Annotated in this window: 66 protein-coding genes and 3 pseudogenes; 31 read left to right on the top strand and 38 right to left on the bottom strand. The window is 46.2% G+C overall.

What is annotated here, in order from left to right:
- Nucleotides 1–272, top strand: a pseudogene (locus H6F56_RS02745) (transposase); the annotation flags it as partial.
- A 10-nt stretch (nt 273–282) separates the two neighbouring features.
- On the opposite strand, the pseudogene H6F56_RS02740 reads toward H6F56_RS02745, so the two are convergent.
- From H6F56_RS02740 to H6F56_RS02725, 4 genes and pseudogenes are all read right to left on the bottom strand, one after another.
- Nucleotides 283–1025, bottom strand: a pseudogene (locus tag H6F56_RS02740) (IS1 family transposase).
- Nucleotides 1026–1137: 112 nt separating this feature from the next.
- Nucleotides 1138–1900, bottom strand: a pseudogene (locus tag H6F56_RS02735) (IS5 family transposase).
- A gap of 375 nt (nt 1901–2275) precedes the next feature.
- Entirely contained in the window at nt 2276–2479 is a 204-nt protein-coding gene (locus tag H6F56_RS02730; protein WP_190665330.1) for a hypothetical protein, read from the bottom strand.
- Nucleotides 2463–2648 carry a hypothetical protein gene (locus H6F56_RS02725; protein ID WP_190665329.1) on the bottom strand — a complete coding sequence of 62 codons (186 nt, stop codon included), beginning with the start codon at nt 2646–2648 and terminating at the stop codon, nt 2463–2465. Before H6F56_RS02725 ends, H6F56_RS02730 begins: the two co-directional genes overlap by 17 nt.
- 180 nt (nt 2649–2828) lie before the next feature.
- On the opposite strand from H6F56_RS02725, the gene H6F56_RS02720 reads away from it, so the two are divergent.
- Both H6F56_RS02720 and H6F56_RS02715 read left to right on the top strand, forming a co-directional pair.
- Nucleotides 2829–3269 (top strand): acyl-CoA thioesterase, encoded by a 441-nt coding sequence (locus H6F56_RS02720; protein ID WP_190665328.1) that lies wholly within the window; start codon nt 2829–2831, stop codon nt 3267–3269.
- 549 nt (nt 3270–3818) lie between these two features.
- Nucleotides 3819–4472, top strand: coding sequence for an ATP-binding protein (locus H6F56_RS02715; protein ID WP_190665327.1), 654 nt, complete (start codon nt 3819–3821; stop codon nt 4470–4472).
- 38 nt (nt 4473–4510) lie between these two features.
- Here H6F56_RS02715 and H6F56_RS02710 read toward each other — a convergent pair whose 3' ends face one another.
- From H6F56_RS02710 to H6F56_RS02690, 5 genes are all read right to left on the bottom strand, one after another.
- Complete coding sequence (locus tag H6F56_RS02710) at nt 4511–5893, bottom strand: 2-succinylbenzoate--CoA ligase (protein WP_190665326.1); 1383 nt, start codon at nt 5891–5893, stop codon at nt 4511–4513.
- A complete protein-coding gene (locus H6F56_RS02705) occupies nt 5878–6840 on the bottom strand; it encodes an o-succinylbenzoate synthase (RefSeq protein ID WP_190665325.1) in 963 nt (320 codons plus the stop codon). Before H6F56_RS02705 ends, H6F56_RS02710 begins: the two co-directional genes overlap by 16 nt.
- A gap of 7 nt (nt 6841–6847) precedes the next feature.
- Nucleotides 6848–7705, bottom strand: a complete 858-nt coding sequence (gene menH / locus H6F56_RS02700; RefSeq protein ID WP_190665324.1) for a 2-succinyl-6-hydroxy-2,4-cyclohexadiene-1-carboxylate synthase — start codon at nt 7703–7705, stop codon at nt 6848–6850.
- Between the two features lie 19 nt (nt 7706–7724).
- Nucleotides 7725–8621, bottom strand: coding sequence for a 2-carboxy-1,4-naphthoquinone phytyltransferase (menA, locus tag H6F56_RS02695; protein WP_190665323.1), 897 nt, complete (start codon nt 8619–8621; stop codon nt 7725–7727).
- A 134-nt stretch (nt 8622–8755) separates the two neighbouring features.
- On the bottom strand, nt 8756–10231 hold the full coding sequence (locus tag H6F56_RS02690; protein WP_190665322.1) for a RecQ family ATP-dependent DNA helicase: 1476 nt from the start codon (nt 10229–10231) through the stop codon (nt 8756–8758).
- A 133-nt stretch (nt 10232–10364) separates the two neighbouring features.
- Here H6F56_RS02690 and H6F56_RS02685 point away from each other — a divergent pair, with 133 nt between their 5' ends.
- The 3 genes from H6F56_RS02685 to H6F56_RS02675 all read left to right on the top strand — a co-directional run bounded on the left by H6F56_RS02685 (nt 10365) and on the right by H6F56_RS02675 (nt 13134).
- Nucleotides 10365–11093: a glycerophosphodiester phosphodiesterase gene (locus H6F56_RS02685; RefSeq protein ID WP_190665321.1), complete on the top strand. Its 729-nt coding sequence runs from the start codon at nt 10365–10367 to the stop codon at nt 11091–11093.
- Nucleotides 11094–11526: 433 nt separating this feature from the next.
- Nucleotides 11527–12240 (top strand): SH3 domain-containing protein, encoded by a 714-nt coding sequence (locus H6F56_RS02680; protein ID WP_190665320.1) that lies wholly within the window; start codon nt 11527–11529, stop codon nt 12238–12240.
- Between the two features lie 111 nt (nt 12241–12351).
- Entirely contained in the window at nt 12352–13134 is a 783-nt protein-coding gene (locus H6F56_RS02675) for an ABC transporter permease (protein WP_190665319.1), read from the top strand.
- Nucleotides 13135–13264: 130 nt separating this feature from the next.
- Here the strand turns inward: H6F56_RS02675 and yidD are convergent, their stop codons facing one another.
- Nucleotides 13265–13570: a membrane protein insertion efficiency factor YidD gene (yidD, locus tag H6F56_RS02670; protein ID WP_242031844.1), complete on the bottom strand. Its 306-nt coding sequence runs from the start codon at nt 13568–13570 to the stop codon at nt 13265–13267.
- 125 nt (nt 13571–13695) lie between these two features.
- Here yidD and H6F56_RS02665 point away from each other — a divergent pair, with 125 nt between their 5' ends.
- Nucleotides 13696–14565, top strand: a complete 870-nt coding sequence (locus H6F56_RS02665; RefSeq protein ID WP_190665318.1) for an aldo/keto reductase — start codon at nt 13696–13698, stop codon at nt 14563–14565.
- Between the two features lie 72 nt (nt 14566–14637).
- Here the strand turns inward: H6F56_RS02665 and H6F56_RS02660 are convergent, their stop codons facing one another.
- Nucleotides 14638–15381 carry a DUF2993 domain-containing protein gene (locus H6F56_RS02660; RefSeq protein ID WP_190665317.1) on the bottom strand — a complete coding sequence of 248 codons (744 nt, stop codon included), beginning with the start codon at nt 15379–15381 and terminating at the stop codon, nt 14638–14640.
- Between the two features lie 222 nt (nt 15382–15603).
- On the opposite strand from H6F56_RS02660, the gene H6F56_RS02655 reads away from it, so the two are divergent.
- The 4 genes from H6F56_RS02655 to H6F56_RS02640 all read left to right on the top strand — a co-directional run bounded on the left by H6F56_RS02655 (nt 15604) and on the right by H6F56_RS02640 (nt 23455).
- Entirely contained in the window at nt 15604–17940 is a 2337-nt protein-coding gene (locus H6F56_RS02655; RefSeq protein WP_190665316.1) for a glycoside hydrolase family 31 protein, read from the top strand.
- 823 nt (nt 17941–18763) lie between these two features.
- Nucleotides 18764–19945: an acyl-CoA dehydrogenase family protein gene (locus tag H6F56_RS02650; protein WP_190665315.1), complete on the top strand. Its 1182-nt coding sequence runs from the start codon at nt 18764–18766 to the stop codon at nt 19943–19945.
- 3 nt (nt 19946–19948) lie between these two features.
- Nucleotides 19949–21661 (top strand): sensor histidine kinase, encoded by a 1713-nt coding sequence (locus H6F56_RS02645; protein ID WP_190665314.1) that lies wholly within the window; start codon nt 19949–19951, stop codon nt 21659–21661.
- 555 nt (nt 21662–22216) lie between these two features.
- Complete coding sequence (locus H6F56_RS02640) at nt 22217–23455, top strand: glycoside hydrolase (RefSeq protein WP_190665313.1); 1239 nt, start codon at nt 22217–22219, stop codon at nt 23453–23455.
- Nucleotides 23456–23752: 297 nt separating this feature from the next.
- Here H6F56_RS02640 and H6F56_RS02635 read toward each other — a convergent pair whose 3' ends face one another.
- Both H6F56_RS02635 and H6F56_RS02630 read right to left on the bottom strand, forming a co-directional pair.
- On the bottom strand, nt 23753–24022 hold the full coding sequence (locus tag H6F56_RS02635; protein WP_190665312.1) for a hypothetical protein: 270 nt from the start codon (nt 24020–24022) through the stop codon (nt 23753–23755).
- A 178-nt stretch (nt 24023–24200) separates the two neighbouring features.
- Entirely contained in the window at nt 24201–24503 is a 303-nt protein-coding gene (locus tag H6F56_RS02630; protein WP_190665311.1) for a Dabb family protein, read from the bottom strand.
- Between the two features lie 332 nt (nt 24504–24835).
- Here H6F56_RS02630 and H6F56_RS02625 point away from each other — a divergent pair, with 332 nt between their 5' ends.
- The gene (locus H6F56_RS02625; RefSeq protein ID WP_190665310.1) at nt 24836–26488 is read left to right on the top strand and encodes an alpha/beta hydrolase; all 1653 of its coding nucleotides are present in this window, start codon (nt 24836–24838) and stop codon (nt 26486–26488) included.
- Between the two features lie 249 nt (nt 26489–26737).
- On the opposite strand, the gene H6F56_RS02620 is transcribed toward H6F56_RS02625, so the two are convergent.
- A complete protein-coding gene (locus H6F56_RS02620) occupies nt 26738–27088 on the bottom strand; it encodes a KGK domain-containing protein (RefSeq protein WP_190665309.1) in 351 nt (116 codons plus the stop codon).
- 680 nt (nt 27089–27768) lie between these two features.
- Here H6F56_RS02620 and H6F56_RS02615 point away from each other — a divergent pair.
- The 3 genes from H6F56_RS02615 to H6F56_RS02605 all read left to right on the top strand — a co-directional run bounded on the left by H6F56_RS02615 (nt 27769) and on the right by H6F56_RS02605 (nt 31558).
- Entirely contained in the window at nt 27769–28740 is a 972-nt protein-coding gene (locus H6F56_RS02615; protein ID WP_190665308.1) for a pentapeptide repeat-containing protein, read from the top strand.
- A gap of 692 nt (nt 28741–29432) precedes the next feature.
- Complete coding sequence (locus tag H6F56_RS02610; RefSeq protein WP_190665307.1) at nt 29433–30533, top strand: tetratricopeptide repeat protein; 1101 nt, start codon at nt 29433–29435, stop codon at nt 30531–30533.
- A 530-nt stretch (nt 30534–31063) separates the two neighbouring features.
- Complete coding sequence (locus tag H6F56_RS02605) at nt 31064–31558, top strand: GAF domain-containing protein (RefSeq protein WP_190665306.1); 495 nt, start codon at nt 31064–31066, stop codon at nt 31556–31558.
- Nucleotides 31559–31687: 129 nt separating this feature from the next.
- On the opposite strand, the gene H6F56_RS02600 is transcribed toward H6F56_RS02605, so the two are convergent.
- The 7 genes from H6F56_RS02600 to H6F56_RS02575 form a co-directional block, all read right to left on the bottom strand.
- Nucleotides 31688–32494, bottom strand: coding sequence for a Uma2 family endonuclease (locus tag H6F56_RS02600; protein WP_190665305.1), 807 nt, complete (start codon nt 32492–32494; stop codon nt 31688–31690).
- Nucleotides 32495–32576: 82 nt separating this feature from the next.
- Complete coding sequence (aspS, locus tag H6F56_RS02595) at nt 32577–34364, bottom strand: aspartate--tRNA ligase (RefSeq protein WP_190665304.1); 1788 nt, start codon at nt 34362–34364, stop codon at nt 32577–32579.
- A 183-nt stretch (nt 34365–34547) separates the two neighbouring features.
- A complete protein-coding gene (locus H6F56_RS02590; protein WP_190665303.1) occupies nt 34548–35357 on the bottom strand; it encodes a pentapeptide repeat-containing protein in 810 nt (269 codons plus the stop codon).
- A gap of 182 nt (nt 35358–35539) precedes the next feature.
- Nucleotides 35540–35956, bottom strand: coding sequence for a hypothetical protein (locus H6F56_RS02585; RefSeq protein WP_190665302.1), 417 nt, complete (start codon nt 35954–35956; stop codon nt 35540–35542).
- An 86-nt stretch (nt 35957–36042) separates the two neighbouring features.
- On the bottom strand, nt 36043–36294 hold the full coding sequence (locus H6F56_RS26055; RefSeq protein WP_323797253.1) for a M48 family metalloprotease: 252 nt from the start codon (nt 36292–36294) through the stop codon (nt 36043–36045).
- Nucleotides 36295–36342: 48 nt separating this feature from the next.
- The gene (locus tag H6F56_RS26715) at nt 36343–36471 is read right to left on the bottom strand and encodes a hypothetical protein (protein ID WP_255513672.1); all 129 of its coding nucleotides are present in this window, start codon (nt 36469–36471) and stop codon (nt 36343–36345) included.
- 497 nt (nt 36472–36968) lie between these two features.
- Nucleotides 36969–37880: an alpha/beta fold hydrolase gene (locus H6F56_RS02575; RefSeq protein ID WP_190665301.1), complete on the bottom strand. Its 912-nt coding sequence runs from the start codon at nt 37878–37880 to the stop codon at nt 36969–36971.
- An 861-nt stretch (nt 37881–38741) separates the two neighbouring features.
- Between H6F56_RS02575 and H6F56_RS02570 the strand changes: the two genes are divergently transcribed.
- A complete protein-coding gene (locus H6F56_RS02570) occupies nt 38742–39395 on the top strand; it encodes a hypothetical protein (RefSeq protein ID WP_242031842.1) in 654 nt (217 codons plus the stop codon).
- A gap of 120 nt (nt 39396–39515) precedes the next feature.
- On the opposite strand, the gene H6F56_RS02565 is transcribed toward H6F56_RS02570, so the two are convergent.
- Nucleotides 39516–39653 (bottom strand): hypothetical protein, encoded by a 138-nt coding sequence (locus H6F56_RS02565; protein WP_190665299.1) that lies wholly within the window; start codon nt 39651–39653, stop codon nt 39516–39518.
- A gap of 22 nt (nt 39654–39675) precedes the next feature.
- Here H6F56_RS02565 and H6F56_RS02560 point away from each other — a divergent pair, with 22 nt between their 5' ends.
- From H6F56_RS02560 to H6F56_RS02530, 7 genes are all read left to right on the top strand, one after another.
- A complete protein-coding gene (locus H6F56_RS02560; protein ID WP_190665298.1) occupies nt 39676–40458 on the top strand; it encodes a hypothetical protein in 783 nt (260 codons plus the stop codon).
- A 587-nt stretch (nt 40459–41045) separates the two neighbouring features.
- Complete coding sequence (locus tag H6F56_RS02555; RefSeq protein WP_190665297.1) at nt 41046–42029, top strand: FecR family protein; 984 nt, start codon at nt 41046–41048, stop codon at nt 42027–42029.
- Nucleotides 42030–42422: 393 nt separating this feature from the next.
- A complete protein-coding gene (locus H6F56_RS02550; protein ID WP_190665296.1) occupies nt 42423–44231 on the top strand; it encodes a CHASE2 domain-containing protein in 1809 nt (602 codons plus the stop codon).
- A gap of 191 nt (nt 44232–44422) precedes the next feature.
- Nucleotides 44423–46477 carry an S-layer homology domain-containing protein gene (locus H6F56_RS02545; RefSeq protein ID WP_190665295.1) on the top strand — a complete coding sequence of 685 codons (2055 nt, stop codon included), beginning with the start codon at nt 44423–44425 and terminating at the stop codon, nt 46475–46477.
- A gap of 401 nt (nt 46478–46878) precedes the next feature.
- Nucleotides 46879–48093 (top strand): hypothetical protein, encoded by a 1215-nt coding sequence (locus tag H6F56_RS02540; protein ID WP_190665294.1) that lies wholly within the window; start codon nt 46879–46881, stop codon nt 48091–48093.
- 129 nt (nt 48094–48222) lie between these two features.
- Nucleotides 48223–48360 (top strand): hypothetical protein, encoded by a 138-nt coding sequence (locus H6F56_RS02535; RefSeq protein WP_190665293.1) that lies wholly within the window; start codon nt 48223–48225, stop codon nt 48358–48360.
- 153 nt (nt 48361–48513) lie between these two features.
- Nucleotides 48514–49977 (top strand): hypothetical protein, encoded by a 1464-nt coding sequence (locus tag H6F56_RS02530; RefSeq protein ID WP_190665292.1) that lies wholly within the window; start codon nt 48514–48516, stop codon nt 49975–49977.
- 477 nt (nt 49978–50454) lie between these two features.
- Here the strand turns inward: H6F56_RS02530 and H6F56_RS02525 are convergent, their stop codons facing one another.
- Nucleotides 50455–50913: a helix-turn-helix domain-containing protein gene (locus H6F56_RS02525; RefSeq protein WP_190665291.1), complete on the bottom strand. Its 459-nt coding sequence runs from the start codon at nt 50911–50913 to the stop codon at nt 50455–50457.
- Nucleotides 50914–51203: 290 nt separating this feature from the next.
- Between H6F56_RS02525 and H6F56_RS02520 the strand changes: the two genes are divergently transcribed.
- Nucleotides 51204–52586: a cytochrome P450 gene (locus tag H6F56_RS02520; protein WP_190665290.1), complete on the top strand. Its 1383-nt coding sequence runs from the start codon at nt 51204–51206 to the stop codon at nt 52584–52586.
- Between the two features lie 27 nt (nt 52587–52613).
- Here H6F56_RS02520 and H6F56_RS02515 read toward each other — a convergent pair whose 3' ends face one another.
- The 4 genes from H6F56_RS02515 to H6F56_RS02500 all read right to left on the bottom strand — a co-directional run bounded on the left by H6F56_RS02515 (nt 52614) and on the right by H6F56_RS02500 (nt 60225).
- Nucleotides 52614–53918, bottom strand: coding sequence for an ATP-binding protein (locus H6F56_RS02515; RefSeq protein ID WP_190665289.1), 1305 nt, complete (start codon nt 53916–53918; stop codon nt 52614–52616).
- Between the two features lie 145 nt (nt 53919–54063).
- Nucleotides 54064–59481 carry an ATP-binding sensor histidine kinase gene (locus H6F56_RS02510; RefSeq protein WP_190665288.1) on the bottom strand — a complete coding sequence of 1806 codons (5418 nt, stop codon included), beginning with the start codon at nt 59479–59481 and terminating at the stop codon, nt 54064–54066.
- A gap of 45 nt (nt 59482–59526) precedes the next feature.
- Nucleotides 59527–59682, bottom strand: a complete 156-nt coding sequence (locus tag H6F56_RS02505) for a hypothetical protein (protein WP_190665287.1) — start codon at nt 59680–59682, stop codon at nt 59527–59529.
- 189 nt (nt 59683–59871) lie between these two features.
- Entirely contained in the window at nt 59872–60225 is a 354-nt protein-coding gene (locus H6F56_RS02500; protein ID WP_190665286.1) for a hypothetical protein, read from the bottom strand.
- A 168-nt stretch (nt 60226–60393) separates the two neighbouring features.
- Here H6F56_RS02500 and crtO point away from each other — a divergent pair, with 168 nt between their 5' ends.
- The 4 genes from crtO (at nt 60394) to H6F56_RS02480 (ending at nt 64787) form a co-directional block, all read left to right on the top strand.
- Nucleotides 60394–62088: a beta-carotene ketolase CrtO gene (gene crtO, locus H6F56_RS02495; protein ID WP_190665285.1), complete on the top strand. Its 1695-nt coding sequence runs from the start codon at nt 60394–60396 to the stop codon at nt 62086–62088.
- 199 nt (nt 62089–62287) lie between these two features.
- Nucleotides 62288–63400 (top strand): saccharopine dehydrogenase family protein, encoded by a 1113-nt coding sequence (locus tag H6F56_RS02490; RefSeq protein ID WP_190665284.1) that lies wholly within the window; start codon nt 62288–62290, stop codon nt 63398–63400.
- Between the two features lie 176 nt (nt 63401–63576).
- Nucleotides 63577–63927: a hypothetical protein gene (locus tag H6F56_RS02485; RefSeq protein ID WP_190665283.1), complete on the top strand. Its 351-nt coding sequence runs from the start codon at nt 63577–63579 to the stop codon at nt 63925–63927.
- A gap of 338 nt (nt 63928–64265) precedes the next feature.
- On the top strand, nt 64266–64787 hold the full coding sequence (locus H6F56_RS02480) for a hypothetical protein (RefSeq protein WP_190665282.1): 522 nt from the start codon (nt 64266–64268) through the stop codon (nt 64785–64787).
- Between the two features lie 191 nt (nt 64788–64978).
- Here the strand turns inward: H6F56_RS02480 and H6F56_RS02475 are convergent, their stop codons facing one another.
- The 5 genes from H6F56_RS02475 to H6F56_RS02455 form a co-directional block, all read right to left on the bottom strand.
- A complete protein-coding gene (locus H6F56_RS02475) occupies nt 64979–66220 on the bottom strand; it encodes a cation:proton antiporter (RefSeq protein ID WP_190665281.1) in 1242 nt (413 codons plus the stop codon).
- 164 nt (nt 66221–66384) lie between these two features.
- Nucleotides 66385–67752 (bottom strand): NAD(P)/FAD-dependent oxidoreductase, encoded by a 1368-nt coding sequence (locus H6F56_RS02470; RefSeq protein WP_190665280.1) that lies wholly within the window; start codon nt 67750–67752, stop codon nt 66385–66387.
- A 316-nt stretch (nt 67753–68068) separates the two neighbouring features.
- Nucleotides 68069–69097, bottom strand: a complete 1029-nt coding sequence (locus H6F56_RS02465) for a WG repeat-containing protein (protein ID WP_190665279.1) — start codon at nt 69095–69097, stop codon at nt 68069–68071.
- Between the two features lie 3 nt (nt 69098–69100).
- Nucleotides 69101–70477 carry a (Fe-S)-binding protein gene (locus tag H6F56_RS02460; protein WP_190665278.1) on the bottom strand — a complete coding sequence of 459 codons (1377 nt, stop codon included), beginning with the start codon at nt 70475–70477 and terminating at the stop codon, nt 69101–69103.
- Between the two features lie 76 nt (nt 70478–70553).
- The gene (locus H6F56_RS02455) at nt 70554–71876 is read right to left on the bottom strand and encodes an FAD-binding oxidoreductase (protein ID WP_190665277.1); all 1323 of its coding nucleotides are present in this window, start codon (nt 71874–71876) and stop codon (nt 70554–70556) included.
- 771 nt (nt 71877–72647) lie between these two features.
- Between H6F56_RS02455 and H6F56_RS02450 the strand changes: the two genes are divergently transcribed.
- On the top strand, nt 72648–75977 hold the full coding sequence (locus H6F56_RS02450; protein ID WP_190665276.1) for a PAS domain S-box protein: 3330 nt from the start codon (nt 72648–72650) through the stop codon (nt 75975–75977).
- A gap of 98 nt (nt 75978–76075) precedes the next feature.
- Here H6F56_RS02450 and H6F56_RS02445 read toward each other — a convergent pair whose 3' ends face one another.
- Nucleotides 76076–76552 (bottom strand): cupin domain-containing protein, encoded by a 477-nt coding sequence (locus H6F56_RS02445; protein WP_190665275.1) that lies wholly within the window; start codon nt 76550–76552, stop codon nt 76076–76078.
- A 74-nt stretch (nt 76553–76626) separates the two neighbouring features.
- Nucleotides 76627–78096: a glycolate oxidase subunit GlcD gene (glcD, locus tag H6F56_RS02440; RefSeq protein ID WP_190665274.1), complete on the bottom strand. Its 1470-nt coding sequence runs from the start codon at nt 78094–78096 to the stop codon at nt 76627–76629.
- 296 nt (nt 78097–78392) lie between these two features.
- On the opposite strand from glcD, the gene H6F56_RS02435 reads away from it, so the two are divergent.
- The gene (locus tag H6F56_RS02435) at nt 78393–78707 is read left to right on the top strand and encodes a BMC domain-containing protein (protein WP_190665273.1); all 315 of its coding nucleotides are present in this window, start codon (nt 78393–78395) and stop codon (nt 78705–78707) included.
- 89 nt (nt 78708–78796) lie between these two features.
- Here the strand turns inward: H6F56_RS02435 and H6F56_RS02430 are convergent, their stop codons facing one another.
- Together H6F56_RS02430 and H6F56_RS02425 are read right to left on the bottom strand one after the other, a co-directional pair.
- On the bottom strand, nt 78797–78970 hold the full coding sequence (locus H6F56_RS02430; protein ID WP_190665272.1) for a hypothetical protein: 174 nt from the start codon (nt 78968–78970) through the stop codon (nt 78797–78799).
- Nucleotides 78971–79340: 370 nt separating this feature from the next.
- Nucleotides 79341–79694: a hypothetical protein gene (locus H6F56_RS02425; RefSeq protein ID WP_323797236.1), complete on the bottom strand. Its 354-nt coding sequence runs from the start codon at nt 79692–79694 to the stop codon at nt 79341–79343.
- 321 nt (nt 79695–80015) lie between these two features.
- Between H6F56_RS02425 and H6F56_RS02420 the strand changes: the two genes are divergently transcribed.
- A complete protein-coding gene (locus H6F56_RS02420; RefSeq protein ID WP_190665271.1) occupies nt 80016–80447 on the top strand; it encodes a DUF29 family protein in 432 nt (143 codons plus the stop codon).
- Between the two features lie 36 nt (nt 80448–80483).
- Here H6F56_RS02420 and H6F56_RS02415 read toward each other — a convergent pair whose 3' ends face one another.
- Nucleotides 80484–82391: a chloride channel protein gene (locus H6F56_RS02415; protein WP_190665270.1), complete on the bottom strand. Its 1908-nt coding sequence runs from the start codon at nt 82389–82391 to the stop codon at nt 80484–80486.
- A gap of 308 nt (nt 82392–82699) precedes the next feature.
- A complete protein-coding gene (locus H6F56_RS02410; protein WP_190665269.1) occupies nt 82700–84076 on the bottom strand; it encodes a cytochrome P450 in 1377 nt (458 codons plus the stop codon).
- Nucleotides 84077–84313: the final 237 nt, after the last annotated feature.

The following is an 84313-nucleotide window of genomic DNA, read 5'->3' as shown; positions in this document are numbered from 1 at the left end:
CCCGTCGTCCAGCCTCCCCTACGCTCAAGTTCATCGATGAATATTGTCAAAACTATCAAGACTTGTTTTCTCAAGTGAGAAATTATGAAGCATTTAAGCTCTTACATCTAGGACTACTATCAGAACTGCCTCGCAAATCCTTACCTAAAATAGCGAGAGCTGTGGGATTATCCAATAGTCAATCATTACACCATTTTTTAAGGGATTCTACCTGGTCAAGCCAAGCTTTAACACAGAGGCGGTTGCAGCTGATTCTTCAATTAATAGGAGGGGATTGCACATTTATGGTGTGATGGAGGGAGGGAGCGGTACAGTTTTATGTTTCAGGTAGTAAACAACCAGTCTCACCGATAGACTTAACATTTCAACTGATTTTGAATAACATATAGACTTAACATTTCAACTGATTTTGAATAACATAAAGTTTTTCTATGTAATTGAGCTAGATAATGTCTCAATCTGGTATTTTCTCCTTCTACTTGGGTCATATAAGTTTTGTTTACTATATGGTCAGCCTCCTCAATAAACTGGGGATAAACCACATAGCCATCTGTGACATAAAAAAACACTGCCACCTTTTAATAAGAAGCCATAAGGCTTTAAATGTGTCTACACTTCGGTCACCAATTACCCAAGCGATAATCCCTGCTATTGCTTTGTTGACAACTGTCTACAGCCAAATTTTGTTTTTTTTTGCCGACATAACTCTGTAATTCATCTATCTCGGCTATTTCGGGAATTTCCGAATAATCGGGTTCGGGAGTGAGGTGATTTCCGACCTTTTTAACCCAATTAATAACTGTATTATGGAGAAACGCCAGTCAGACGTTCTATCCGCCGAAATCCATTTCCTTCTAAGTAAAGAAGTAAAGCTGGACACAGTAATTTTTTACCTCTAGGGGATAACCTCTGTCGGAATAGACATCTATAAATTGCCGGCGGCAATCTGAACAAATATGGTTTTGTCTACCTCTTTTTAAGCCATTTTTATTGATATTGGTGGACTGACAACTAGGGCAAATCATAGGTTTTGTGAGTTGACGATGTCCTTTTATCATACTATAAATGTGCAGTGCCAGTTACGCCTGTACAGTAACTCAGTCCAGGCTTGTCAATGACAGTAGCTAGGGCGTGTCATCAATTCAACCAGATAAGAGAAGCAGCCAAATAAATTGCACCCAGAAAGTTAACAGCACGTTTGTCATAGCGTGTGGCAATGGCTCGATATTGCTTGAGTTTGGCAAAAAAGTTTTCAATCAAATGACGGGCTTTGTACAATTGCTTGTCATAATCACGGGGCTGCTTACGGTTGCGTCGGGGTGGAATCACCACCGTCTTTCCTTGAGCTTGAAGCCGCTCAATCACCCGCTCATCAGCATCATATGCTTTGTCTGCTAACACTGTGTCCGTTATGACATCCCCTAATAGTTGGTCGGACCCCTCCAAGTCACTGGCTTGTCCGGGAGTGAGGTGAAAGCTCAAGGGATTGCCTAACGCATCGACCACCGCATGAATCTTGGTGCTTAATCCGCCTTGGCTGCGGCCAATAGCTTCTGGCTTGAGATCCCCCCCTTTGCCCCCGCACTGTGCTGGTGGGCACGCACAATCGTGGAGTCAATCATGGCATATTCATTGTCCGCATCATCTGCCAAATGCTGAAATACTCGCTCCCCTACCCCAGTTTTTGACCACCGAGTGAAGCGAGTGTGAATCACACGAAAATCTCCAAAGCGCTCAGGCAAGTCGCGCCAAGGAATGCCTGCTCGATAACGGTACAAAACTGCTTCGACAAACAGCCGATTGTCTTTTGCGGTCACGCCACATACCCTTCGCGTCCCGGCAATAAGTCTTTAATGCGTTCCCATTGGTCATCGCGCAGGGCGTAACGTCGAGTTGCCATAGTCTTCCAGTTTAATCATCTATGACCAATCCCAGCTTACCTAATTGATGACACGTCTTAGGCTATGCCATTGTCTCTGCTTATCTTTCTGGTATGTACCTTGATGATTAATCCGTAAAAACGGATGCCAGCCTAGGCTAACAATTTAGTGATATAACCAAAGTGATATAACCAATAATCAGCATAGCGTCCTCGGTCAGCACATACGATGACTATCCACTGTGAGGAAACGCCTGGTCTGAATGACTCAAATAGCTCTTGCCAGTAGCTGTTTTCAAGCTCCTTTTTCTGTTTTCCATGCTACAGGGATGGCACAACTGCGATAGAGAACATTAATTGACAGTACCGTGAAGCTTTTTCCGATGTCGGTAGTATCTATCGCCAAAGGTAACTGCCTGACATTGCTGGGCCATAAGCCATAAACTCATCACCCACGGCAATAAAGGGGCACTCACATTGGCTCACTTCTAGTTGAGCGCGTTTTTTTCCCCTCAGTTCCGCTTTTGGCAACAGCTTCTTGATACCATTGTTTAAGGCTTTGGCGTACTGTGTTGTATTTTTCTTAATTGAGTTTGGCAATGAAGTGGGAAACTCTTGTCAGGCTAGAAGATTGCGTGATTACCATCCCAAAACTCCAAGTGACTAGCCCTGAGGCTTGCGGGAGGCTTAGCTCTGGCAGATGATAGCTGATAATGCTCATCCACTGTTTCAGGTATTGATTTTTCAGCATTTGCTTTGACAGGTACATGATCAACTAATTATGCACTCTCCATTTCTGTTGTTCCCTCCTTTGTACAAAACTTACACTTGTAAGGTGAGGTGGAGATTGGAGAGGTGGAGAAAATGATAGTCGTGCGGGTATCTGGCTCGCAAGAACGATCACAACCTATTTAGTAGGATTGGTAAGTGTAATCTCTCAAATTTATAGATGGCATTTTTTTACACCCGAACTGTTCGATTTCAAGATACCGACGCCGCAGGGGTCGTTTACTTTGCTAATGTTTTGGCGATGTGCCACGAAGCTTATGAAGCTTCTCTGGTGGCGTCTGGAATTAATCTGAAGTCTTTTTTTAGTAACCAATCTGTAGCAATTCCAATTGTTCATGCCGGCGTGGATTTCTTTCGCCCGCTGTTTTGCGGAGATCGGCTGACGATCCAGCTAATACCTTACCAGCTTACCGGCAATGAATTTGAAATTGCCTATCAAGTTTTTATAGGGGAGGTTACAGACAAGTGCGCCGCGCAGGCGATCACCCGCCATGTCTGCATTGAACCGGCTAGGCGAAGCAGACACCCCCTAGCAGAAGACATGGTGCAGTGGTTGTGTCGGTGGAACGGCAGCGTATCAATAACCAACAACGAAACATAGGGCAACCATACTTAAAATTTATTTTACAAAACTTATAAAGATTTTATATTCACTAAATTTTTCATAGTTTTGTTATCAGTAGGTTCCCCAGCACTTAATGTAAAAACTAGCGCAATCACAGTAAATGCAGCAACTCGCCGAGTTTTGGAACCCCATGGGGCATTTAACAACTCACCTGTTGTTCTAAGTATTTACCACAGCCAGTCTGGCCAGCATTTATCAAATAATGCTTATTTCTAAGTGTTTACTACAGCAACTTTGATGACGAGAACACTCGTAAGAAGAAGGGCTACGGGTTTACCTCGTGGCTGTTTTCAGCTTACAATTAGCATAGGTAAAATCGAAGAAAAGTGTGGAAGCGGCAGACAGTCGCTCTGCACCAGTCAAGTCCCACCTCAACAAAATTATTATGAAACAGAGAAGTTGTAGGGGAGCAAGAAAGTAAATGAAATGGCGTAAAACAAGTTTAGTCGATTTGTAAAATAAAATTCCTTAAATTAAGATGTGATTTTTTAGCCGGCAAACCCTAGACAAAGAAGGAGAACCAATATGTTCGATAAGACCCTGAATATCGATGAACTTCCGGAAGGCGGGATGGGGATTAAATTGATGTGGAAGTTAGCTGATGAGCTGCGTTATACTCGTACTCCTGCCCATCAAAACTGTCTGTTTATCATAAAAAATTACGCCCAACAAACTTTAAACCACTCACAAAGCTACCAACAGGACGGAAGGGTTATAGAGCAATTAATCGATATGTTTAACGATTTAAAATTGCCTAAATACAAAACTTCTAACCTAGAACAATCTGATTTGCCTCTGCAAAAACTTTGTCTTCAAGTCAATACCGATCTTACTGCTTTAGAGGGGGTTTTGAAGTGGTACGAGCAATTGCAAGATTTACCCATTCCGGAACACATCTGGATGCAGGGTCAACTCACTGTAGCAGAAGGTTTTACGAATGCGGTTCGTCATGCCCACAAAGGTTTGCCGTTGGAAACACCTATTAGGCTGGAAGTGACTGTTTTCAATGAACGCTTAGAAATAAAGATTTGGGATTACGGGCAGCCCTTTGATCTAGAGGCAAGGGTGAAAGAATTTAGACAAGTTAATGAAAAATATGGCTCATTCGCAGAAGAGGTGAATTCTTCTTTCATGAATTCGCCTACTGAAGACTTAGCTTACACTCAAAATCTTCTTTGAGGCAATTGTGGAAGGGCGGTTTTCAAGAGGCAGTCTATTTAAGAAGATTGAGGATTAAAAAGCTTTTGCAGTTGGGCCAGGTTCACTTTCCCTTGAGGATTGCGCGGCAATTTTTCCACCGGTATCCAATATTTAGGGCGCTTGAATGTACTCAATTTATCCTCAATAGCGGCTTGCAGGGCGGCTGTTGAAACCTCTGGATGCTGAGGAACGTAAAAGGCTGTAACAACTTGACCCCAATGCAGATCGCTGAAGCCGATGACGCAAACATCGCTGACTAAATGGGTGGATTGAATCGCAGCTTCTACTTCAGATGGGTAAACATTTTCGCCGCCGGTGATGATTTTTTGGCTGCTGCGTCCCACAATATTAATATAACCGCGCCCATCAAGGAATCCTAAGTCATCCCCTTGAAAATACTGCCGATTGACAAAGGATTCGGGATAGTAACCCAGGGCTAAAGAATCTGCTTGGATGCGAATGATGCCAATTTGGTTTGCATCTAATATTTCGCCGGCAGTATTATGAATTGTGATTTTGGCGTGGGGTAAAACCTTACCGCAACCATTGTCGCCGACTAAAAAATCTGCTGGTTTTAAAGTTGCAATTTGAGAAGCAGTTTCAGTCATTCCGTAGGTGGGTGCGAGTCGGATGCGGTGATATCTGGCAGTTTCTAATAATTCCACCCATGCCGGTGCACCTCCTAAAAGGACGGTATGAAAGCGGGATAACCATTCGTTTGTTTCTGAATTTTGCAGCAGTCGGTGCAGCTGGGTTGGCACTAAGGAAATGAAAAATTCTGATGGATCTATCTGACATCTTTTTCCAGATTCTACTTCTTTAAACGGTTGAATGACTAATTTACCGCCGGTTGTGAATGAACGCAAAAATTGCATCAAACCGCTGACATGATAAAGCGGTAAAACGCAAAAAGAATTGACTGAAAGTTGTTGAAAATACTGCTTGAAACCGGCAATAGATGCCATTAAAGTTTCCCAGGTGTGGGTAGCAAAGCGAATCTGTCCTGATGAACCGCCGGTGGGAATCATAATTAAGGAAGAGGGGGAAGCAGAGGAAAAAGGAAGTAAGTGTTGTTTATTACCGGCATCTAATATCTCACAGCTTTTTCCTAAAATTAAATCAGGTTGCGCTAGATCAAGAACTTGTTGCCATTCTTCTTTAACCCAGTGAGGATTACCCAGGAAAATAGGACAGCCGGCACTAATCGCAGCAATAAAACTGGCAAGAAATCGCACCGGATCTAGTTCTGCTAATAAAACTTTAGGCGGCGCTTCACGATTTGCCTGCTTTGTTATATCTTGATAAATTTGCTTGCATAGCCGGGTAAACTGATAACTATCACACCCAACTAGCCAATCCTCATCGGCTCGTATTTTTAAAAGCTCTAAAGGCTGTTCCATAGCTGTTCACAGCAAGTTTCATTTCCTTCAGCAAACCAGTGATTTACACCAAATCCTACGGCGCGGGATGTCTGCAATTCAGCAGAGAGTTGCAATGCGAACTTTCTTCCAATGGCAGTTTCAAATACCGAAGAAAAAACAGCATCAATTTTATATTCTTGATGAAATTTCCGTAGCTGAGAGGGAAAACCGGCAATTGCCGGCTTAATCACAAAAATACCTCCCCAACCCCGCTGATAACACCCTTGCATCTGTGTGATTGTCGCTACAGATTCATCTAAAGCCAACTGGGTAGAATATTGATTACTTAACTTTAGCATTCCCTCAAATTGGTTCACCGCTAGCGGTTGTTCTAAAAATTCAACAACCCCCGATTGATCGCAAGCTTGCAGCCACTGGTTTGCTTGTTCCCAGTTTAATCCGCCATTGGCATCTAATCGCACTTTTGCTGATACTGGCAGCGCTTGAATCAGCTGCTGAAAAAGCTTAAGTTCTTCTTGAATATCTGCTACGCCAATTTTCCATTTAAATGTGCGGTAGCCTTGATGCCAAAGCGCTTGCCAGATTGAAAGTGCTTTTTTGCCTGCCGGTAATAACCCGCTGTAGCTGAGGGGGTTTAGCTGCTGAGATTTAGAAATTTGGGGAGATGTAATTATGGCTTCCATAGCAGACTCGAAACCAAATTGGCAAGCGGGTAATTTTGCGGGAATTGATAATATTGTTTCTGGGCTGATTTCAGCCAGCAATTCCTTGCAAAAATTTAGTGCTTGCGACACACTTTCAGATCCAAACCAAGAAAGGGGGGCAATTTCACCGAATCCGACTTCACCCGTTGCAGCAATGAGACGAATTATAATACCTTCCCGGACTTCCCAAATGCCGTGACTGGTGTGCAGTGATTTTTTAAATGGATGCCGGTAGGGGCGAAATTCAAATTGATAGCGCATCAGATTCTTACACCCGAAAGAAATTACTTAAAATTTCTATATATGCTTTCGGATTTTCAAAATGAATATTATGACCTGTTTTGGTAATTATTCTTAGCTTGGAAACCTGACACAAGGTTGCCATTTCTGCATTAATACATTTAAATTTATCATCGTATTCACCGCCTAGGAATCTTACAGGAATTTTATTGTCTGCGATTTTATCCCATAAGGACGGCTGATTGCCGGTTCCCATCTGTCGAAGTGATTTAGCGAGTTCTAGGGGATTATTTTGTAACCTACGTTCGATTAATTTATCAAAATTTGGATGAGTTTGTAATGTTTTAAACAAGGATTGCTTATACCAATTTAATAAAAAATCTTTAAAATCCTTAGTTTCTAATTCCCGCGCCCATTCCCAATCAATTTGGATGCGTTGGGTTCTTTCCTCTGCTGTTTTCAATCCTGGAGAGGTTGACTCTAGAATAACTTTCTCAAACCGGCTTGGAAAGTGAAGGGTAAGATATAAAGCTAATCTTCCGCCCATAGAATAGCCGGCTAAAAAGCATTTTTCAATTTTTAAATTATCAAGTAAATTAATTAAGCCTAAGGCAGTATTGGGCATCGTGTAGCATTCACTTGTCCCGTTAATTAGGGTTTTTCCATGTCCGGGGAGATCAACGGCTAGACAGCAAAATTGTTCGCACAGCATCGAGATGATTTCGCTAAAATCATTGCTGTCGCCCATAAATCCATGCAAAAACAAAATCACCGGCTGGTTTAGGCTGCCGATTAAAGAATAGTGGAATTGATAAGGATTAAAACCTTCTCTCTTCCCAATTGCAATGCCGGCAGACAAACCTTCCCGACTGGAAATAATAGACATTTCAGAACTCATGCTTTTTTTAAACGATGAATCCCAAACCCAACAGCAAACCACTCCAAAAATGTAAGGTAACTGCAATAAATTTACAGTTGCTCACCTTTATCGGCTCGTTGTAGTAAGTGCTAACGTGCCGGCATAACTGGATAGCAACCGGCAAACTGATAAACGTTAACAATGTTATCAGCGGAAACACTCCTAAAGCCACAAAGAAGCCCGTAAGCGCGTAAATACTGCCACATAGCCAGGGCAAAAGTTGAGCGCCTTTCGCAGTTCCCAGACGAACAATGGGTGAACGCTTGCCGGCTGCTAAATCATCCTCAACTTGATGAAAATGAGAACAAAACAAAATTAAACTCGTGCTAATTCCTAGAATTATAGAAGCTGCAAGCGCAGTGAATGACCACGTCTGAGTTTGACTGTAATAAGCTGCTGAAACTGCCAAAGGGCCAAACGTAAAAAAGCAGATAATTTCGCCTAAACCCTGGTATCCCAAGCGAAAGGGTGGACCCTGGTATGTGTAGCCCATCGCACAGCACAGAAGCACAATTGCGATTACCGTGGGATCGCGCTGCCACCATGCGATCGCAACTATCCCCAAAATACCCAGCGCCAAAAATAAATTCGCCAGCCAGAAAATTAAAGATTTGTTACCAGTCAAGTTGACGAGGGAATGCGCTTTATTTTTATCAATGCCGGTTTCTGAATCAAAGACATCGTTGCTAAGATTCAACCAGGCAAGGATCGCAATCGCTGAAATTAAAAAGGTTGAAAATATCCCGCTATGCAGCGTTTGGGTTTCAGCCGCAGCCACCGCAGTGCCTAGCCAAATCGGCATGACTGCCACGCTGTACATCGGCGGCTTAATCGCCGCCAGCCACAATTTAGTGTTTGATCGCTCAATTATCTGAGTAGTCATCCGGCATTAATAATTCACGTCCAGCCAGCTCACTAATTTTACGACCTCAAGGGCGTTTAGGGGGAGTGGGGGAGTGGCAGAGAGATATTGGAGGGTAAAGAGGAAATGTCAAGTTCCAGGCTCATTAGCTAAATTCATCTGGATTCCTTTGAGCGAAAGGAACCGGCACAATTATCGCAATGCCGGCAGCGCCAAGACTTCCCCTCATCGGCAAACCCAAAGGCTTCTAATAAAAACTGCCACCGGCATCGGCGCGATGTCAGGTATTGCGTCATTTGCTGCGTCGCGCCGGCGTTGAGTTGCACGAAAGATTGGGAACTGGAAGACAGGTTAATTGAGTAATGAAACGGATCTTGCCAAATGAGCTGGCCGGCACAATGCAGCAACGACAACGCAATCGCACCGTCGGGGAACTTGCGCGTCACGGCACTAATTTCTCCCCGCAGCGGCAATTTTTTCACCAGTTGTTCGGCTTTTTGATACTGAGATCGCTGCTGGTTGGCAAAAAACTCGCGTCTTTGTTTATCTGCGGGATCGAGCCAGCCGGTGGGTTCGCTGACTAAAGTTAAAGCCTGTGCCGGCTTGCCATCTCGACCGGCACGCCCCACTTCTTGCACGTATTCCGAAAGCAGCGTCGGGACTTGGAAGTGAATCACCCAGCGTACGTCCGGTTTATTAATTCCCATCCCGAATGCGGAGGTACACACAACAAATTGAACTTTATCGTTCAGCCAGTCAGTTTCCAGTGTTCTTCGCTCATTTGGACTCAAGCCGGCATGATACGCGCCGGTGGCATAACCTTGTTCGCTTAGCCATTTGGCGAGTTCTTCACTGTCCCTTCGGGTGCGAACATAAACTAATCCAGACTGCTGCGATCTGGCTTGGATAAACTTTAATAACCGCTGCCGCCGTCCTCGCGGTGTCCAAACAATTTGCACTTGCAGATGCAGATTTGAGCGATAGGGATTTATCCGGAAAATTTGTGGCTTTTGCAGTTGCAAAACGCTCTCGATAGTTTTCTGCGCGTGAGGATCGGCGGTGGCAGTGAAAGCGGCAATTGCCATTTTTGCGCCAGCCGGCTTGGATTTGAGCAACGCTGATCGGACAGCACCGAGTCGGCGATATGCCGGTCGAAATGTCTCGCCCCACTGTACCAAACAGTGCGCCTCATCTAAAATCATGCCGGTGATGGGCAAATGAGGTTTACTTAAGACAGTCCACACCGGCTCACTCAGCAGAGTTTCTGGCGAAAGGTAGAGCAAGCGTAATTGATTGCGATCTAAAGCTTGAAGTGTTTGTTTACGTTGAATAGCCGGCAATTCACTATGCAAAAGCGCTGCCGGTAAATTGCGCTCACGCAATTCTCGCACTTGATTTTCCATTAAGGCGACTAAGGGAGAAACCACCAAAGTTAAGCCGGTTTGCAATAGTGCCGGCAACTGAAAGCAAATCGATTTACCACCGCCAGTGGGTAGTACAATTAGTGCATCTTGCTGTTGCAATAAAGTCTCAACAATTTCTCCTTGGGGTGGTCTAAAATCGTCATATCCCCAGATTTTGCGGAAGGTGTTACGGACATCGCTGGAAGATTGATTTTCAGGGGTTAGCATTTCGTTATAAAAATAAAAGAAACGGTTAGTGGAGAAATCCGCACTTGTTGATTATTTTCCCATTTATTGGAGTGCCGCTGAAAATCGTGCGTTGCGGCAGAATCAGTCGGCAGTATATCTGGAGGATGAAATCATGGAAATTGAAATAATCGCTCATCGGGGATTTTCTGCGATTGCCCCGGAGAATACGTTGGCAGCTTTCTCGGCTGCAATTCAACACGGCGCTGATTCGATAGAGTTTGATATTCAGTTAAGTGCGGATGGTGTGTCAGTTGTTATCCACGACGCAACGTTAGATAGAACAACTGGAACTGCCGGCACTGTTACCGAGAAAACTTTAGAACAGTTAAAAGCACTGGATGCCGGTTCTTGGTTTAGCGAAGAGTATGCCGGTGAGCGAATTCCAACATTAAAAGAAGTTTTAATTGCGATTAAATCGATTAAAAAGTTTATTTATCTTGACGTTAAAAAACATTGCGAGTGGTCAAACTCAGCTATTTCTGATTTTGTTAAACTCGTGGTTAATGAAGGTTGGGCAGATCGTTGCATTATTTCATCTTTTAATGAAGTATTTGTGGATAAAGTTCGCAGCCTGTGCAGTAACGTAAAGCTGGGTTACATTGTTGCAGACGCTCAACTCTATCAAAGCCAATTGGAAAAAGCTGCAAGTGCCGGCAACACCGTAATGATTAGCGCTTATGATGTTTTGCTTAGCAACCCGTCCCTGATTCAAGCGAGTAAAGATCGAGGAATTGATATCATTGCTTGGACAGTTGACAACCCTAATAATTTAAAAAAATTAATTGAGTTGGGTGTAACAAGAATTGTGACCAATTCCTTGGTAGCAAAATCCAAGGTTTAAAAATAAAATAATTAAGTTTTGCATGAGCAAAGATTTGATAAGTTGAGTAATCGCTCAATCCCTCCTATAACTAACTTACCAAAAACCTACCCTAAAACTCCAGCGAATCGTCATCACGGTTCAGGATCGATCCCATTGCGTTTAATCGCTCCTCAAACACAACTGACACTCGGATTATCAATATTTTAGGATGTTTGAAGGCTTGGATACCGGCATATTTGCACCCCATAGATTTAGGGTAAATTTGCCCGATTTCTGACAAATGCGAACACAGTGACTTGAACGGCCCTAGTTCAAAAAAAAAGGGTGGAATAGCACTCATCGCTAAGATTGCCGGCATTCTTATCATTAAATTGATAAAAACAACAGCCTTTTTTGCTATAAATACATCAAATTACACACACTCGGTGTGTTTAGATGAGGAGTTGACCGGATGAAAACAGTGGCTCATTGGGGCAAACCTGTGGCACTGCTTAGCGTACTCTTGCTTGGCATCGGGAGTTTGAACGCTCCCGCCATCGCTGTTTCTAAAACAGCACCTTCCAATCTCACTCAGGATGCAGACCCCATCCTGTCTCAAGATCCCAGTTCATTACAACTGGCCCAGGCTACACAAAGTCTTTGCCGGCGCGTGAATGTGCGGCAAGGTTTAGCGGTTCGCGAAAGACCAGACCCTAACGCCCGTCAGGTTAGCGGTGTAGGCTTTAACACCCAAGTTACCCTCGCCGAAGGTGCCAGAAGTATTCCAGGGCCAGATGGCCGCCTCTGGGTTGAAATCACATCTCCTGTCAGGGGTTACGCCTCTATCGGCTATCCTAACAGCCAGAACAATCTCGTGGGCTGTTCCGGGCCGGTAGGCACGAATCCTCCTACTAACCCGCCAGCGAATCCCCCAACGAACCCGCCAAGCACCGCCAGCCTCTGCCGGCAAGTAGAAGGGCGTGTTGCTCCGCAAGGTCTAGCAATTCGTGCGGATGCCTCTAAAACAGCGGCCTATTTAGGTGGGGTGCCGGCCGGCGGACGGCTGACACTCCTCCAAGGTTACAGACTTATCCCAGATAAAAGTGGAGAACGCCGCAACTGGGTACAAGTAATCTCTCCTGTCGCCGGCTATGTTTCTGCTAGCAGTTTGATCATGTGTCGTTAAACTTCAAAATTGCTTAGTTCTTTTGCCTGATTTCCCCACTCAAGGGTCAATAAAATTAGCCTTTGAGTGGGGATAAAATTTTTGCTTTTTTATTGAGAATTAAACATTAAGATGAGACGATACTTGCACGTACTTAGGCTGTTTTGGAGCGCTGCAATTTCAGCAGAGCTAGAGTACCGAGTCAACTTTGTTCTCTCCACTCTCAGCAGTTTGGGCAACCTTGCCGGCAGTTTCTTTGCACTGTTTTTGTTCTACCGCACCGGCTATTCTTTCGCCGGCTGGAAGTGGGAAGAAGCCCTCGTGGTACTTGGGGTTTTTACGGTTCTCCAAGGCTTCTCGACAACCTTTCTCGTTCCCAACCTTAATCGCATCGTTGATCATGTCCAGCAAGGCACGCTTGACTTTGTTCTCCTGAAGCCGATTAGCAGCCAGTTTTGGCTTTCGGCGCGGACTGTTTCCCCTTGGGGACTACCCGATTTAATTTTTGGAGGCATTTTGCTGGGATATGCCGGCAGCAAACTTAGTCTGGATATTACTAACTATTTCTTGAGTGCTATCCCACTTTTTTTTGGCATGATCAGCCTTTATAGCCTGTGGTTTATCCTAGGCGCAATGAGTATTTGGTTTGTCAAAATTTATAACGTTACGGAAGTTCTCAGAGGTTTGCTAGAAGCCGGTCGCTATCCAATGGTGGCTTATCCGAGTGCTTATCGTTTCTTTTTTACTTTTGTTGTGCCGGTTGCTTTCTTAACGACAGTGCCGGCAGAAGCAATGCTGGGTCGTGTGCAGTTAGGCTGGATTGTAGGTGCCGGCATCCTGGCTACTGTTTTATTGTTTGTTTCTATTAGGTTTTGGCGGTTTGCTTTGCGCTTTTATACCAGTGCTTCGAGTTAGTGAAGGGTGAAGGAAGAGGGGAGTTTTTTAACCACAAATGTACACAGGTAAACACAGATAAAAATAGATGATTTATCTGTGGGGTTGCATTGTGCTTTGGTTCAGTTTTAGGTAAAAAATTACTTTTTACTTAAATTGGCAAGCAACAGGGAATGATGATACACCCTCCGGTGGCTTTTGTTGCTTTTAGGATCTGGCCGGCACCGGCACAATCGCGGAACCGCTGCCGGGACATTTGTAGTGCCGGCATCAAATTTTCTGTGCTAAACATCCGTTTGACATAATCTGAGCACGAATCGCCCTGGTGTAGCATTCGATGGGCGCAGGAAAAGCCTTTGCGAGGAGAAATATAGGTTTTGTAGGCATCAATTGAGCTGATGGCTATTTGTCTGCCGGCAGTCTGAAAATGTGTAGCATCCATAACGTTTTCACCCATTGAGAAAAGTACGCTTGCTACCTTTTACCAAACGTAAATACTTAAGTCTCTCTACCCAAAGATTGAGTTTTGAAGTGAATTGTCACGATATAAAGAGAAAAGTCAGAAATAAAAATATCTGAATAATGGAAACTAAACAGCTAGGAAACACCGGCATCAAAATCAGTGCGATTGGCTTGGGTGGGATGCCTATGTCTTTAAGTAGCAAGCCTCCGGAGTCGCAATCAATCGCAGTCATCCATAAAGCGCTCGACCTCGGTGTTACGCTGATTGATACCGCTGACTCTTACTGTAAAGACGAATCTGATAAACATCACAACGAACAACTCATTGCTAAGGCGCTGCAGCAATATGCCGGTGATACGAGCAAGGTGATTGTTGCCACGAAAGGCGGTTTGATGCGTCACGGTGGCAATTGGGCGCGCAACGGCAATCCTGACCATTTGCGGGAGACAATTCGCATCAGTTTTGAAGCGCTGGGTGGGGAAAAACCTATTGATGTTTGGCAGTATCATGCGCCTGATCCAGACTACACAATTGAGGAAGCCCTCGCGCCGGCTAAAGAAGCGGTAGAAGCCGGCAAAATTCGCTACGTCGGTGTCTCTAACTTTTCAGTCGAGCAAATTAAGCGCGCTCGTGATTTGGTTGAAATTGTCTCGGTACAAAATCAGTACAACCCTTGGAACCGGCAACCTGAAATTGACGGTGTACTAGAGTATTGCGAACGTGAAAATTTAACCTTTTTGCCCTGGAGTCCGCTGGGTGGCAGCCGGCGCTTTACTCGTGTTGAAGAGATTAAAGAAATTGCACAGCTTGCCGCAGAAAAAAGCGTTTCAGTTTACTGCATTGTTCTCGCATGGCTAAGGGCAAAATCGCCCTGTGTCGTCCCTATTCCCGGCGCTAGCAAAATTTCCAGTATTGAAGATTCTGTGCGTGCCGGCGATCTGAATCTCAGTACGGATGAAGTGTGGCACATCGATAAGGCGACGGCGTGAGTAATCAAAATATGTATGTAGGGGCACAATTCCCAGCGTGCCCCTACCTCAATTCCTATTATCTCGATACCGTTAGGCTGAAGGAATTTTCTCGACACGGGCTGCTGCTTGCATGGTTAGCTTGCCGCCTTTGACATCGAGACGGTTAATTTTCAGAGACATTCCTTCGAGATCAAAGTTACTGAAATCGAGAATTTCTGCCGATTTTTCTAATAAAGCATTCGTCAGTTCTGGCGAAAGTTCCTTGTTTTCAGCATACTCAACATCCTCAAGCACCACTCCTTGACCGTTGGGGCGGACGCGAGGGACTGCTGTAAAAGCAATCTGCTGAGTTTCATTGCTGTCGCGTAACAGCACCGTTGCATTTAAACCTACTTTGTTATCACTCGGAAGGCTAAATTTTATCTCTTGGGTGTCAATTGTTGTAGGCTTACCATCAATATTAACTTCCATATTTTTCAGCATACCGCTGATATAGTCGGAGTTAAAAGCCCGGTTAATATCTGCTTCTGTAAGAACAACCTCCGCACTGCCATCTGCCGGCTTGGTTAGTTCAATTTGACCCATAGCAGCTTGCATAGGATTGATCCCAACGCGACCCATCTGCATTTCTATTTTTTCCATTCGCAGGTCTTGTTGCATGACCATCCCTTCACCTTTGATCTGAACAGCATCTACTTCTCCTGTCATCAGCTTGAAGGGATCTGCTTTGATATCGACCTCTACATTATCAACTTGATCGAGTTGGCTGCTTATCCCAATTTCTGCTGCTTTATTTAGCGCTTGCTCGTGCAGTCCAGCTTGTTCCTTGGTCACGTTGGTGTCTCCGGTTTTCCTTTGCTTCAATTAATTTAGGCGATTTTGACTAAGAATTTTATCTGCCTGCCGGAGGAACAAAGACTATTTGACGATCTACCTGAAGAGGAATTAATAATAATTCCTAAAGAATGAGAAATTGTTAATTGAAAACTATTGCAAAAAAGCAATCATTAAGTAGCAAAATAGAAAGGTCTTTCTGATTGTTTTCTAGGAGACTTTATGCCACAGTATTTCGGAAAACTTCAAGTAGCTGAGCAGCCGTGGTCAACTTTAGAAGCCGTTCAATCTGTGCGACAGGACGATCGCAATGTTTACTTTGATTGTGCCGGCCCTCATTTCAAAATCAGCGTGCTGGCAGCGAATTTAATTCGGGTGCGAATGACACCCACCGGCAGCTTTAAACCACGCCGATCTTGGGCAGTTGCGCGAGATGATGCGGAATGGCCGGCTGTGGCCTACCAAATGCGGGAAACCGCTGAGGCTGTGGAAATCGAGACAGAGCAGATGCGCGTATCGGTGCAACTTGACAAATGCAGAATTACGTGTATGGATAAAGCCGGAAACCCTTTTGCCCAAGACACCGGCCTAGGCACCGGCTGGCGTAGCGGAACGATTGCCGGCTGGAAGCAAATCGAAGCCGATGAGCACTTCTATGGTTTTGGCGAGCGCACCCACCTGCTGGACAAACTCAGCGAGGTGAAAACCAACTGGACAACTGACGCCCTCGATTATGGCGTTCTCAGCGATGAAATGTACCAGGCGATTCCTTTTTTTATCGCCCTACGTCCTCATCTCGCTTACGGTATCTTCTTCAACACCACCCATTGGAGTCAGTTTGATCTTGGTGCGGAACAGCCGGGTGTTTGGCGGATGGAAACCCGTGCTGAGGAGCTGGATTATTACATTATCTACGGCCCAGAGCCGGCTCAAATTTTGCAGACTTACGGTGAGCTAACGGGCAAGATGCCGCTGCCGCCGAAGTGGTCGCTGGGTTATCACCAATGTCGGTGGAGTTATGAATCTGAGGAAGTGGTGCGCGAACTCGCTGAGGAATTCCGCAACCGGCATATTCCCTGTGATGTCATTCATCTCGATATTGACTATATGCGCGGCTACCGCGTCTTTACCTGGAGTCCCAAACGCTTCCCCGATCCCAAGCAATTAGTTAGCGATTTGGCGAAAAACGGCATCAAAACCGTGACCATTATCGATCCCGGTGTCAAGTATGAACCAGAAGGAGATTACCCAGTTTTTGACGAGGGAGTCGAAAACGACTGTTTTGTGCGAAAAGCTGATGGTCAGTTGTTCCACGGCTACGTTTGGCCAGATAAGGCCGTTTTTCCCGATTTTGCCCGTCCTGATGTTCGTAAATGGTGGGGAGACTGGCACAAAACCCTAACGGATATCGGAATCGCCGGCATTTGGAACGATATGAATGAGCCGGCACTTGACGACCGACCATTTGGAGATCCGGGTAATAAAATTTGGTTTCCCCAGGATGCACCCCAAGGCCCAGATGAGGAACGCGCCACTCATGCAGAAGTGCATAATTTATACGGATTAATGATGTCGCAGGCGTGTCGGGAAGGCTTAAACCGGCACCGTTCCACGCAGAGATCATTCGTCCTTACGCGATCCGGGTATGCCGGCATTCAGCGTTGGTCATCCGTTTGGATGGGAGACAATCAATCGCTGTGGGAACACCTAGAAATGTCGTTACCCATGCTGTGCAATATGGGGCTTTCAGGTGTGGCATTTGTCGGATGTGATATTGGCGGGTTTGCCGGTAATGCCACGGCAGAGTTATTCGCACGCTGGATGCAAGTGGGAATGCTCTACCCCTTGATGCGCGGTCATTCTGCAATGAGTACGGCACGACATGAGCCGTGGGTGTTCGGTGATCGCGTCGAGAAAATTTGCCGCGAATACATCGAGTTGCGTTACCGGCTGCTGCCTTACATTTACACGCTATTTTCCGAGGCGGCAACGACTGGCGCACCAATTTTGCGACCCTTGCTTTATCATTTTCCGAACGATCCCTCCACTTATAAGCTTTACGATCAAGTATTGCTTGGCCCTTCCCTAATGGCAGCCCCCATCTATCGTCCAGGCGTTGAACACCGTGCAGTTTATTTGCCGGAAGGCGTGTGGTATGACTGGTGGAGTGGTGAGCGTTACGAAGGATCGACTCACATTTTGGCACACGCACCCCTGGAACGGATGCCGCTTTATGTACGCGAAGGCGCGGTTATTCCCATGATGCCGGTGATGCAACACGTTGATGAGCGTCCCCTAGATGAATTAACCTTGCGAATTTGGCCGGGAAATGGGGAATTTACGCTCTATGAAGATGACGGAAATACCTTTGAATTCACAGCCGGCGCTTGGGCAACGACAACTTACCGTGTGCGTTCAGAAGGGCAACAAACCATTGTTGAAATTGCCGCGCGTGAGGGGAACTGGAATCCACCCTCCCGTGAGGTGATTGTGCAAGTTGCCAGCGTGGGAGAGCAGCGTTTTTCCGATGATGGAACAGCTCGAACGCTGAGGTTTTAGAAGACTGTTTTGAGGTGAGCGATCACTCTTAGCGCTAAGAGTGATCGCCTCACAGCAATTATGGTCTTTTCTCCTCTACAGTAATTTCCTTTAGGGTTATCCAGACAACTTTGCCATCCCACCATTACCAGTAGACTTGTAGCAGGACTGAATAATCTACGCACATCCGGGCGCAGGCACCACCGATGCAGAGACCTCTGAGCGCTATTTGTATTCAATAACCCTAATCTCTTTACAATAAACTCATCCCCTAGATAGATGCACTTTCATAAAATAAGTATGTAATTCAGATGCCATTTAAAAACTTTCTTAGAAAGTATAAAAGTTCAACGCATCTGCTTTTATAGCTGCCTGTATGTTTGAGGTGATCTCAGGCAATTCCTGTATTGAAATTGTCTGAAAGCTTGAAACGCTCAGAAGGTGCATACTTTACAATGACAATCATTAGCTGATAAACTATTCTTAATAAAGCAATGTTAGTGAGTCTAAACCTGCGCTAATACAGAGGAATGGCTCATGGTCTTACCCTTAAATTTTTAGCCGACAAGTCTAAGGTGCACAATGGGGAGGATAGCTCTGTTAAAGAGAAAATTGCAGAAATTCACAGCCAGCGCAAATAATTCAAGGCTAGAATTAATCAGGTTTTGGGGAGTGGTGAGGCCGTAAAGTTTAAGGGTGCAAGTGCTCACACTCAACTGCTTTAGCTACAAAGACTGTGAAAATGTGCATCAGAGAAATTACTTAACTGATTGAACTCATTTAAGTGTTATTACAGTCAAAATTTAGAATCTCAAACTACACGGCTTCTGATAGAAGGTAAAAAATGATTGCTATCAGTCAAAAAAAGAATCCTTTCAGTTTTGAAACAATTCTGGAAACCACGCGGGACATCGCACACGAAGTTGTTGCGGTCGAGACTATCAAAGTAGACCGAGATGCCTGTTGGCCAGAGCAAGGAATTCGCGCGATGCAGGCAGCCGGCTTAGGTGGCTTAGTCGTACCAAAAGCAAAGGGAGGACTGGGACAAGGTCTTTTAGCACTAACACAAGTTTGTGAAATACTGGGAGGCGAATGCGCCTCAACCGCACTTTGTTTTGGAATGCACAGTGTCGGCACAGCAGTGCTTGCCGCCAAGGCCACTCCCTACCAACAAGAGCGTTATGTGGAACCGATCTGCGAAGGCAAACACCTCACCACCTTAGCGCTGAGTGAACCGGGAAGCGGGGCGCACTTCTATCTTCCGCAGTGCCAATTAACTGTAGAGTCGCCGGCAATGTTTCGCGCCAGCGGACAGAAGTCTTTCATCACAAATGGCGGATATGCGGACTCATACGTGATTTCCACGACAGCGGCAGATGCTAATGCCGTGGGAGAATTTTCCTGCGCGATGATTTCTAATGGTGCGGAAGGGCTGATCTGGGGGACGCCTTGGGCCGGCTTAGGAATGCGGGGCAACTCTTCGCGCTCAGCAGAATTGCGAAATGTGCCGGTGCCGCGCCAGGATCTTCTTGGTGCAGAAGGCGATCAAATCTGGTACGTATTCAACGTCGTCGCGCCCTACTTCTTAGTCGCAATGGCCGGCACTTATTTAGGCGTCGCCAGCGCAGCACTAGAGGAAGCGCGGATTCACTTGTCCAAACGCTACTATACCCACAGCGGTTCAACCCTCGGTCAGACGGCTGTGATGCAACACCGGCTAGGCACATTATGGAGTGTGGTAGAGCGAACTCGCCGGCTGATTTATTATGCTGCCACTGAAGCTGACTCAGGCGGCCCGAATACGCTGCCAGCGCTATGCTCAGCGAAAGCTGAAGTGGCTGATTGTGCGGTCAATGTTGTGAACGAAGTGATGACAATAACGGGCGGAATTAATTACCGGGACGGTTCTAGGTTAGAGCGTCTGCTGCGTGATGCGCGTGCCGCTCACGTAATGTCCCCAACAACTGATATCCTGCGAACATGGGCTGGTCGGGCACTGCTCGGTCTACCGTTGCTGGGAGATTAAGGAATGGCAGGTAAAATCGTCATGGTGCAGGTAGATCCCGCTACCTTGACGGTACTTCATAAAAGCCTCAGCTTATTACCTGAGGAATTGGTTGAGTTTGAGCAAGATCCTGAACCGTTGCTACAAAGCTTGGAGGCGGGAGAAATTAACCTTGATGTGGTGGTACTCGGTTCACTGGTGAGTGAGCCGGTACAAATTGCCCAGCGCGTTCAATCTGTGGATAAAGAGTTGGCGGTTTTGATTCTCAGCGATCCAGCTTTCCACCAGCAGATGCAGCAAGCATTGCAATTTTCACCCTTCCTGGGCAATCAAGTCAGCTGCCGGTCAACTGCTGAAGGCGAGGCTTTGGTGATCGCTTTACAAGAAGCCATTACTCGAACGAAGCAGCGCCGCAGCTATCGCTCTATGCTAATGGCAGCCCAAGCCAGCCTATCTAACGCTTCTGCGCCGCCGCCACAGCCGGCGCAGTATATGGAGCGACTCCTAGATCGCGCTCCTATCGGGGTTGTAGCCGTCGATGAGGCGGCAACAATCTTGACTTGGAACCGATATGCTGAGGAATTCCTAGGGATGAGCGAACGCGAGGCACTCGGGACTTTTTTTGGCCAATTTTTTCTTGAATCGCAACGCCAAAGTTTAATAGACTTTATCAACCGCTGTTCTACCTCTGAAACGCGCTTTTCCCCTGAAATTTTTCAAATCGATGCCGATGATAGCAGCTTCCGATTTTTGGAAGTGACCGTTGCACCCATTACCGGACGCAGCGGCGAGGGAGGTTCGCTGCTGATTTTTCAGGATATCACCGACCGCAAGCGTTCAGAGGATGCTGTGCGAGAATCGGAAGCGCAATTGAGAGAAAAAGCGACCGAGTTGCAACAAGCGCTGCATGAACTCCAAAAAACTCAAGCGCAACTGATTCAAACTGAAAAAATGTCGAGCCTCGGTCAAATGGTTGCTGGGATCGCTCATGAAATTAATAACCCTGCTGGCTTTATTTACGGCAATATTACATACGCTCAAGAGTATCTGCAAGACTTGATAAATTTAGTAGTGCTTTATCAGCAGGAATATCCGAATACAACCCCAGAAATTCAAACTAAAATATCAGAAATCGAGTTAGAGTTTCTTGTTGAAGACTTGCCTAAGCTACTGAACTCTTTAAAAATGGGAGCTGAGCGAATTCGAGATTTGGTTTTATCCCTGCGGAACTTCTCGCGACTCGATGAAGCCGAGGTGAAACAAGTTAATTTGCATGAAGGCATCGATAGTACACTTTTGATTTTAAGTAACCGAATTACACCGGAAGGAATTACTGTTATTAAAAATTACGGGGATTTACCGCTGATTGAGTGTTCGCCGGCTCAGCTAAACCAAGTTTTTATGAATATCATTGGCAATGCTATTGATTCGCTACAAGAGCAAAAACAGCAACCTTATAAAGAAATTGCAATTCTGACAGAAACAATTTCTTCTTCTCAAATACAAGTGCAAATTCGAGATAATGGCTCTGGAATTCCCCCGGAAATTATAGATAAAATTTTTGATCCATTTTTTACCACAAAGCCAGTGGGTCAAGGGACAGGATTAGGGATGGCGATTTGCTTTAAAATTATTGAAAAACACGAAGGAAAAATTAAGGTCTATTCTCAAGAAGGTGAGAAAACAGAGGTGACGATATCCTTGCCGGTGAAACAGTCAGTTCCCTGGCAGATTTAAAGATAATTTTAATGTTAATGAAGATTTTTAGCCGGCAACCCTATCATGACTTGTCCAAACTGGCAATTTGAGGTCAGTGTTTAGATTTTATATTTTAGATTGTAAATTTTAGAGAACAAGCCGATTTTGTTCTTGAATATTCATATAATATAGCGGTTCTAACTCGTGTTTCTCCCCTATGTAGTGGCGCAAATTAGTAAGGGATCTGTGCTTAGTACCCCAAAAGATGGATTGCGCTAAATTGAGAAGTGCTATACGTGTGGAAAATTATCTGAGATTGTCATGGGGCACGATATGAATCAGCCGGCTAAGATTAATAAAGTGAAAAGAAATTTAGCCCCGTAACATAGTTTCTGATCTCTCCTTAACCCTCTCTCTAAACCGACCTTACAAGGAAGGTAATAAAAATAAATTGTTCTTCAGGATATAGAATCAGCCTATTTTTTTGATTTTGAAGGATGATTTCCTATCTGTGATAGTTCGGAGAGAGGGTTAAACAGGAAAAGTTGAGCTGACATTTAATGTTTACTAATTCCTAACTACAAGGACACTCTAATGAACCCAAATCCCCTAGCCGTATTTGTCCCTTGGTTGCATATGCATCAGCCCCCAATTTGGGTTGGCGATCACCTCACCGGCAACCTGGAAAAAATGCTCAATGGCGAGCCAAATTCTGAGGAACACTGGAACGCCCAATGGTTTGCCCAAGCCTACAAAAATCCCGCCCGATATGTAGAATTATTGACCCAGGAAGGGCATTCGCCGCGCATCATGGTGGATTATTCCGGCGTATTGCTGGAAGAGTTGGCACGACTGAGCAGCGGCATCTTCAATCATCTTCATGTCGATGGTGAAGTGATGGGCGATGTAATTGGCTTGTGGCGTCGCGTTTTAAGCAACCATCCAGACGCCGTGGAATTTGCCGGCACAGCTTACAGTCATTGCTATTTTCCCGCTACCCCAGAACGCGATCATGAAGGGCAAATCATGGAATGGCGGCGCGTATTTGCAGATCTTTTTGGTCAAGAAGCGCTATCCCGAGTGCGCGGATTTTGGCCCCCGGAAATGGGAATGACCGGCAATCCTGCCGAAGCGTTGCGGTTTATTCGCCTGTTGAAAAAATGTGGCTATGAGTGGATTATTTTACCGAATTCAGCACTAGAACATCCTGAAGGGTGGAGTGTGCCGGCTTTAGAAAACCGCGTGCATTGGTTGGTCGTAGAATCAGGCGGAGAAAGCGAACGTATCCTTTGTGTGGTGCGCGATACAGACATGGGCATCCGGCAGCAAAGTGGTCACAATGTCGATGGTTGTATTAATGACATCCGCTATCGGGGGAAGGTGTTGCAAGATGGGGAGGTGCCGCCGTTAATCGTACCAACTTCTGATGGCGAAAATGGAAATGTGATGATGTTTGAGTATTTCCGCAACACATTTGCACCGATGTTTCGTAACTCAACATCTTGGCAAGATATCGAGTTTATGACAGTCAGCCGGTATATGGATCAATACTTGCGAAATGGCCCTTCTACTGAGGTTAAACTAAAGCCTGCGGGCGGATCTTGGATTGGCGGACATCAAAGTTGGAATGAAGGTGATCGCCGGCAACGGGTACTGATGGCTGTCGAACAGTTGAGTCAAGATTATGATTTAGCAGTGCAAGAAAAACGGATGGATACCCATCAGTTACCACTGCTATTGTGTGAAACCAGTTGTTATGTCTACTGGAATTCTGAGTTTTGGTTCGATCAAGCAGATCGGTGTGTCGCTTGGGCGCGTAATCTCATCACTTGAGAAATACGGCATCATTCATTCTTCAAATTACTAGAAAAATGATGCCGATGTCTGACCTTTTTTCTGAGGCAATTACGTTCCTCAAAATTTGGCCATTTCTTCACTAAACAAAAAAAGGGGAATTGCAATTGAACTAAGGTGCAAGACATTGCGACCCTACTATTTTAAAATTTCCTAGTTATAAATAGGGTCGGTAATATTCAAAAAAATATCAGCATTGATCCTGATAACTTGATTATTTTTTCACTAGATTAGAGGAGATGAGGATTTCAAAAAGAGTGATCAGCTAGCCAATGCTCACCTTATTTGTGACAACTCATTCATCTGGTTGCCTAAACCTTGAAAAATATTTTTATCGTTCTTATGCGAATTAAGCAAACATTTCTCTCTGACTTGACAGGAAGCTCGCTCGACATGGCCGGCCATCACAGCATACTGCAAATCTGCCAGAGCGTCTATCTCATCCAAGCTGCACCCTGAATGAAAAAGTTGCTGGAGTTGTTCTTCAATTTCAGCACTTAGATAACCCGTTCTTAAAACCTTTAAGACAATTTTGCGAATCATCATTACCTGTAAAATCTTTTAAAATTGGCTGACCCAGAGGAATAAGTATGACTTTTATATCCAAATTGTGGGGTGATGTAAATTTCCCATATCTTGTGATTCCTTGGTTTCAAGCTAGGTGACAAAGATCACCCCAATAGCCGACTATTCAGAATGCAGGATGCATGATATACGAAACCGACTAAGCTTCAAAATCAAAGGCGATCACGCCGTCTAAACAAAGGAGGAGTGCCGCTTTGACTCGTTCGTGTTCCGGATGGGGTAGATAAGCGTCACGCGCACCGGCACTCTCGAACGTCATTACAAACCCGTGGGTGTAGTCTTGGTTCAGCCCTTCAGAACTCGAATATGAGCCACCGGCATAATAAGTGATGCCTGGAATCAATTGTTGGAGTTCACTGAGTTGCTTGAAGAGTTCTGCAATCTTTTCTGGCAGGACTTCGGGTTTAAACTTGAGTAAAACCAGGTGTTGAATCTGAGGCATTGCTGACGCTCCTTTAAACTTCTGCGGTTATCATACCGACATCCGTGCAGTTGTAAAGGGGCTGCCGGTGCAAAAAGTAAGCGTTTTCTTAAATAGGGATTTTGAATAAACTGTTTTTAAACATCTAGCTCCAATGACTTGAAATTCTCTCTTTAGGGCAATTTTTTAGAAAAGCTCCAACCTTTTTACAACCGGAAACCAGCTGTGCTGCCAACACCATAAATGCAGAAATTTATATTTTTTCAGTTAATATCTTGGAAGAACTGCTGATTAACCGATACCATACCTAAGAATCCGCTATAGTCTCCAAGCGGAAATTATGAGGAACGTTGATGCTACCAAACTTGAAATGGGCTAAAGGAGCTGCCGGCCTTGTCTGGGCACTTGCCATTACTAATCTGACAGGGTTAACAAAATCCGCACAAGCGGCAGAAACCGTTGTCGTTCATAAAGGCCCATTTACAGCATCATTTGATGTTGCCGATCTTAAAACAATTGCTGAAACAGGAAAAGTACCGCCGGCTTTGCAAAGTTATGCCAGTACCCTATCGTCTGAAAAGCGGGGCAAAATTGTAGCAGCGCTGAAAACAAAAGTGCCCCTCAATGTTGTAGCGATTAGCAACTTGCTGAATACTCGGATCGGTAGTACCATCTTGGCCGATCTGGCCACGATTACGCCACGAAAGGATGCAGCCGGTGTGCAAGCGCTTCGAGCCGCACTGGTACTGGGTGCAAAAGATCCAGCCGGTCTTTCGATCATTAGCTTTATCGAATCTTACCCGAGTCAGCGCCTCAATATTGACTTGGATCGGGCGTTTGAAGTGATGGGAAGCTTGAACACCCCTTTTTGGCAAACTCAGCGGTTTATGGCCGCGATTGCTCCTCAATTAACGCCTCGCGAAATTCAGCTAAATTTACCGTTTGACCCCTCCCAACCGGGAACCGCTTCTGTACAGGTACTTAGCTTAAACCTCAATGATTCGCAGCGTCAACGCAATATTCCCGTTGATCTATACTCATCAGCCGGTGCAACTGCTGAAAAACCTGTGGTTGTCTTTACTCACGGTTTGGGATCTGACCGCACAGAGTTGCGCTATTTGGCAGATCATTTAGCATCACATGGTTACGTGGTTGCTGTTGTCGAACATATCGGCAGTAACACCACGCAAGTGAATACAGCACTCGCCGGCGGTCCTCTTCTGCAACCCGATGAGTTTTTAAATCGCCCCAAAGATATTAGTTTTACTTTAGATGAACTAGAAAAATTAAACCTATCAGCCGGCTCTCTCAAAGGCAAACTCGCAACTGATAATGTCATGGTGATTGGGTATTCTATGGGGGGTGGAACCGCTTTGTCTATTGCTGGAGGCGAGTTACAAATAGCCAGTGTAAAACAGCGATGTCAGGGCGATTTGGTCAGCTTGAGTCCGGGAGTCGGACTACAGTGTATTGCCGGCGGACTTCCGGAAAACACCTATCAACTGTACGATCCACGCATTAAACGAGCAATGGCGATGAATCCAATTAGCTCAATAATTTTTGGCGAAACGGGCTTGAGCAAAGTGCAAGTTCCCACCCTGATTGTCACCGGCTCTGCAGATAAGACAACTCCTGCTTTAAGCGAACAGATACTCGGTTTTTCCAAACTTCTCGCTCCCAAATGGCTGGTCGGTTTTGTTGGGGGAACTCATTTAAGTATTAAAGATCCTGCTGCAACAATCGATCAGACAACAAAACCGAATACTGTTCTCACCGGCGGTGAATTGATTGGCGATCAAGCCGCTAGTGTTCGCAACTATATCAAAGCTATATCATTAGCAATGGCTGCTCAACTGACGGCTGATGCTGACGACTATGCTATCTTTCTAACCTCAGATTACGCTCAGTACGCTTCCACACAAGCGATACCCATTCGCCTTGTGACTGAACTGCCGGCGGAGGCAGAAGCTTTGGTGAAAGCGGTTCTCCAAAAGGAATCCCGTTAAAACGTGCCGGTATACTAACTTGATCAAAGTCATGAAAACATATCTCTGACACCAACCCTTAACCCATCTATGTATGCCGGCAGGCACGCTGCGCTATCCTCTGTCCTTAAAAATTCTTGACTCAAACTCCACTTATTCATCACAAAATAAAATTGGGATCAGAGAGTGCCGGCGTAGAAAGCGCATTACGAAGTAATAATCTATTTGCCCAAATGCTGAAGTTAATCTAAAACTCCCTCTTTGCCCCTCTTATTTCTTATCTCCGTTCAAAATCTGCCGCATATCGTAAGAAGGCACTTCTAGCCGACCATTTTCTGGCTCGTTACTAGAAACTTCTAGAAGAACTCTCACCCGAACTTTTCCTGCTTGCCAGCTTTTACCCGGTCTCAAGATTTGACAGGGTAAACCCTCTTCCAGCAAAGTTTTTCTGTCTTCTTCAGATAAGCCATTTAGAAATCTTTTCCTAATCTCTGCCATCAGTTCGCCGGCTGTAAACATCGGGTGGGCGATCAGATAACGATTGGTCATAGAATTAATATCTACTGATAAAACAGCATTCTCCTCACACCCTACCAACTCAAAACCATTTTCTTCATTCATATCTAATCCCTATATTTGTTGCCTTAAGCTATAAAGTATTTCTTCTGATTTCTCTATTGATGGGCGACCAGTCCCTCTAATAGAGCTTAAAAAAGCGGAATGTCAAGAAAAAAGTTGCAGTTTTTCCAGAACTCAACAGTATAACTTCGGAAATACTTAACTTTTTGACTGATTCCCTGGCTCAGGACTCAATCGGTCAATCGCCGACAAAGCTGATTAATCTCTTCAGCCAAGTCTGCCCCGATCCGTCGCAAATTTTGGATTCGCCGCTGCAATTTGCCCCAAACTTGCAAATGGAATCGGCAGCATTGCTAAGATTTTGATAAATTTTCTTGAACAATTGAGGGCTTGAGCTTCCTTACACACTCTCTAATCACGTCCGTGTAAGTTCTGCCGGTCATTTCACAATATGTTTCCAAAATTTCTGATTCTTCTTTGCTAAAGCCTACGGATAACCGTCTTGTTGTCCATTTTTTGTTAGCCATGATGTTAAATAGGTTCTAATATGGGTTTAAATAGAGTTTAACATTAATGGTAAGATTACTAGGCCGGCTGGAAACTTGCAGAGGCGCTCAATACGTCTCTACAAAGGTTGACTGCCACAACCAAACGCTTACCCATCCCTTAGATGAGATCAAGGTACCTTGCCGCAACTTGGGAAAAACACGCTTAAACCTAAAATGCTCAGTCCTGTAGTGCGCTCCCTGTCTGGGTCTACACGTAGCAATGCCCCTACTAGACGTTGGTTCAAGGCTTGGCTGTCAAAGCCAAGGTTTTTGACACCGGCCTTAATGGGAATCGCCACCCTATTAGCGTCTGTATGGTTAGCCGCAGCGGTGCACGCCACAAGTTACCCAGGCGTTAACCAATTGCTCAACACCAACACTTGTCAATCTTGCGATCTCAGAGGAGCCAACCTGCGAGGAAGCTACTTAGTGGGAGCAAACCTAGCCGGTGTTGACTTGCGTGGAGCGGATCTCACAGGTTCCGATCTGCGACAGGCTGACTTGGTCGGTGCGGATCTCAGAAGCGCCAACCTCACCGGCACTAACTTGAATGGTGCCAGCTTGGTGAATACTGATATGCGTGGAGCAGACCTCAATGGAGCAGACCTCACCGGCTCTGATCTCACCCGTGCTAACCTCACCGGAGCCAACCTGCTACTCGCTCAACTATCGGCTTCTGACTTAGCGGGAGTGGATCTCAGTAATACTGATTTAAGAAATATTTATCTAGAAAATACCAACCTCCGAGGCGCGAACCTAGCAAGTGCCTACATGGTGAGTGCCGAGTTAGTGGGAGCCAACCTCCGAGAAGCAGACCTGAGTAGCGCCAACCTCAGTAGCGCTAACCTCAGAAATGCTTCCCTTCGAGAAGCCAACCTTAGAGGAACAAACTTAAGCCGCACCAGCCTTCGAGGCGCTGATCTGACTCGCGCTAGCCTTCAAGGGGCGGATTTATCCCAGTCTGACTTAGAGGGTGCCTCTTTAGAGGAAGCTGATCTCAAGGGAACGAATCTGGTTCAAGCCAACCTAGCAGGGGCTAAACTGGTTCGTGCAAACTTGGAAGGCGCTAACATTAAGGACGCCATACTGACAAATACCGAGCTGTGCAGTGCAACCTTGCCCGATCGCAAAAAACACCGATGCTAAGCGTGGGGCATGGGCTATTGGATTAGGGATCAAGGATGAGGGAAAGAAGGAAAGAGAAAGCGAAAATATAAGTGTTTGAACCACGGACTTCGGGACTGCCGGCAGGCCAAGTAGAAAGCCGGCTCTTGTAAGGATAGGGGGAAAGCCGGCACAGACAGACAGCTTTTTTCCCTATCCAGTCGGAAAGTTAGATGCTGATTCACTTAACCGCGTCTTCTTGGAAATGGGGTGATTAAATTGTTAGTGGGTAGCGATGGGCGTGACTCTTTTAATATTGATTTCTCCGTTCATTGCAGCGACCCGCTATCCTTTGCTCAATTAACTGTGCTTCGGGACTTCTGGTGCCAGTTATTCGTGGCTATTTTCTCGCCGGCGTTCCTGGAAACCCACTCTCTCAGTTTGTTCTTTTTGTCAGTCTACCTGCATCGCCTGAGATTACGACTAAAATGTGTAACCGGCCTCTTGTTTAACTATTTGCCAGCACCCTCAAAGGCGATTGCTGTTTGATATTTAACAAAGTTTTGCTCTCACTGGGAAAAATAATTTTGTCGTCTAAATTTTTCCGTAACGGGTCTGATCGTCCCTGATTCTGCTCTCTTGCACCCGCTGCCAAGAATTTACAGCTAAAGATAATTTTAGAAAAACGGACAGATTGTTACAATTTGGGATGATTAAACCCACACAATACAGTCATGAAGCGCACCCTTCAATGCATCTGCATCACGACCGCTGCTGTCAGTTTATGGGTTCAAGTGCCGGTTTTCGCTGTCAGCGCTCGGCTAGCCCAATCGCCCCAGCCGACACCGACATCAGGTGAGCAACCCGCCCAATCGCCCCAGCCGACACCAACATCAGGTGGACAGCCCGCCCAGTCCCCGCAGCCGACACCAGCATCAGGTGAGCAACCCGTTCAATCACCCCAGCCGGCACCGACATCAGGTGAGCAACCCGTTCAATCACCCCAGCCGGCACCAGCATCAGGTGAGCAACCCGTTCAATCGCCGCAGCCGGCACCGGCATCAGGTGAGCAACCCGTTCAATCACCCCAGCCGGCACCGACATCAGGTGAGCAACCCGCCCCCACTGAATCTGGAGATATTAATTACTGGCTAAACCGAGGGCAGTTCCTGCTAAGCAAAAAACAGTATGAAGAAGCGCTCACCGCTTACGATCGAGCAATCAGCCTTAGACCGGACTCAGCCGCTGCTTTAACCGGCAAAGGAGTTGTACTTGGAGAATTAGGCCGGTATGACGATGCGCTTGCGGTTTTGCAGCAGGCAATTGACCTCAAATCTGCTTACTCTCTCAGTTGGTTTGAACGGGCAATGGTGCTCAAGCAGCTTGATCGCAACGAAGAAGCCAATCAGGCGTTTGATAAGGCAATTGAACTTAATCGGGATTGGGGCAACGAAAGCCTTGAGTCTGCTTGGAGTTACAAAGGTTCAGTATTGTGGAAGTTGGCTCGTAAAGAAGAAGCGATTGCGGCATTTGACAAAGCGACCACCGTTAATCCTGAATTTGCCCTGGCTTGGTATAACCGGGCTACCGCGCTTTTGCAGTTGGGACAGTATGAAAACGCGATTAACGCTTATGAGCGAGCGCTGCAAAGCAAGGGTCAATGGGGAAGCGATACCGGCCCTGCGAGTGCTTGGTACAATCGCGGGTTAGCCCTAGAGCAGTTGGGCCGATATGAAGATGCCCTTGCTTCTTATGACCGAGCATTAAGAATTACTCCTAATCACCTTAAGGCTCGGCAACAAATGGCTAACTTACGACGCCGATTGGAAAATTAAACATTCACAATTCAAATTTTAAACTTCTCAATTCCCTTGTTTGCGACTTTTCCAGGGTGCGTTCGTACAGCAGCAAACACAACATAGCAGGTGTAGAGACGTTGCAAACAACGTCTCTACACCTGCTGTTAGCAATTGTATAGCTTGCTTTCCTCTGAAGCTGCCGGTCTGAGCGATCTTGTTTTCACCGGCTCAATAGGAGCTTGGCCGGAAAATGCGCGAAATCCAAGGACAGGCACTCGCAAGCATTTGTGAAGGAGCCGGCTTTCATGAAAAATCTTAAAGTTATAAAAACTCACTTTTAATTTATGATTAAATTGCAATTACCAATGTTTTCCATTGAAATCAATAAAAAATTGATTGATGCTATAAAATAAAATTTATAAAATTAATCAAATAAAATTTCCTTAAAAGATTATCTTTGTTGTAAAATAAAAACATGAAAAATGAGTGCCTTACAATAAACGAACTCAACTATTAAAAAATACAGTTCCAAGCACCAATCTAAAAGAATTCTTAAACTAGACAGTATGGCCGATCCCAGTTTACGAAAAATAACCGACCGTCTTTCTAAAACACTGACTCAGGATAAGACAGTTCAAGAAACCACAAATGACTTGAGAGAAATTTTAGATGTTGATCGGGTGATTTTATATTACTTTTACCTCCAGTGGAGAGGACAAGTTACCTTCGAGTCTTTGAGTTCTCCGCAATTATCTGTGTTTGGAATGACGGGAGCGGATGATTGTTTTAATGGCGAATATGCGGCTTTATATGAAGCGGGACGAGTGCGAGCCATTCCAGATATTGAATTAGAGCCAATCCACCCTTGCCATAGAGACTTTCTCCGCAGTATCCAGGTTCGAGCAAATTTAGCCGTGCCGGTGCTCAATTTCAAAGGACTCTGGGGTTTGTTGATTGCCCATCACTGCCGCGATACTCGTGTTTGGTTGCCGGCAGATATTGAAGTGATGAAAAAAGCAGCAGAAAATTTGGCACACGCTTCTTCAATTCGGGATAGTTAACGTCCAGTTTGTTAATTTGCGAATCTAATAGCACCCCAAAGATTTAGAGCAAGCATGGCGCAAATTAAACAGTTATCAGATGCTTAAACTTGATGCTCAATTGCGCCGGCTCTCCCTCTTTTCTCATGCCTACGCTTGAGGCTCAACCCCCAACGCCCTCAACTGCTCAGCTAACCGCTCAGCACGTTGCTGCTCAGTATCAGCACGCTGCCGTTCAGTTTCAGCCTGTTGTTGAGCCAACTCCTTCTCCTGTCGCTCAACTTCCGCTCGTTCTTCTCCTGTTAGTAATAAATTACCTTGTGCATCCCACCAGCGCAGCCACGGCAGCGTTGCATTTTGATATTGTCCTTGCCAAATTCCTAACTCCACACCCAACGGGGGAATTGCATAATGCCCGCGCTCATTAGGAGATATTAACTCATAGTGACCGGCAACAAGTTGATACACTTGAACCTGTGCTTTTTTTACTTCATAAATGGCGTAAAAAGGAACACGAATTGCCTGTTCGTAAACCCAAAACTTACCCGTAACAGGCGTTGTATCTCGTTCTTCTTCGCCATTTCCAGAAACAAATTCCAGCACAATTAAAGGCGCGACATATTCTTGCCAAATCACATAAGAACGCCGCATTTCACCATTCAACACCGGCGGCACATTCGGCACATAAAACCAATCCGGTGCCTCAGCGCCTCTTTCCGGTGGATCAGTGATTCGCCAGTAAATTCCGCTATCTTGCCCGATACAATATTGACCGTCTGGATGTAACTGCTGCAACACCGGCATGATCGAATCTGTCAGCAGAATACTTTGGGGATGCTCCTGAAGATTTTTCACAAAAGTACCGTCAGAGTCGGGAAGTTGAGTGTGATCTGGCAAACTCGTAGGCAGCTCAGGTGTAAAATTCACCGGCTCCACAGATGAGGTGATTTGACTCATAGCAACTTCCTGCTAATAAAAAATGAGTAATCAGTAATAGAAAATTACCAATTACCCATTACTCTAACAATTTTACGAACCCTCAAGCCTTTGGCTTATAAGTCGAAGCGACGTGCAACTCTTTCAACTGCTTTGCATCCACTCCAGACGGTGCATTTGTCAGCAAACAACGCGCTTGCTGCGTCTTGGGAAATGCAATGACATCCCGAATTGACTCTTCGCCGGCAAGCAACATCACCAGCCGGTCTAAACCGTAAGCGATGCCTCCATGCGGCGGCGTTCCATACTCAAACGCCTCCAGCAAAAAGCCAAACTTACTGTAAGCTTCCTCCGGCGATAAACCAATCGCTTCAAACACTCTTTCTTGAACTTCCCGTTGATAAATCCGCCGCGAACCGCCGCCGATTTCATACCCGTTGAAGATCAAATCATAGGCTTGCGCTCGTGCTGTTTTGAGATCGTCAATATCATCTGGATGCGGTGCGGTAAAGGGGTGATGTAATGCCTCTAAACGCTTTTCGTCAGCATTCCACTCAAACATCGGGAAATCTGTTACCCAAAGCAGATTAATTTTATCTGGAGGGATCAGTCCCAACTCACGAGCGATTGCTAAACGCAGGCGATCTAAGGTTTTATTGACAATATCAGCCGGCCCTGCACCAAATAGCAGTAAATGCCCGGGTTTCGCACCCGTGCGCTTAAGCAATTCTTGCTTTTGTTCCTCGCTCAAATTATCTTTAATTGCGCCAATTGTATCGATTTCGCCATCATCTCGCACCCGGATATAGGCTAAACCTTTCGCGCCGGCACTGCAAGCTTCATTAAACAAATCTCCGCCCGGTTTAATCCGCACATTAGAAATCGCCGCATTTCCCTCTGGAATAGGCAAAATTTTCACAATCCCGCCCGATGCGATCGCCCCGGAAAACACCTTAAATCCGGAGTCTTTCATCAAATCTGAAACATCTACTAATTCCAGATCGAAGCGTGTATCCGGCTTATCACTGCCATAACGATCCATCGCTTCTGCGTAAGTGAGGCGCGGGAAAGGACGAGGCAATTCAATCCCTTTAACAGTTTTAAAAATATGCGTCGTTAGTTCCTCATTGAGCTGAAGAATCTCTTCTTGAGACATGAAGCTCATTTCCATGTCTAGCTGAGTGAATTCTGGCTGCCGGTCTGCCCGTAAATCTTCATCCCGAAAGCACCGGGCGATTTGATAGTAGCGGTCAAACCCGGACACCATCAGCAATTGCTTGAATAGCTGCGGCGACTGGGGCAAAGCAAACCACTCGCCGCCATTGACGCGACTCGGCACCAGATAATCCCGTGCTCCTTCTGGGGTTGAGCGAGTGAGCACCGGCGTCTCAACTTCAATAAATCCTTGCCGGTCTTCCAAATAACGACGGATCGCTTTAACCACTTCGTGGCGCAGCTTGAGATTTTCCGTCATGCGTTCGCGGCGCAGATCCAAATAGCGATATTTCAGCCGCAAGTCTTCTCGCACCGACTCGTTATCAGCGCTGGAAACTTGAAAAGGCAACTGCTTGCGAACCGTATTGAGCAGTTCAATTTTATCGGCGTAGATTTCCACCTCGCCGGTTGCCAGTTTGGGATTGAGAGAATCTTCGGGGCGTGGCGTCACCCGACCCGTGAATTGGACAACGTATTCACTCCGCAGCGCCTCTGCTTGCGCGTAGGAGTCTGGAGTCCGCACGGGATCGCTAACAATTTGCACAATGCCGGTGCGATCGCGCAAATCCAAGAAAATCACGCCACCATGATCGCGGCGACGATCCACCCATCCACAGAGGGTGACTGTTTCTCCAATGTGTTCTTTTCGGAGCTGGCCGCAATAGTGGGTACGCATAGGTGTGGATTCAGAATTCGAGCTTCAAGATGGGTAGTTTAAGCGGTTGGAGAAGCTGCAACAAGCCGCAGTTCCCCACAATAACCAAGGTTAGGTTTTCCATTATCTAGCATTAGGGGTAATTCTGTCAGACAAAATCAGCCTAGTGTGGTGAAATGCCGGCCTTAACTCCACCCATGCTACTTATGGTTGTGCTGTCTCCTCTGGCAAGATCGCACCGGCTAACGTCGCCTCCGTCAAATCCGCCCCCTCTAAATTCGCGCCGGTGAGATTAGCACTGCTCAGATCGGCACCCCTCAAATTCGCGCCGGTTAAATTCGCCTCAATCAAGTTGGCATAGCGCAATTGAGTGCCACTCAGGTTGGCTTTCTCCAAATTTGCCCGTCGGAGATTCGCATTTTCCAGAAAGGCATTCTCTAAACTGGCACCCGTCAAGTCAGCACCGCTCAAGTTAGCATCTACCAGATTAGCCCCCTTCAGATCTGCTTCCGTCAGATTCGCCTGAATCATATCTGAATGGCTTAACGCCGCATTATTCAGATCAGCCGCATTCAGTTGAGCGCTGATGAGATTGGTGTAACCTAACTGAGCACCACTGAGATTTGCACTATTGAGATTGGCTGATCGAAGGCTGGCATCCTCTAGATTCGCTTGTTTAAGATTCGCACCACTGAGATTCGCCTGAATCAGATTAGCATTGAGCAGCAGCGCCCCTTCTAAATTTGCCTGCTGAAGATTCGCACTGAAAAAATCAACACTTTTGAGCTGGGTTCCTTCTAAATTAGCACCGTTTAGCTGGGCGTTTCCCAGATCCGCACGACTTAAATTTGCTCCTTTGAGTTGAGCACCGACTAGATTGGCTTCTCTTAAATCACATCCCTGACATTCCTTGGTTTGCAGCAGCCGGTTGAGGGAATTAGTCTGGCCACTTCCTTGACAAGCTGAGCAGATTGCCGCTAAAAGCAGGACGCTTGCGGGGATTATTCGTTTCATTGCTGCTACCGATATCGCTTTATAAATCCGATTGGATCTGGGCTGAGATTAGAGGATTAGGGAACGTAAACCGCTCTGTTTAGAGAAAAACTTACATCCCAATAAAAATAGGGGCACGATGCACCGCACCCCTATATTCTCTCGAAGCCATTGATTAATGACTTGGCTTTGCAAATATTTGCTTATACGTTTGAGTTATCGTCAGAGCGAGGCGCAGTCAGCGCTTCCCAAGCTGCTTTAGCGGCATCAGAGAGACGATCCCCAAAAACTGAAATTTCTTTGAGAATAGACTCCCAGTTTTTCTGGGCATCCATTTGGATCAGTTTCATGGTGTATTCAATTCGGTCTTTGTCAAACAATTGATTTTGTTCAACGGCTGTGCGGGCTTCGTGAATTGCGGTGAGATAGGCGTCACTGGTAAGTTTACTGGCTCCTTGAATCTCTGCTTGCGCCCGCTTTTTAATGGCTTCAATCAATGCCATTGTTTCATTTTTTACCTTGTCGGTTTCGTTTGGCATCTCTCGATTAACCATGTCTCTTGTCTCTGTACTAATTTCGACAAGTGAGCTTTCTGGGGGAATGTTTGATTCGGTAGTCATGATAGTTTCTCCTAAAAAGGTGTTAGCCGTTAGTAATCAGGTTTCAGGTGTTAATGACTGATTAGCATTAAGCACAGAATCAATTACTAGCTTGAGAATTTTGGCTGTTGTTGCTCTAGCTTTAATAAATGCTCAATCCGCGCTTCAGTTGAAGGGTGGGTAGAAAATAAATCGCCCAAAAACTGCCCTGAAAACGCATTCATAATCAGCAACGGGTCAAAGGCGGGGTTGCCGGTTAGTTTAGCAGAACCGGCATCGGCTGCAAATTCCCGCGTGCGAGAAATCGCCAACTGAACCACGATAGCGGCAACCGGCGCTAGCATCACTGTCAGCATCACCCCTAAAGAATTTGGGCCATCTCCATCGTCCCGCGAACCGCCGGCAAATCATACGCTATAACTTGCAATTTGTGCCAGGAAAGAGATCACAGCCGGTTCTCCTTTAACGGCATTTGCGAACAAGTGCAATTGGCTCACTCTCGCCACCCACTTGCCGTTTGTTGTGGTTGCTTCCATTCTACCGACCGGCTTCTAGAGCCTAGGGAAGAAAACCCCAACTCATGGGTACGGATTCTACTTTGCAAGGCTATCAGCTAGTAAAGACTCAGGACTCGAAACTCAAAACTCAGTAAGAGGTTCAGGGTTCAGTCAAGAAACCTTGATGAATGAGCAAAATTGGCTTGTCTGACCCAGAATCAGGCAACACTCATTGACTACTGTGACCAAGTGTTCCACTACTGTGAATTTATTTTTTTGGAGAAACAACAAAAGTCTAAAGCCAAACCAAATAAGCAAAACCCAAAAATTTTATCTATTTATTTTGCTGAAACTTTTATTTTTCCCCATTAAATATGCAAAGTAAATTCCTGATAGTTTTGAACTGCTTCTGGGAGAAGAACGTCGATTTACTACCAACCTTCTATCTTCTGGCTTAGCCTAATCTTGTGCCTGAACCAGGTTACATCTTTCGTTGGAGTTTTGCCTCGCACGATTTAAACAGCGCGTCAACCGGCTCAATGATCAGAGGATAGCAATTTTAAAAATTGTCGAATCAAGCCAGTCGTCACGGCTGGAAGTTCAAGCTGAGGCGTTAACCCCACCTCATCCAGTTGTTGAAAGTAGCGAATTGCCTGGGGATTAAGGTTGGCGAGGCGCTTGCCAATTTCTGGGCCGGTAAATTGTGATTTTTGCCCCCAAATAATCGCGGTTGGAGTGGTTAGCTGAGTCACGTAAAGCGACAGATCGAAACATAGATCGCCGCGCACAAATGAAAGTGCGGCGTATTCTGCATTGGGTTGGGTTGCTGATTCGAGGTAAGCGTCCACAATTTCCTGATACACGCGTTCTGGACGGGCAAACTGCCGATTTTCCAAGAAGTTGCGAATACCGCCGCTAGTGGCAACACCGGCACTGTAGAGAAGTTTATCTAATATCGGTGTGCTGACGATCTGAGCAAAAATGCTACGGCTGTAATTTTCCCCAAAGTCTGACAAGCCGGCAGGGGTTGTTAAAATCAAACTCTTAAATAAATCGGGGCGCTTGATGGCGGCGCGGATGGTAAAGGCGGCGGTGAGGGAAGAGGCAACCACCGGCACGGGTTCGGAACAGGTTTTTTCGATGAATTCAATAATCGTGGTGATATAATCCTCAACCTGGTAATTCCGTTCAGGATGCTCGGATTGTCCCCAACCAATTAAATCGGGGGCTAAAATTCGGTAATCTGCGGCAAAGGCTGGATAGACTTTCGACCACTCGTAGGAAGATGATCCGCCACCGAAGCCGTGGAGGAAGACTAAGGTTGGTAAGTTGTTTGAGTCGGAAGTTGATGCCGGTGTCAGCCAGGGTTCTCCCGTTGCGGTGTGATACACCATTCTGCCGAGGGATGTAAGGGTGGAGAGCCGGTCGAAGCCTGGGGGTAAATACATGAATGAACCTCTTATAAGTCAGTGAGCTGCCGGTTAGGAATGGGTGCGTGTCGAGTGATTGTCACCAAAATTGTCTGCATCGCGCCCTTGTGTCCAGTTGTCCACTGTTCTTAGCAATTAACCGCAAACGCAGAACAAGGAACGATTCAGACAATTGGACAATTTTACTGTTGACTTTCTGCTTTAATTCTGCATAAGCACCCTAGCTTTAATGCGAAGGAATTGTAAAGCTAAAGTTTATTTTATAAATATTTAGTAAAGACCTGCCGACTTTACTCTGTGCGGCAGTATGCAATCCCCCACAGTAGGTGATTTCGGCTGTTTCATAGCTCGTGATGGGGCTGCTCGGAAAAGCCGGTCACTGTTGTCGAAATCAGAGATAATAAATGAGGGGTAAGACCCCTCAGTAGTGTTCTTAAAACCTATTTTGCTATGAAAACGCCTTGAAAGATTCCCCCAATTCTCTTAAAAGAAGAGGGTCGGAAGATATATGTGAAAAGGATTCTAGAAGATACGGGTAATCCATAGCTCTTTATTCACAACGGGAATCTTTTCAAGGCTGTCGGTGGTAGAGTCCGGCAGTTCAGCGACAAGGTGTCACCTAAGGCACAGTTCGCTCATACGAAGCAACGCTCACAGAAACTCTAAAATCTCTTAGGGGTTTGGGTTAAAAAAAGCGCTTTGTTTTAGCACAATAGGCTCACATTAAGCCACGCTCAAAGGAACTCTAATAAGTTTTAAAAGAGCTGAGGTTCAAAAAAATGGTTGAAGTCCTCCAGCGTGGACTCAAGAGCCGGTCATCAAAAAGAACCCGTAATTTGACATTTTAGATTTCGTTTCCGGAACTGACAGCAAAAATCCTTGAAGTTATCTAAGTCGGGGATCAGCTATACAGCCGCCCAAAAACAGTGTAAGGAGGATGTAATGGTAGAGAAATATCGGCTTCAATCGAACAGTATCAAAGAGCTTGAAACTCCTAAAAAAGAAGCAATTGATTGGATCGATCTCCCTACAATTGTGGTGTCTCATGGTCTAGCTAAGGCGGCGTTAGGCAACGGCGTAAAAATTGATGAGCCGGCCTGCATTCGCTTGGATCTGGAAGATTTGAAATGTTTTGAAGCAGTAGATTCTCAATTTGAACGGTGGGGCGTGACCTTTACCAATACAATGGCCATTCATCCCTCAAACCCAGCGTTTCCGCCTTACTATGGCAACACGGTCTTAATTGGAGCACCTAAAAGTGGCTCTTTGGAAGCCACCTTCTCAACTCCTGTTTCCTATGTCAGCGCCTTTGTCACCAGTTCCAGGCGGGCTGTTTTAGCGGCTTACGATCAGGAGGGAGTGGCTATCGCTCATGCAGAAATTTCCGGAGCGAATTTAGCCGGCTCTGAGGGCTTAATTGCTCCCAACACCCCATTATGTGTGAGGGTGCCTAATATTCACCGAGTGACGTTCTTTACTTTTGATGGCCACTTGACGGTAGATGGCTTTAGCTATCATCTTCAAAACGGATAACCGAGCCGATGCGTTAAGCAAACCGGCATTGTCACAAAATCTGCGGGTGCAGCCGGCATGATTAAGCTGCAACGCCAAGTTGCCAGAGGCAGGGTGAGGGGGAGAGGAATCCTCAAATCTTCACCACAAGGCGCTGTGAGCCGGCAAACCCTCTGTGCCGGTGACATCTCCAAACTTCTCAATATCAAATAAAGCCGCAAAAAATTTACCATTTGCGTTGTTCAGCAGGTATCGTAATATAGCTAGATACGATGTCATGGCAGTCAACAGGTAAACTAACGTGGCACAAGCTTCAACTCAAAAGCAGCAAATCATCAACCTGATTCAAGGTTTGTCGCGTCCAAAGTACAAACTTAAAGGTTTTAAGCAGCTTTCCCTGCGGCAATTGACCAAGTCGGGAGGGACGCTTGCAGTTTTGGCGGTGATCGCTGCCCTGCTGATCTGGAACTGGAAGCTTTTGCTAGCCACCGGCACAGGTGTGTTGGTGATGCTGGGAGTGTACCTGATGCAGCAGTTCGACTGGAAAAAAATTCCCCGCTCAGACTTACGCAAATTTTTTACCAGCGCAACCGGACAGTTAACCCTAGCAGTGGGTAGTGGTGGGTTAGCAACGCTTAGCAGCTACCTGGCTATTTCTATCTGCATGGATTCTGAGAGTTCTTGGATAGCCGCCGGCGCAATTGTGCAAGGCTTGGGGACGATGGCTGTGTTAGTGCTGTTGGTTTGGCAGACTGTAGGACGGCAAACGAGCGGAGATGAATCTAAGGTTAATCAGCTCGTTACAAATTTGATTGATGCAGATCCGCTCAGTCGGCTCATTGCAGTACGGCAACTGACTCATTTGGTAAGCCGCGATCCCTTCTATCAAACTCACCGGCAAACTACGCTTGACTATTTCCGTCTGATGCTGAATCGCGAACAAGAGCCGGTGGTTCGAGAGGCGGTTCTTGAAGGATTGCAGGCGTTGGACTATCCCAAACCGTTGAATATAGGTGCTCAACCCCTGTCTATTCCTGCCGGCAAAAAACGAACGGCTGTGAAAGCGCCTCAGCGTATTTCTTAATCGCTTAGTTAGGGGATTAGCCGGCTTTGGTTAATCCCACAGATTCATTCTGCCTTTAAATGCGCCGGCTGTTTGCCCAAGATTAGAGGGTATAGACAAATTCTGTGAAAAGAAAATTGTTCTAACCCCGATTAATCGGCTATGGTTTTAGCTATTTACTTGGAGAAAGTGATGATTTTTTAATGGAAAGGCCGGCACGGAACACACACAAATTTTAGGTAAAAAAGGAAATCATTTAAAGGTAAATAATAAAAGAAATCTGTCATTTCTCTCATTTCTCTATAATAAAAATTTTAGAAATTTCATTAATCTCCAACCTCTAGTGAATTTTCATGAAATCTTAAACCTTCAGGCCGATTAAATTAACCGTAAAATTAAAAAGCCGGTTTGACAGCGGTTGTAAAAATATAGCAGGTTGCAAATTTTGGATTTAAATATCAGTGATGGCAAAATCGCACATCTACCCGTTAAACGCTCTAAATCGGTTAAACCCCCAAAATCTTGCAAGGTTGACTCCTTACTCAGTCCAAACTCTAATTAACTGGAACAGGAAACCTAATCAGGTAATTGTCTTGGAGTGAGTATCTATGTTAAATAAAAATTCTTTCATTCGTTATTTATTGTCATTTGGCAGCGCCATCGCGGCCTTGTTTCTGGCGGTTTTGGTGACTAAACCGGCACCCCTTAAAGCTGAGATACAAAATAAGCCGGTGAGAAAGGCTCATCAAAAATCGATTGTTGCGAATGCCCTCTCAGACATCGCCCAAGATCCGCAGTCGCCAAAGCCAGTCATGGTAGAGGTACAGGAAGTGAAAGGGAATGTGGTTTATGGGCCATCCAGGCAACCCGTGACACTAGGACAGCGCTTGCAAGCCGGTGGAGGGGAACTGATCACAGGCGATAATTCCAGCGTTCGTTTATTTATCAATGACCATATTGGATCGGTCGAAGTGTCAGAGAAAACAACCCTGACGCTCAAAACCCTCTCCAATGGCAACACATCCTTTTTTGTGAGCATAGGGAAGGTGAGGCTATCGGTTGGGAAAACTTCAAATGACCTCTACAGCGGGAATCAACCTTTAGAAGGAAGCGAAAAATCCCTAGTTGCTCAAAGCAGATCAGGTCGAACTTATCCATTAAGTATTGAAACGCCTGTTGGTATTGCCGGTGTGCAGGGAACCTCCTTTGGCGTTAATGTTGGCCCTGACGGAAAAACCGGCATTTCCACCATTCAAGGAAGCGTCGCCGCCTTAGCGAAGGGGCAAGTGGTATTAGTGAATCCGGGTCAGTATGTTGTGATCAGCCCTGGAGACGCGCCCACAACCCCGCAAAAAACTCCCCCACGCGCGAAATTTATCTCGCTTCATGTGAGAAGAGTTAGTGGGAATGCGGTGCGTGTTGTGGGTCAAGTTGATCCGTTAGACTTAGTATTTATTAACGGTAGAGCCATAGAAACCAAACCGGATGGCCGGTTTTCAACCTTAGTGGAACGACCTTTAAGCCGCCGGCTGAAGTTTGTTATTCGAGGGCCTGAAGTGCGAGAAACATTTTCCGAAATAGCGGTTAATTAGTATAAGGTTTTTAATGGTTAATAAAAATTAAAGGGCCGGAAATAGAAGATAAAGAAGTTTCTATTTTGTCAAATAAAACCTGCCGAATGAGAAAGTTTGAGTTTTGACGGCAATGCGATGGCTGAATAAAAAGTTTTGAGTTTTTTGAATTAGGGTGCTGCTGTGAGACAATTTTGAGTTTTGTAAGCGGCGGTCAGATTTAAAGCATCAGTCAAGCTGGGAATGAAAGCGAGCTGCAATGTTTTAAATTTGACCGCCCAGCGTTTTATTGTGTTCTAAATTTTAAGTAAAAAAATAATAATTTTGGCTTGAAAAGTAGGACAAATAGCAAGATTAACGCTGGCAAACTCACCATTGCACTGAAAGAACTCATCACTTTTACAGGGTATTAGCATGGTGGTCAAAAGCTGGATTCAGCGGTTTCAGAATTACCTGGCCGGCAATCATCCCAGATTTCCTGGGGTGGTGGCGGCGGCTGTGGCTATGGGGATGTCACAACTGGGTTACTGGGAGCAATTAGAGCAGTTGGGTTACAACGCTTTATTTAAAATCCGTCCGCCAATTGGCTGGGATGAGCGAATCGCAGTGATCGCCATTGATCAAGCGAGTTTGCAAGAGTATGGCCAATTTCCCTGGCGGCGTGATCGCTACACACAACTTTTGCAAGCTTTAAAAAAGTCACCACCGGCAGCAATTGGATTCGATATTTTATTTGTTGCGCCCAGTCCTTTAGACGCTGCAATGGCAAAGGCGATAGCGTCTAAAGGCAACGTTGTCTTATCTGTAGCTTGGGACGCGGAAGGCAAGCTACTGCCACCTGTGCCGGTTCTTGACAAAGCCGCAGCGAATGTCGGTCATATCTTGCACGATCCTGATAAAGACGGGATCAGCCGGCAAGCAACCGTGTTTGTCGAATCGCTGCCGGCCCTCGCGCCCGCTATGCTAGATGTTTATAAAACCCGTGCCGGTGTTCAATTAGCATTGCCCAAGCCAGATGCCGGTGAGAAAATGCCAAAAGTCTGGATTAACTGGCCCGGAACAACTCAAGCATTACCCACTTATTCCTTCGCAGACATCGTAGAAGGTCGAGTTGATGCCAGCGTTCTTGCCAATAAATTAGTGTTAATTGGCCCAACGGCAATCGGCATGGACCCGCTCAGATCGCCACTCAACCAAGATCCACCGACCGCTGGAGTTTACCTCCACGCCGCTTTAATCGATAACTTATTAAATAATCGGCTATTGCAACGAACACCAGAGTGGGCGGACATTTTGCTGTTGCTGGTGATTGGTGCCGGCACCAGTTGGCTGTTGTTTAACCGACAACTTAAAGACCGAATTGTCATCGGCCTAATTTTACCACCGACTTGGTTTGCCATCGCCCTCACCGCCTTCATCGGGGGCAACCAATGGCTGCCGATTGCCGCCCCTATTAGCACCATTTTATTAGCCGGTCTTGGCGTTCAGTTACGCGAACAGTATGAAAAGCAACAGCTAATGAACTTGTTTGCCCAACACGTCGCCCCAGAAATGGCAGAAGTGATTTGGGAACGCAAAGAAGAAATTTTTGAAAACGGGGAACTAGAAGCCCAAGAACTCACCGCAACGGTTTTATTTATGGATATTCGGGGGTTTACCACAATCTCTGAAACCTTGGCACCCCGCGAATTGCTCACCTGGCTGAATTTATACCTAGATGCGATGGCTAGTTGCATCATGGAACATGGCGGCATCATTGACAAATATATTGGGGATGCGATTATGGCCGTATTTGGCATTCCCTTTCCGCAAGCTCAAGAAGAACACGTAAAACGGGATGCCACCGCAGCTATTACAGCCAGCCTTGCCATGCACGAGCGTTTGCAGGTGCTTAACGAGCGTTTTCAAGAAGAAAATCGGCCTTTGATTCGGTTTGGAATTGGCATCCACACCGGCCCTGTGATCGCCGGCACCATCGGGGGAGCACAGCGGCTGAGTTATTCAGTTCTCGGTGATACAGTGAACGTAGCGGCGCGGTTAGAGGCGATGACAAAGAATTTGACTTCCGACAATCCTTATCAAATTTTGCTGACTGATCGGACGTTTGGTTATGTGAGCGATCTTTATGCCGGCCAAGAATTTGGTGCGATTCAACTGCGGGGCAAGGAAACAGAAACGATGGTTTATTCGATCTTAGGTAAACTGCCGGTGAAAACCGACTAAAGGCTGGGTGTAATGACTACAAAAGCTTAGTTGCAGCCTAATCGGCAGCCGGCTGAAATTTCCAGGCTTTAAAGACGAATGAGACGAACTAACGTCATCTGTCAATATACCTAGTCCCTCATCCCTCAGCCCCTAAAATAAATGCAACGCTTGAAAGCAAATCCCGTAGGTGTGGGAGTTAAATATTTGTCATGAAACAGAGTTCTTTTGCTTTACTGAGCAGGATTATTATCGTTGCCGCCGGCCTTACCCTGGCCACTTCTGCGCCGCCCGGGTTCAGTGCCACAACTGCAAAAACTGGACAAACCCCAGCAAAACCGGCACCCCAGCAGCCATCCGAGATTGAAAAGCCGGCTCTGCTTTCTCAGTGGCAAGAAAGCTGGGATACTGCTGTGATCATGGCCCCCATGATTACAAATCAAGAAGCAACCGGGTTTACAATCCAGCTACAGGTGCTCAACAAGCCGGCAACAACCTACGCGAATGCCGTTTATCAACTGTTTGTCCGTCAAAATGATCGATGGCTGCCGGTTTATACCAGCACCGGCGCACGACTGCTTGCCAATGAAGCCGGCTCAGTTGCCTTAGAACCAGAAGTTATTCCCATCACACAGCTGGCTAAGGTGCTAGGTAACGACGCAAATATGGGCAATTTGGCTCTCAAAGCAGTGGTGCAGTTGCGATATGACCTCCAAAGCGGCGCGAAGGAGCAACAGCTACAGCTAGAGACAACCCAATCCTACGGCTTGACGAAACTGGCCACAACTGCCCAACAAGGCAACACCGGCACGCCTACCACGGTACAAACTCCCGTCCAGCAAGGCAACACCGGCACGTCTGCCACGGTACAAACTCCCGTCCAGCAAGGCAACACCGGCACGCCTGCCACACCCGCTACAACCGCTCAGCCGCCTTTAACAACGGGTTCCCCGACGATGGGAAAAGGGCAATTCAGCCTAGGCATCCGTCATTCCTCCGATGTGATTGCTCGCATTTCCCTGAAACCAAGGCGAAGCAACGGCTATTTACGAGAACGCTTTATCGGCGATTTTCGTTACAAGCCCAACCAACGCGCTAAATTCATGCAGGGGATTTATCCGGGTGATCGCATTGTCGTGCGCTTGTACGATTTGGAAAACCGCGCGATTGGTTACAGCGAGTTTGAACTGCTATTTGAAAACACAGCAGTTAACTTGGTCGTGCCCAGTGATCCCGCTCAATCCCGTGCGCTGCGGACTGTCTACGGGATGGACACCAACGCTGATGGCTCAATTGATCCCGGCACTGTTGTCTACGACTATTTCACTAAAATTAGCAGCGCTCCTGCCGGCGCTGAAAGTGTTAGCTTCCTCACCAATTTAGATACGATTGACACCAGCCGGTTTCAAGCTGAGGGGTTACTCGCACCGCCTCGCACCAGCATTTACACGCCTTCCTTGGAAAGTGGGGCTTTTTCTTTAGCGAATCGTACCGTTAACCTATTCGGCTCAGATTTGGCACCGGCTTTAATCGCTCAACCGGGGAAAGTGGTTCAGGTTATTAACCTCAGCGATAGCAGCACCTTAACTTATGACGTGAGCCAGTTGGCGGGACAGTATCGTGATGAAGGCGTCAGTCAAGGGATTCAAGTGCGCTTTCCCGATGTGCCGGCAGATCACTGGGCCAAAGATTTTATTGCCGAGTTAGCCGCAAAGGAAGTTCTCAAAGGCTTTCTTGATGGCACCTTTCGCCCAAATGAGCAGGTGACGCGGGCGGAGTTTGCCGCCATGATTCGCAAAGCGTTTAATAAGCCCAAAACTCGCAATGCGGTTGCGTTTGCCGACGTGCCGGCTAGTCACTGGGCAGCCGGTGCCATTCGCGAAGCTTATGAAATGGGCTTTTTTGAACAAGGAAACTTTAACCCGGATAAAAAGCTAGATCGGCTTGACATTTTGACGATATTAGCCAAAGGATTGAACTACTCGGCCAAAGGCTCTCCTGACTCGATTTTGCAGGTGTACAGCGATAGCGGTGCCATTCCTGGGGATGCCCGAACTTTAATCGCAGCGGCAACGGAACAAGGCTTGGTGGTTAATTATCCCAATCTTAAGGTACTCAATCCCAAGCAAATGGCAACGCGGGCTGAGGTTGCGGCGTTTCTCTACCAAGCGCTGGCGAGCACCGGCGATGTGGCGAGGATCGCTTCACCCTACGTCGTGGGAGGGGCGGCAGGTGCCGGCGGTAAAGGTTCCAGCAATCAGCCTTAGCCAAGGGTTGAGCTTTAATAGGGCGGGTTTTCTGGCTCGCCCTCACCGGCTCTGTAGAATTTTACAATGAGCAAACAATGCTGCCGACTGGGCACATCTAGAAGATGCCACAGTTTATTCCTGAAAAAATTGAGCCAGAGATGAATTTTTCAGAGAAGCCGGCTCTGTAATAGACTTTTGGCAAAAGAATCTGTGTGGGATCGGGGTTTGGGGCGAATTTGGCAGAAATTGCTCGCTGATTTTCCTAGCTTACTCGCCCTAACCCCGATTTTTGCAGGAAGTCTCATGTAAACAATGCTGTAGCGCCGACTTTTAAGCAGTCTGTCAACATTCGTTTTATGCTGAAATTTAAGCCAGATCGAGGATAGGCAGATCATCCAATCATAGGGCAGTCAATATTTATGCGTTATAAAGTTACTCACCGGCTCACAAAGCAGCAAGACGACCAATTAGCGATCCTAGAAGTGGGTGCGATTCAGCCTATCCAAAATTCCCAGATCGCTGGTGAGGTTGTGATGGGCAAAGTTGAATCTGCATCCACACAGCAAGCCGGTAAAAGCTTTACCAACTACTCTGCGGCGAAAGAACTCGTTTGGCAGCGCCAAGTCAAAGTAGGAGATCAGCTGGTATATCATCAGGTAAAAGATGATGGATATGGCTGCTTGAGCTTTTTCCGCGCCTCGGTGAATGTGAGTGCCGGCGCTGATGTAACGTTGCAGAAGGCTGCCTCTATAAGCCCATCGGCACCACCAAACCTGCACTCTGAGCCAGCTATTATTCCTCAAGATTCTCCCGACTTGCCGGCAACTGAACCACATTGTGACTCTTCATCGGTACGCAGTGCGGTTAAGGTGGGATTGGCGGTTAATTTGCTAGCGCTAACAGTTGGTGGGTATTTATTACAGTTTTCTCCTGCCGGCACTGAAGCAAATTTTGCCCAGAAAACAACGGAAGAACATCAACATCTGGGAACCGTTCAGAATTCGGTTGTGCCGGCACAGTCCATTCCTTCAAATCATATTGATGATTCAGACGTCTCAGGGCCGGCGCAAGCTCTAGTTGAAGCGCAAGGTCACCAATTGTTGCAAACTGCCTATCGTCATGCAGTTGCCAAAGATTTTGCCGGCGCAGTAAACGCGCTTAAACAAATTCCCCAGGAAACCTCAGCCTTCGCTCTCGCTCAAACCAAGATTGTTGAATATAGCGAACTACAGCATCTTCAGTTTGAAACGCAAGCGCACCAATTACTGCAAACTGCCTACAATCTGGCGGGGGAAAGCGATTTTGCCGGCGCGATTAGCTTCATCCAACAAATTCCTCAAGGGACTGTTGCTTACGCCAAAGCTGAACCCAAGTTAGCTGAATATAGCCAAAAGCAGCGCATTCAGGCAAAAACAAACGGATGGAATGTTGGGGCATTGCCAGATCCCAACCCCATCATTGTTTCAACACTGCCTGCCCCTGTGCAAATCAGTAGTCTTGCCGATTTTACGGCTGTTTCACCCCACACCGGCACACGGGTGCTGTCCTCAAATCTCAACCCCGGCAACATTTTCCAAGAAATCGCCCCTAAACCAGCCTTTCTATCTGCTCCGGAAACCAAGATAGAGGGATAAATTTTCCCCAATAATTGAATTGCCGGCTCGTCTCTTCATCGGCTGCTGTGCGCCTGTGCTTCGGCGTTTGCTTTGTTGTGGCTGCAATTTTACGCACTTTTACTGAGAACAATTGAATCGCTAAGGCGAATGAATCCTGAGCGATTAGAAATAGAACCGGATAACAGAAGGTGGGGGCATCGACTGCCGGTTCGTGACAAGCTTGGCCACTATCCTCCACCAGATGGTGCGCTTTTACGTCAAAGACTGGGCTATGGGCAGGTTTGACGCCGGCTCTTAGGCATCAGAGGCTGTAGCGGCGCTCGCTGAGTTGATTAGTTCTTTTGAATGGATGGCGGTGTCAAACACTGCCGAGCAAAGGCACTCTCTCTCACTCTGGATTCCGGAGTCCCAACGACAGCTTACCTTCCTCTTGCGATTATGCCACCGATCACTGAATTAACCCTGGCCATACAACAGTCAGAGTCTGCTGAAGATTCTGCCGGCAGCATCGAGTCATCCCCTTCGCTGTGCGTAGAAGAATCAGCACTGAACACTCAGGACTCTGCAATGCAACGAAGCAGTCAATTAACTCTTCCTTTAGAAGAGTTGGAGTCTACTGAAAATAGTGCCGACAGCGCTGATAAGCTTGATTCTATCAGCATGGAAGATGCTACAAGCAGCGTTGATAAGTTTGATTCAATCAACATGGAAGATCCCATCGGCAGTAGCGAACAATCTGATTTACTAAATTTTGAAAATGCCGGCAATAGCGAACAATCTGATTTACTAAATCCTGAAAATGTCGGCAGTAGCGAACAATCTGATTTAGTAAATCCTGACAATGCCGGCAGCAGCGAACAATCTGATTTAATAAATCCTGACAATGCCGGCAGCGCTGATGATTCAGCCATCAACATTCTTGCCACATCACCAGGATTTCACGAAGCCAATCATACAGCTACGCCTCAAATTTCTAAGCTTTCTGTGCAACTAACACTTTTGGGACTTGGAGCCGGTGTTGCTGCAAATGCTGCGGCTGTAGGATTTGCCGGTTATAATCTGTTCCTCGCTCCTCCCTTAGATCCGGGACTGGAGACATTTGCCAAAGCAACAGAACAATATCAGGCGGGAGATATCAAGCAAGCGGTTGCGCTGGCTAAATCGGTTGCTTCATACAGTTCTGCCTATCACGAAGCGAATACCGCGATTGAAGAGTGGCAGCAAACTTGGCAAGTAGCCACTCGTCAAGTTTCAATGGTTGAACAAGCTTTTAAACAAAGCCGGTGGCGGGATGTGCTTGAGGAAGCTGACAAGATCCCGAAAATTGCTTCTTGGCACAAAAAAATCGATCCAATGGTTCAGAAAGCGGCAGTCAAAATGGATGGGGAAGTCCAGAAGCTGTTAAAAACCGCATCTGAACAGGCAAGCGCTAAAGATTTTAGTGGCGCTTTAAAATCGCTGAAACAAATTCCCAAAGGATTGCCTGACTACGCCCCAGTAGAAGCCAAAATTGCTGAATACACTACCAAGCAGCGCATTAAAAGTGAGGCGGTGGGACATCAGTTATTGCAAAAAGCTTACAACCGGGCAGCCGCTAAAGATTTTGCCGGTGCTATGGCTTATCTAAAAAAGGTTCCTAAAGGATCAACCGCCTATTCTACCGCTCAAACAAAGCGGGCTGAATACGGTAAAAAGCTACGCATCCAAAATCCACCTAAATCACCAGGAATTAACCGGCAGGTTGGATCGGCACAGCAGCAAAAACGAGCAGCGCTCCCAACTGAGCAGTTAATCAGTAGTAATGATGGGGTGCCGGCTGTTTCTGTGCGAAGTTCTCAAAGTCTCAATCCCGGTGATTTTTTACAAGAAATTAATCCGATGCCAGGTGTTTGGAGAGGGTAAAAAGAGAATTGACTGTGCGAATTTAATTAACTGAGAGCGGGTAATTTAGGCAGTCGGTTAAAATTTACGCTTTCCTTTGTCTTTTTTTGCCGTCTTCTCTTCTAGTTTTTAATAATTTGCATCTGTTCTCGCTATGTGATAGTTGTTTGCCCTCATCCATTAACAGTTGAACTCTGTTCCAGTCAGTATAAGACTAATAATGCGATTAAAAGCACTTTTTGAAAACTCGTTTTCTCTACTAGAAAACGAGTTTCTTGTATTGAATTTATGAAACAATTATGTTATAATTTTTTTTGATAAGTTTGAAATAGCATAGATTTTTATTATTAACCGCAGATAAATGTAGATGTTGGCGCAGGCTGCCGGCAGTCATAGGCAAATATTGGAGTTCATTAATTTGCTTTGAGCGGCAGATGTTACTGAAGTTACAGTGATTAATTTTTATACTCGTTTGCTCTTTCCTGGCCAATTCGAGGTTTAGAGAGACGATTTAACCGAATTCTTTGCCAGTTTCATCTTTGCTTTTAGCTTATAGCGAACGGTTCGGTAAACCACATAGTAATCAACATCTACTCCGCATTCGTCCCGAAGCCATAATTGAATATCTCCATAGGTTCTGAATACCTCTGGATTTTGGAGTTTTTGCTTAAGGCGTTCTATGGCTTCTGCCGGCAGAGAACAAGGTTTGCCGGCAGGCTTATAAAGCTTTAGTAAGCCTGATAATCCGTCAGTTTTATATTTTTGAAACCAACGATAAATCGTTGAAGGATCTTTGACTAACAATTTAGAGAGGGCTTCCAACGTGGTGACTTGACCCGACTTCAGCAAGTACAGAGCCTGGAGCCTTTCTTTTTTTTGAAGGTTACTCTCTTTCTTGAGAAGAGTCTTGAGTTCGACGGCGGTTTCAGAGATGTCTAATTTGATCTGGTTCGCCATGTGACAATTTCTCGGAGTCAAGTGAAGCTAGCTTAACTCAGGCAAGTTTATCACCAACTCGGAGTTTCTGGAACTTTTTAAGAAAAACCTGTCCTGATGTCAGCTTTTTTAACAAAAGGTGGGTAGATGAAAGAATCTACTGGGACAACAGAGGGCCGGCTCGCAAAGCACATTCTCGCTTTTGCTGTATCCTAATGTCATAAGAACTCGCTGACCTAAACAATCCTCAATGGCAGCAGCTAGCGCATTTATTACAATCAACGCATCAAGTAATATTAAGGAAAGCAGCAATGAAACTGCCCAATATTGTTGATACCCCTCCCTTCCTACAACTGGTGCAGTGGATTACTGACCCTTTAGGATATATGGACGCCAATGTCGAGCGCTATGGGGACATCTTTACGGCAAGGCTTGGCAAGTCTAAATCAGTCGTGTTCGCCAGCCACCCACAGGCGATCCAAGAAATTTTTACTGCCGATCCTCAGCAGTTTGATACGGGTCGCGTTAATCAGACTATACGCCCTTTGGTGGGAGATCAGTCTGTATTTTTGATAGATCGTGAACGTCATCGGCGAGAACGCCAGCTGTTAATGCCGCCCTTTCATGGGGAACGGATGCGAACCTACAATCAGCTCATTCGCAATATCACAGAGCAAATAACCAGCCGGTGGAGTGTTGGGCAAACGTTTTCAGCCCGTGAAGTGATGCAAGAGATTACCCTGCGGGTGATATTGCACGCAGTATTTGGTTTGGATGAGGGGGAACGCAGCCGGCAACTGCAACATCGGTTGGCACAACTCATGGATATGACCAGCTCTCCCCTGCGCTCTAGTATGCTGTTCTTTACGTTCCTACAACAAGATTTAGGCGCTTGGAGTCCATGGGGACAATTCTTACGCCGGCAGGAACAGATGAATGAACTTTTATATGCGGAAATTCGGGAACGCCGGGAAAACTTAGATCCTTCCCGTACAGATGTGCTGACGCTGCTGCTGCTGGCGCGTGATGAAGCCGGCGAGGGAATGAGTGATTTGGAATTGCGTGATGAACTAATCACGCTGCTCGCTGCCGGCCACGAAACCACCGCAACCGCCTTAGCTTGGGCGTTGTACTGGGTTCACCGGCACCCCCAGGTGCGAGAAAGGCTGGTAGAAGAATTAGACAGTATCCGTGACAACCCAGATCCCACAGCCTTTTTCCGTCTGCCTTATCTCTCTGCAGTATGTCAGGAAACACTGCGAATTTATCCAGTCGCAGTGATCACATTCGCTCGCGTTCTCAACACTCCCTTCCAACTGATGGGTTACGAGTTAGAACCAGAGACACAACTGGCCGGCTGTATCTATTTAACCCACCAACGACCCGAATTATATCCAGAACCGAAGCAGTTTAAGCCAGAACGCTTTTTAAACCGGCAATTTTCGCCTTACGAATATTTACCTTTTGGAGGAGGCAACCGGCGCTGTTTGGGGCTAGCTTTGGCACAGTTTGAAATGAAGTTGGTACTAGCAACTGTATTGTCTCAGTGGCAGTTGGCGCTGGTAGACAGCCAGCCGGTGAAACCTGCACGCCGGGGTTTGACTTTAGCGCCTGTCGGGGGTGTGCAGATGACTGTCACGGGTCAACGTTTGCGTCAGGAACGCACTCCCCAAATGAGCGGCAGTGGCGTTTAACTTGAGCCTTTGGGGGTGCTGCCGGCACTATGTTTTAAATTGCTCGGCTTCTACTAAAATCGGATTCACATCAAACCAGCGTCCCCGTTCATCTTGATATTCAAATATAAACTGACTGCATCGCAAGATTTGATATTCGGTATTGTCTTTAATAGTTTTGTCTCGCGCAACTTGGCGCAGCAGTTCCCATTCATTGGATTCAACTGCTCGAATCAGTTCTTTGCAGCGTTCTTGAATAATGCTTTCTAAACGCTGATGCGGGATAGGTAGATCGCCTTTGAGAATACAACGATACAGTAGCGCTAATAAGTTTCGAACATGACCGCCACTGATAAAACACAGCCGGTTTAGAGTTTCAGGCGTATCAAATACCTCTGTTATGAAGTTTAACCGTTGCTGCGGGTCAACATCGGGAAACGCCCTCACCAGCACCACTTGTTGCAGCAGCGCCATTCCCTCCTCGCAGTTGCCTCCATCCCGCCGGCGCACAGGCACCATTGGTAATACTTTCGGTTCCCTGCCAAAGTTGTCGATTAGTTTGTCTGAGTCTGGCGAGTAAACCAGCGCCAAGAGAAGGGTGTAAATAACGTGGCAGTGAAATTGGCTTAATTGTTTACCTCTGTCAATAAACAGATATTCTGGCTGGGTGCGTCCCGAAGGCAAGCGGCGGAGATCGACCCGTTCCAAGTTATCTACAATCACAACTAATCCTTTTTTGCCGCGCTGTTTGAGTTCCTGGGTTGCCGGTTCAAGTAGTTCTTGATTGATTGCTTGCAAAAGGTTGTTAATTTGAGGTTCCAGATAGCTCCTTAATTCAGAGCGAAGTTGGAGATTGTCTTTCGCTTTAGTGGTAATTTTCCGAATGCCGGCAGATAGCGAAAACCCGGCTTCTTCTAGTTCAAAAAGTGTTTGCGACAACTCTGCTGCGGGTTTGAGTAAGGCTTTCAAGCGTTGCGGTTGCAGATTAATTTGAAGCTTCTCAAGGCTTTCACTCACCTGACCGGCAATTACCAGCAAAATATCACTAATATCAACATCTACCAGCTCTAAATCTTGGCTGGCGTTGCAATAGACAATATGAAATCCTTGCACATCCAACTCAACTTGCAGCCGGCGCAGTTCTATTTCTTTCCAGCAGCCAATATGTGCAGTAAATAGCTGACAGGTTGGCTGAAAGCGTGCCTGGGTAATTGTTTGCTTGAATTCGTCAATCAGCCGACGACCTCGAGCCGGCGTCAAATCGATATAGTAAAGATCGCCGCTCTCATTTTCTCCCGTTACTGTCTTGCTGGGGTTAACCGCTTTATAAAATTTCTGGATATCTAATGTCAAAAAAAACCTCATCCTGACATCGAATTTTTCGTGCCCACCGTAGTGCCCGTTCTATTCTATCAACGCAGTGAGTCCACTGTTCAGGACTTTCTAAACTGCGCCACAGCGATAGTTGATCTACAGCGTTTCAAGCAGGATCGATAACTTAACTCCGAACTGGGAGGAAGATGGAAAACTCAGTGCCTTGTCCCAATTCCGACTGGACTTCCAGCCGGCCACCATGTTTCTCGACCACAATCTGACGGGCAATCGCTAATCCTAATCCTGTTCCCTGACCCACCGCTTTCGTGGTAAACAGATGGTCAAAAATGCGCTGCTTCACCGCTTCTGTCATGCCACTACCATTATCAGCAATGTTAATCATCACCCACTCGTTATCTTTCATTTCTGTCCGAATCGTGATGCAATTGGGACTTGCTTGAATCTCCTTAAAACTATGTCCCTGATTCGAGTCTTCCAGGGCATCAATCGCATTGGCAAGGAGATTCATAAACACCTGATTGAGTTGTCCAGGGAAGCATTCAACTGCCGACAAGTTTCCATATTCTGTGACCACTTTGATCGCCGGTCGGTCATCATTAGCTTTCAATCGGTGTTTGAGAATCAAAATTGTACTATCAATTCCTTCATGAATATTAAAGGGAACTTTGTAATCTTTATCCGCTCTGGAAAACGTTCGCAAGCTGGTACTGATATTACGAATTCGTTCTACTCCCAATTTCATCGAGTCGATTAATTTCGGCAAATCTTCTTGCAGATATTCTATATCGATTGCTTCAATTTCATCTGCAAGTTCTGTGTCAGGATTGGGTAGTTTTTTCTGATACAAGTCGATCAGTCTGAACAAGTCTTGAATATAGTCTTGTGCTGGGTCTAGATTGCCGGCAATGAAACCAACTGGATTATTAATTTCGTGAGCGACTCCAGCAACTAAATTCCCCAAAGCAGACATTTTCTCGCTCTGTACAATTTGTAATTGTGCCTGTTGTAAATCTTGTAAAGCTTGTTGCGCTTCTTGATAGAGTCTTGCATTCTCTAGAGAGATTGCAACTTGAGAAGCCAGCAGATTAATGACTTTTAAGCGCTCCTTGGTAAATACCCCTCTGGTGAGTTGATTTTCTAGATAAAGTATTCCCACTAGGTTTTTTTGATTGAGAATCGGTAGACAAAATACACTCTGGGGTTGATAGGTGAGCATATATTCTCCCATAACCCCAGGAATGTCTGTTTGCAAGTTATCGATGAAAATTTTTTGTTGAGTATTCTTAACGTAATAGATAATTTTCTTGGGAATATCTTGACAAAGCTCTACAGGTTGTGATTCAAGGATAGTTTGGATATAAGCCGAGGAATTGCTGTCAAGATGAATCGAGGTAATTGCCCTAACTTGCCATGTATTTTTTTCGGGTAAAATGAGTACCGCTTTTTTGGCTCCAGAAGTTTCTAAGAGAATTCTGGTTAAGCTAGTAATCAATTCATCGAGTTTAATACTACTAGAAATCGCTTGGGCAGCTTTAAGGATGGAGGCGAAATCAAGAGCATCAGAAATACTCGTAGTGCTGGTGGAAGTGTGAGTCGATAACGACACAGAATTCCGAGTTAAAGTGGTAATAGTTTCTAAGGGATTGAAATTGAGTTCTTGCTGTTGCAAGATGGGTTTAAGGAGTTGAGGATAGCGTTTTTCTAGGTCATTGATTTTCGCTTCTGCGCCCCAGCGAGCATAACCGTAGTAGGCTTCCTGCATATAAGTTTGAGCAATTTTTTCTTTGCCCCATTCCAAGTAAAATTTGGCGGCGAGTTCGTTGGCTAATGCTTCCTCTTGGATATAACCGTTTTCCTTGGCTCCTTTAATTGCTAAATCATAAAATTCTAGAGCTTCTGTTTTGCAATTAAGGAGTTGATGCTTTTGGGCTTCAACTAAATGATATTTGTGCAAGTAATTCATAGGGCCATAATCTGCCCAGTCTTTTAGCTTGGCTTGATTTTCTTGCATTCGCTGCCATCGTGGCTCTGACTCCGATATCGATTCAGGAGGAGTGGCTAGCACATTCAGAGAATCATAGAAGTAGAAGATCGGTTCAACGATACTTCCCATCCCTCCAGCCAAATAGTGTCGCGTTTGAGCGCCGTCGTGTTCGGCTTTAGCAAAGTCTTCCAGCCAGTAATTCAAGGTGAATCGATATAGGTAGAAGAAGGATAGCCGGTAAAAATCGACTTTGGCCTCAGCCAGGACTTTTTCTTCATAGGCATCCTGGCGTAAGGGAATTTCGTCCTCTGACTGACCCAAGAGAATTTGAGCCGCCTGCCAGTACGCCAACACACAGTTTGCTGCTGTGACTTGGTGGAGGTCGCACAACTGTTGGTAATAGGCGCGAATTTGCGGTTCGAGTTCAGCGAGCGGTTGACCGCACCAATAAGCATTGAAGCAGTACAACTGTGCGTCGTAGCCCATAAATTCTAGATTGCCGGTTTCTAATCCAGCTTGATAGCCTTCCAGCAGAATGGGCAGGGTTTCTTGCAGATGGATCGTCCAGTGTCCCACATATCCCCCCATCAACAGGGCTGTTGCGGCTCGAATATTTTTGGCATCTGGCTCTGAGGCGAGTTGGTATGCTAGTTGCCCAAACTGAGGCACCTTGCTCATGTCTGACCACAAGGTTCTGAGTTGGAAGGCATAACCGGCATAGCAATAGGCCGAAACCGGACTATTGCCAAATTGAATCGACAACTTGACTTGTAGCGCAACGACCAGGAAATAGAGCTTTGAGCCGGTCATGTAACAGACGGGTGTCAGCCGAGCCGCATTTTGCATAATGGCGAGCTGCTGGCGATCGGTCATTGCCGGCAGATGAAGGAATGACTCAATGGAGCGACCCTCAATTAAGGCATCGATTTCCTGCTTCACCTGCCGAATATCCTCTAGTGTTGTTTCGTCTGGCAGGTTCACGCCCAACATTTGGAAGACCGATTGACCGATCGCGATCGCCTCTAAAAATTGATTGCGGGCGACCAATGCTTGGATTCTGACTTGATAAACTTGCACCTGTTCTAAAGGCGTTTTCGCATGATGAATCACCGATTTAATCCACTGATCCATCTGCTCAAAATCGCCTACTAAGAAAGCGACCTCGGCAGCTAAGTTATATAGGGATAGCGCCATTTCATAGTGCCGGTGCCAAGCGTCTGTTCCTAGTAGTTCCAAACCCACTTTGGCATATTCACGGGCAGCTTGATAAGCGGTGGCGGATCTCGCTTTGTGGCAAGCAGTTAGGTTGAGTTGTGCGAGTTCATCCCGTTCCTGTTGTTCCTCAACCAGTGTGGTTCCATAGTTCAACTGATTGACGATTTCAAAGATGCGCTCTTCTCTGGCGGCTGGGGAAACTTGTCGCAGCAAAAGTTGTCCGATTTGGTAGTGAGTCGTCTGTTTTTGCTCGTCAGGGATGAGGGAATAGGCAGCTTGCTGAACGCGATCATGGAGAAAGCGATAGGAACAGTTAAACGTTGCTGCCTGGTAGACTTCAGCCACCTTCAGTTCTGCCGGCTGATAAAACTTATAGACCTCGGTGATGGGTAAAATCACGCCTTCTTGCAAGGCTTTCCAGAGGTCGATAGCGGTATCTTCGGGTGATTGCTCCTTGATAATCGCCAGGGTCGCCAAATCGAACTGAGCGCCAACGCAAGCCGCCAGTTTCAAAACAGTCTGGGTTGCAACCGGCAATTTTTGCAACTGAAGTGCCATAAACTCGACAACATCATCCGTGAGCGCAAGTAACTTCACCGTTGCCAAGTCGCACTGCCAATGTCCTACCTGGTAGTCAAACGAAATATAGCCGTCCTCATGCAGCGCTTTGAGAAATTGGGTGAGGAAGAAGGGATTACCCTTGGTTTTTTGATAGACCAACTCCGTCAGCGGCTGAGCCAGTTCAATCGAGCAACTCAGTGTATCTGCCGTTAACTGATTCACATCCGCTTGGCTGAGGGGTTCCAGTGTGAGGGTATGGATCAGGGTTTGAGCTTTTTTAATCTCGTCGAGCATCAGCATCAAAGGGTGAGTCGGGAATACCTCGTTATCCCGATAGGCTCCTATGATGAACAGATAACCACGATCACGTTCTGTCAGCAGTAGCTTCAGCAAATTCAGAGAAGCCGAATCAGACCACTGCAAGTCATCGAGGAAAATGACCAGTGGATGCTCTGGCGTGGTGAACACTGTGATGAATTTCTGGAACAGCAGATTGAAACGGTTCTGAGCGGCGCTGCCGGAGAGTTCTGGCACCGGCGGTTGCTGGCCAAGTACCTGTTCGAGTTCAGGAATCACCTCAATTAGCACCTGGCCATTGTCACCTACTGCCGCTAGGATCTTCGCTTTCCATGCTTGCAACTGTGCGTCATCACTGCTCAGCAGTTGACCCATTAGGTCGCGGAAGGCTTGGACAAAGGCGCTAAACGGAAGATTGCGGTTAAATTGGTCAAACTTGCCTTTGATGAAATAGCCATGCCACCGCACAATCGGCTTATGCACTTCATTGACGATGGCGGTTTTACCAATGCCGGAAAAACCTGCCACCAGCATTAGTTCGGAGGCTCCGTTGGCAACTCGTCCAAAAGCATCAAGCAAGGTATAAACTTCTTGTTCTCGTCCGTAGAGTTTTTCGGGAATCAAAAAGCGATCACTGATATCCCGTTCACCTAGCTGAAACCAAATGAGTTTGCCCGCACCCTGATACTCTTGCTGGCATCGCATCAAATCATGCTTAAGACCGAGGGCACTTTGATAGCGATCTTCGGCATTCTTGGCCACCAGTTTGCGAATGATTTCACCGAGTATGATGGGCAAATCAGGGTTGAGATCGCAGACAGAGAGTGGTTGCTTAGCGAGATGGGCATGAACCATTTCCATTGGCTCGTCAGCTGGGAATGGTAACTGTCCCGTGAGCAGTTCAAAAAAGGTAATTCCCAAGGAATAAAAATCGCTGCGATAGTCAATCCCCCGGTTCATCCGTCCAGTTTGTTCCGGTGAGATGTAGGCTAGGGTTCCTTCTAAAACGTTGGGATTTTGAATCTCTTGAGTTTCACGGGGCAGGAGGGAAGCAATGCTAAAGTCAATTACCTTAATCTGCCCAGTTTCTGGCTGAATCAGAATATTGGCTGGTTTAATATCTTTGTGAATAATTCGTTGCTGATAGAGCTGGTGGAGGACATCCACAACCTGCAGGGCAATTGGCCAGAATTGTTCGACAGTCAGAGGGGAAGCATGAATGTAATGACGTAGGGAGATGCCACCGATGTCTTCCATCACCAAGGCATAGCCATTGGCATAAGGTTCTAGACTAATCGGTTGGACAATGCCTGGGATGTCGAGATTTTTAGCGATCGCATACTGATTACGAAACTGCACCAATTCGCTGAAACTGGGATAGTCGTGCCGCAATGTCTTAATCACCACCGGACATTGCTGCGAGTTTTGCACTCCTCGATAGACAGCCGTCCTGGAACCTAGATACAGTTGCTCGACCAAGGTATAGCCAGAAATTATTGGCAGTTGCTGTGCTACAGGAGTCATAGGTTTATAAAGAGAGCTTTTATTTTAATAGGATGCCCTAAAGTCTTAGTTAAGTAGCAGACTTGTTGGGAAATAAACTGGTTTAACGACGAGGCTTTCCGCTTCTTTTCCAAAATTATGCTGCATCAAGATAAAAATTGTTAAGAAATAAGCTAGTTTAAGGGCGAGGTTTTCCGCTTCTTCTCCAAAGTTATGCTGCATCCATAGAGAAGTTCCACAAACTCACTGTGTTCAGTAGTAGCGTTTAAATTGACCTTTTGGGAGTGATGCCGGCTCTATATCTTAAAGCGAAAACTCGGCTTCCCCCAGTTCAAGAATTGTTTGCAACAACTCTGCTGCGGCTTTGAGTAATGCTTTAAAGCGTTGCGGTTACAGATGAATTTGAATCTTCTAGATGCTTTCACTCACCTGACCAGCAATTACCAGCAAAATATCACTGATCTCAATATCTACCAGCTCCAAATCCTGGCCGACGTTGCAATAGACAATATGAAATCCTTGCTCATTTAACTCAACTTGCAGCCGGCGCAGTTCTATTTCTTTCCAGCAGCCAATATGTGCAGTAAATAGCTGACAGGTTGGCTGAAAGCGTGCCTGGGTAATTGTTTGCTTGAATTCGTCAATCAGCCGGCGACCTCGAATCGGCGACAAATCGACAAAGTACAGATCGCTGCTCTCATTTTCTCCCCTTAGTGTCTTGCTGGGGTTGCACGCCTTATAAAATCTGCGTGTATCTAATGTCATTACAATTGCCTGGAATTGTTATTTTTTTTGGCCGTGTGTGGGCTTTTAACACTCGTCTCTGCCGGCAACCCTCGCACCCCTCGGATTAATCTCTGTCGCGTGGTAGAGCCTGAGAATTTGTTAACTTTTATAAGATAAGCCCAGTCCAACTCTCATAAAACTTCAGCTATGCAAACATATGATGTCATTATCATAGGAGCCGGTCATAACGGGCTGGTCTGCGCTTCTTATCTCCTCAAAGCTGGGTATAGCGTTCTATTATTAGAAAAACGTTCAGTCCCCGGTGGTGCTGCAACAACCGAGGAAGCCATGCCTGAAGAGGCTCCTGGTTTTAAATTTAACCTCTGCGCGATTGACCACGAATTTATCCACCTAGGGCCGGTAATCGAAGAATTAGAACTGGAAAAGTACGGTTTAGAGTATCTGTGGTGTGATCCAGTCGTTTTTTGCCCCCATCCCGATGGCAAATACTTCTTGGGACATAAATCCGTTGAAAAAACCTGTGCTGAAATAGGCCGGTATAACGAGCGCGACGCTAAAAAATATGCAGAATACACAGATTTCTGGCAGCGCGTCATTGGCGCGATGATTCCCGTTTTCAACGCACCGCCTAAGTCTGTTGTTGATATTGCCGGCAACTACGACATAGAAAAGCTGAAAAAATTACTTTCTGTGATCGGTGGTCCTGACAAGACGCTGGACTTTATTCGCACCATGCTCACCAGCGCGGAAGATGTCATAAATGAATGGTTTGATTCCGAATTTTTAAAAGCACCCCTGGCAAGACTCGCAGCCGAACTTGGTGCGCCTCCCTCCCAAAAAACTATTTCTGTGGGCGCGATCATGATGGCAATGCGTCACAACCCCGGTATGGCAAGACCGCGTGGCGGCACCGGCGCTTTAGTGCAAGCATTGCTTAATTTAGTGAAAGCTTTAGGCGGAGAAGTTCTCACAGATCAGCACGTTGAGCGAATCTTAATTGATGACGGTCGGGCCGTGGGCGTTCGGGTGGCGAATGGCACAGAATATCGGGCAAAACGCGGCGTGATTTCCAATATTGACGCCAAGCGCGTGTTCTTACAACTGGTAGATGAAAGCGATGTGGACTCTGCTGATCCCGAACTGCGAGAGCGCTTGGAACGCCGGATCGTCAACAACAACGAAACTATCCTCAAGATTGACTTGGCGATGGACGAACCACTACGGTTTGAGCATCACGAACACAAAGATGAGTATTTAATCGGTTCAATTCTAATTGCTGACTCGGTTAGACACGTTGAGATCTCGCACAGTGAACCGAGCGTTGGCAAGATTCCAGATTCCGATCCCTCGATGTATGTGGTGCAGCCGACGATGCTCGATCCATCAATGGCACCCCCCGGTAAGCATACGGTTTGGATTGAGTTTTTTGCTCCTTATCAAATCGCCGGCGCGGAGGGAACCGGCCTGAATGGCACCGGCTGGACGGATGAACTGAAGAACCAAGTGGCAGATCGCGTTGTCGATAAGCTTGCCGATTATGCGCCGAATGTCAAAAAAGCCACAATCGCTCGCCGGGTGGAAAGTCCAGCGGAATTGGGCGCACGTTTGGGAGCCTATAAAGGCAATTACTACCACATCGACATGACGCTGGATCAGATGGTGTTCTTCCGCCCCTTGCCAGAGTTGGCAAACTATAAAACGCCGATAGAAGGGCTGTTTCTCACAGGGGCCGGCACGCATCCGGGTGGGTCTATTTCTGGGATGCCGGGACGCAACTGTGCTCGCATCTTCATGCACACACAGCAGCCGATCGCTCAGACCCTAAGTGATGCGGCGAATTCTATTAAATCAACGGCAAAGGATTTGTTTAAGAAAACGTGAGGGGTTCCGGGGCATGGTAGTACCATGCCCGCACAAGGATAAAAAAGTTTCTGTAGGCTTTTGGGCAAGAACTTTGAAACTTGAAATCTGCTTACTGGCCCCTTTTTCATTTTTCATTCTAAATTGTTCATCCTTTCTGCAGATGAATGGGATCACTCAAAAATGATGAACTGAAGGTAGTGTTAGCGATGATTAAGAGATGACACATCGTGTTTTAATTCTTGGCGGACGAGGGCGCATTGGCAGCAGTGTGGCGAGAGATTTACTCAACCATACGGATGCGCGAATTATGATTACTGGGCGTAACGCAGATACAGCGGAGCAGGTCAGTGATGATTTGGGTCCTAACGTAGATTTTGTGGCTTTGGATTTGGCGGAACACGAGGTGGTGAGGAAAGCGATCGCCGATTCTAATTTAGTGGTTCACTGTGCCGGCCCTTTTCACTATCGAGATGCAAATGTTCTCAAAACTTGCATTGAGGAAGGTGTGAATTATGTGGATGTGAGTGACAGCCGCAGTTTTACCCGCAAGGCGTTAGATTGCACTGAGGCAGCAAAGGCGGCTGGGGTGACGGCGATTATTAACACCGGCATCTTTCCTGGGGTTTCTAATAGCATGGTGCGCCAGGGCATTGAGCAGTTAGATGAAGCGGAACGCATCCATTTAACCTATGTGGTGGGGAGTTCTGGCGGTGCCGGCATGACGGTGATGCGAACGACGTTTTTAGGTCTGCAAAGTCCTTTTGATGTTTGGCTCGATGGTCAGTGGCAACAGGTGAAGCCTTACACCCAACGCGAAACGATTCAGTTTCCCGCCCCTTATGGCAAGACCGGCGTTTACTGGTTTGATATGCCGGAAGCTTTCACGCTGCCTGAATCCTTCCCTGACGTGAAAACGGTGATTACCAAGTTTGGCACCGCCCCGGATCTTTACAATCACATGACTTGGATCGTCGCAAACTTGTGGCCATCGAGTTGGTTACGGAATAACGCGGTGATTGAGTTTCTCTCTCACGTCAGTTATCGCATGACGAGTGTGACCGATCGGATTATCGGGACTGGGGTGGCGGTTCGATCTGAGGTCATGGGACGCAAGAACGGAGAGCCGGCGACTTTTTGCACCAGTGTGGTGCATGATAACGCCGCAACTGCTACCGGCATTGGCACCGGCACCATTGCTGAGTTCATTTTGTCTGGCAAGCTCAACAAGCCTGGAGTGTGGCCGGTTGAACAAGCGCTACCAACTGATTTATTTGAGCACTGCTTAGAAAGTCGCGGCTTGAAGATTCATCAAGAAGTGTTACAGCACTAACCGTCTTTATCTGTCTATATAGTTATTCATTGTTGCTGTAACAATTTTTAAGTTCCCGAATGCTTGAATCTGCCTGCCGGTAGAAGTAAACGCTGGAGTTGTCAGCGTAATATGCTTCTTATAGCCAAACGTCGCAGTACAATTTCCCAACAAAAATGTCAGAGGAGGTATTTTATATGCAGCGGATTTTACAAGCTTTAGGGCAAGCATTACGCAAGAGCGTTGTGATTGTGTGCCTAATGACTTTACTCGGGGTGTCCGGTTTATTCATTTTTGCTCCTCAGCCAAGTTATGCAGCAACAGCCGTTAGTAAAAAGCCGGCTCTACCCGATCCCGATGTCCTCGATCCTCAAGCCGGTCTGAGTCGGGAACAGGCTTATGAGGAAGCCGTAAAGGAAGCTCAAAGTGAGACAAGCATTGAGAAGGTTTACGAAGAGAATTTAGAGGAATACAAAGATGAAAATCCCGAACCAGGCTTAATCCAAAAAGCCGAAGAGGCCATTGAGAAGGTGACTGGTAACGATTAGTTTACAAGGAACTAAATGGTAGGTCTGATGCTATATAAATAGCTTAATTTTTCCTTCCAAAGTTTCAAAAATAACTCCATTTAAACAGTTGTTTGGATGGAGTTTTTAGTATTAAATATTTTATTCTTAAATTAAGATTGTTATATTTAATTAAATAAATTTAAACTAAATCTTAAAGATTGAAATGAAAGAAATGGCAAGGATATTTTATTAAATAAAAGTTAAAAAGGTTATAAAAACTACAGAAAAAAGTCACTCTTCAGAAAGATGTTTGCCGGGGAATTTAAAGAGTAGGTTTAAGAAAGAATACGCAATTGAACACAAAGGAAAAAATACTAATGAGCAACGACATACGCAATACAAACGAACCGGATGCCAACCGTGACCCGCTTTCCGGTCAGCCTGGAGCACATCCAGTTGGTACAGGGATTGGTGCTGCCGGCGCAGGTGCTGCCGGTACAGCGATTGGTGCAGCAGTTGGTGGACCCGTGGGTGCGGTTATAGGCGCTGTGGTGGGTTCAGTTGCGGGTGGATTAGCCGGCAAGGGTGTTGCTGAAGCTATCGATCCCACCGTGGAAGAGGCTTACTGGCGTGATAACTATACCTCTCAATCCTACGTTGAACCGGGGATGGCATATGACGACTATCACCCGGCCTATCGCACCGGCTATGAAGGTTACAGAACCTACTCCAGCACAGGCAAAAGCTACGACGAGCTAGAGCCGGATCTACAACGTCATTATGAAGCGGATCGTGGCCAGTCACGCTTAGGTTGGGATAAAGCCAAGCATGCAACCCGTGATGCATGGAACCGGGTGGAACGGGCGGTTCCCGGTGACATCGATAGAGACGGACGCTAAAAGCCGGTGTTAACTGCGCTTTATAGCTTAGGTAAATGGTTTTAGGGTTTTTGGGTTAACGGCGTAATTTGCCGGTTTGTTCGGACACCGGCGAATTACCAAATAACAAATCAGATCTGACGAAAAAAGCAGGAAGTCGCATTAGAGTTTTCAGCGATTTCCTGCTTTCTCCGATGGAAGGGTGGGTTAGTTCAATTTTCTACGATGGAAGGCTGGGTTGGTTCAACCTTGTCGTGATACCAGTTCATTAAAGGCGTTGAACTAATTCCGTGGATAATTACAGAAATTACAATTGTTGTATAAGTAATCCAAGCAAGTCGCTCACCTGTTTCATCTTTTAACCCGTGGCTAAATGCATAGGCTAGATAATATAAAGACCCAACACCGCGAATGCCAAACCAGCCAAAGAGCCAGCGGGTTTTTGGTTGCCAATACCCGCCTAGTGTACTCAGCCACGCTCCGAGCGGTCGAATGACTAAAAGCACCAATCCGCCGATGATTAGGCTGTCGCCGGCATAGGTTATCATCGGTTGAAATCGCAAGAGCGAACCTAAGAGCAAAATGGTAGCGACTTCCATGAGTTTTTCAATTCGCTCTGTGAATTCTAGCTGAGAGAGCGATTTTTCCGGATTGTGGTAAGTTTTCTGAAAGACTACACCTGCAACAAAAACAGCGAGAAATCCATAACCATTGACAAATTCTGTGAGGGTATAGGTGAGTAAAATTGTGCTGAGAGCAATAAAATCTTCCATCAAGTTATCAACAGGGCGGTATTTTTGAAGTAGCTTGTCAACCCAAGCTATTGCTTTTGCTACCACAATTCCCATGACGATGCCGGTGGCAATTGCCCAAATTAAATCGATGGCAACCCACTGTTTAAGCCAGTTATCCCAATTGTTATCTTTTAATGCGTGAAGCCCAAAATAAACAAACGGAAAAGCCAGCGCATCATTTAAACCACCTTCTGAAGTCAAGCCAAAGCGCAATTCGTCTTTATCTTCCATGTGGGCCATCTGAACTTCGGAAGCCAAAACTGGGTCAGTCGGTGCGAGAATGGCTCCTAGGAGAATAGCAGGACCCCAACCAAAACCTAAAATCCAATGGCCGGCAGCAGCAATGGCAAAGATGGAAATTGGCATTAAAAATCCAATCAGACGCGCCGTTATATTCCACGCCCACAATTTCAGGGGTCGCTTCATTTTGAGGCCGCAGCTAAAGACAGAAACAATAACAACAAATTCCGTGATTCGTTCTAAAAATTTGGCGTCGGGTCGTAAGTCAATTAGCTTAACTCCGTATGGACCCAACACAATACCAACAAGCAAATAAATCAGGGCGTAGGATAACGGTAAGCGTGAAATCCAGCCAGAACCGAGGGTGACGAGAAGCAAAAGAAAGCCGATGACAAACAGGCTGACAAAGTAAGTATCCACAAAAGCGTTCGCACATCTAAGGGGGGTTGCTTCATGAGTTTACTGTCACAACCTTTTGCTGCGAATCTTCCTTTTGGGAGGATTTTACAATCTAAATTCATCCCCGATGGTTGTATAACCTGAGGAAGATGCACCCTTATTCTTAACCGCTTTTTAAGTATTGATTAAACCTCAACAGGAGATTTGTTAGTCACCGGCATCTGCTCAAAGTTTTCTACCTCTCCTTCTACTTCAATCTTCTCATCTTGATTGGTAATTAAACGTGCGCCGCGTTTGCGCGTGAAAAAGTTCCAGCCCCACTGAATCATGACAATCAGTTTGTTGTCAAATTCAATCAGGTAGTAAATGTGAACGAACACCCAAGCCAACCAAGCTGGGAACCCAGAGAACTTCACGAAACCTAAATTAACAACCGCTTTATTGCGACCGATCACGGCTAAGCTGCCATAGTCTGCATAGCTAAAAGGCTGTAGAGATTTCCCAGCAAGTTTGGCTTTAATGAGTTTAGCGAGATACTGCCCTTCTTGCATGGCGACGGGGGCAACGCCTGGAAGCGGCTTGCCGTCCTCTTGGTGGGAAAAGTTTGCCAAGTCGCCAATGACAAAAATATTGGGATGCCCTTTTACGCTTAAGTCTGATTCCACCATCACTCGCCCAACCCGATCCAGTTCTGCGCCGGTGCGTTGAGAAATGATTTGTCCCATTCCTGATGCTTTGACGCCGGCAGCCCACAAAATTGTTTGGGCCTGAATTTGTTCGGTTTCCTCGCCGCAGCGCATGGTAACGAGATGATCTTCAATATTTGTCACCAGGGTGCGAGTCCGCACAGTGACGCCCAAGTGTTCCAGAGATTGTTGCGCTTTTTCTGATAACTCTGGTGGGTAAGGTGGCAGCACTCGATCCATGCCTTCTAGCAATAAAATTCGAGCTTCTGTGGTGTCAATTTTAGAAAAATCTTTCTTGAGTGTGCTGTAAGCAAGTTCTGATAAAGCACCCGCTAATTCGACGCCGGTAGGGCCACCTCCGACGACGACAAATGTTAACCAAGCGCGGCGTTTTTCTGGGTCGGTTTCTTTCTCTGCGGCTTCAAAAGCCAGGAAGATGCGACGCCGCATTTCTATGGCGTCTTCTACGGTTTTTAAACCCGGTGCCATTGAGGCCCATTCATCTTTTCCGAAGTAGTGATGGCTGACGCCGGTGGCAACAATTAATGTGTCGTAAGGGATTTCTTGGCCACGCAGTACAACTTTTTGGTCTTCCGGTTTGATATCAAGCACTTCTGCCATCAAAACTTTTGTGTTTTTACTCCCACTTAATATGGCGCGGAGGGGGGAGGAAATATCGGCGGGAGACAGGCTGCCGGTAGCTACTTGATAAAGGAGGGGCTGAAATAGGTGAAAATTACGTTTATCGATGAGCGTGACTTCTACAGAGGCGCGTCTAAGTTCCTGCGCCGCATAAAGCCCGCCAAATCCGCCACCAACAATTACGACCTGGTGAGGAGACTGATTGTTGACTTCTTCTAGCCTCATGGTGGCTCCTTTTTATGGAATAGGTTAATACCTGTTTCAAGAAAAAAGTTGACTTGCTTTAACGCCGGCACGTTTTTTTCTACAGGTATTTATATAATTTTATAGGGCATCGTTACAAATCTATAAGTATCGAGAGATACAGGGATCTTAATTATGCTATAAGAGGGAGTTTACTCTAATACGGTTGACATTTCGGGCATCTTAGGATAATAGCTGTCTGCGCTAATTTTCCTGGGGCTGATATCCAAACCGGCAGACTATCGGGCTGTATCTAGAAAGTTTATTCCTAGGTTGAAGCCCAAACCAGTCTATAGCATTAGGTTTGGGGTTTCCAAATATACTTGCCGGCTTTGTCAATGTAAGCGAACTGATCGTTAATTTTGACGGATGCTAGTCCATTTTTGAAGGGTTCACCCTGATCAAATTGTGGCGGGACGATGATTTTACCGATTTTGTCTATATAACCTATCTTACTGTCAATTTCTATAACCGCTAGCCCTTCAGAAAAGTTTTTAGCTTCATCAAATTGCGGTTGGATAACTGTTTTGCCGGCTTTATCGATATAACCCATTTTGCCATCCATTCCCACAGCAGCGAGTCCTTCAGAAAAACCTTCGGCGGCAATAAATTGCGGCTGAATTACCATCTTGCCAGTTTTGTCGATATAGCCGATTTTATCCGTAATTTGAGCTGGGGCTAATCCTTCAGAAAAGCCTTCTGTGACAATAAATTGCGGCTGAATTACCATCTTACCGGTTTTGTCGATGTAGCCCATTTTTTCATTAATTGCTACTGCTGCTAAACCATCTGAGAAGCGGCGAACTTCATCAAACTGCGGCTGGATAACCATTTCACCGGCTTTGTTGATAAACCCGATTTTGCGGTTAATTTCTCCGGCAGCTAACCCTTCAGAAAACCCCCAAGTTAAATCGAATTGGGGCTTGATAACTAGTTTGCCGGTTTGATCGATAAATCCCCATTTGCGATCAATTGCGATAGCGGCTAATTTTTCTGAGAAGTCAGCAGCTTCTTTAAATTGTGGCTTAATAGCAATTTCTCCGGCTGGGTTGATATAGGCGTAGTTTCCGTTTACTACAACCCTTGCTAGTCCATCATTAAAATCTTCTGCTGCATTAAATTGCGGTTCGATCACAATTTTCCCGGCAGCGTTGATATAACCCCATTTGTTATTTTGGAGAATTGGAAATAGTTGTGCCGGCTGTTCTTGTGTTTGGGATGTAGTTGATGCTTGGGGGAGATTGGATGTCGGGTTAGTTTGTTGGGATTGACAGGATGCTAATGTTATGAGTGTTAAACAGAGTATGAAAGAAAGGGTTCGTTCCATTTTTTACTTTGTGGATTGTCGGAGAATCATTTTCCCTTTTGGAAGTTTAACCCCCCGCATTGAATAATCTAACAATTCCAATGGGTGCATCAGCGTAATTTCCTTACCTTGCGACTGCAAATGTTTCTTAATTTGTAAAGAACAACCGGGATTTGAAGAAGCAATTAATTCAGCGCCCGTATTGAGCAGATTATCAACCTTTTGCCGGCCTAATTCATCGGCAACATCTGGTTGCAGCATATTGTAAACGCCGGCACTCCCACAACACAAAGCAGCATCAACAGGTTCCCGCAGTTTTACACCAGGAATTTTCTGCAATAACTGACGCGGTTGCAGACTGATTTTTTGTCCGTGTAATAGGTGGCAAGCATCTTGATAAACGATTTTGAGTTCGCCATCAACGAGTGGAGAAAGTTTAGTCGTTAATCCCACTTGCGCGAGAAATTCTTGGGCGTCTTTAACTTTGCCGGCAAATTCCTTGGCTTTCTCCCGGTAATTCGGATCATCTTGCAAAATATGACCGTATTCTTTTAAAGTATGACCACAACCGGCAGCATTGATAATGATCGCATCAACGTTCGTGCCTTCAAAGCTATCAATCATCTGTCTTGCCAAAGCTTGTGCTTGTTCAGTTTGTCCCTGATGTTCCGGCAAAGCCGCACAACAACCTTGTCCTTGAGGAACCACAATTTCACAGCCATTTGCAGTTAAAACTCGTGCGGTGGCTTCATTCACTTTTGAGAAAAATAAGCGCTGCACACATCCTAAAATCATCCCCACCCGGTAGCGTTTTTCACCTTGAGCTGGGATAATCGTGGGGAATTCATCTCGGAAAGCATCCAAGGGAATTGCCGGCAAAATTTCTTCCATTGCGGCTAAGCGAGGAAAGACTTTTTTAAAGATGCCGCCAGCACGAACAATTTTCTGAATTCCCAAGTTTTGATAGAGATAAAGAGGGCCAAGTAAAGCCCGCAGCCGGTTAGGATAGGGAAACAGATTGAAAATGATAGCGCGAATCACGCGATCTGGCACAGATCGCTCATAATTTCGCTCAATTTGTGGACGAGTTGCTGCAATTAACTTGTCATATTGCACCCCAGAAGGGCAAGTCGTGACACACGCCAAACATCCCAAACAAGAATCAAAATGCTCAACTGTTGCATCAACAAGAGTGGCTTCACCTTCATTAATCGCATCCATTAAATAAATGCGCCCTCTGGGAGAGTCCATTTCTTTGCCAAGCACTCGATAACTCGGACAAGTCGATAAACAAAACCCACAGTGAACGCAGGTATCAATCAATTTGGGTTCGGGGGGGTGATTCGCATCAAAATTTGTCTTAGAAAGCTGAGAATTAGAAGTTGAGTCTGAAATTTGCATTGTTTTTTATACAAGAAAAGCTTTTAAACATCAATCGTAGATAAACGCAGATTATTTGCATTTATCTGCGATTTCATCAAATTTTTCCAACAAAACGCTCAGGGCTTAAAATATTTTCCGGATCGAACTGCTGTTTAATTCGCCGCATTAAATCCAAAGCATTACCCGTGTATCCCCAGACATCCAACTGTTGCTTAAGAGAAATTGGAGCGACTAAAACACTCAAAAATCCCCCCGAAGATTCGCAGATTGAACGCATTTTAGAAAGCGGAGTTATCGCATTTTCACCGGCAACCCGAATTAAGCCTAAACCGCTGCCGGCATGAATTAAACTTAAACTACTATTTGGAAACAACAGATTCAACTGAGTCAAAACCGCCACAGCTTCAGAAGGTCTTACTCCTATTTTGCAGATAATTTCAGAATTTTTGGGGGTTGAGCGCATTTGTTCGGGTAATTTCTGCCATAAAGCAGCCTCATCCGCCTCCACAAATGTTGTACTTTGTAACCCCAAGGTTTTGCCCACTTCCAAAACTCGCTCTGACTGCTGTTTAACACTTTCTGCTATGCTTTGGAAGCGAACCAGCAATCCCATACCGGCACCGACTTCTAATTGGTTCACCAACTGCGCTGAAAGCAAATCAGCGGCGGTGGGAGTTAAGGCAGAAGCCAGCAAAGTTTGAGTCGCTGTGGCAATGGCATCGGCTTCGCCGGTCAACAACACAGTTTGTGACGACAGGGATAGTGGATAAACCCGAAAAGTTACTTGACTAATAACCCCTAATGTGCCGAAAGAGCCGGTGAATAATTTCATCAAGTCATAACCGGCAACATTTTTCACCACGCGCCCGCCGGCTTTAGCGAGTTGGCCATCTGAGCGGACAAAGGAAAAACCGATGAGCTGATCGCGAACGCCATTATAGCGCTGTCGTAGCGAGCCGGTATCGCCGGTTGCCACAATTCCGCCCAAAGTCGCCATTTCTGGATAACTCGGATCAAGGGCAAGAAATTGGCCGACACTTGCCAAGATTTGCTGTAACTCGGCAAACTTCATCCCGGCTTCCGCAGTGATAGTTAAATCGCCGGCAGCATGATCCACCAACTTATTTAAGCGTTCCGTACTCACGGCTAAATTCACACCCGCAGCTAAGCCACCCCAGTTGAGTTTGCTGCCACTGCCTAAGGGCAGTACGCCCCATCGCTGCCGGTGAGCACACGCCATCACTTCTGCGAGTTCTGCCTCAGTTTGGGGGTAGACAATGCAATCGATCTCGGCTGCCGGTGTGAGGCATTGAGCAATCTGTTCTTTGCGAGATGCCTCTAGGTTTGCCCACGAACAGATGCCCGATGATCCTAAAATTTTTTCCAGTTGTTGCGCGATGGCGCTCTGATTTACCAATTTCTAATCCTCTCACTAAGAAGCATTTTAGAACGCTTGCAGACTGAAGAATCGCGAGAAAAAAGGAAACCGGAAAATAGAAAGCACTTCTCACTTCTCACTTTTATCATCTCACTTCTACCGGCCAGGACTCAAGGCTCTATTACTAATTTTTAGCGGTTCTGAAATCCCCACAGACTGCAAAACAATAAAATATAGAGCGGGAATGCTCTCTTAATGACTTTTCCCTGCAAGATGAAATACAACGATTTATAACAAGTCGTGCCGATTATCCCTGTCTTAAATTGTATCCCCCTTCTTTCCTCTATGCTAATTCCAGGTCATCAAAGGAATCTGATATTATCCCCCACTCCCCTACCCGAATTAATCACTTTTTATCGGGATATAGAGTAAATTCCTAATTAGGCGTGACAACTTACATCATAAAATCGGTGAACTTGCAAGAATTTACTCAGGTACTACAGTAGTGGTAGCAACCATGTTCCATCGTGCTTCTATTAGGGTTTTGGGTTTAAGCGCTACGAGGTTGGGGTGAGCCAAGCCCTAACCACAAACTACCAATACGCACACAGAGCGTTCGTGCTGATAATTTGTGGTTAAAAGCCCAACCTGTCAGCACCTCAGCGCCATAGAAGTACGCACTTTGAGGGACAAATTTTTGATGAGTTCCCGAAATTGTCTGAGTGAACATTTCATCTAGACAAAACCACCGCCCCCAAAAAGGCGAGCCAAAAGTTCGCTTCTGCCATTCCCATGTTTTAGTTAGCGATCATGTCAACTGCCATCCGCATTTTGATTCTTGAAGACTCGCCCGCCGATGCTGAACTGATCATGCGTGAACTGCGCCGAGCAGGCTTCGCGCCCAGTTGGCAGCGTGTAGAGACAGAACCGGACTACCTGCGCCAGCTACATGAGAGCTTCGATATCATTCTTGCAGATTATATTCTGCCGCAGTTTAATGCCCTGCGTGCGTTGCAGTTGTTGCGAGCCAGCAACCTGGATATTCCGTTCATCGTCCTCACCGGCAGCCAAAATGAAGAAGTCGCCGTTGAGTGCATGAAACAAGGTGCTGCTGACTACCTGCTCAAAGATCGCTTAGCAAGACTGGGTCCTGCCGTCCTCGCCGCCCTGGAAGCCAAACAATTGCGCGACGACAAGCGCAAAGCAGAAGCCGAACGATCTGAAACTGCCGCTCGTTTCCGCCGGCTTGCTGAAAATGCCCCAGATATAATCTACCGCTACCGCCTCTTTCCCACTCCCGGTTTTGAATACGTCAGTCCCGCAGCAGAAACCATCACCGGCTACACCCCAGAAGAACACTACGCCGATCCTGAATTAGGAGTGAAGGTTGTACATCCCGATGATCGAGAGATTTTAATTCAATGGACGCTTCAGCAGCGTACCAATGAAGTTTTAGTGTTGCGCTGGATACATAAAGACGGAAGCATTATTTGGACAGAAACCCGCAGCATTTTAGTTTGCGACGAAGCCGGCAAGCCGATCGCCTTTGAAGGAATCGCCCGCGACATCACCCAGGCAAAGCAGGCACAAGAAGCGCTGCACACAAGCGAGGCTCGCTATCGCGCCATTGTAGAAGATCAAACTGAACTGATCTGCCGGTTTTTGGCAGATGGCACCCTGACATTTGCAAACAACACCTACTGTCGTTATTTTGGGTTTGAGCCTCAAGATTTGATCGGGTGCACTTTTACCCCACTCACTGCCGGCGAAGAACAACAAAATATCCTGAAAACCCTCAATTCCTTAACCGCAGCAAATCCTGTAAACGTTTTGGAGCATCGGGTTGTTGTTAACGGAGAGCTTCGCGATCTGCAATGGACAAACCGAGCGCTGTTTGACGAGTTGGGCAATTTTGTCGAGTTTCAAGCAGTGGGGCGAGATATTACGGATCGCAAACGGGCAGACGAGAGGTTGCAAAGCGCCCATGAGGAACTGGAAACTCGCGTCGCGCAACGCACCGGCGAACTCCAGCAGCTAAATGAGAGACTCCAACAGGAGATAGAAGTTCGCTACCAGGCGCAAGAGGCGCTGCGGCAACGCTTCAGCCAACTTCAGACCCTTTATCAACTAGCCGATGCTGTGAGGCGAGCAGCAGCGATTGAGGAGATTTATGAAGCGGCTTTAAATGGGATAGGGCACTCTTTGCAAACTGCGTGCGCCGGCATCTTGCTATTAGAGCCAGAGCAAGGTTTGCGTTTCAAAGTCTGGCGCGGGCTTTCCCATGATTCTTGTAAGGCTTGTGAAGAGTATTTTTGCCTAGGCTCTAAGCAAAAAACCAAGAAACCGATTTTAATCACAGATATTGCATCTTTGCAAGCCCCTAATTTTTTGCCGACGCAAGCTGTTTTGCTGCAAGCCGGTATTCGCGCTTTGGCTTTAATTCCCCTGGTTTTTCAAGGCCGGCTATTGGGGAAATTTTTGCTAGGTTACAGCCAGCCTCATTTTTTCAATGACGAAGAAGTACAGTTAGCTCAAACCATTGCCAACCACATTGCTTTTGCCACCGAGCGCAAGCGAGCAGAAGCCGCACTTTGTGACAGCGAGGAGCGATTTCGCAGGGTTTTTGATGAGGCACCCATTGGCATGGCACTTGCCGGCACGGACGCACGATTTGTTAAAGTGAATCGCGCTTTATGTGAGATGTTGGGTTACACCTCTACAGAAATGACAGCCCTCACGATTGAGAATATTACTCATCCCGAAGATCGGGGCAAGGAAGCGCTCTATGTGGAGCGAGTTGTTCAAAGGAAAATTGACAGTTTTCAAATCGAGAAACGCTACATTACAAAACAGCAAAACGTTCTGTGGGTACATCTCACTTCAACCGTTTTGCGTGATCCAAACGGGGAAATTCTTTATGCTTTGGGAATGGTAGAAGACATCACTGAGCGTAAACAAGCGGAAGAAGCTTTGCGTGCCAGTGAAGAGCGTTTCCGCCAGCTTGCAGAAAATATTCGGGAAGTTTTTTGGATAACCACAGCAGATAAGAGCCAGATGCTTTATGTCAGTCCTGCTTATGAAGAACTGTGGGGACTGAAACCTGAAAGTCTATATGAAAAGCCGCATTCATGGTTAGAGGCTTTGCCTCTAGAAGATCGGGAACGGATCAAAGCAATTAAGGCGCAAAGGAAGTTAGAAGAGCCGTTAACGGTTGAGTATCGGATCGTGCAGCCAGATGGTTCAATCCGCTGGATTTGCTCGCGTTCTTTTCCCATTCGCAATGAGTCAGGTGAAGTTTACCGTATTGCCGGTGTTGGAGAAGATATTACCGAGCGCAAACATTTTATTGCTGAACTGAGCAAGGCGTTGGAAACAGAAAAAGAACTCAACGAACTCAAATCTCGTTTTGTTTATATGGTGTCCCACGAATTCCGCAACCCCCTGGCTTCAATTGTCATGTCGGTTGAATTACTCCAACGTTATGGAGAGCGGGCATCTGAAGAGAAAAGAACTCAGTATTTTCAGCGTATTCAAGCCGCTGTTAAACAGATGATTGATTTGTTAGAAAATGTACTGGTGATCGGTCGAACAGAGATGGGAAGACTCTCATTTGATCCGGTGCCGGTGGATTTAGAAGCTTTTTGTCGGGAGTTGGTGGAAGACTGCCAGCTTAGAGCCGGCAATTTCCATACAATTACGTTTATCACTCACCCTTTAGATGCTGGCATAAATTCGCTTTTTCTATCCCCCAATTTCTTAATGCCGGGGTCTCCAGTTTCTGCTTTGCTTCCTTGCCTGGATGAAAAACTTTTACGGCAAATTCTAAGTAATTTGCTTTCAAATGCAATTAAATATTCTCCCCAAGGTGGCACGGTGCATTTGGTACTTTTTTATGAAGGAAGCGAGATTATTTTTAAGATCAAGGATGAAGGAATTGGCATTCCCGCAGCAGATCAACCCTACTTATTTGATTCATTTCATCGTGCGACCAATGTTGGCAAGATTCCGGGGACTGGGTTAGGGTTAGCAATTGTTAAAAAGGCGGTTGATTTACATGGAGGCACCATTACCGTTTACAGTGAAGTGGGTATGGGCACAACGTTTACTGTGAGGTTGCCTATTCAGCAAGTTTCTGGCTAGATTCCAGTTTTGTTCAAAATTTTTAAATGCGGGGCCGGCATCTCGTCTGCCTCATCGATAAAACTGATGCTTTAAATAAGGAAAAGGCGCGTTCTTTTTTAAAAGGGTTTTAAGTCTTCCCATTCTACTAACCGGCGCTCTCCGTTAACTCGATAAAGACGTTTTTTCAGTTTCGGGTAATCGCAGGCATCAAAGTTTTGCCGTTCCCCTCCCATTAAATAAACCAAATCTTCCTGAAAAGGATTTTTCATGCCATGAGGGAGAGAAGGCGCAGTGAACCCCATAAAATCGCCGGCTTCTACTTCAATTTGCTTCTCACCAATTTCCGCAATTCCTTTACCGGAAATGATGTAAATGAATTCTTCTTCTTGGTGATGAAAATGAACTTGGGTGGTTTCTTTCCCCGGTTCCACACGCACTAAATGAACTCCCAAATGAGCCATCCCTACCACTTCACTGAGAGATTTAGTGTGTCGTACAGCTTGAGAATTGAGCGGGTGAACTTTTACGGTTTCTGGCATGGCTTGAATATCACCGGCTTTCAGAAGATGCGGGATTGGCTGTCGCTCTGTCATTGTCGATTTGCCCTCGCTACTTAAAATGTTTTGCTTGGCGCTTTTGCTAATTCTCCTACCCACTAAATCAAGCTTTAAAACAGTTCTGCTCCATTAAATTTCTGAGTGTTCTGAACCTTTGCACCTTCTCCACAGGTGCGCGGTGTGGGAAACATTTTTCCGGGATTTGCTAACCCTTTAGGATTAAAGACTTGCCGCACCCACTGCATAGTTTCTAAATCGGTTGCGGTGAACATATCTGGCATAAAGCATTTTTTATCAGCCCCTATACCGTGTTCTCCAGAAATGCTCCCGCCAACTTTCACGCAAAGTTTCAGGATTTCTCCGCCCAATTCTTCTACAACTTCTAGGGCACCGGCTACTGAGTTATCGTAAAGAATCAACGGGTGAAGATTGCCATCACCGGCATGAAAGACATTTGCTACTTGATAGCCATATTTCTTGCTCAGTTCTTCAATTTCTTTGAGAACAAATGACATTTGTGTGCGGGGGATTACGCCGTCTTGCACGTAATAATCTGGGCTTAAATGACCGGCTGCTGCGAAGGCTGCTTTTCGTCCTTTCCAAATTTTGAGGCGCGTTTCTGGATCGCTGGCTGTTGTGATGCTGCGTGCGCCATTTTTCGTGCAAATATCTGCAACGCGCTGTTTGTTTCTGGCAACTTCAACTTCTAAGCCGTCGATTTCTACGAGTAGAATTGCTCCGGCATCGCGGGGGTAGCAGCCGGTGGCAACTACATCTTCAACGGCATTAATGCTGAGGTTGTCCATGATTTCCATGCCGCCTGGAATAATGCCGGCGCTGATAATATCGGAAACGGAATCACCGGCTTCTTCAATGGTGGTAAAATCTGCCAGCAAAACGCAAATTGATTCCGGTGCTTTAAGAATTCGCAGCGTGATTTCTGTGGCAATTCCCAGAGTGCCTTCAGAACCAACAAATAAGCCGGTGAGATCGTATCCAGGCATTTCGGGAAGTTCGCCGCCAACTTCTACAATAGAACCATCGGGCAGCACCAATTTTAAGCCCATCACATGATTGGTTGTAACGCCATATTTCAGGCAATGGACGCCACCGGAATTTTCAGCAACGTTGCCGCCAATTGAGCAGATAATCTGACTGGAAGGATCGGGTGCGTAATAGAAACCGGCACCGCTAACTGCTTGAGTTACCCAATTATTAATCACGCCAGGTTGCACAACCACTCGCTGATTTTCCAGGTCAATTTTCAGGATTTTTCGCATCAAAGCGGTGACGATTACCACGCAATTTTCCACCGGCAAGGCACCCCCCGATAAGCCGGTGCCGGCACCTCTAGCAACCCAAGGCACGCTGTTGCGATCACAAATTTTGACAACTTTTGCGACTTCTTCCGTCGTTTTTGGCAGCACAACAACAGCCGGTCTCTGCCGATAGCTGCTAAGTCCGTCGCATTCGTAGGTAAGCAATTCTTCTTTGCGCTGCACAACGCCGGTTTTGCCGACTGCGCTTTCAAATTCTTTAATAATTGGTTTCCAGTTACGGGGTTTATCTAAAGCGATCATTGGTGGCTTCCTGCTGGTGACGGAGACAAGGTTAGCTGCATTACTTTATCTTCGATCCTAATACTATTTTGCGATGCAGTTCGCCTTATTTCTAAGGTTTAAAAATGGGTGAAGCTGGGGAACGATAAGCCGGCTGAATATACAAACTAAAAATATCTAATCAATTAGAGAACTCTAGGCAATCTGAGTTAAATTCCTGGGGGGACGCGAAGCCGGCAATAACACGAATGTTTTTTGGCATCCCCTCAATCGTACAATGAGGTTCACGTATTCCATTAATTCAGGAGAAAGGGCAAATGCCAGGTGCAGTCGGTATGGTTGAAGTGAAAGGTCTTCCTCCTGCGCTTGCAGTGGCAGACGCAATGGTTAAAGCCGCCCGTGTTACGCTGGTTGGCTATGAAAAAGTGAGCAGTGCTCGCTACACGATCATTGTTCGGGGAGATGTCGCTGAGGTGCAAGCTGCGGTGGCGGCTGGGGTGGATTCAGTTAAGCGAGTGACGACCGAGGAGGATTTGTTACTCTCCTACCATGTCATTGCTCGTCCCCATGAAAATATTGATTGTGTTTTACCTATCCACTACACAGCAGCTACTGAACAGTTTCGAGTGTGAGGGACGCTAGTTAATTTCAGTTGCACCTTCTTAGCATAAAGGTGCAACAGGTTTGATGGGAAGCCGGCAAATTAGCAACTATCGGTTATCTAATCTAGATAGCCGATCAGCTCATCCATATTGGCAGTGGTATTATCAGCAATTGGACGTCCTTCCGGTAAAGGCCGTAAGTGAATCATCCCGGAATTTTTTTTGAGAGCAAGTGCGCTTTGGGGAAGCGTATCTTGGATGTTTGTTTCGTTTGATTTAGCTGTTTTAGCCATGTTTATACGGTAACTCCTAACTCACTGTTCATCGGTCTGTAAATATTCGCACGCTCAGTTTTTAACTAAGTTGCGAAGGCATAAAAAACTCAAGGTTTATTGTGTTAATCTTAATTTAATTTGTTTTATTTATTAAATTAATTTTACAAAACTTTACATTACCTTCAATCTGTTGGGGAGAAAAGCAGAGTTCCCTTTGCAGATTGAGCGAATTCAATTCAACTGTGCCGGCATTTCATTTAAGTAATAGTGACAGTTTGAGACGGAAATTAAGCCATCAGATAGGTTTGCTCAGAATTCATCGGTAATACTCGCAAGCGATGATTCTGCAAATCAGGCTCTAAGCCAAGTTGCTGTAAAGAAATCACTCCTAGCAAAGCATACTTAAGTTCCGTGAGTTCGAGGCAATCAAACTGCCTTCTCGATTCTCTACTACAACTGTGGCATCGCCAAAAATCCGACCCCTTTTTACTCCGGCTGAGGTTTCTACGTTGGTTTCTCCTACCTGCATTAACCCCAATTGGCTGATAACGTTTGCCGGCAGACAAAGCATGGTTGCGCCGGTATCGACAACAACATTATCTAATGTAATAGCGCGAACTTCTTCAGATGGGATGAAACCTTGCTGATGGAGAACTTGATCGATGCGATTTGTGACGGTTAATGTGGTGATAACTTGACCCATTTGTTTGCCTTGAAGATTTGGCAGTACAAGTGTACCCATATTTTGATTCCTTTAAATTTTGATTGATGATGTTTTAATTTTATCCCAATGCCGGCAGTTGATCTTTCCACAAAATTTTTGCTTCAGAGTTGGTGATCCAATTTAAATTTAGATAATCTTTGTTTAAAAAACGGATTTTCTAACCGAATTACAACAGTTAAAATTACGGTTCATTTAATACGATTTACGCGCCAATTTTATGAAGTCGGCACACGAACACCTATAGTTTAAAGAATTGAAAAATTGCGAATTAGAGGAGCCAATAGCAATATTTTTTAAAAAAAAGCAGTTAGAATAAGAAATATACAGAAGGTTAACAATATGGAAGAATTACTTGAACTCAAAGAATTACTTCTAAAAGGCGATATCCCGGGTTCCTTAGCGATTGTTGAAGAATTAGAAGATATGAGCAAATCTGATATCATTAATAACATTATCAATTATGCCGTGATTCTATTGGTGCATCTCATTAAACAACAAGTAGAAAATCGCACAACTCGCTCTTGGGAAGTTTCTATCCGAAATTTAGTTAGAGAAATTAAACGAAAAAACAACCGCCGCAAAGCTGGAGGCTATTACTTAACTCAAGAAGAATTAATGGAGACTTTAGAAGAAGCTTATCTAAATGCTATTGATGAAGCTTCCCTAGAAGTGGAAGAAGGGCGATATGAAGCAGCAGAATTAGAACAACGGGTTAATAAAGAAGAGATTTTAAATCGCGCTTTGGGTTTAATTGTACCGGCAGCTTCATAATTGTCCTCAACTTTCTGCCCAAATGCCGGCTAAATCTCACACCGACACCTTTGCTTCCTCCTCTCCCACCGCTTCTGAAGCTGCCGGCAGCGAACAATAACCCCGCAAAGCATCCCGCGTCATTGCCAACTGGCTAACTAGGGAAATATCCTCTTCATTTAATAATCCCAACGCCTCATAAGGATTGTCTCGTTCAACCACCGGCAACTGATGCAAACCTCTGGCAGCCATCCGATCTAAGGCATCAGCAACCGGCTCATCTTCATAAGCTAAAAGAATTTCAGTTGTGCAGATATCCGCTATTTCCTGCTGTGCTAAATAACTCATCAAAGCATCGGATTTCACACGGGACAAGACTCGATCTACATCTCGCAACGTGAGAATCCCAATTAATCGGCCCGCTTCATTAATTACTAAGCTACTATGACAATTATTATCTGTTAAGGTTAAACCTGCCTCGATTAATGTCGTTGTTCCAGATAAAATCAGCGGCGATTTATTCATGGCTTCTGAAACTAGAATATTTTGCAAGATTTCTTGCTTATAATCTTTTTCAATATTCAACCCAATTTCTTGCAAGTTAGAACTAGAAGTTTTAACCGGCTTCAAACAATCCACCAACCAAACACTCAACCCCACCGCCGCCATTAACGGCAACACAATTCTGTAATCTCGTGTTAATTCAAACAATAATAATATCGCTGTGAGCGGCGCACGAGCACTGCCGGCCAGTACCGCAGCCATTCCGACCATTGCATAAGCCGGCGGACTCGCCATCACCGATTGTATCGTTGGGATAGCTAACACTAAAATCTTCGCATAAGCCGAACCCAAGGACGCGCCCAGAAACATAGTCGGTGCAAATGTCCCGCCAACTAAGCCACTCCCCAAACTAATCGCACTCATCACCAACTTGAGAACGAGCAGGATCAGCAACAGTTGCAAAGAAAACTCCACATCTTGCAACATTGCTTCAATCGTTTCATAGCCAATGCCTAAAATTTGCGGCCATTGCAACGCCACCCAACCAACACAAGCACCCCCGATCATCGGATGAAGCCACCGAGGAATGCGACTGAACCAGGCAAAAAGAGGCACTTCACCCTGAAAGCAACGCTGCGCTAGTTTAACCGCTTGGGTGTAGGCAATCGAAACTAAACTGGCTAATAGCCCTAAACCCATGTAGAGCGGTAATTCCAGAGGCGATAGCACCAAATAATCAGGGAGTGCAAAAGCCGGCTGAGCACCCAATCCAATTTGAGCGATTAAAGCCGCAACCACTGCCGCCAACAGCACCACACTGACGGCTGAAGTGGCAAAACTTGTGCCCAGCACCACTTCCAGAGCAAAAAACACACCGGCAATCGGGGCATTAAATCCCGCCGCAATGCCGGCAGCCGCACCCGCGCCCAGCAGTAACCGTTGCCGCTCTTGGGAAACTTGCAACGCTTGACTCACCAGCATCCCAAAATTTGCCCCGATTTCTACACTTGGCCCTTCTGGGCCAAGGGAAGCGCCCGTTCCCAAAGAAACCGAGGCGGCAACCATCTTTGTCACAGGTTTGAGAACAAGGGGAACAGAACGTTTGGGTTCCTGCACCGCCGCAATCATTGAGGAAATTCCAGGGCCAAAATCCGGCCAGCGCCAGCGCATGAGTCCGATGATCGCGCCGCCGAGGGTAGGAACACAAGCCAGTGTCCATGCGCCCCAAGGGGAAATGAACCCCATCAAACCCTCTAGCATCAAGCTATGGATCAGATCGATGAGGTAATGAAAGGTGACGACGCCCATGCCGGTGCTGCCGCCAATCAGTACCGCCAAGATCATGACAACGGTTTCTGGGGTTGGCTGTAGCCGGTTGAGGAGGCGAGTTAGGGAGGAAGAAGGGGAGGCGATTGCTGGCTGTTTAGATAGCAGCCCATCAGAGGAGGTGAGGGCGGTCATTAAGGGAAGTAATTATAAATATTAGAGAAAGCTTAAGTTTTGTTTCTGTATTTATATTGTGATAGATCGATTAGCTGCCTTGCAAGGTAGGTAAGAGGTGAGATTGACTTGATGCACTTACCTGCCGCCTAATAGCGAAAGCCGGCTCAATCCAACTGGGGAGTTGTCAATCACTCCTGTTGAGAAGACTTTCGCTATTAGACAGGGATTTTAACTCCCCGGTAGCGGTTGAGTGCTACAGCGTAGGATAAAAGTTAGCTTTGAGTATCGGTTCAGGTCTTGGGACAGTTTGCACATCGGTCTTGAATTTATGCCACCGGCACCGGGATTTTGACTTTTTGCCGTTCACCGATAACTGTCATTCGCACACCCCCTGCCGGCGCTAGTGTCACGCCTCGGCGCACAGGTTGTACCGGCTGCTTATCGGCCAGTGACAGTTGCCAGTTAGATAAAATCGTTGCCAATACCAGTTTCATCTCCAACTGCGCTAGCGCTAAACCGATACAGCGCCGGCTGCCACCGCCAAACGGTAAATATTCATAGGGCGAGAATTGCCGGTCTAAAAACCGTTCCGGCTTAAACTGATTGGGTTCCGGATAAAGATCCTCACGCTGGTGAGTCAGATAAATACAGCCGATCACCGCCGTCCCCTCCTCTAACTCATAACCCATTAGCCGCACTGGCGATTTCACCACCCTCGGGAAAGTCAGCATCGCAACGGGGCGAATCCGCAGCGTTTCTTGGCAAACAGCAGTCAGGTAAGGCAGGCGGAAAATTTCCATTGGATCGGGATTTTCTCCCAAAGCATCAAGTTCTTGCACCAGCCGTTCGCGGACTGCCGGCAGGGAATGAGTCCAGTAAAGCGCCCAAGCCAAACCCGTTGCGGTTGTTTCATGGCCGGCAAACAGCAGCGTCAGCAACTCATCGCGCAACTCCTCATCCGTCATCGGCTGTCCCTCTTCATCCCGCGCCGACATCATCAAACTGAGAATATCGGTGCGCGAGGTATCGCCTTGCTGCCGACGTTCTTCGATCTCAGCGTATAAAAGCGCATCAATTTGCTGCTTTTGGCGCAAAAAGCGTCCCCACGGACTCCACGCGCCTAAGTCTCGTTGCCATGAGCGAATAAACAGAAAGGTAGAACTGAACGGCGAACTCAACCCTTCTAGCATTTCTCCGGTGAGTTCTTGCAACTGCTCATAGCGAGGACTTTCGTGCAATCCAAACACCGCTTGCAAAATTACTCGCAGCGTAATCTTTTGCATCACACTCCGCGCAGAAAAAGTCTCCCCCTGTGTCCAGTGGTTAACAGCTTGATTGGTAATATCAACAATTAATTGGCCGTAGTTCCGCATTCTGTCCCCGTGAAAGGGAGGCATTAACAACTGGCGATGCCGGCGGTGTCGTTGTCCGCCCAACAGGATCATCGATTGATCCCCCACCAGTGGCTGTAAAACTTGGTTGGCTTCTCCCGGCGCTTCAAACTGCTTGGTGTCGCCGGTTAATATCTCCTGGATTGCTTGGGGGTTACTCACATATATGATGGGGTTTCCCTGACGGGCCAAAGGCGTAGTGAAGATGTCCCCATACTGCTTCGCACAGTTATCCATATATGCGAGTGGATTGGCAATCCACTGAATGAGCTGTAAATAGGGATGAGTTTTTGGGCCAGCCGGCAGTGTCATAGCAATTTCCTTTTGTGTTTGGCAGAGGTTCTTCGGTTAGGCCAAATGCCCGTTGTGCTACCAAAGTAACTGTCTCTAGTTTAAAACTGCTTGAGTTGCTAATTGTCCAGCTTGGTTGCAGATAATACAGCGCTTTTGAGAGATATGAGGTACACTCAAGGGAACATTAAAGGTATTGAGAATCATAATGAAACCGTACTCAGTAGATTTGCGAGAAAAAATAGTCAATGCTTACGA

The organism is Microcoleus sp. FACHB-672, assembly GCF_014695725.1.
Taxonomy (GTDB): Bacteria; Cyanobacteriota; Cyanobacteriia; order Cyanobacteriales; family Oscillatoriaceae; genus FACHB-68.
This window is presented reverse-complemented; position numbering and strand designations above follow the sequence as displayed.

Bases quoted from the DNA above. Each gene is read 5' to 3' on its own strand.
- H6F56_RS02725 (WP_190665329.1), bottom strand. From the start codon at position 2,648: ATGTACCTGTCAAAGCAAATGCTGAAAAATCAATACCTGAAACAGTGG.
- H6F56_RS02720 (WP_190665328.1), top strand. From the start codon at position 2,829: ATGGCATTTTTTTACACCCGAACTGTTCGATTTCAAGATACCGACGCC.
- H6F56_RS02715 (WP_190665327.1), top strand. From the start codon at position 3,819: ATGTTCGATAAGACCCTGAATATCGATGAACTTCCGGAAGGCGGGATG.
- H6F56_RS02710 (WP_190665326.1), bottom strand. From the start codon at position 5,893: ATGGAACAGCCTTTAGAGCTTTTAAAAATACGAGCCGATGAGGATTGG.
- H6F56_RS02705 (WP_190665325.1), bottom strand. From the start codon at position 6,840: ATGCGCTATCAATTTGAATTTCGCCCCTACCGGCATCCATTTAAAAAA.
- menH (WP_190665324.1), bottom strand. From the start codon at position 7,705: ATGTCTATTATTTCCAGTCGGGAAGGTTTGTCTGCCGGCATTGCAATT.
- menA (WP_190665323.1), bottom strand. From the start codon at position 8,621: ATGACTACTCAGATAATTGAGCGATCAAACACTAAATTGTGGCTGGCG.
- H6F56_RS02690 (WP_190665322.1), bottom strand. From the start codon at position 10,231: ATGCTAACCCCTGAAAATCAATCTTCCAGCGATGTCCGTAACACCTTC.
- H6F56_RS02685 (WP_190665321.1), top strand. From the start codon at position 10,365: ATGGAAATTGAAATAATCGCTCATCGGGGATTTTCTGCGATTGCCCCG.
- H6F56_RS02680 (WP_190665320.1), top strand. From the start codon at position 11,527: ATGAAAACAGTGGCTCATTGGGGCAAACCTGTGGCACTGCTTAGCGTA.
- H6F56_RS02675 (WP_190665319.1), top strand. From the start codon at position 12,352: ATGAGACGATACTTGCACGTACTTAGGCTGTTTTGGAGCGCTGCAATT.
- yidD (WP_242031844.1), bottom strand. From the start codon at position 13,570: ATGGGTGAAAACGTTATGGATGCTACACATTTTCAGACTGCCGGCAGA.
- H6F56_RS02665 (WP_190665318.1), top strand. From the start codon at position 13,696: ATGGAAACTAAACAGCTAGGAAACACCGGCATCAAAATCAGTGCGATT.
- H6F56_RS02655 (WP_190665316.1), top strand. From the start codon at position 15,604: ATGCCACAGTATTTCGGAAAACTTCAAGTAGCTGAGCAGCCGTGGTCA.
- H6F56_RS02650 (WP_190665315.1), top strand. From the start codon at position 18,764: ATGATTGCTATCAGTCAAAAAAAGAATCCTTTCAGTTTTGAAACAATT.
- H6F56_RS02645 (WP_190665314.1), top strand. From the start codon at position 19,949: ATGGCAGGTAAAATCGTCATGGTGCAGGTAGATCCCGCTACCTTGACG.
- H6F56_RS02640 (WP_190665313.1), top strand. From the start codon at position 22,217: ATGAACCCAAATCCCCTAGCCGTATTTGTCCCTTGGTTGCATATGCAT.
- H6F56_RS02635 (WP_190665312.1), bottom strand. From the start codon at position 24,022: ATGATGATTCGCAAAATTGTCTTAAAGGTTTTAAGAACGGGTTATCTA.
- H6F56_RS02630 (WP_190665311.1), bottom strand. From the start codon at position 24,503: ATGCCTCAGATTCAACACCTGGTTTTACTCAAGTTTAAACCCGAAGTC.
- H6F56_RS02625 (WP_190665310.1), top strand. From the start codon at position 24,836: ATGCTACCAAACTTGAAATGGGCTAAAGGAGCTGCCGGCCTTGTCTGG.
- H6F56_RS02620 (WP_190665309.1), bottom strand. From the start codon at position 27,088: ATGAATGAAGAAAATGGTTTTGAGTTGGTAGGGTGTGAGGAGAATGCT.
- H6F56_RS02615 (WP_190665308.1), top strand. From the start codon at position 27,769: ATGCTCAGTCCTGTAGTGCGCTCCCTGTCTGGGTCTACACGTAGCAAT.
- H6F56_RS02610 (WP_190665307.1), top strand. From the start codon at position 29,433: ATGAAGCGCACCCTTCAATGCATCTGCATCACGACCGCTGCTGTCAGT.
- H6F56_RS02605 (WP_190665306.1), top strand. From the start codon at position 31,064: ATGGCCGATCCCAGTTTACGAAAAATAACCGACCGTCTTTCTAAAACA.
- H6F56_RS02600 (WP_190665305.1), bottom strand. From the start codon at position 32,494: ATGAGTCAAATCACCTCATCTGTGGAGCCGGTGAATTTTACACCTGAG.
- aspS (WP_190665304.1), bottom strand. From the start codon at position 34,364: ATGCGTACCCACTATTGCGGCCAGCTCCGAAAAGAACACATTGGAGAA.
- H6F56_RS02590 (WP_190665303.1), bottom strand. From the start codon at position 35,357: ATGAAACGAATAATCCCCGCAAGCGTCCTGCTTTTAGCGGCAATCTGC.
- H6F56_RS02585 (WP_190665302.1), bottom strand. From the start codon at position 35,956: ATGACTACCGAATCAAACATTCCCCCAGAAAGCTCACTTGTCGAAATT.
- H6F56_RS26715 (WP_255513672.1), bottom strand. From the start codon at position 36,471: ATGGAAGCAACCACAACAAACGGCAAGTGGGTGGCGAGAGTGAGCCAA.
- H6F56_RS02575 (WP_190665301.1), bottom strand. From the start codon at position 37,880: ATGTATTTACCCCCAGGCTTCGACCGGCTCTCCACCCTTACATCCCTC.
- H6F56_RS02565 (WP_190665299.1), bottom strand. From the start codon at position 39,653: ATGACATCGTATCTAGCTATATTACGATACCTGCTGAACAACGCAAAT.
- H6F56_RS02555 (WP_190665297.1), top strand. From the start codon at position 41,046: ATGTTAAATAAAAATTCTTTCATTCGTTATTTATTGTCATTTGGCAGC.
- H6F56_RS02550 (WP_190665296.1), top strand. From the start codon at position 42,423: ATGGTGGTCAAAAGCTGGATTCAGCGGTTTCAGAATTACCTGGCCGGC.
- H6F56_RS02545 (WP_190665295.1), top strand. From the start codon at position 44,423: ATGAAACAGAGTTCTTTTGCTTTACTGAGCAGGATTATTATCGTTGCC.
- H6F56_RS02540 (WP_190665294.1), top strand. From the start codon at position 46,879: ATGCGTTATAAAGTTACTCACCGGCTCACAAAGCAGCAAGACGACCAA.
- H6F56_RS02535 (WP_190665293.1), top strand. From the start codon at position 48,223: ATGAATCCTGAGCGATTAGAAATAGAACCGGATAACAGAAGGTGGGGG.
- H6F56_RS02530 (WP_190665292.1), top strand. From the start codon at position 48,514: ATGCCACCGATCACTGAATTAACCCTGGCCATACAACAGTCAGAGTCT.
- H6F56_RS02525 (WP_190665291.1), bottom strand. From the start codon at position 50,913: ATGGCGAACCAGATCAAATTAGACATCTCTGAAACCGCCGTCGAACTC.
- H6F56_RS02520 (WP_190665290.1), top strand. From the start codon at position 51,204: ATGAAACTGCCCAATATTGTTGATACCCCTCCCTTCCTACAACTGGTG.
- H6F56_RS02510 (WP_190665288.1), bottom strand. From the start codon at position 59,481: ATGACTCCTGTAGCACAGCAACTGCCAATAATTTCTGGCTATACCTTG.
- H6F56_RS02505 (WP_190665287.1), bottom strand. From the start codon at position 59,682: ATGCAGCATAACTTTGGAGAAGAAGCGGAAAACCTCGCCCTTAAACTA.
- H6F56_RS02500 (WP_190665286.1), bottom strand. From the start codon at position 60,225: ATGACATTAGATACACGCAGATTTTATAAGGCGTGCAACCCCAGCAAG.
- crtO (WP_190665285.1), top strand. From the start codon at position 60,394: ATGCAAACATATGATGTCATTATCATAGGAGCCGGTCATAACGGGCTG.
- H6F56_RS02490 (WP_190665284.1), top strand. From the start codon at position 62,288: ATGACACATCGTGTTTTAATTCTTGGCGGACGAGGGCGCATTGGCAGC.
- H6F56_RS02485 (WP_190665283.1), top strand. From the start codon at position 63,577: ATGCAGCGGATTTTACAAGCTTTAGGGCAAGCATTACGCAAGAGCGTT.
- H6F56_RS02480 (WP_190665282.1), top strand. From the start codon at position 64,266: ATGAGCAACGACATACGCAATACAAACGAACCGGATGCCAACCGTGAC.
- H6F56_RS02470 (WP_190665280.1), bottom strand. From the start codon at position 67,752: ATGAGGCTAGAAGAAGTCAACAATCAGTCTCCTCACCAGGTCGTAATT.
- H6F56_RS02465 (WP_190665279.1), bottom strand. From the start codon at position 69,097: ATGGAACGAACCCTTTCTTTCATACTCTGTTTAACACTCATAACATTA.
- H6F56_RS02460 (WP_190665278.1), bottom strand. From the start codon at position 70,477: ATGCAAATTTCAGACTCAACTTCTAATTCTCAGCTTTCTAAGACAAAT.
- H6F56_RS02450 (WP_190665276.1), top strand. From the start codon at position 72,648: ATGTCAACTGCCATCCGCATTTTGATTCTTGAAGACTCGCCCGCCGAT.
- H6F56_RS02445 (WP_190665275.1), bottom strand. From the start codon at position 76,552: ATGACAGAGCGACAGCCAATCCCGCATCTTCTGAAAGCCGGTGATATT.
- glcD (WP_190665274.1), bottom strand. From the start codon at position 78,096: ATGATCGCTTTAGATAAACCCCGTAACTGGAAACCAATTATTAAAGAA.
- H6F56_RS02435 (WP_190665273.1), top strand. From the start codon at position 78,393: ATGCCAGGTGCAGTCGGTATGGTTGAAGTGAAAGGTCTTCCTCCTGCG.
- H6F56_RS02430 (WP_190665272.1), bottom strand. From the start codon at position 78,970: ATGGCTAAAACAGCTAAATCAAACGAAACAAACATCCAAGATACGCTT.
- H6F56_RS02425 (WP_323797236.1), bottom strand. From the start codon at position 79,694: ATGGGTACACTTGTACTGCCAAATCTTCAAGGCAAACAAATGGGTCAA.
- H6F56_RS02420 (WP_190665271.1), top strand. From the start codon at position 80,016: ATGGAAGAATTACTTGAACTCAAAGAATTACTTCTAAAAGGCGATATC.
- H6F56_RS02415 (WP_190665270.1), bottom strand. From the start codon at position 82,391: ATGACCGCCCTCACCTCCTCTGATGGGCTGCTATCTAAACAGCCAGCA.
- H6F56_RS02410 (WP_190665269.1), bottom strand. From the start codon at position 84,076: ATGACACTGCCGGCTGGCCCAAAAACTCATCCCTATTTACAGCTCATT.